This window comes from Streptomyces sp. NBC_00353 (genome assembly GCF_036108815.1).
In the GTDB taxonomy this organism is placed as follows: domain Bacteria; phylum Actinomycetota; class Actinomycetes; order Streptomycetales; family Streptomycetaceae; genus Streptomyces.
On the sequence record NZ_CP107985.1, the window covers coordinates 9755684 to 9848962 of the forward strand.

60 protein-coding genes and 7 pseudogenes are annotated in these 93279 nt (G+C 67.1%); 36 read left to right on the forward strand and 31 right to left on the reverse strand.

The features are described from left to right. Positions 1 to 11: 11 nt before the first annotated feature. Positions 12 to 428: a CBS domain-containing protein gene (locus OHA88_RS44010; RefSeq protein WP_328623702.1), complete on the reverse strand. Its 417-nt coding sequence runs from the start codon at positions 426 to 428 to the stop codon at positions 12 to 14. Between the two features lie 1467 nt (positions 429 to 1895). Here OHA88_RS44010 and ltrA point away from each other — a divergent pair. Both ltrA and OHA88_RS44020 read left to right on the forward strand, forming a co-directional pair. After that, positions 1896 to 3674 (forward strand): group II intron reverse transcriptase/maturase, encoded by a 1779-nt coding sequence (gene ltrA / locus OHA88_RS44015; protein WP_328623701.1) that lies wholly within the window; start codon positions 1896 to 1898, stop codon positions 3672 to 3674. Positions 3675 to 3778: 104 nt separating this feature from the next. Beyond that, positions 3779 to 5176, forward strand: coding sequence for an IS1380 family transposase (locus OHA88_RS44020; protein ID WP_328629542.1), 1398 nt, complete (start codon positions 3779 to 3781; stop codon positions 5174 to 5176). Positions 5177 to 5466: 290 nt separating this feature from the next. Here OHA88_RS44020 and OHA88_RS44025 read toward each other — a convergent pair whose 3' ends face one another. After that, on the reverse strand, positions 5467 to 6891 hold the full coding sequence (locus tag OHA88_RS44025; protein ID WP_313934998.1) for an MFS transporter: 1425 nt from the start codon (positions 6889 to 6891) through the stop codon (positions 5467 to 5469). Between the two features lie 68 nt (positions 6892 to 6959). Next, positions 6960 to 7136, reverse strand: a complete 177-nt coding sequence (locus tag OHA88_RS44030) for a hypothetical protein (protein ID WP_313941832.1) — start codon at positions 7134 to 7136, stop codon at positions 6960 to 6962. A gap of 501 nt (positions 7137 to 7637) precedes the next feature. On the opposite strand from OHA88_RS44030, the gene OHA88_RS44035 reads away from it, so the two are divergent. Continuing rightward, complete coding sequence (locus OHA88_RS44035; protein ID WP_328623700.1) at positions 7638 to 8192, forward strand: winged helix-turn-helix transcriptional regulator; 555 nt, start codon at positions 7638 to 7640, stop codon at positions 8190 to 8192. Positions 8193 to 8238: 46 nt separating this feature from the next. Beyond that, positions 8239 to 8424 (forward strand): annotated as a pseudogene (locus tag OHA88_RS44040) (transposase); the annotation flags it as partial. A gap of 191 nt (positions 8425 to 8615) precedes the next feature. On the opposite strand, the gene cynR reads toward OHA88_RS44040, so the two are convergent. Then, positions 8616 to 9521: a transcriptional regulator CynR gene (cynR, locus tag OHA88_RS44045; RefSeq protein ID WP_328623699.1), complete on the reverse strand. Its 906-nt coding sequence runs from the start codon at positions 9519 to 9521 to the stop codon at positions 8616 to 8618. 121 nt (positions 9522 to 9642) lie between these two features. Here cynR and OHA88_RS44050 point away from each other — a divergent pair, with 121 nt between their 5' ends. Both OHA88_RS44050 and cynS read left to right on the forward strand, forming a co-directional pair. Further along, entirely contained in the window at positions 9643 to 10242 is a 600-nt protein-coding gene (locus OHA88_RS44050) for a carbonic anhydrase (protein ID WP_313934995.1), read from the forward strand. A gap of 88 nt (positions 10243 to 10330) precedes the next feature. Further along, positions 10331 to 10801 carry a cyanase gene (gene cynS / locus OHA88_RS44055; protein WP_267009174.1) on the forward strand — a complete coding sequence of 157 codons (471 nt, stop codon included), beginning with the start codon at positions 10331 to 10333 and terminating at the stop codon, positions 10799 to 10801. A 203-nt stretch (positions 10802 to 11004) separates the two neighbouring features. On the opposite strand, the gene OHA88_RS44060 is transcribed toward cynS, so the two are convergent. After that, entirely contained in the window at positions 11005 to 13143 is a 2139-nt protein-coding gene (locus OHA88_RS44060; protein WP_313934994.1) for an ATP-binding SpoIIE family protein phosphatase, read from the reverse strand. 739 nt (positions 13144 to 13882) lie between these two features. Here OHA88_RS44060 and OHA88_RS44065 point away from each other — a divergent pair. After that, entirely contained in the window at positions 13883 to 14197 is a 315-nt protein-coding gene (locus tag OHA88_RS44065; RefSeq protein ID WP_328623698.1) for a hypothetical protein, read from the forward strand. A 297-nt stretch (positions 14198 to 14494) separates the two neighbouring features. On the opposite strand, the gene OHA88_RS44070 is transcribed toward OHA88_RS44065, so the two are convergent. Then, on the reverse strand, positions 14495 to 16330 hold the full coding sequence (locus OHA88_RS44070; RefSeq protein WP_313934992.1) for a helix-turn-helix domain-containing protein: 1836 nt from the start codon (positions 16328 to 16330) through the stop codon (positions 14495 to 14497). Positions 16331 to 16443: 113 nt separating this feature from the next. Here OHA88_RS44070 and OHA88_RS44075 point away from each other — a divergent pair, with 113 nt between their 5' ends. From OHA88_RS44075 to OHA88_RS44840, 5 genes are all read left to right on the forward strand, one after another. Further along, a complete protein-coding gene (locus tag OHA88_RS44075; protein WP_313934991.1) occupies positions 16444 to 18198 on the forward strand; it encodes an FAD-dependent oxidoreductase in 1755 nt (584 codons plus the stop codon). Positions 18199 to 18243: 45 nt separating this feature from the next. Next, entirely contained in the window at positions 18244 to 19155 is a 912-nt protein-coding gene (locus OHA88_RS44080; protein WP_313934990.1) for a YceI family protein, read from the forward strand. A 722-nt stretch (positions 19156 to 19877) separates the two neighbouring features. Continuing rightward, positions 19878 to 21830 (forward strand): LamG-like jellyroll fold domain-containing protein, encoded by a 1953-nt coding sequence (locus OHA88_RS44085; protein ID WP_328623697.1) that lies wholly within the window; start codon positions 19878 to 19880, stop codon positions 21828 to 21830. 361 nt (positions 21831 to 22191) lie between these two features. Then, a protein-coding gene (locus OHA88_RS44090; protein WP_328623696.1) for an IS3 family transposase occupies positions 22192 to 23396 on the forward strand; the annotation gives its coding sequence in 2 pieces (ribosomal slippage) (positions 22192 to 22432 and positions 22432 to 23396; 1206 coding nt in all). Positions 23397 to 24242: 846 nt separating this feature from the next. Next, positions 24243 to 24770, forward strand: coding sequence for a transposase (locus tag OHA88_RS44840; protein ID WP_443044340.1), 528 nt, complete (start codon positions 24243 to 24245; stop codon positions 24768 to 24770). 87 nt (positions 24771 to 24857) lie between these two features. Here OHA88_RS44840 and OHA88_RS44100 read toward each other — a convergent pair whose 3' ends face one another. Next, entirely contained in the window at positions 24858 to 25991 is a 1134-nt protein-coding gene (locus OHA88_RS44100) for an IS630 family transposase (RefSeq protein WP_328623695.1), read from the reverse strand. A gap of 143 nt (positions 25992 to 26134) precedes the next feature. On the opposite strand from OHA88_RS44100, the gene OHA88_RS44105 reads away from it, so the two are divergent. Continuing rightward, on the forward strand, positions 26135 to 27673 hold the full coding sequence (locus tag OHA88_RS44105; protein ID WP_328623694.1) for an FAD-dependent monooxygenase: 1539 nt from the start codon (positions 26135 to 26137) through the stop codon (positions 27671 to 27673). 53 nt (positions 27674 to 27726) lie between these two features. On the opposite strand, the pseudogene OHA88_RS44110 reads toward OHA88_RS44105, so the two are convergent. Then, positions 27727 to 28008 (reverse strand): annotated as a pseudogene (locus OHA88_RS44110) (IS630 family transposase); the annotation flags it as partial. On the opposite strand from OHA88_RS44110, the pseudogene OHA88_RS44115 reads away from it, so the two are divergent. Beyond that, positions 28007 to 28138 (forward strand): annotated as a pseudogene (locus OHA88_RS44115) (IS110 family transposase); the annotation flags it as partial. The pseudogenes OHA88_RS44110 and OHA88_RS44115 overlap by 2 nt on opposite strands. On the opposite strand, the gene OHA88_RS44120 reads toward OHA88_RS44115, so the two are convergent. The 3 genes from OHA88_RS44120 to OHA88_RS44130 form a co-directional block, all read right to left on the reverse strand. Continuing rightward, positions 28108 to 28401 carry a hypothetical protein gene (locus OHA88_RS44120; protein ID WP_328629950.1) on the reverse strand — a complete coding sequence of 98 codons (294 nt, stop codon included), beginning with the start codon at positions 28399 to 28401 and terminating at the stop codon, positions 28108 to 28110. The pseudogene OHA88_RS44115 and the gene OHA88_RS44120 overlap by 31 nt on opposite strands. Positions 28402 to 28437: 36 nt before the next feature. After that, entirely contained in the window at positions 28438 to 29157 is a 720-nt protein-coding gene (locus OHA88_RS44125; protein WP_328623693.1) for a TetR/AcrR family transcriptional regulator, read from the reverse strand. A gap of 671 nt (positions 29158 to 29828) precedes the next feature. Continuing rightward, positions 29829 to 30668, reverse strand: a complete 840-nt coding sequence (locus tag OHA88_RS44130; protein WP_328623692.1) for an alpha/beta fold hydrolase — start codon at positions 30666 to 30668, stop codon at positions 29829 to 29831. 1456 nt (positions 30669 to 32124) lie between these two features. On the opposite strand from OHA88_RS44130, the gene OHA88_RS44135 reads away from it, so the two are divergent. The 4 genes from OHA88_RS44135 to OHA88_RS44150 all read left to right on the forward strand — a co-directional run bounded on the left by OHA88_RS44135 (position 32125) and on the right by OHA88_RS44150 (position 41009). Further along, positions 32125 to 35817, forward strand: coding sequence for a S8 family peptidase (locus OHA88_RS44135; RefSeq protein ID WP_328623691.1), 3693 nt, complete (start codon positions 32125 to 32127; stop codon positions 35815 to 35817). Positions 35818 to 36735: 918 nt separating this feature from the next. Continuing rightward, positions 36736 to 37260, forward strand: a complete 525-nt coding sequence (locus OHA88_RS44140) for an RNA polymerase sigma factor (RefSeq protein ID WP_313934983.1) — start codon at positions 36736 to 36738, stop codon at positions 37258 to 37260. 280 nt (positions 37261 to 37540) lie between these two features. Further along, complete coding sequence (locus tag OHA88_RS44145; RefSeq protein WP_328623690.1) at positions 37541 to 38065, forward strand: hypothetical protein; 525 nt, start codon at positions 37541 to 37543, stop codon at positions 38063 to 38065. A 1447-nt stretch (positions 38066 to 39512) separates the two neighbouring features. Continuing rightward, entirely contained in the window at positions 39513 to 41009 is a 1497-nt protein-coding gene (locus OHA88_RS44150; protein ID WP_313934981.1) for a dihydrolipoyl dehydrogenase family protein, read from the forward strand. A 100-nt stretch (positions 41010 to 41109) separates the two neighbouring features. Here OHA88_RS44150 and OHA88_RS44155 read toward each other — a convergent pair whose 3' ends face one another. Further along, complete coding sequence (locus OHA88_RS44155) at positions 41110 to 42012, reverse strand: pyridoxamine 5'-phosphate oxidase family protein (RefSeq protein WP_313934980.1); 903 nt, start codon at positions 42010 to 42012, stop codon at positions 41110 to 41112. A 530-nt stretch (positions 42013 to 42542) separates the two neighbouring features. On the opposite strand from OHA88_RS44155, the gene OHA88_RS44160 reads away from it, so the two are divergent. Together OHA88_RS44160 and OHA88_RS44165 are read left to right on the forward strand one after the other, a co-directional pair. After that, a complete protein-coding gene (locus OHA88_RS44160; RefSeq protein ID WP_328623689.1) occupies positions 42543 to 43409 on the forward strand; it encodes an alpha/beta fold hydrolase in 867 nt (288 codons plus the stop codon). A 169-nt stretch (positions 43410 to 43578) separates the two neighbouring features. Beyond that, a complete protein-coding gene (locus OHA88_RS44165) occupies positions 43579 to 45339 on the forward strand; it encodes an MOSC and FAD-binding oxidoreductase domain-containing protein (RefSeq protein ID WP_313934978.1) in 1761 nt (586 codons plus the stop codon). Here the strand turns inward: OHA88_RS44165 and OHA88_RS44845 are convergent. The 5 genes from OHA88_RS44845 to OHA88_RS44185 all read right to left on the reverse strand — a co-directional run bounded on the left by OHA88_RS44845 (position 45293) and on the right by OHA88_RS44185 (position 49956). Further along, on the reverse strand, positions 45293 to 45925 hold the full coding sequence (locus OHA88_RS44845) for a helix-turn-helix domain-containing protein (protein WP_425900956.1): 633 nt from the start codon (positions 45923 to 45925) through the stop codon (positions 45293 to 45295). The genes OHA88_RS44165 and OHA88_RS44845 overlap by 47 nt on opposite strands. Then, positions 45883 to 46287, reverse strand: coding sequence for a COG4315 family predicted lipoprotein (locus OHA88_RS44170; protein WP_328623688.1), 405 nt, complete (start codon positions 46285 to 46287; stop codon positions 45883 to 45885). The genes OHA88_RS44845 and OHA88_RS44170 overlap by 43 nt, the downstream gene beginning before the upstream one ends. Before the next feature lie 269 nt (positions 46288 to 46556). Continuing rightward, the gene (locus tag OHA88_RS44175; protein WP_313934976.1) at positions 46557 to 46955 is read right to left on the reverse strand and encodes a nuclear transport factor 2 family protein; all 399 of its coding nucleotides are present in this window, start codon (positions 46953 to 46955) and stop codon (positions 46557 to 46559) included. Between the two features lie 1370 nt (positions 46956 to 48325). Then, positions 48326 to 49303, reverse strand: coding sequence for a hypothetical protein (locus OHA88_RS44180; RefSeq protein ID WP_313934975.1), 978 nt, complete (start codon positions 49301 to 49303; stop codon positions 48326 to 48328). Further along, positions 49300 to 49956 (reverse strand): hemerythrin domain-containing protein, encoded by a 657-nt coding sequence (locus OHA88_RS44185; RefSeq protein WP_313934974.1) that lies wholly within the window; start codon positions 49954 to 49956, stop codon positions 49300 to 49302. Before OHA88_RS44185 ends, OHA88_RS44180 begins: the two co-directional genes overlap by 4 nt. 73 nt (positions 49957 to 50029) lie before the next feature. Between OHA88_RS44185 and OHA88_RS44190 the strand changes: the two genes are divergently transcribed. Then, on the forward strand, positions 50030 to 50656 hold the full coding sequence (locus OHA88_RS44190; RefSeq protein ID WP_328623687.1) for a TetR/AcrR family transcriptional regulator: 627 nt from the start codon (positions 50030 to 50032) through the stop codon (positions 50654 to 50656). 92 nt (positions 50657 to 50748) lie between these two features. Here the strand turns inward: OHA88_RS44190 and OHA88_RS44195 are convergent, their stop codons facing one another. Together OHA88_RS44195 and OHA88_RS44200 are read right to left on the reverse strand one after the other, a co-directional pair. Beyond that, the gene (locus OHA88_RS44195; RefSeq protein WP_328629541.1) at positions 50749 to 51387 is read right to left on the reverse strand and encodes an Rrf2 family transcriptional regulator; all 639 of its coding nucleotides are present in this window, start codon (positions 51385 to 51387) and stop codon (positions 50749 to 50751) included. 208 nt (positions 51388 to 51595) lie between these two features. Beyond that, positions 51596 to 55330, reverse strand: a complete 3735-nt coding sequence (locus OHA88_RS44200) for a S8 family serine peptidase (protein ID WP_328623685.1) — start codon at positions 55328 to 55330, stop codon at positions 51596 to 51598. 2095 nt (positions 55331 to 57425) lie between these two features. On the opposite strand from OHA88_RS44200, the gene OHA88_RS44205 reads away from it, so the two are divergent. After that, entirely contained in the window at positions 57426 to 58829 is a 1404-nt protein-coding gene (locus tag OHA88_RS44205) for an FtsW/RodA/SpoVE family cell cycle protein (RefSeq protein ID WP_328623684.1), read from the forward strand. 219 nt (positions 58830 to 59048) lie between these two features. On the opposite strand, the gene OHA88_RS44210 is transcribed toward OHA88_RS44205, so the two are convergent. The 3 genes and pseudogenes from OHA88_RS44210 to OHA88_RS44220 all read right to left on the reverse strand — a co-directional run bounded on the left by OHA88_RS44210 (position 59049) and on the right by OHA88_RS44220 (position 62762). Then, the gene (locus tag OHA88_RS44210) at positions 59049 to 60317 is read right to left on the reverse strand and encodes an IS256 family transposase (protein ID WP_267008273.1); all 1269 of its coding nucleotides are present in this window, start codon (positions 60315 to 60317) and stop codon (positions 59049 to 59051) included. 252 nt (positions 60318 to 60569) lie between these two features. Further along, positions 60570 to 61483: pseudogene (locus OHA88_RS44215) on the reverse strand (transposase family protein). A gap of 109 nt (positions 61484 to 61592) precedes the next feature. After that, a complete protein-coding gene (locus tag OHA88_RS44220) occupies positions 61593 to 62762 on the reverse strand; it encodes a PP2C family protein-serine/threonine phosphatase (protein ID WP_328623683.1) in 1170 nt (389 codons plus the stop codon). Positions 62763 to 63479: 717 nt separating this feature from the next. Between OHA88_RS44220 and OHA88_RS44850 the strand changes: the two are divergent. From OHA88_RS44850 to OHA88_RS44230, 4 genes and pseudogenes are all read left to right on the forward strand, one after another. Beyond that, positions 63480 to 63596, forward strand: a pseudogene (locus tag OHA88_RS44850) (PAS domain-containing protein); the annotation flags it as partial. A 174-nt stretch (positions 63597 to 63770) separates the two neighbouring features. Continuing rightward, positions 63771 to 63893, forward strand: a pseudogene (locus OHA88_RS44855) (IS3-like element ISCARN46 family transposase); the annotation flags it as partial. Positions 63894 to 64072: 179 nt separating this feature from the next. Then, a pseudogene (locus OHA88_RS44860) lies at positions 64073 to 64234 on the forward strand (IS110 family transposase); the annotation flags it as partial. 140 nt (positions 64235 to 64374) lie between these two features. Continuing rightward, positions 64375 to 64638, forward strand: coding sequence for a hypothetical protein (locus OHA88_RS44230; protein ID WP_328623681.1), 264 nt, complete (start codon positions 64375 to 64377; stop codon positions 64636 to 64638). 379 nt (positions 64639 to 65017) lie between these two features. Here OHA88_RS44230 and OHA88_RS44235 read toward each other — a convergent pair whose 3' ends face one another. Then, entirely contained in the window at positions 65018 to 65407 is a 390-nt protein-coding gene (locus tag OHA88_RS44235; RefSeq protein WP_328623680.1) for an ATP-binding protein, read from the reverse strand. 886 nt (positions 65408 to 66293) lie between these two features. Here OHA88_RS44235 and OHA88_RS44240 point away from each other — a divergent pair. Further along, entirely contained in the window at positions 66294 to 66632 is a 339-nt protein-coding gene (locus OHA88_RS44240; protein WP_328623679.1) for a MerR family transcriptional regulator, read from the forward strand. A gap of 170 nt (positions 66633 to 66802) precedes the next feature. Here OHA88_RS44240 and OHA88_RS44245 read toward each other — a convergent pair whose 3' ends face one another. Genes OHA88_RS44245 through OHA88_RS44255 form a run of 3 tightly spaced genes read right to left on the reverse strand, consistent with a single transcriptional unit; the run spans position 66803 to position 69709 of the window. Beyond that, entirely contained in the window at positions 66803 to 67141 is a 339-nt protein-coding gene (locus OHA88_RS44245; protein WP_328623678.1) for a SpoIIE family protein phosphatase, read from the reverse strand. Between the two features lie 58 nt (positions 67142 to 67199). Further along, on the reverse strand, positions 67200 to 67487 hold the full coding sequence (locus OHA88_RS44250) for a tetratricopeptide repeat protein (protein WP_328623677.1): 288 nt from the start codon (positions 67485 to 67487) through the stop codon (positions 67200 to 67202). Beyond that, positions 67484 to 69709, reverse strand: coding sequence for a tetratricopeptide repeat protein (locus OHA88_RS44255; protein WP_328623676.1), 2226 nt, complete (start codon positions 69707 to 69709; stop codon positions 67484 to 67486). The genes OHA88_RS44250 and OHA88_RS44255 overlap by 4 nt, the downstream gene beginning before the upstream one ends. Positions 69710 to 69859: 150 nt before the next feature. Between OHA88_RS44255 and OHA88_RS44260 the strand changes: the two genes are divergently transcribed. Continuing rightward, complete coding sequence (locus OHA88_RS44260) at positions 69860 to 70066, forward strand: hypothetical protein (RefSeq protein WP_328623675.1); 207 nt, start codon at positions 69860 to 69862, stop codon at positions 70064 to 70066. Between the two features lie 665 nt (positions 70067 to 70731). Here OHA88_RS44260 and OHA88_RS44265 read toward each other — a convergent pair. Next, positions 70732 to 73914 carry an SMC family ATPase gene (locus tag OHA88_RS44265; protein WP_328623674.1) on the reverse strand — a complete coding sequence of 1061 codons (3183 nt, stop codon included), beginning with the start codon at positions 73912 to 73914 and terminating at the stop codon, positions 70732 to 70734. Continuing rightward, entirely contained in the window at positions 73911 to 75203 is a 1293-nt protein-coding gene (locus tag OHA88_RS44270; protein ID WP_328623673.1) for an exonuclease SbcCD subunit D, read from the reverse strand. Before OHA88_RS44270 ends, OHA88_RS44265 begins: the two co-directional genes overlap by 4 nt. 134 nt (positions 75204 to 75337) lie before the next feature. Between OHA88_RS44270 and OHA88_RS44275 the strand changes: the two genes are divergently transcribed. The 8 genes from OHA88_RS44275 to OHA88_RS44310 all read left to right on the forward strand — a co-directional run bounded on the left by OHA88_RS44275 (position 75338) and on the right by OHA88_RS44310 (position 85601). Beyond that, the gene (locus OHA88_RS44275) at positions 75338 to 76183 is read left to right on the forward strand and encodes a hypothetical protein (RefSeq protein ID WP_328623672.1); all 846 of its coding nucleotides are present in this window, start codon (positions 75338 to 75340) and stop codon (positions 76181 to 76183) included. 32 nt (positions 76184 to 76215) lie between these two features. Continuing rightward, positions 76216 to 77349: a hypothetical protein gene (locus tag OHA88_RS44280; RefSeq protein WP_328623671.1), complete on the forward strand. Its 1134-nt coding sequence runs from the start codon at positions 76216 to 76218 to the stop codon at positions 77347 to 77349. Further along, positions 77346 to 78860 carry a hypothetical protein gene (locus OHA88_RS44285; RefSeq protein WP_328623670.1) on the forward strand — a complete coding sequence of 505 codons (1515 nt, stop codon included), beginning with the start codon at positions 77346 to 77348 and terminating at the stop codon, positions 78858 to 78860. Before OHA88_RS44280 ends, OHA88_RS44285 begins: the two co-directional genes overlap by 4 nt. Beyond that, positions 78857 to 80188 carry an AAA domain-containing protein gene (locus OHA88_RS44290; RefSeq protein ID WP_328623669.1) on the forward strand — a complete coding sequence of 444 codons (1332 nt, stop codon included), beginning with the start codon at positions 78857 to 78859 and terminating at the stop codon, positions 80186 to 80188. Before OHA88_RS44285 ends, OHA88_RS44290 begins: the two co-directional genes overlap by 4 nt. A 31-nt stretch (positions 80189 to 80219) precedes the next feature. Next, a complete protein-coding gene (locus OHA88_RS44295; RefSeq protein ID WP_328623668.1) occupies positions 80220 to 82478 on the forward strand; it encodes a DEAD/DEAH box helicase in 2259 nt (752 codons plus the stop codon). Between the two features lie 167 nt (positions 82479 to 82645). Beyond that, the gene (locus tag OHA88_RS44300; protein ID WP_328623667.1) at positions 82646 to 83344 is read left to right on the forward strand and encodes a restriction endonuclease; all 699 of its coding nucleotides are present in this window, start codon (positions 82646 to 82648) and stop codon (positions 83342 to 83344) included. Between the two features lie 263 nt (positions 83345 to 83607). After that, entirely contained in the window at positions 83608 to 84627 is a 1020-nt protein-coding gene (locus OHA88_RS44305; RefSeq protein ID WP_328623666.1) for a hypothetical protein, read from the forward strand. An 83-nt stretch (positions 84628 to 84710) separates the two neighbouring features. Then, positions 84711 to 85601, forward strand: a complete 891-nt coding sequence (locus tag OHA88_RS44310; RefSeq protein ID WP_328623665.1) for a hypothetical protein — start codon at positions 84711 to 84713, stop codon at positions 85599 to 85601. A gap of 113 nt (positions 85602 to 85714) precedes the next feature. Here OHA88_RS44310 and OHA88_RS44315 read toward each other — a convergent pair whose 3' ends face one another. Genes OHA88_RS44315 through OHA88_RS44325 form a run of 3 tightly spaced genes read right to left on the reverse strand, consistent with a single transcriptional unit; the run spans position 85715 to position 92744 of the window. Further along, the gene (locus tag OHA88_RS44315) at positions 85715 to 88339 is read right to left on the reverse strand and encodes an RNaseH domain-containing protein (RefSeq protein ID WP_328623664.1); all 2625 of its coding nucleotides are present in this window, start codon (positions 88337 to 88339) and stop codon (positions 85715 to 85717) included. Further along, complete coding sequence (locus tag OHA88_RS44320; RefSeq protein ID WP_328623663.1) at positions 88333 to 91590, reverse strand: hypothetical protein; 3258 nt, start codon at positions 91588 to 91590, stop codon at positions 88333 to 88335. Before OHA88_RS44320 ends, OHA88_RS44315 begins: the two co-directional genes overlap by 7 nt. Further along, a complete protein-coding gene (locus OHA88_RS44325) occupies positions 91587 to 92744 on the reverse strand; it encodes a restriction endonuclease-related protein (RefSeq protein ID WP_328623662.1) in 1158 nt (385 codons plus the stop codon). The genes OHA88_RS44320 and OHA88_RS44325 overlap by 4 nt, the downstream gene beginning before the upstream one ends. Positions 92745 to 93279 lie beyond the last annotated feature (535 nt).

A 93279-nucleotide genomic window follows, 5' to 3' on the forward strand; every position in this document is an offset into this window, starting at 1 on the left:
CAACGTGGCGATCAGTGGTTGGCCTGGGCGTTTCCGAGTGCGATGAGTACCTCTCGCGCATGGGCCGTCTCAGCAATGTCGCTTAGCGAGAGAAGTCTCACGAGATGGCCGTCGTCCACGACAGGTAGACGGTGCAGTGCATGGTCGCACATCAATGCAGCGGCCTCGCAGAGAGTGGTATCGGAGGTGACGGTTACCAGGGCTCCGGACGCGGCTTGTTGGGCCGTTGCGCTTCCCGCGATCACACCTTCGGCAGTGACGCGGACCGTGATGTCGCGGTCCGTGATCAAGCCGTGAAGAATGCCGTCATGGACGACGAGGACGCAGCCCACGTTGGCGTCACGCATACAGGCGGCAACCGAAGTCAGAGCGGTGTAGGGCGGTACGGTAACGACGTCGCTGGTCATCGCGTCTCGAACCAGGTTCACAGGCTCCTCCTGTCGTAAGCGGTTTCAACCACGATGTGGCACACAGGGATGTCCTGAAGTGTGCGGGTATCCGGCGGCCTTCGACGGAACTTTCCGGCGATGATCCACAGGGGGGCACCGAAGTCTCGGCTGTCTGGACGAGAGAAATCCGAGGCAGAGTTTGCGATGCGACGGTCCGGCCATGGTCGCTGGCTTCGCGATCTGTACGACGTGTAAACCGCGAACATGATCCCCGGATCGCTGTGCAGGGCCGGTCATGCTTGCCCCTTTGCGTCGGCTGCACCGACATAAGCATCCTTGAGCGGGCAGGGAGCCCATGACTCTTGCGGTCAACCGAACTTCCCCTGGTGTTTGCCATGTTGGCCGAACAATGTACTTGCATTCCGAAGGAAAGCTTTCCCAATTTTCCCACTGTTGCTGAGGTCTCGCCATGTGTGCCCCACTTGGCATCAATAGCGCTGCGTCCACGATCAACAATCTTTGGAGTTGTTCGGCGGCGGATGCCTGCAGGTCGGAGTGGAGTCGCTGGGGAGTAGATGCTGCAGTCCGTGCGGGGCGGCGCACTTGGCTAGCCGCTACCGTTCTTGCTCCCCGCTGGGCCGAATAGGACGCCCAAACCACCGACCACGCACCGGAATCGGCGGTCAGATCCCAGTCAGCCGCATCACCAACCTGCCCGGACAACACACCTAGCCTCGCCGTTTCACTTGGTGTGGGGCCGGGTTCTGTGCGGTAACGCGAAAGTGCCTTCTGAGCTGGGACGATGAACCTTGTCGAGGGGTTCTGTCGGTCCAGGCGGAAGGCACTTTCTGCGTGCAGGTGCGACACGAGGTCGCGTGTGTTGAGTGGATGCTTTTGGAGAGGGGGTCGGCGATGTTGCCGACAACAGGGTAATCCCGGGTTCGTGTCCGATGATCCGTTCCCACCTGGACGTGCGTCGCTGGTAACGGCGGGGTGCGAAGCTCCGGGGAGAAGCCCAAGCGCCGCCGTTCCACCCGGTGGCAACAGGCAAGGGAAAGACCGGGCGGGCGAACACCCGTGAACCCTCGATGACGTCTCGTGAAGAAAAGCCCTGCCGGTGGGACGCGACAGCAGGGTGCAGGGCGGGCCGCTGAAACGCGGCAGGCGCCGGGCGGATCTGCATGCCGCCCGGGAGGACACCGCCGCCCCGGGATATAGAGGGCGCCCAATCCGGTCGCATCTCGCACACGCGGAACGTGGAAACCCCGACGGAGGCCGCCGCTCTCGGATGGGCGGCGGTGGGCCGACCGTGAGGAAGGCTGATGTCTCCGGCGGGACAGGACGGCTCAAGAAGCGAAGGCCGGCAGGCCGAAAGGTCAGAGGAAACCGGGACAGCACGAGTGGCGGCCTCTCCGCCACCATCCCGGCCAACTCGCCGGATACCGGGCAGGTTTCCGGGTCCGAAAGGACGCTGACGTGAGCCGGGTGAGTCTGTGAGGAGGGACGATGACGACAGGGACAGCACCGAAGGACAAGTTGGACGCCGCGGCCACGGCTGGGGTGAACGGACCGGAGGGCGACTTCTTCGCGGACTGGGACAGTATCGACTGGGACCAGGCGGAGAAGAACGTACGCCGCCTGCGTCAGCGCATCTTCACGGCATCGAGGGACGGTGACCTGGCGAAAGTCAGGAACCTGCAGAAACTGATGCTCCGGAGCCTGAGCAACACGCTGGTCAGCGTGCGCCGGGTGACGGAGGTCAACGCCGGACGGAAGACAGCGGGGATCGACGGTCAGGTCGTGCTGACCGCCCCGGGCAAGGCAGAGTTGGTGCGCTTCATCCAGCAGCGCGGAAGTATCTGGCAGGCCCGTCCGGTCCGGCGAGTTTTCATCCCGAAGGCAGGGGGACGCAAACGGCGCCCACTAGGAATTCCCGTGATCATCGATAGGGCTCATCAGGCCCGCGCGTCGGCGGCGCTGGAACCCGAGTGGGAGGCACGCTTCGAGGCGAGGTCATACGGCTTCCGCCCGGGCCGGGGCTGTCACGACGCGATCGGGGTCATCTACAACACGCTCAACGGCAAGAACCCGCAACGCGTGTGGATCCTGGACGCCGACCTGGCGGCGGCATTCGACCGCATTGACCACGACCGGCTTCTGGCCCGGCTCGGCACCTTCCCCGCACGGGGACTGGTCCGGCAATGGCTGAAGGCCGGGGTGGTGGAACGCGGCCGAGTCACTGCGACGCAGGAGGGAACTCCTCAAGGCGGGGTGATCAGCCCAGTGCTGTTGAACGTTGCCCTGCATGGGATGGAGGCGGCTGCGGGTGTGCGGTATTACCCTCCGGGCCGACGGCCCGGAGAGATCATGCCGGACGCCCCGGTGCTGGTCAGATACGCCGACGACCTGGTGGCGATGTGCCACAGCCGCGAAGCGGCTGAGCAGGTCAAGGCCCAGCTTGCCGATTGGCTCGCGCCCCGGGGGCTGGTCTTCAACGAGGACAAGACACGTATCGTCCACGCGGAGACCGGTTTTGACTTCCTGGGGTTCAACGTGCGCCGTTACCGATGCGACAAGTTGCTGATCAAGCCCAGTAAAGCAGCCGTCAGGCGGATCCGGGCCAGGTTGCGCGAGGAGGTCCGTGCCCTGCGGGGCGCGGAAACTCTCGCCATCTTGCGGGCGGTCAACCCGATCGTTCGCGGGTGGTCGGCCTATTACCGGACGGTGGTGTCCAAGGAGGTCTTCGCCTCACTGGACTCCTATCTGTGGCAACTCACCTACCAGTGGGCTCTGCACAGGCACCCGAAGAAGTCGAAGCACTGGATCACCAGCCGGTACTTCGGCCGATTCAACACCGCCCGGGAAGACAGATGGGTATTCGGCCACCGCGACAACGGTGCCTACCTCGTCAAGTTCGCCTGGACGAAAATCATCCGGCACCAGTTGGTGAAGGGCACCTCGTCCCCAGACGATCCGGCCCTGACCGACTACTGGGCCAACCGGCGGCGCAGAAGCGCACCGCTGCCACTGGACCGGGCCACGATGCGTCTGCTCCAGACGCAAATGGGCCGCTGCCAGTGCTGCGGGCAACTGCTTCTGCATTCCGACCAGCCCCCACAGTCCCCAACCGGGTGGGAGCAATGGCTCCGCACCACCCGGAAAGCGATGAAGGCACGACACATCGCCTACCAGGGGACGAAGACGCCGGACGGGGCTCAACTCCGCCTTGCTCATGCCTCATGCCTCCGACGCCGGAAGGTGTCAGGCAACGGAAATTCTGCATAGTCCCAAGAGCCTTCAGGACTTGCTTGAGCCGTATGCGCGGACAACGTGCACGTACGGTTCTGAGGGGGCGAGGGCGCCGAAATGCGCCCTCGCTACCCGACGGTATCGGTTCGCGTCCCAAGCTCCATGTCTCTGCTGACGGTGCCGGGGTGGTTGGTCACGCCGGGGCACGGTTGCTGGCTGATCTCGCCGATGCCACCGAACTGACCAGCGCGTACTCCACCGCGTTAGGACCACTTCGGCGACGCGGCACTGGTCACGACCCGGGCCGGATCGCCACCGACCTCGCGGTGATGCTGGCTGATGGCGGGGAAGCCATCACGGATCTGGCCGTGCTGCGGGACCAGGGCGAGGTGTTCGGCCCGGTCGCCTCGACACCGACGGCCTGGCGGCTGCTCGCCGACATCGACGAGACCGGACTCGCTCGGCTGCGAGCGGCCCGGGCCCAGGCACGGGAAGTGGCCTGGCTGCAGGCCGCCGAGACCCGCTGCGGAATACCGGCGGCAAAAGCCGGCGGACGAGAACTGCCCGGCCTGGTCCTGGACCTCGACGCCACGCTGGTGACCTGCCACTCCGAGAAGGACCAAGCCGCACCCACCTATAAAGGCGGCTTCGGATTCCACCCTCTGGTGTGTTTCCTGGCCAACACCGGCGAGGGCATGTCCGGGCGGCTGCGGCCCGGCAACGCCGGAGCCAACACCGCCGCCGATCACATCGCGGTGCTGGACGACGCTCTCGCGCAGATCCCCGACAACCACCGGCACGGCACCGACATCCTCGTCCGCACCGACAGCGCCGGATCGGCGAAAGCCTTCCTCGCCCACGTCCGAGACATGCGGATACGAGGAATCCGCACCTTCTTCTCGGTCGGATACGCGGTCACTGAACCGGTCCGCCGCGCGATCCGGGCCCTGCCCGAACAGGTCTGGCACCCCGCCCTGGACCAGGACGGAACACTGCGTGCCGGCGCCACGGTTGCCGAGCTGACCGGCATGGTCGACCTTGCCGGCTATCCGGACGGCACCCGCATCATCGTGCGCCGCGAGCGCCCGCACCCCGGAGCCCAACTGTCCCTCTTCGACCAGGACGAGGGCCTGCGGCACCAGGTCTTCCTCACCGACACACCGTTCGCCAGCGGGGGCTCCGCCCAGTTTCTGGAGGTCCGCCACCGCGGGCATGCCACCGTCGAGGACCACATCAGGTGCGGCAAGACCACCGGCTTCGGCCGCTTCCCCTCCCGCCACTTCCTGGTCAACGCCGCTTGGCTCGAACTCAGTCTCGCGGCGATCGACCTTCTCGCCTGGACCCGCGTCCTCCTGCTGGACGGCGATCTCGCCACCGCCGAACCCAAGAAACTGCGCTACCGAATCCTGCACGTCGCCGCCCGGATCACCCGCGGCGGCCGCCGCCTGCGCTTGCGGATCTCGGCGACCTGGCCCTGGAGACATGAACTCACGGCCGCATTCCACCGCCTGGCCGCCCTGCCTCGCCCCGCCACCTGAGCGACCGCCCTCTGATCACCCGCGACCCGAAGGACCTTGGAGAACCCGGCCCACCGCGCCGGGCCCTCACCATGCCCACCGACCGACACCGCTCCAAACGACCCCGCTCAGCCAGCCATCAGCCGCAACTGAAACGGCGAGGCTAGACGGCCTTAGCTCGGCAGGCGAGCCTCACCGAGGTGACAACCGCTTCAGTCTTCTTGTTGGGCACAAGTGGTCTTGGATGGTGCCCGTGAAGCTTGCGGCACCCTGATCTCCGCACGGAGCCGCCATCGCCATGGTGCTGTACGTCATGACATCTCAGGTGTGACGGTCAGGGCGGCAGAGGCGCTGTCGGAGGGTGTGCTGCGGGGGGTCATACGCAAGGCGGTCAGTGCGCCGACGAAAGCCACGGCGGCAATGGTCCACCGCGCGAGCGTGAAGGCCGCGTGTGTGGCGGTATAGGTGTGGGGGACACTGACAAGCGCGATCAAGATGCTTACTCCCAGGACTGCTCCCAGTTGGCGGCTCATGTTGACGATTGCGCTGCCGGTGGCAGCACGGTTGTTGGGGAGGTCGGCCGTGGCCGCGGCCAGGATGGTGGGCAGGGCCAGACCCACGCCCATGCCACTCAGCAGCCAGCCCGGCAGCGCCTGCGTGAGGTAGGCAGGCTGAGCGCCCAGGCTCAGTTGCAGCACGATGATGCCGGTGCCGAAGAGGGCCGATCCCACCGCGGTGATCCAGCCGGCCGGCACTTTGTGAGCGACAGCTTGGGCGAGGGAGGCGAACAGCGGCACCATCAGGGGTCCCGGGGTGATTGCCATGCCGGTCCTGAGCGCCGAGTAGCCCCATACCTCTTGCAGCCACATGACGGTGGCGAGCAGGCCGGCGGCGAACGCGGCTGTGAAGGCCAAGGCGGTGGCGTTGGACCAGGCGAATGAGGGCACGCGCAGGAGCGCCGGTTCCACCACGGGGGAGGTGTGGCGTAGGGAGCGGCGCCAGAAGACAGCCATGCCCGTGAGAGTCAGCCCCAGACATACAGCGGTCCTGGGGCTGTCCCAGCCCCAGGAAGGCGCTTGGACCAGCCCGAGAGCTAGGACGCTGATACAGGCCAGAAGAACAGCGGCGCCTGGGAGGTCCGGCAGCCGGGTGTCCACGTCGTGTCGGCTGGCGGGCAGCGAAGGAAGCGCCAACAGGAAGGCAGCAGCGCCGATCGGCACGTTGACCAGGAAGATCCAGCGCCACGAGGCCTCGGCAAGGAGGCCTCCAACGACAGGTCCTGCGGCGGCCGCGAGACCGCCTGTGGCAGCCCAGACGCGCACTGCTCGCTCTTTCCGGTCGGCGGGCGTGGCAGTGAGGAGCAAGCCGAGGCTCGTGGGAGTGAGCAGGGCGGCGCCCATTGCCTGTATTCCCCGAAAGGCGACCAGGGGCCACAGACTGTCGCTCAAGGCGCATGCGGCGCTGGCGGCGGTGAATACGGCCAGGCCACTCAGGAAGCCCGCCTTTTGCCCGAAGCGGTCAGCCAGGCGTCCCAGGGGAACCAGAAGGGCCGCATACAGGATCGCGTAGGCGTTGAGGATCCAGCTCAGGTCGGCCAGCGAACTGTCTGGGAACTCTTGCCCGATGTCCGAGAAGGCAACGTTGACGATGAACAGGTCCAAGCTGGCCATGAACGCGGCAACGCAAAGCACCGGCAGTACCCAGGCGGTCTTGCCCGTCTGGCTTTGATTTTCCATAGCCAGACGCTACCCATCCGGCTATGGCCGACGCAAGCCAGATGGGTAGCGAACTCGCTGTCCGCTCGTCACGTGGACGGCTCAAGGCGCCGCCAGCTGGCCGGCCCTCTCCCCGCGCGCTGAGTGCCTCGGTACGCGGGACGCCGATGTGTGGCCTTCCCGGCCGGTGTGACGGTGGTGGCGTGGTGTTCGCCCTTGCCGGCGTCCAGGCCGAGGAAGACGTCGGTGTCGCCGGTGTCGATCACGTGCAGGCCTCTCCATCGCGCCCTCGTCTGGCCTGCCACGGCACCGAGCTGCCACATCCACGTTGCGGAGAGCTCCTCCGGCCTGGGTGAAGCCGGTGCTCAAGCCCCTCATCGGCGGTCCGTCGATGCTTCGGACCCGGCGGCACCCCCCTGGATCATCAACAACAGGAGGGGGAAGTCACGCCGCACCCGAAGGCCGGAGGCGCCATTGCGGAGCCACGAAAACGGTAACGGGGGCCGTACCCGACTCGCGCCGGATGTTGCCGCGGCGATCGAGCACTGCCAGCCGGTCTTCTGGAGGCGGTCACGTTGGCCGCCCACCGTGCAGGCTGCGCGGCCAACGGGGAGCGAGGCGTCCGACGTTGCCGAAGGCAACGTTGACGAAGGCGGCCGTGTGTAACACCGGTAGATCCCAGCCAACCATGTTTGGCTTCTGCTATCCATGGCCAGGGCGCTAATGGCCTGAGTAGGGAAATCTCAAGCCAGCGTTAGTCTTGGCGCATGTCGACAGAAGCTGCACACCTAGACGGACCGGTGGCGGACCGGGACGGCTGGATCACTGACCGTTGCTCCCTTGACCGCGCTGTGCGCGCGGTCGGCAGTCGCTCCGCAATGCTGCTGATACGCGAGGCCTTCTACGGCACTCGGCGCTTTGACGACTTCGCGCATAGGGCGGGCATTTCCGAAGCTGTCGCTGCCTCGCGCCTGCGCGAACTCGTGGCTGTCGGTGTTCTTGAGCGTCGCCCCTACCAGGAGCCTGGCACGCGCACCCGACATGAGTACGCGCTCACGAAGAGAGGCCGCGACCTGTTCCCTGTGGCCTTGGCTCTCATTCAGTGGGGCGACCGTTACCTCGCCGACCCGGCCGGACCACCACTCCTTTTCACTCACCACAACTGCAGCACGCCGCTCAGGGCAGGCGTCACCTGTGAGGCGGGGCATGAGGTTCCACTCGGCGAGGTTGGCGTCGCCTTTGCGCCGAACAAGTTGAACGGATCAGACCTCAGCTCTGCTTCCACGCTCTCGGAGGGCGGGGAGACGGCAAACGACGATTAGGCCCTATTAGCTGTCTTCAAAGATCATGCGGGTGGTGGATTCTGGTGTGGTACGTCGACATGAACTCACAGACCAGGAATGGGAGTTACTGGCTCCCCTCGTACCCCTGGCCGTGACCGGAAGGCCTCGGGTTGACGACCGCCAGGTCATCAACGGCATGGTCTACAAGATCCGCACCGGCATCACCTGGCGTGACTTGCCCGAACGCTACGGCTCGTGGAAAACGGTCAGTAGTTCATTGAGGGTGATTGCCGGGTCCACAAGGTCTCGATTGCCGCCTGGGTCTGTTGACCGGCCGACGGGTGGGTTGGGACAAAAACCCGATGCAGGGTGTCGGACGGTGTCCGGCCCTTGCCTGCCTGAGTCGGCGTCTTTGGGCGGCAGGGCCGACCCGTCACATTGTGGCGTCCACTGCCTCCCTCGTCAGAAGAGGTTGAAGCCGTGGGCATGTGCCCAGTTGGTGGCCCGGCTGGTGAAGGCGCGGGCGGCGGCACTTTGGTACGTGCTTTCACGATGCAGGAGTGTGACGGTGCGGGAGGGGAGTGCGGGGGAGAGGGGGATGGGGGCCAAGTGGGGATGGCCGCGGGTGATCGCGTCGGGTAGGACGGTCGCGAGCGGGGTGCGGGTCACGATTTCGGTGAGTGCGTTGATGGAGTTGGCCTCCAGTGCGATCCGTGGCTGCACGTGGTGTTCCGCGAGGTGCTGGTCGATGTGCTGGCGGGTGGCGAAGTCACCGCTGAGCAGGGCGAGATGGCGTTCGCGAAGGTCGGTGATGGGCAGGGGGCCGCGCCTTTGGATGTCGGGGTGATAGGGGCCGACGACGAGGCTGAGGGTCTCGATGAACAGTGCGGTGGCCTCGATGCCCGGGTGATGGGCGCCCAGGAAGGCGATGCCGAGATCAATCCGATCGCCGAGCAGGTCGGCTTCGATGCGGGTCTGGGGCATCTCTCGCACGTCCAAGGTGATGCCCGGATAGCGGGCATAGAAGTCGGCGACGAGGGGGCCCGTGAGGTAGGCCGTAAAGGTAGGGGTGACAGCGAGGCGTAGGTGCCCACGGGAGAGGTTCTGCACGTCCAGCACCGCCTGCTCGCCGGCCGCAAGGTCCTGTAGCGCGCGCTGGGCGTAATGGGCGTAAGCGGTCCCGGCGTCAGTGAGGCGTACTGTGCGGCCAGTACGGTCCAACAACTGGACACCGAGGGCTTTTTCCAGCTGCCGGACCTGCTGAGACAGGGTGGGTTGCGAGATGCGCAGGCCCTCGGCGGCGCGGGTGAAGTTCCCGTGCTCGGCCACTGCGAGCAGGTATCGCAGATGGCGCAGTTCAGGCTTCACACCCATCATTATAGATGCGGTCGATGGAACTCAGTGGTAATGAGTCTTGGACGCTATAAGGGCAGCTCGTGCACAGTGAATGGGGTAGACCTCATCGGCAAACCACCGGAAGGAGCACGGCATGCGTCATCTCGCCGAGGGCATCACCCGCTTTCAGCGGGAGGTCTTCCCCGCCAAGGCAGGGCTCCTCGCTCAGCTGGCCACCACCCACCAGCCCAGCACGCTGTTCATCGGCTGCTCTGACGCCCGTGTCATCCCCGAGCTGATCACCCAGGCCGATCCCGGCGAGCTGTTCGTCATCCGCACTGCCGGCAACCTCGTCCCCCTCTACACCTCCGGCGCCGACGGCATCGTCGCCAGCATCGAGTACGCCATTGCCGTCCTGGGAGTGAAGGACATTATTGTCTGTGGACACTCAGCATGCGGTGCAATGACCGCTCTCGCCCAAGGCCATGACCTGACCGACACCCCGGCCATCGCCGACTGGCTGCGCCAAGCGGCTGCCGCCCGGGACCTCAACGCACCCGCCGGAAGCAGGCAGACAGTCGCCGCATTGGTACGGGAAAACGTCGCCGTCCAGCTGGCGAATCTGGCCACACACCCCTCGGTGGCTCATGCGCTGGCCAAGGACAGTGTGCGGTTGCACGGCTGGGTCTTCGACATCCCAACTGGAACCGTCGAGGAACTCGACGCCGGGCCGCACCGCTCCCTCGTGGCCTGACCCCCCGGCCCAGTCTGGCCGATCCACGGGACCATTTCTTCCGCTCTTCGCACTTTCATGGGGGGACCGACTGAAAGGAAGCAACGTCATGATGCACGCCCAACTCGACAACACCGCCCGCCAGCAGCTCGCGGTCACCGCGGTCGAAGCCAAGACCCGCAAGGACCTCACCTGGCAGCAGATCGCAGACGCTGCCGGCCTGTCCGTGGCGTTCGTCACGGCCGCCATCCTCGGCCAGCACGCGCTGCCGGAGAAGTCGGCCGAGGCCGTCGCCGAACTCCTTGGCCTCGACGACGATGCGGTGACACTGCTGCGCAGCATTCCCACTCGCGGCTCCATCGAGGGCGGCATTCCCACCGACCCGACGATCTACCGTTTCTACGAGATGATCCAGGTTTACGGCACCACGCTCAAGGCCCTGATCCACGAGCAGTTCGGTGACGGCATCATCTCCGCGATCAACTTCAAGCTCGACGTAAAGAAGATCGCCGATCCCGAGGGAGGCGAGCGCGCCGTGATCACCCTGGACGGCAAGTACTTGCCCACTAAGCCCTTCTAGTGTCGCCTGCGCCGGAAATCACGGACTTAGTCTCTTGCTGGTTTTCAGTGGCTCGTGGAGTCACCTTGCTGAGGTAGTCGGCGAGGGATTTGAGGATCTCGTCGGCTGCCTTGGTCCAGGTGAAGGGCCTAGGGCCTCCACCGCCTTCCCGGTGCGTCGTTCCGGCCAGGTGTCGGAGAGCGACGGCGCAGGTCTGTATTCCTTTATTTAGGAATGTCGAGCCACACTGTCTTTCCTCGACCGTGGGGAGAATTTCCCCACGCGGAGGAAAGGATTTCCACAATGCTTAGCCCCCTTCCGTGCTCCGCCGCGGCGTTCGCCTCGTCGGAGTCGGTGATGGATGTCGGCACTGGAGGCTTGGCGTCGGTGTCACGGACCTCGAAATGAATGCGGTCGGGGTATTCGCGGAGCCATACCTCGACATCGCTGTCGGCGTGAATGAGGGCATTAGTGACGATTTCGGAAGCCATCACTTCCATGTCGTCGGCAAGTCTCTGCAGGTCCCGTCTGAGCAGGTAACTCCTCACGAACCTTCGCACGGACCTCACGCCCTGGATGTCGTGCCTCCGTATAGCCATCCGGTCGACCCTGCGGACCGAGCCGAGAGGATTACCCTCGTATAGAGCGAACAGGAGTGCCATGTCGTCCCGCTGGCGCTCGGGGCGCTTCGACGCGCCCATGAGGAGCAAGTCCGCAATCTTGTGCAGGGAACGGGCTTCGACTCTGTCGGCTGAAGCGAGAAGGCCGCGTGCGTCGACCACCGGGTCGCCGGTGGGGGAGTTGACGATTCCATCCGTGTAAAGCATCAGTAGTGTCTCCGGGCGGATGGTGAATTCCGTGCTGCTATACACATAGCCAGGCTCCACGCCGAGCGGGAGGTTCGGCGGAGCGTCCGGCGCTATGATCCCGGCCTCGGGGCAGCGAAGGAGCGGAACCGGGTGACCGGCCAGGGCGATCTCGACGACCCCGCCTTCCGGATCGAGTCGGACGAAACAGCACGTGGCAAAGAGATCGGTGTCGAGTTCGGCGAGCAGTTCGCTGGATCGGGCGAGAACATCGGTGGGCTTGTGTCCTTCCGCAGCATACGCGCGCAGTCCGCTTCGGAGCTGTCCCATGATCACCGCGCTGTCGATGTTGTGGCCCTCCACGTCGCCGACCACGAGACCGGTTTGCCGACCCGGCAGGGGAATGACGTCGTACCAGTCACCGCCCATCCCCGAGGGGGCGGACGCGGACAGGTACCGAGCAGTGATCACCACCTCGGGGAGTTCGGGCAGTGAGCGGGGGAGTAGCTTCTTCTGCAGCGCCTCCGTGAGAGCGTGCTCGCTCTCGGTGAGTTGGGCACGCTCCATGGCCACGGCGAGCTGGGCGGCCATCATCAGCAGGACAGCCTGTTCTTCGGCGCCGATCCATCGCGCGGTCTCAAAGCCGAGCAGGCAGCTGCCCCGGAAGTTTCCGCTGCCCACCAGAGGTAGCACCGCACATGCCTGGATGTCAGCACTCTCCAGAGTGGGGTAGGCCGCTAGCAGTGCCGCGCGATCGGGGAGGAAGAGGGGTTGTCCGGTGCAGAGCACATCTGCACCGGGGGTGCTTCTGTCCAGGGGCGCCCCGTGGACCATCCGCACCAGCTCCGCAGGCCCGCTGTGCCCGGCCACCCGGAGTCTGCCCTCTTGAGCCACCGCAGCCACGAATGCGCCGGCGCCGAAAGGCAGCATGATCCGTTCACGCGCAGCTCGCATGACGTCGACCAGCCCCGGCGCCTCGTTGAGCGCGGCGGAGAGTTTGTGTACTTGGTACATCTGCGAGAGAGCGGCTGATCCGGGAAGGTCGGGCAATCCCCAACGTTGCTTCACCTCAGCGGTGGGGATCCCTTCATCGTCCGGGCTTCGGAACATGGGGATGATCAGGGGAGATGCGGTCGGCTTCATGGTGTGATCAACCTGAGACTGGTCGACCAAACCGGACGTCAGCAGTTCCCCCAGCGTAGCCATCCGTTCCTGCAGTCCCTCGCAGGTCTGGCTTGGCGGTACCCAAATCCCGGTCAGCACTCCAAGCTTCTCGTCCCCGGCGATGAGGGGTGCGGCCACGACCGAGTATGGGTAGGGAATCATCCGCAGTGCGCGCTCTTCACGGGAGATCGCATGGGCAGCGTCGGAGGCCACGGTGCGGCCGGTGCGGTAGGCGGCAGCCGTTACGAGGGGGCCGTCGCACGCAATGACCTCGGGGATGGTGAAGACGGCTGGCGGGGCCCCGCCGACTGCGGCTGACAGCAGGTGCGTGCCATTAGCATCATGTGCAGCCAGGTAGACGACGCCGACATAGGCGCCGAACTCGAATCTCATCTGACGGAAGACCTCGGCAAGCAGCTTGCTCCGGTCAGTGGGGGCCGGAGGGGGGTTGCCGGTGGTGTCAGTTCCGTCGTTGGCTGTCCGGGAATCTTTCACGCTTTCCCCACACGGTGCGGCGCGCTATGCGGCTATAGGGCGCGGATTGCGTCATACGGCGACTACGTCCCCGGTTCCTATGTGATGGCACTCATTCAAGTCATCTCACCCCGGTGACTCTGGTGCAACCGCGGCGCGGCGATGCTCTCGCGTCTTGTCTTCAGCATTGGGAAGTGTGTCCGCCTCCCGCAAACCTGCGGGGCCGGTCACGACGGTGAGACCAACGGTTTCGCGGTGAAGGGCGGCGCACCGCGCACCGCCCAGTAGGTGGGGGGAGGGTGCTCGTTGTGGTCCGCTTGTGGACGGCAAGGTCCTGCTGTGCGGGGGTCCCGTTGACGGTGAGCGCGTGGTCGAGGGCCTCGCGTCGGATACTGCCGGTGATCCTTCTGCCTGGGGGAGGTGGGCGCGTGATGTTCCTCGGGCGGCTCGCGGCGTGTCGTGCCGGTGGACGGGCGTCCAGGTCCGGGCGTGGACGCCTCCTTGTGACGCGGTGGTTAGCCCGACGTCGCCGGGGCGGCCTTCAGGAGAGGTTCGCACGGACTGTCTTGTCCGCATGCACCTTGGTCTTCTTGCCTGCGGTGGCGTGGCCGGGGCGCTCGCACGCAGGGTGTGCTTGCCCGGGTTCGCAACGAACAGGGTGAAGAGACCGTCGCCGGCCCGAGGATCGTCCGGCGTCGCGACGGTGACCGCCGTGCTGACCGGATGCTGCAAGTCGGTGATAGTGGCGCCGACCAGGCCCGCCCTGGAGCTGCTGTCACGGACGGTGTCGACGGTCAAGCCGCCAGAGACCGGCACGAGGGTGCGCGTCCCGACGTACACGTCCCCTGGCGTCGCCGCTCGAGGAGGAGTGACCCAGGTCGTCTCCCAGGTCGTGCCGCCGTCGGTGGCGACGTCCACGCTCATCTGCTGGTTGTGCGGTTTCTCCGCCGACTGTCCGCCGGAGAAGTCGTAGACCGGGCTGATCAGTTGGCTGACCGGGTGCGGGCCGATTGGTCAGTTGTCGCTCTCGATGACGGCGAACGAGCCGCTGCCGCCGGTCGCGTCGCCGCGCTGGATCGGGTTGTCGAATTCCCATCCGTTGTCGGTGCGCCGGGAGCGTTGATCACGGTCCAGCCCTTTCGGAGTCGAGCTGGTGGAGTCGACGTTCCCGTCGCGCCGTCGCGTCTGAGTATGTAGCCGACAGCCGTGGCGGTGTCGAGGTCCGTGGTCGGTTCCTGGACGACCGCATGGCTGTAGCCGGGGCTGCTCCTCAGTCTGGCAGTCCCTGGTAGCCACGCAGCTTGCGATACAGCGTTGCCCGGCCGATGCCCAGCGATGCCGCCGCGCGCGCCTTGTTGCCCCCGTGGCGGTGCAGCGCGCCGAGGATCGCCTCGCGCTCGGCAAGCGCCATTGGGCTCAGCTTTCGAGCGGCGCGTGTCTCCCGCACAGCGTCGGGAAGTTCGCCACGGCGCACCGGCCCGGAACTGCGCCGCTGCTTCGCCACCGCCCTTACAAGGTGAGCGAGTTCGGTGATATTGCCGGGCCAGGAGTGCTGTTCGAGCGCTCGCAGCGTGTCGAGTGTCCAGGTCAGCGGCGGCTGCCCGGGCTCCGGCCGGGGTGCGAGGATGGGGAGCAATTCCCTTATGTCATCGGCTCGTTCACGCAAGGGCGGCAGTACGACGGAACGTGCCGCCAGTGTGTCCAGCAGCCGCTGCAGACACGGGCCGGGTGCGGTCCCTGGTGTGTACGTCGCCACGAGCGGCAGCTCCGGTTGCTCGCCGAGCAGGGCGATCAGTGCGGCCACATCACGCTGTGCCAGCTGCTCGGTGTGGCGCAGCAGCATGGGATTGGTCAGAGCGCCCTTACCACCCAGCGACTCGCATTGAGCGGCTAGTTCGCCGTCTGGTGCCTGGGCGGCATCGACGATCAGCGGCCCGATGTCGTTGCGCCGGGCGAGTAGGGCCAGAGCCAGCGCGGTCTTCCCGGTGCCGCGCTCGCCGGTCAGTAGCAACGGCTGCCCGGACTGCGCCAGGTCGAGCGCGAGGCCCGCTGCATGCCGCCACGGCACGGAACTCCCGGCCAGCCTGACCAGCTTGTCCCGCCCAAGCCGTGGTTCACTGAAATGTTCCTTACGAAGGCGGTCTGGCTCACCACGTCGACTTGTCTTTTCGGACAAGTGTGAGGGCGGGGAGAGCACGGCGCTCAGCTCGCTCGGTTCCTCGACAACGGCGAGCACACCACCCGTCCGCAGCGGAGTGACCCGGGCGACACGCCCCTCACCGTCCGGCAGTTCGATGTTGTATGCCTCCGCAGGCTCTTCCCATACCCCTGCCGCCTCCCGTTCGAGCACCGCCAGTGCCTGCGGGGACAGCAGCCGCGCCGCGCCGCCACTCACCAGCTGGTTCCGGCCGTCGAGCGCGAGCACCGCCCGCCCCTCGGCGCTCTCCCGCAGATAGGCGTCGAGCAGCAGACGCTCCGGCGGCCGTGCCGCGGCGGCCAGCTCCGCCTCGACAGCCGCTGCCGTCGCCTCGGCGAGTACGGCGCCCGGGTGCGGAACGCAGTCCGCGCGTAGTCCGCCCACGACCGTTACTGTGCCGGCCGCGCGCCCAGAACCAGGTCCACGGAGCGGAACACTGACACAGGAGAGTTCCTGCCACAGGTCGAGAAAGTGCTCGGGTCCGTGCACCTCGGCGCGAACTCCCGTGCGCAGGGCGAGCGCCACGCTGTTGTTGCCGACGACCCTCTCCGACAGATCACGGCGCAGGGTGTTCGAGGACCAGCGGCCACACCACCACAGGACCTTGCAGCGTTCGTCCGTGAGGAGCAGCGCGCAGTCCCCGCCGTCCAGCGTGGCTGCGAGCCGGTCGAGCACTGGGCGGGCCGCGGCGAGCAGCGCCGAGTCCTCGGTGTCATCGGTACCGGGCGCCGTCGCCAGATCGCGCCGTACTCCGTAGAAACGCGCACGCCGCCAGGCCGCTACAACGTTGTTCGGCACGTCGTCGGGCAAGGGCCGACCCTGCAGGAAGCGCTCGCGCGCCTGGCGTATCCGCTCGAGGGAGAACGCTGTGCCGGAGTCGGCTGTGGGGGAGTGCTCGGTACTGGTCACGACGGCCCTACGGTATCCGGCTGCCGGTGTCTCGAATTGAGACACCCATTCTCACGCGGACAGGTTCAAGATCACTAATGAACAAGTTGTGAGTCCATCTCAGGAGCTACGCAGTGCACACCGTCGAGACCGACGTACTGATCGTGGGCAGCGGCCCCGCGGGATCTTCGGCAGCCCTGGCACTGAGCACCTACGGCGTGCCCAATATCGTCGTGACCCGCTATGCCTCCCTGGCGGACACCCCGCGCGCCCACATCACCAACCAGCGAACCATGGAGGTGCTGCGTGACCTCGGTGTCGAGGACGAGGTCGTGGCCAAGGCCACCCCACAGCAGCTGATGGGCAACACCGTCTTTTGTACCAGCCTCGCGGGCGAGGAGCTGGGGCGGCTGCGCTCCTGGGGCAATGAACCGCTGGTGCAGGCTGAACATGAACTCGCCAGCCCGAGCCGCATGTGCGACATGCCGCAGCACCTCATGGAGCCAATTCTCGCCGACGCGGCGGTTGCGCGCGGTACTTCGCTGCGCTTCGAGACGGAGTACCTGTCGCACGTACAGGACGCGGACGGGGTGACAACCACCGTCAAGGACCGGCTGCGCGGGGACACTTACGAGATACGCGCGAAGTACCTGATCGGCGCGGACGGCGCCCGCAGCCGGGTTGCGGAGAACGCGCGGCTGCCGACCGTCGGTCAGATGGGTGTCGCGGGCAGCATCAACATCCTCTTCGAGGCGGACCTCAGTAAGTACACCGCGTACCGGCCGTCCACCCTCTACTGGGTGCTCGCCCCGGGCGCCACAGTTGGCGGCATCGGCGCGGGCCTCGTTCGCTGCGTTCGCCCGTGGAACGAGTGGATGATCGTGTGGGGTTACGAACTCGCGGCCGGCGCCCCCGACCTCACCGAGGAGTACGCCGTGTCGGTCGTACGCCGTCTCATCGGTGACGCCGACATCCCGGTGACCATCACCTCGTCCTCCGCCTGGACGGTCAACCATCTGTACGCCGAGAACTATCAGGACGGCCGTGTGCTGTGTGCTGGCGACGCTGTACACCGCCATCCGCCGTCGAACGGCCTCGGTTCCAACACTTCCATTCAGGACGCGTACAACCTGGCGTGGAAGCTGAAGCTCGTCCTGGACGGCACCGCCGGCCCGTCCCTCCTCAACACCTACACCGCCGAACGCGCTCCCATCGGCAAGCAGGTCGTCGAGCGCGCCAACAAGAGCATCGGCGAAACCGCGCCCGTCTTCGAGGCGCTCGACGGGCTCTCCCCACAGACGCCCGAGCAACTGTGGGCCAATATCGCCGGGCGTAAGGACACCACCGAGGCCGCCGAGAAGCAGCGGGAACAGCTGCGTGAGGCGATCGCCTCCAAAGCGTACGAATTCAACGCCCACGGCGTCGAGATGAACCAGCGCTACGCGTCGGACGCGATCGTCTCTGACGGCACCGAAGACCCTGGCTTCGACCGCGATCCCGAGCTCCATCACCAGCCCTCCACCAGGCCGGGCGCCAAGCTCCCACACGCCTGGATCACCCGCGGCCGCGAGCAGCTGTCCACCTTGGACGCGGCGGGTCGGGGACGGTTCACCCTGTTCACCGGCATCGGCGGAGACGACTGGACGTGCGCGGCCATGACCGCCACCGAAACGCTCGGTGTCGAGCTCGCCACGGTCGTCATCGGCCCCGGGCAGGAGTACGAGGACCCGTACGGCGACTGGGCGCGGCTGCGTGATATCGCCGACTCGGGGGCTCTGCTCGTACGACCCGACCATCACATTGCTTTCCGGCACGCTCACGCTGCGGCGTCCGGTGACGCGGAGGTGCTGCTCACCGCGGCGCTGCGTCAGATCCTCGGACACGGCTGAACCCCTCTCAATGCTTACCCTGCATTTCCACGAAAGGTGAACACCATGGCCTTCGCACTGCTCAGGCGCAGGCGAACCCAGGGCTTCGGCGGCGGCACGGGCCTCGCTCTGCCCCTTCCGCCCGGCGCAGGCGGCCTCGTCCGCGAGGTGCTGGACCCGTTGGGTCACCCCCTCGGCGGCGTTGACGTCACGGTCACCGCGACTGATACCCAGCGGGTCGCGGCACGAGGCACCACCGATCCGTACGGGCTGTTCTGCGCCGCATTGCCCGCGGGCCGTTACAGTCTGCTGATCACCGCGGAGAGCCTGCAGCCGCACCGCGAGACGGTGGACATCGTCGCGGGGGAGTGCGTGCCGCAGGCCAGGACACAGCTGGACATGGCGCGCCAGCCGGAGCTTCCGTCCCCCGGCGTCTGGCTCTTCGACCCGCCGCACACTGCGATCCGCTTCATCGCTAAGCATGTCGGCATGGCAAATGTGCACGGCCGATTCGAGCGCTTCGAGGGCGGCATCCGGGTCCACGAGAACATGGAGGAGTCGCAGGTCGAGGTCAGGATCCACGCCGACAGCATCACCACGGGCAACAACACCCGGGACAACCACCTGCGCTCGGCGGACTTTCTCGACGTCGAGAACTACCCGTACATCGACTTCGCCAGCAGTCGGTTCGTTCACCGCGGTGGCTCCAAGTGGTCGCTGCAGGGCACGCTGACCATGCACGGCGTCAGTCGCTCGATGGCCCTGGACACCAACTACCTGGGCACGGTCAACGGCGGCTACGGCGAGGAACTGCGCTGCGCCGCCTTGGCCAAGGCTGAACTCCACCGTGAGGACTACACCCTCAACTGGCGCAACATGCTGGCGCGCGGTATCGCCGTGGTCGGCCCGACGGTCAAGCTGGAGCTGGACATACAGGCGATGTACCGGAGCCACGACACCCCGACACCGCCCCGGTAGTTCCCGCGCCGTTGAGCCTGCGCGAAGTCACCTTTATGACACCGGGGATGAAGGTGACATGCCTCAAGGCAGGCAACACGACCTCCCGCGCCCCGTTTGGTTGCCTGACCGATCCGTGGGAAGACTTGCCCCGGTCCACGGGGCTCGGACCTGTAAGCTCCGGTTTTAGCAACGTTGCCGGCCATCTCACGCCGACACAGATGCGGCGTCACCCAGCGGTCGAGACCAGCCCGGCGGGACGCCAGGAAGTCGCTTCCGACCGGCCCGAGTGCCGCGTGATGCTCCGGGCCCCCTCGTCAATCCGTTCCGCTCGCCGCTCGGGTGCCGATCACGCCTGAGCGATCGGCGCGATCGGTGAGGTGTGTCAGTCGTGCTGATCGAAGGCCTGAACTCGACGGGCATCGCCCACTTCCTCGGCGGCTTCGACCAGGAGTTGTTTTCGGTCTGCCGCCGCACAACGTGAAGGTGTGCACCCTAGATGTCACGGCCGAGCCCGAATCCCAAAGCGACGGCTTTTAGAGCAGGGGCATTGGACCGAGGTCTCGACTCCCTTTCGTTACTTTCCGCTCATCAAGAGATCAGCCTACGGCCGTGATTCACCTTGCGCTTTCAATCGTGGACAGACGCTTGATAATCGTTTGTCATCTCACGTCTGCCCAGCTCAGACCGCTTCTGCATAGCATCGTTGCAGTTTGAACTATCGATGCGAGAAGGGCCCCTTCATGTGCATTTACGGTGACACTCCGTCACAAGAGTCGATTGGGCAGAATCGGCGAGGCTTTCTGCGCAACGCGGCGCTGGCCGGTGCGGGAGCGGCAGCCGTAGGAGTCGGCGCCTCCGCGCTCGGCGGAACGCCCGCGTTCGCCGCGGACGCCACCAGGAGTGGCAAGACCGGTCCGTGGAGACCGGATCCGACCGCCCTCCAGTTCACCCTCGCGGTCATGCCGGACACCCAGTTCCTGTACTGGGGCAGCCAGGACAGCGTCAACCGGACGCCGCAGGAGGAGTCGTTCCGCTACATCATCAACAACAGCGGGGACGCCACCAACAACATCGTGTTCATGGCACACCTCGGTGACCTGACACAGGATGCCGACGCGTCGTCGTTCCAGCAGGTCGACAAGGCGTTCGCCCTGCTGGACTCGCACGGTGCCGCGTACAGCGTGGTGGCCGGCAACCACGACGTGTCCGGCGACGACAGCCGCGGCGACACGCCGTACCTGAAGACCCTGGGCCCGCAGCGGTTCAAGCGCTCCAAGACGTTCGCCGGGTCGGACCCGACCGGCTATAACACCGCGCACATCTTCCAGGCCGCCGGCCGCTCGTGGCTGGTGCTGGCCCTGGACTGGCGGACCACCGACCAGGGCTTCGCGTGGGCCAACGACGTCATCAAGGCCCACCCGAAGATGCCGGTAATCCTCACGGCGCACGACATCGTCTACTCGGACTACGATGACAACGTTTTCCCCTACGAGTCCGGCGACCCGGAGGACAACGCGGCGCTCTCCGATTACGGCCAGTCAATCTGGGACAAACTGGTCAAGGATAATGACCAGATCTTCCTGACCCTCAACGGGCACTACTGGCCGTCCGGGCGCATGACCAAGAAGAACGCCGCCGGCAACGACGTGCACATGCACATCACGAACTACCAGAACCGCTACTTCGGCGGTGGCGGCATGATCCGCCTCTACCACTTCGACCTGGCCCGCAACACGATCGACGTCGAGACGATCAACCCGTGGATCCTGGCTCAGGAGCCGGAGTCCCGCACCGAACTGGCAGCCGAGCACGCCCGGATCACCGGCCCGGTCGACAACTTCTCGATCCCCGTCGACTTCGAGCAGCGGTTCTCGAGCTTCATCCCGGTTCCGGTCCGGCCCGCCCGGCCCGCCGGCAGAGAGCTGGTGAAGGGCACGCTGGCGTATTGGCGCTTCGACGGGCAGGGCGCGCCCGGCACCTCGCTCTCCGTGGGCCAGACGATCCACGACCTGTCCGGCAAGGGCAACGACCTGACGGTGGTGACCGTGCCAGGCACAGCCGCCGACGCGCTGACCTGGTCCGCCGACCACCACCCCGACCAGCCCGGACATGCCAGCCTGAAGTTCGTCGGCGGCAGGAACCCGGTCCACGGCTCATACCTGACCACCGGGGCCAAGGCTCCGCTGAACTCCGAGACGTTCAAGACCGGGTACACGATTGAGACGTTCGTGAGGATGCCGCTGGACTGGGACGCCGGCAAGAATGGCAACGCGTCGATACTCAGCCGCCGGGGTTCGGCCGGGGCCGCCGGAAAGCACGGCAAGAACACCGACCCGAACGAGCCCGTGGCTCAGTTCGCTATCACGAACAACGGCCGCGAGCCGCAGTTCAATCACTACCCGCTGAACAACACCTACCCGACGACTAACTGGGGTCACGGCTTGGTGGAGCTCAAGTGGTGGCACCTGGCGGTGGTGAACGACGGCCGTCTCACGAAGTTGTACGTCGAGGGCGCTCCGGTCGTCGACAACCCGAACCGCCTGTCGGTCGGCCTCGCCTCGCTCGGGTTGCCCTGGCTGGTGGGCGGCCACGAGTACGCGGGCGCCGTCGACGTCGTCTTCCACGGCAACGTCGGTGACATCCGCATAGTGAACCGCCCCCTGTCCGCGGAAGAGTTTCTGACCGCCAAGTAAGGCTGTCCCTCCCGTCTCCGGCCCACCCGCCGGAGGTGGGAGGCACTCATTCCAGGAGGAGGCGGCGTAGGTCGGCGTCCTCGCACTAGGACAGGGTGAAACCTGAGCTCACGCCGGCTCCGCTGGAACAACATCCCAACGCGATCCGATCTGACGACATCTCCTCAACCAGCGCTTCGCCTGACCAGTCCGTGGCACAGCACCCGTCCCGCACCATGCGGTGCAGGCAGCCCAAAGTCAGCGGCAGCCGGGTGTGCCGCCGCCCGCCTGTGGCGGGCCAGGAGCTTCCCCCTGAGGTGATCCCCGTGGTGTGGACACACCTGACAATGGATCTTGTTGATCCTGGAAGGTGTAGATCTCTGTGGCACGGCTTTCGAAGTACAGTGCGGAGTTCCGGTCCGACGCGATCGCGTTGTGGCGGGCTTCGGCCGGCAGGCGGACGTTCAAGGACGTCGCGGCTGATCTGAACGTCAACCCCGAGACGCTGCGGACCTGGGTGCGTGATGCCGACGGCCGTCCGGCTCCTGCCGGCGCGTCGCAGGACATTGAGGCGGAGTTGGCCCGGCTGCGGGCGGAGAACGCGCGGCTGGCCAAGGCGGAGAAGGAATGGCAGCTGGAGCGGGAGATCCTGCGTCGGGCAGCGGCGTATTTCGCCCGGGAGATGAAGTGAAGACCGCCGCTTGGGACTTCGTCTCCGCCCATGCCGAGGTGTTCGGCATCAAGCGGATATGCCGGGTGCTGGAGGTCTCCCGCTCGGGCTACTACCGGTGGATCGCCGGCGCCGAGGCGCGGGCGGGGCGGCAGGCCGCGGAGGACGTGCTGGTCGAGGAGATCCGCGAGATCCATGCCGAACACCGCGGGAACTACGGCGCGCTTCGAGTCCATGCCGAACTGCGCGGCTTCGGCCACACGGTCAACCGCAAGCGCGTGGCCAGGCTGATGCGCAAGCACGGCATCGTCGGCCGTCACCTGCGCAAGAAGCACCGCACCACGATCCCGGACCGCCTCGCGCCGCCGGTGGCAGACCTGGTCCAGCGGGACTTCACCGCCAGTACGCTGGACGAGAAGTGGTGCGGCGACATCACATACGTGCAGGTCGGAGCCGCGTGGCTCTACCTAGCCTGCGTCATCGACATCCGTTCGCGCCGGGTACTCGGCTACTCAATGGCCCCGCACATGCGGGCCGAGCTCGTCATCGACGCGCTCCAGGCCGCGGTCGCGGCCCGCGGCGGTGACGTCACCGGGGTGATCTTCCACGCGGACAGGGGCTCGCAGTACACGTCCGCCGCGTTCGCCCAGGTCTGCGACCGGTACGGCATCCGCAGGAGCATGGGCAGGGTCGGCTCGAGCTATGACAACGCCCTCGCCGAGAGTTTCTGGCAGGGACTGAAGCGAGAGACGACGCACGGGAAGCTGTTCTTGACTATGCCGCAGGCGAGGCTGGAGATCTTCCAGTGGCTCACCTACTACAACGCCCGACGCCGACACAGCGCGCTGGGTTACCTCTCCCCGCTGGAGTTCGAACAGCAGCACCACCAGACAGCTAAACTCTCCCTCGCAGCATGAACCCCTGTGTCCACACTCCGGGGGTCACCTCACCCCAGAGGTAATCCAAGCATTCGCCCTACCGCAAGAAAGCAGGACGTCGATGCCGGGATTTATGCCAGCCAGGGAAGGCTCCGCGACCCCAATCGATTACCTTGTCAACCATCCGAGCAGAGCCGCTCGAACGCCTTGAGCCCCGGTGGTTCAGCGGAGAGCGGCGGCTTCCACGGGAACCCTGCGCCAGGCCGCGCCCGCCCAAGCAGGCCCGCCTACATCCAGTTCCTGGACGGCATCGCTGCCCGCTTCGCCTTTCCCTAGTCTCCCGCCGCCCCAGCACCGCGGACTCTCTCGGCTCACCACAGCGCAGCCGGCAGCCCGCGCATCAATTGCGGTACCCAAAGCACGGCCTGTGGTTTCGGCTCACACATCAGCGACACTACGCCGCCAACTCCCACGAAGGGCGTGCCCGAAGAAGCAGGCGGCCCAGGCCGACTCGGATGAGTGCCTTTTGTGCGACGGCCGAGGCATCGGCGTCATCGCTGGCCACGGACACGACGCCCAGACAGCGGCCACGGCCCACCAATTACTCGCCGTCCCACACCTGCCTCAACGCAGGCGCTCCACCGTCTGACGGCGTCACCGTCCTGAGTGGGAGTGGTCTGGTTGCAGCGAACGAAGGCATTGCCGGTCAGCGGCACGGTTGGCCAGTGAACAGGACTGGATCGCCGACCGCGAGGAGGAAGTGCAGGTGTTCGACACCGCCTTCGAGACAGGGCGACTGCGCCGCCAGATCGCCGCTGCCTACGGCTATTTGTGGAGCCCTTTACCGCCGGTGGTCTGGAAGTTCGCAGCTACAACTTCCCGCTCGTGGAGCGGATCGTACTCACCGAACGCGTCGCATATGTCACCCACTACCGCTCGGACCAGCACGGCTGGGACACGCTTGTTCGAAATGGGGTGCGTGCCAAGACGATGCTGACCGACGTCGGCTCGGTCGAGATCGCGATCCCGCGGGACCGCGGCGGCGGTTTCCAGCCGCAGATCGTCAAGGCGCTCGCGCCGGCTGACCGACGTCGACGAGATGATGCTGGCCTTGTCCGCAGTCGGCGACTTCTTGGTCTATGGCCGGTTCGACCTCTGCCGGTACGGCCAGGTGATGCTTCCGGTGGTGAGACGCGGGGGTCGGCCGCTGAAGGCTGCGTGAAGGTGTCGGTGGCCGGGGCGAAAGTGAGCACCTCCGGGCTCGAGTGTTCCTGCGGAACGGCCGTACGGTGCGCTCCCCGGCGGTGGTGTCTTCTGTGCCTGACGGACGAGTGCGGGCGACGCCCGGTCATCCCCCTCACCGGTGGGAGATTTGGCTATCTTACGCATGTTAAATGTAGAGTATTATATTGAATGTCTGGTAGCTCATACTAAAGGCACCGCTGTCGCGAGACGCCCCGCGTCGTCAGCGAGTCGGCGCAGGGATCAGCTAGTGCCGCCTCAGGCAACGTTTGCCCTGTCGACGACGGCTTGTAGGTGCTGGTCGTCGGCATGGCGGTTTCGCCAGATGATGTAGCGGCGGATCATGCTGCCCTGTTCCTTGTGGTCGGCGTGGTCCGTGCCGTCCAGAGTGAAGTAGCGCAGGGCCGTGAACTGGGCCTCGATGCGGTTGAGCCAGGAGGAGTTGGTCGGTGTGTAGGCGATCTCGACGTTGTTCGCGGCAGCCCAGGTGCCGACCCGCTGGCACCTTTTCGTGGTCAGGTGCGGGGAGAAGTTGTCGGCCACGATCGCGATCCGGACGGTGTCCGGGTAGAGGCTGCGCAGGTAGCGGCAGAACTCCAGGAACTGGGTGCGCTTCTTGACCGGTTTGATGTGGCCGTAGAGCTTGTCCTTGGCCAGGTCCAGGGCGGCGAACAGGTGTCGCACCCCGCCGTAGCGGTTGTAGGTCGCTCGTCGCCGTCGGCGCGGTTCACGGTCGGGGTCCTTGTGTGTGCCGCCGCGCTCGGCCCACTGCCGGCCCGGGTGGGGCATCAGGTTGAGCGGCCCGAACTCGTCCATGCAGAAGATGACTTCGGGTTCGCCGTCCTCGGGTATAACCTCGCCGTCGGCGATGGCGTACAGGTGCTCGACCCGCGCTTTCTTGGCCGCGTAGTCCGGATCGCGTGAGGTCTTCCAGGTCTTCAGGCGTTGAAACGAGACGCCTTCCTCGCGGAGCAGGATGCGCAGGCCCTCGTGGCTGATGTCGTCGACCACCCCCTCGGCGACCAGGAAGTCCGCCAGCTTGGTCAGGCTCCAGGTCGAGAACGGCAGGTCGTGCTCGGTCGGCTTCGACTTCGCGATCTTCTTGATCTCACGGCGCTCCGGCAGCGTGAACGTCTTCGGCCGGCCACCGGAGTACTTCGGATACAGAGAGTCGAAGCCGTCGGCGTTGAAGTTGTGGATCACGTCCCGGACCCGGTCGTCGCTGGTGAACGACACCTCGGCGATCTTCGCCACCGGCATGCCCTGCGCGGACAGCAGCACCATCTGGGCCCGCCGCCAGGTCACCACCGACCCGGCGCCTCTGCGGATAATCCGCAGCAGTCGCCGCCCCTCATCATCATCGATCTCTCGGACACGCACTCGTTCTGGCACCCGGACAGAATGATGCCCACGCGCCGTCCACTACAGCACCCGGACGGCGCGTCACATCACAACAGGGCAAACGTTGCCTGATCCGGCACTAGTGGAATCTGCACGCGGGCCCACAGAGATGTCAGCAAGGAGAAGACCCACCCATGAACGACAGCGCAACGCGCACTCCTCCGCCTGATGAGCAGGTCGTCATCGTCGGGGCGGGTCCGGTGGGCCTCTGGCTCGCTGGGGAACTTCAGTTGGCTGGCGTGCCCACGACAGTGCTGGAACGAACGCTTACGCGAGTTCCTCACTCGAAGGCGCTAGGGATCCATGCCCGCACCATCGAGGTGCTGGCGATGCGTGGCGCGGAAGGACAGTTCCTGGCACAGGGCAGGAAAGTTCCGAACTGGCACTTCGGCATGCTCGCCAGCAGGATCGACCTCGGCGTCCTCAACACGCCCTACCCCTACATGCTGGGCCACCCGCAGACTCACACCGAGGCGATACTCGAAGAACGCGCCCTCGCGCTGGGAGGCACCGTGCTTCGGGGGCACGCGGTCACCAGCCTGGAACAGGACGCTTCGGCAGTCACCTTGAAGGTCACCGGCCCCTCGGGGCCCTATACCTGCCGCGCTGGATACGTTGTTGGGTGTGACGGGGCTGGCAGCACCGTACGCAAGGCCGCCGGCATCGCTTTCCCGGGCACCGACGCCCGCGTCTTCGGAATCCTGGGCGATGTGGTTCTGCAAGACCCTCCGCCCGGCGGCCAATTCCAGGCGTTCAACGCGAACGGCGCGCTCATCGTCGTCCCGCTCCCCGGCGGGTTCTACCGCGTCACTGGATTCGACCCCTTGCACCAGCAGCCTGCGACCTCGCTGACTTTGGACGACCTCCGTGCCTGGGCAACGAGAGTGGCAGGCACAGACTTCGGAATGACCGACCCCCAGTGGATTTCCCGCTTCGGTAACGCCACCCGGCAAGCGGCCACCTACCGCGCCGGCCGGGTCCTGCTTGCAGGTGACGCCGCCCATATGCACTTCCCCGCGGGCGGGGTCGGCCTCAATGTCGGCGTCCAGGACGCCATGAACCTTGGCTGGAAACTGGCGGCAAAGATCAAAGGACGCGCATCCGCGGAATTGCTCGACAGCTACCACCGCGAAAGGCACCCCGTGGGGGTGGCCCTGGCGGAGCACACCCTTGCTCAGACGGCCTTGCTCGGCAGCACCCTTCCCGAGACTCTGGCGCTAAGGGATCTGCTCAGCAAACTCATCAACGCACAACCAGGACTTTCCACCGGGCTCGCCGGCATTCTGTCTGCGCTCGACATCTCCTACCCCAGCGCTCATCCCCAGGCCCACCCCCTGACCGGTACGAGGGCTGTACCAACTTCGACCGCGGACGGTTCCCGGCCGTTGCTCTTCGATCTCCTACATGACGGACGGCCGCTAGTCCTCAACCTCTCGGGCGATCCTCTGCCCGGTACACACAGACTCACCCGACAATTGGGTTTCCACATCACCTCGATGGCGACTATCGACGCCTCTGACCCGCTCTGGGCGGGCGTCCAGACGGCGATCATCCGACCCGACGGGCACGTGTGGTGGGCCACGGATACCGGCAAGGACCAGCAAGCAGATCTTGACAACACAGTGCAGCACGCGCTGAAGGGACTCTGTGTCTCCTTCGCACCCTTGAAATAGGAACAGCCATCGAGAATGGTCAGCGGTCCTCGCTGCGAGGCCGGCCGACGGCGCTATTGACCTGAGTCGGAGATTCGCTGGCAGTAGGTGGCTACCTTATCGAGGATCTCGTCGGCGGTCTTGTTCCAGATGAAGGGCCGCGGGTGTCGTTCCAGTCTGCGACCCAGGCCCGGATGTCGCGTTCGAGTGCTTGGACGGAACGGTGGACGCCGCGCTTGAGTTTCTTCTGTGTGAGCTCGGCGAACCATCGTTCACCAGGTTCAGCCAGGACGAGTTGGTCGGTGTGAGGTGCAGGTGGAACGGGGGTGGGCCGGCAGCCACTTCTTGACCGCCGGCCGCAGCTTCCCGGCCACCGCTGATGGATATCGCCACCTCCTCCACTGGGCGAAATCGTTCGGCGTGCTTCGATGGGCCGGCGTTGAATGCACCGGTTCCTACGGAGCCGCCTTGACTCGCCACCTGCGCGCCGTGAACACCATCGTCCGTTGCCGCGGTTCGGCACTCACCAGCTGGTTCACGAGTCGCTGAGTCGTCCCGATGGTGAAGTTGTCCAGTCCGGCCAGCAGTTGTTCGTGCCGCTTGGTTAGTACGAGCCGGTCAACGTCGGCGCTGCTGATGAGCGAGTCCAGGCTGTCAGCGGCATGCGTCGCCCAGTCGAGATACGCCAAGAAGCGTTCGTAGTACTCGTGCGGGCCGCTGGTGTAGAGGTTCGAGACCTTCTCGCGCACGTCCACACCGTGAGCACCCGCAGTGATCCGCAAGCACTAGGATGCGGTGATGCGTGCTGCGCAGGTTGACCCGCGCAGCCCACGCCCTCGGCCCGGGCGCGTCAGTCGGACGTCGGGCCGGTGTCGCCTGGGAAGGCCCGTAGGGCGATTTCTGCGGTCTCTTCGAGTTGCTGGCGGTTGGCGCCCGCTGCGGCGTGTACGGCTTGGCCCTCGGTGAAGGCGATGATGTAGCGGGCGAGGGCGTGCCGGGTTCGTATCGGAGGGCAGGTCGCCGTCCGTCACCGCCGTGCGGAAGCGGTCGGCCAGTGCCTGCTCGCCCTCCAGTCGGCTCGCGGCGAGGAAGGTGCAGATCGAGGCGTTGTCGGGGCTGGTGGACAGGCCGCCTTGGATGGACAGGCAGCGGGCCGGGCGGTCTTCCCGGGTGAGTGCCTTGGCGTTCTCCAGTAGCAGGGTCCGGGCGACGGCGGCGGCTGTCGGTTCGGCGAGCGCGGCGGTCCTGTAGCCCATGTCCCGCTCCGCGTAGCGCGCGACGACTCGCTGGAACAGTTTTTCCTTCGACCCGAACACCGTGTACAGGCTGGGCTTGTTCATGCCCATCGCGGTGGTGAGGTCGGTGATGGAGGTGCCCTCGTACCCCTGGCGCCAGAAGACCTCGACCGCGAGGTCAAGCGCTTCTGAGCGGTGGCCGTCGATGGCTGGCAGGCGGCGGACCTTGTGGCGCGGCATCACGAGCGGCCCGATGGCGACTTCCACCATCGCGCCGGCGCGCGAGTCTTCCAGGAGGGAGGGTGGCTCACGGAAGTTCTGGCTCTCTTTTCATGGCGAAGCCGCCTTGGGCGATCGTCGCCAGTACAAACTGTTGGGGAGCCAGATCGAAGCCTCCTGCTTCTACCCTCTCGTCGCCTAGAGGCAGGGAGGGTAGCCACCGCGCCCCGGCCTCGGCTGACGAGGAACGGGCCGCCGGATGAGCCGGGTTCACGCTCACCCGGCCCCATCCCGGCGCCGCCACACAGGCCGCTTGTACCTCGCTTACGCCCTCGGCACAGAGCCCGGTCCTCGGCAGAATCCGGCAGTCGCGATCACCACGTCTTCCACACCCATACAGTCCCGAGAACAGCGGCGAAACCCGCGCCGCCGACGACCGGGGCTCCTCGCAGGCGACACAGAGGTTTGCGTGCAAGACGTCGACCGCCCGCAGCCCACGTCAGCGTTCGGCCCAGCGGCCCTGATAGAGCGGGCGCGCGGGCGGCATCGCCGACGCTTGGCAGTCGAGTATTCGACGCTTTGCACCGTGGCTTCATTGGGGCGAGGTGAAGAAACAGCACGTAGGCGGATACGGGAGCTTCCGTGCCATCCAAAAGCGGTCGACACCGCAACTCGGCCAAACCCGTGTGTCGATTTGTGGAGTGGCTTGCAGACACAGCGTGCTATCGGACCGTCGAGTGGGCAGCCTTCTCGATCAGGCTCGCGACGGCGGCCGGGTGGGAAACGGGGACGGCGTGGGACGCCTGGATCTCGATCGTGTGCGAGTGCGCCCGCTTGGCCATGAACTTCTGTGCCGCCGCCGGGATGTTCTTGTCCTGAAGGGTGACCAGGTCCCAGGAGGGAATGGTCTTCCATGCCGCTGCGGTCGCCTTGTCGGTGAGCGCACTGGCGGCCACCGGGCGCTGGGTTGCGGCCATCAAGTCGGTGGTCGACTTGGGGACGTCGGCTGCGAACTGGTCGTGGAACTTGTCGGCCTTTATGTACAGGTCGCTGCCAGTGCCGCCGTCGGGAAGCGGGAAGGACACGGAGTTGAGAGTTGGGCCGAGTGTGCTCCCGGGGAACTTGCCGGAGAGGTCTGCCGCGTTCTCACCTTTGTCGGGAGAGAAGCCGGCGATGTAGACGAGCGCCTTGACGTTGGGGGCTTCGGCGGCTGCCTGGCTGATGACCGAGCCGCCGTAGGAGTGACCGACGAGCACGACGGGCCCGTGCACGCTCTTGAGGAAACTGCTGAGATAGCCGGCGTCCTGAGTTAGCCCCCTCAGCGGGTTGGCGGGAGCGGCGACCGGGTAGCCCGCGCGCTGCAGGTTGGCGATGACCCCGTTCCAGCTGGAGGAGTCCGCGAAGGCGCCGTGAACCAGCACAACGGTGGGCTTTGTAGCCGGGGAGCGACCCGCAGCGGAGGCCATCCCGGGCGCGGTGGTCGTCAACGCGATCGCTGCCGCACTGGCGCCCAGCACGGTGGCGTAGGTCCAAGGCGAGCGGTGCAGATGCTTGCGGGTCATGGTGGTTCTCCTTTGGGTTGCTGCCTCAGGCCGAAGGCTCCGGGCGGCCCCGTCTGCCGGGCCAAACATAACCATAGCCAACAATTCAGTTGTGCGCAAAGTAATCATGCACGAGACCATTGCCTGCCCTGGAATATGTGAGAATGGTTGCGCCAGCTGACGGCAGAGGAGAAATGCTCGTGAGCAGTAGTACCGACGCCCTCACGCCTGCTGAGTCCCCGGAGCCCTCGCTGCCCCACCTCGAGTACGGACCCTGAAGTCACTGATCAAGCGCTTGGAGACCAACGGCCTGTACAAGCGGCAATGGCGGGCCGACGACGAGCGAGTGGTCGAAGTGACGCATACCGCCCAGGGCGTTGCACTACGTGAGTGCGCCCTCATCATCCCCCCAGCCCTGGATGGCGCCATGGCTGAAACCAGACGAGATCACTGTCGTGCAGAACCTTCTGTGTCGGATGACGACTGACCTCGCCCTGGCCAGCACCGACTACTGAGTTTGCAGCATGGTCTCGGCTGATACCGATTGCCGTCCGTGACATGGGGCAGCTGCCAGCGGGCTCAGAGTGGGGCGCTGCCGACGGGTATCACGGCAACCCACAGGTGACGTCTACCGACCGGGCGGAAGCCGGTATGACCGAGCGGCGCGACTGGACTCGACGTGGCCACGGTCGAGTTCGAAGGCTGGCCTTTCCAGCACGTAGTGATGTGCGAGGGCTACTTCGGGTGCGCCAAACCGGCGCGGTGCGCCGGGCGTGCGGTATCCAAAATTGGCGTGATGCGACCGAGGCGGCATGAAGGTGCTAAGACGATGTCCTCGTCCGGAAGCTGTCCACCTGGGCCTATTCAAGGGCGAGTTGGCAGATCAACCTACCGAACACGTCCTGACCGACGCTATCGAGCACGACCAGCGCCACACCCTGATTCATGCCCTCGCCGAGCGTGGCGCAGGCACGGCCAGGGTTCACGTGTACGGGGCCGCGTCCGACAGCCATCCGCTGACGCCGATCTGGCCCGGAAGCTGGTCCCTGCTCACGGAGGGCAAAGGCCTGCGTCGTCTGGCTCCTCGGCAGCGCCGGCTCCGGACTGGGTACCCAATGGTGGGTCGTAGAGCGTGCGTTCACCACCTGCACTGGTTTGCCGCCTGCGGATCCGCTGGGAGATACGCCACGACATCCCCGAAGCCTTCTTGTCCCTCGGACGCGCACTCTTCTGCAGCGCCTCGTTTGGCATTCCTCCCGGGCTCGCAGCCGAGCAGCTGACGGACCTTGAGGCGGGCGATAAGTCTTGAGAGGGGCGCCAGTTGAGGTCCACTGGGTCTTCCCTTTGAATCATATGGACTACACAATCAATCCACTGATCATGTGGCGGCACGCGTCTGGTGGTGCCCGTGGCCGACGTTCCGAAAAAAGGATTCTTTGTGTCACTTCCCCACTTCCGCAGACCCAGGCTGATAGCCTTGGGGGCTGCCCTCGCGGTACTGGCGGCCATTCCGACGTCGGCGGCCGCTGCGCCGGCGGCCGCGCCTGCGATCCCGCGCGGACTCTCGGGCGCACACTCGGGCACCCCCCGCACTGTCACCCTCATCACCGGTGACAAGGTCACGGTGACCAGCCCAGGCGACGGCCACGTCCTCGCGACCGTGCGGGGCCCCAACGGCGGTCCGGTGGGCGCTCACACCATGAGCGTCGGGAAGGACACCTATGTCTATCCCGACGCCGCGATGCCGTACATCGCCTCCGGCCAGCTGGACGAGCACCTCTTCAATGTCACCGAACTGCTGGCCGACGGGTACGACGACGCACACAGCGAGCATCTGCCGCTGATCGTCTCCTATACCGACGCGGCAACCCGTTCGCGCAAGCAAGCCGTTCCCACCGGGGCGACCCGCACTCGCACCCTGGACAGCATTCAGGGCGCCGCGCTCTCCGCCGACCACCGCCGTGCGCCGGACTTCTGGTCCGCCCTGACCGGCACGGCACCCGCGTCCGTGCACGCCCGAAGCAAGAGCGCCGCACCGGCGTTGACAGGCGGGATCGCGAAGATCTGGCTGGACGGCAAGGTCAAGGCCACGCTCGCCGACACCACCGCGCAGATCGGGGCGCCCCAGGTCTGGCGGGGTGGCGATACGGGCCAGGGCGTGGATGTCGCGGTCCTGGACACGGGCATCGACGCAGCGCACCCGGACTTCGGAGGCAGGATCGCCGCGTCCGCCAGCTTTGTCCCTGGCCTGGATGTGACGGACCGCCATGGTCACGGCACACACGTAGCGTCGACCATCGCTGGCACCGGTGCTGCCTCCGATGGCAAGGAGAAGGGCGTCGCTCCCGGCGCCAAACTCCACATCGGCAAGGTCCTCGACAACGATGGCAGTGGTCAGGACTCCTGGATCTTGGCGGGAATGGAGTGGGCTGCTCAGGATCAGCACGCCAAGGTCATCAGCATGAGCCTGGGATCGGGCCCCAGCGACGGCACCGACCCGATGAGCCAGGCCGTCAACCAGCTCAGCGCCCAGACCGGTGCACTGTTCGTCATCGCCGCCGGCAACGCTGGGCCGGATTTTTCCACCGTGGCGTCGCCAGGCGCCGCGGACGCGGCCCTTACGGTGGGGGCGGTGGACGCCTCCGACCGGCTGGCCGTCTTCTCCAGCCGCGGCCCGCGCAAAGGCGACCATGCGCTCAAGCCTGAGCTCACCGGCCCCGGCGTCGATGTACTTGCGGCCCGCTCCCAATATGCCTCCGAGGGCGAGGGAAGCTACCAGACCATGAGCGGCACCTCTATGGCGACGCCCCATGTCGCCGGTGCCGCTGCCCTGTTGGCGCAGACCCATCCCGACTGGACGGGGCAGCAGCTCAAGGATGCCCTGGTCAGCACAACCAAGTCGACTCCGCAGTTCAGCCCGTACATGGGCGGCAGCGGCCGGGTGGACATCGCGGCCGCCGTCAAGGACTCGGTGGTCGCGTCAGCTTCCGCCTTCGCATCGGCTAAGTGGCCCTACACGCAGGGCCAGGTGGCTTCCAAGGACGTCACCTACACCAACACCGCTGCCGACCCTGTCACCCTGGACCTGGCGCTCAGCACGCCGGGTTCACCGCCGGGCCTCTTCTCTCTCTCGGCCTCCCAGGTGACCGTTCCCGCACACGGCACCGCCACGGCAACCGTGACGACCCATCTGGACCTCGCGTCCGACGACGTCGGCTACAGCGGGATACTCAATGCTTCCGGCCCTGACGGTGTGCTGCGTACTCACACCCTGATCGGTAGCAACAAGCAGAGCCGACGGGTCAACGTCGCGGTGAAGGGGACGGGCTGGCACGGCACTGCGCTGCCGGGGACGCTGATTGTCAAAGACATCGCCCGGGACACGGTGCCCCAGGTCTTCGAAGTTGACGACAGCGGGAGCCTGAACCTCAACCTCGCACCCAGCACGTACTCGGTCTGGATGTACGCGGATGTACCTGGGGTCAACGGCCCGCACTCACTGGGCCGCGCTGTCCTCAGCGCACCGCAGGTCGTCGTCGACAACGACCGGACACTCACGTTCAATGCCTCCGCTCTCCGCAGAGTCAGGGCCGTCACCCCGAAGCTCACCGCGACGAGCTCGGTGCGAGTGGATCAGTACCGGTCGTACAGCACCCTGCACCCGTTCACCGACAGCTACGAGATCGAGGCCGTCTACGACAGCCTGTGGGCAACTCCCACGTCGAAGGTCACCCAGGGTTCGTACACCTTCGCCACGCGCTGGCGTCAGGTGCAGCCGCCGCTGACCGTGGCCTCCTCGTCGCAGTCGTTCGAGGACCTGCAGGTCCAGAGCATGTCCCCCAGCATGGCCAAGGGCACGGGCAACTACGCGACGGTCTACGCCGGAAAGGGCGCGGCATCTGACTTCGCGAAGGTACAGGTACGGGGCAAGATCGCGATCGTTCGCAGGAACGACACGGTGACCGCTCCCGACCAGGCCATCGCCGCAGCTAAGGCCGGGGCCAAGCTGCTGCTCATCGTGCATGACGGTTACGGTCGGCTCGACGCCTGGTGGGACCTGCCGGAAGCCGCCGCGCTGCCCGTCGCATCCCTCTCCGCGGACGAGGGCGAGGAGCTCATCCAGCGGATCCGGCACGGTAGGACACGCCTGTCCGTCTCGTCCCATCCCTACGCCGACTACCTGTACGACTTGGTGCAGCACCACAAGGGAGCCATCCCCACCGATCTCACATACCGGCCAGGCGCTGGCAGCCTCGCCCGGATCAACACGTCATACCGTGACTACAAGCAGGGTCAAGCGGTGGACGTCCGCTACGACCTGTCGCCGGGGTTCGACTTCGCGGTCGGCGGCGCCGCGACGCTGCAGCAGGCCCAGGGGACTCACACGGTCTGGGTCACCGCTTCGCCCGGCGTCAAGTGGACCCAGCTGGCGGCCACACCGGACCTCACCGAAATCAGTGCCGCACGGTCCTACGCGCCGCGCAGCACCACCAAGGAGACCTGGTTCGCTCCCGTTCAGCACGCGCGCATGCTGAACGACAACAAGGTGAACATCGCGCCGTCACGGTTCGGCGACATCATTGCCACCTTCGGAATGCCCGCCTGGGGCGATTCCGGTGGCCACCTGGGAATCGTGTGGGAGGGAGACGTGTCCTGGGCGACAAAGCTCTACCAGGGGAAGACACTGATCGGCGAGGGCGTGGACCATGTCCAGGCGGAGGTTGCGCCGGACAGGCTCCCGTACCGGCTCGTCCTGGACAGCACACGCGGGGCTGGCATGAGTCCGTACGCGACCAGCTCGCACACGGAATGGAAGTTCACCTCTTCCACCGCCGCGGTCGAGGGCGCGTACCTGCCGCTCGTTCAACTGGACTACGGAGTCAGTACGGATCTATCAGGTAAGGCCAGACGTCACGGCGACCTGAAGGTCACGCCGTCGCATCTGACGGGCGGTCCCAGCTCGCATACGATCCGCAGTGTCGCGCTCCAGATCTCGTACGACGACGGCGCCACCTGGCACAAGCTGGCGCTGCGCCACCTTGGCGGCGACTGGAAGGCGCACTTGGCGGCGCCGTCCAAGGCCCGCTTCGCGACGCTGCGTGTGACCGCCGGGGACACCCAGGGCAACAGCGTCAGTCAGACCGTGGTCCGGGCCTTTGGTCTGAAGTAGTCGCCGGTTTCCCCGGGTGAGGTAGCCCACGCACCTTACGACAACACATCCCCATGGAGACGGGGGCGCGACTTCTGCGGCCCCGTCTCCGTATGTGTCCTTGCCCTTACCGCTAAGCACCGGTGTAGGGCAGACCGCGGCCCATATGCGGGAGGCTTTCTTGACGGCACAGGAGCGTGCCCCGCCAGGGCCGACGGCGAGGCACGGAGCTATACCGAGGAAAGGGGCCTTCGCTACTGGAGCTGGCCCGCGAGTGCGGTTCCCGAGCGGGATGTCCCGCCAGGAAAGCGCCCTGACCTGGGCGTACAGGCCCGGATGGTTCATCTTCACGACGGCCACGTAGTGCGCGCCGGGTGTACAGGGCATCGGCGGTCACCACCGTGTACCTCCTGCTGGGACGGGCAGCCTCAGCCGGCGTGGTGATGTCTTGGCCCCGCTGATGCCCTCGCCGACGGTCGAGGACGTCGCCGCCGGGCTCGATGGCGGCGTCCAAGCAGCGGCCAAAACCGGCAACGCGGCCCGGTGCGCTGCGTCGCACGCAGGTTCTTGACCGTATGGTCCATAAAGTGTACTTTTGGATGGGCAGTCTGGTCAGCGTTCGCGAAGTGCAAGGGATCGCGAGGGCTGACACTTGGCCCGGCGAGACGACCGGCCGCGTTCCGCATCACCCGCGCACTCCGTGTGTCGACAGCACGGGGGGTCCTTGCCCCTCACATGCGCTCCTTAAAGAGCCTCTAGCGCTAGGAACTGATGCGCTGGCGCGCCGCGGGAACACCCGCGGTGGGGGCTTCGACTCTTTTGTCCAGCACCGAGTTCCGTCTTCCGAGCTGCTAAGGACCGGCGCAAATTCCTTCGAATTCTCGCGTTGCACCTTCGCGGGTGGTGGACACGTAGGGATGGAAGCAGCGAGAGGAAGCCATGACCATCGACACCGAGGACGAGTTCACCGATGTCTACCGCGCTCACTATGAGGACGTACTGCGCTTCGTCCGTCGGCGTGCTCACCCGATGAACGTGGATGACATCGTCGGTGAAACGTTCCTCGCCGCGTGGCGTCGTCGGAGCGAGTTGCCCGAAGACCCACGTCCGTGGCTCTTCGGCACCGCACGTAAAGCGATGCTTAACGCCCACCGCGGGCAGCGTCGCCAGACGGCTGTCGCGGTGCGTGTCATGGAGAACGGCGGCGACGACAGCTACGACGGGATGATCGAGGCCGAGGACCGGATAGACCTCGTAGCCGCCTGGCGGCGGCTGTCGGCTGCCGACCAGGAAGTACTGGCGCTCCATGTGTGGGAGGGCCTCACGGACCGGGCCGCGGCCACTGTGCTCGGCTGCTCACGCGCGGCCTACACGATGCGGCTCTCCCGCTCCAAACGTCGCCTGGCCAAGCTGTTCGGGCCGACCAGCCAGACCACATCCGCCGCCCCGGCTTTGACGCGCTGAAGGAAGAGACGTGAACGATCGCGAGAAGAATCTCCCTCGGTTGCTGGCCACCCTGGACGCTGCTCCCGTCTGTGAACTGACCGAAACCGAAAACAACCGTAAGGAACATCTGTTGCGTACCGTGATGCATGGCGCCGCTTCCACGACGCAGTCGGCTTCCCCGGCTCGTCGTCGCCCGTTGATCTGGGTGGCGGCTGGCGCTGTCGCTGCCACCGCGGCCGTAGTCGTAGTGAGTCAGGCATCGCAGAGTGTGCCAGGCTCGAGTGGCCCGCTGTCCTCGGTGGAACTCGCGAGCTGGACCGGCACGCCGAGTCAGCTGGCGGCTACCTCGCCCGAGGCCACCGTCGCGGAGAAGTGGTGCGTCAAGGCCCTGGGGAGCGACTACTCCGGCAAGCCGGTCTCGTACAGCAACCTGGACGTGCGCGGCTCGATCACCTCTGTGGTCGTTACCGGCGGGACGACCATCTCCTACTGCCTCACCGACAAGACTGGACAGGGTATGACCGCGGTGATCGATCCGGTCAAGAAGGTCCCCAGCAATGCGATCGAGGTGGACTCGGCAGGTGGCCACGGCGAAGGGAGCACCGGCTTCAACTACCTCGTGGGCTCGGTAGGATCCGATGTCAAGGCCGTGACCCTGCATGACGGCGGCCGCACTATTGAGGCCAACATCCAGAACGACCGGTTCACCGCCTGGTGGCCGTCCGCTGAGCCGACGGGCAGCGCCAGCGGCAAGGTCGTCCTCACCCTCAAGAGCGGCTCCACCCGGACCGTCTCCGGTGACTCCATCTTCCCGAAGGGGTAAGGAGCCAGTGTGGTAGGCGGCCGCTCCAACCTCATGGAGCGGCCGACCGGCTCTTCAGGGGCAGGCTGCCGTTCCGTGATCCTCCCCCTCCTGAAGAGCCATAGCCGTCCTAAAGAGTTGAGGGAAAACAGCAGCGTCCGCCGGGCATCGCTGCCCCCTCTGACCTGCACCGTTCCTGCGGACGCCAAACCAGGTGCCGGCGATTCGCCCCACACCTGGCCACCGTGACGGTCACCGATCACCTAGAGGAGCTGTTCCCTAAGGTCAGTCACCCTGCTGCAGGAAGAACGCGTCCTCACCTATGCGCCGTCGACGAGTCCCTCACCGAGCCCTGGCTCACCCATGGTTACGGCCCACCATCTCGGTGGCGCGGCCCGAGAACGCTGGACGGCCCGCTTCACTGGCCGTCCGGCGTCGTGGCCAGGCACCCGGTGCGACCCGCTCCAGGAGGAGCCGCCTGGCCCGGATCGTCCTCGATCGTCCGGGGTCAGCCTCCGGGCGATGCGGCGAGGGGGCGTCGAACACCTCTACGGCCAGGGGACGTTCTGCGGTTGCGGGGCTGGTCGTCCATGGTGATCCGCGTGGTGATCGGCGGCATGGCCGCGCTTTCGCCAGGGACATTGCGCGATTGAGATTGGTCCGGTTCGCCGGCCTCGTGTGGTTGTCGAGAGCCATGAGAACCGAGCGAGACCGTGCCTGCCCATCGCCCATCCTTTGCGCGGTGGAGCAAGTGGGCTCCCCGACCGATCCCCTCACCGCAAGCGATGTCGCTGACCTGCGGCGTTTCCTGATGCCGGTCGCCGATCCCCGCGATGCGCGGGACTGCCGGTATCCGGCCCTCGTGTTGCTCTGCGCAGCCGTCTCGGCGTGCCGACCGGGCTCTCGCTCGCTCCTTGTCTGTGCGGGGCCGGCCAACGATGGTTTCATGATCCGGCAGGCCTCGCATGGCATGCCACGGGTGGGTAGCTGCAGTGGCCCTCTCGCGGGCTTCAAGCGGTTAGGACCAGGCCGAAGGCGTACGCTTTCTCATATGGGGCGTTGACACAATCGAGCTTGACACCCGAACGAGCCGTAAGTGTTGCCCCCAAATGGCGTCCCGCGGAAGGAAATCTTCTGTGCACCACAGCGTCCGGAGTTGTCGACCGAGTACCAAAACGAGGTGGGTTTCCCGTCCCCCTCGGCATTCCTGAGGGCTGTCCAGTAACCCCTGGTGGGCGCACGTCGACAAGTGTGGTACCTCGCCGCGTTGAACGCCCGCATACGCCTAGCACGGGACGCTCCTCCGCCTTGCGGCGCACCGCATCCGGTGCCGCGCGCTGATCGCCAGGGATTACGGGACAGACCTTAGGAGCCATGCACGCAATGGCCAACGTATTCCCGCCACAGACGGGCCTCACAGGAGCCCACGCGTCCCGATTCTCCGCAATCCATATAGGAAGGCGCGACTATGGCAGCAAGTGTGGATCCTGATCGCTCCGAGTGGGACGTCATCGTGTTGGGCGGCGCCGCGGCGGGCGAGAACGCGGCTCAATACGCCACGCAGTTCTCAGGTCTGGACGCGGTGCTGGTGGAAGCGGAACTGCTGGGTGGCGAGTGCTCGTACTGGGCCTGTATGCCCAGCAAGGCTCTGCTGCGCCCCGCCGACGTACTGGGAAACGCAGAGCATGTGCCCGGTGTGTCCTCGCTGTTGACCGGACAGCAGTTGGACGTGCCGGCGGTACTGGCTCGCCGGGACACTGTCGTAAACGGCCTCGACGACTCCTCGCAGATCGGCTGGGCACTCGGCGTCGGCATCGACGTTGTACGCGGGTACGGGCGGCTCGATGGGGAGCGCTCGGTGGCGGTGGAGATGACAGCGGGCGGTACCCGTGTGCTCACCGCCAGGCACGCGGTGGTGATCGACACAGGCTCCTGCACCGCCGTGCCCCCGATCCCAGGCATGAGCAAGGCCCGCCCGTGGACCTCCCGCGATGTCACCAACCTGCATGAGGTGCCGCGCCGTGTCGTCGTCTTGGGCGGTGGAGTGGTCGCGTGCGAGGCGGCGACCTGGTTGCGGGCGCTGGGCGTGGCCGAGTTGAGCGTCGTGTACCGGCGGTCTGAGCTACTCCCGCGAGAGGAACCGTTTGCCGGACGTATGGTCGGTGACCGGCTTAGGGATGCAGGGGTGCGGCTGCTTCCCGGAAGGTCGATCACCAAGGTGGGACGCGACGACCCGCGCGACACGGGAGTCGGGCTGCCACATGGCGGAGAGGTAACCGCCTGGCTGGACGACGGCAGCACGCTCGTTGGTGACGAGTTGGTGCTTGCCACCGGCCGTACGCCGAACACTCAGGACATCGGCCTGTCGTCGGTCGGATGCTCCGACGACGGCTTCCTGGAGGTGGACGACGAGCAGGCTGTGCAGGCGGTGAGCGGGCATTGGTTGTACGCGGTGGGTGATGTCTGCGGACGTGCGCTGTTGACTCACATGGGCAAGTACCAAGCGCGGGTCGCTGGTGAGGTGATTGCCTCCCGTGCCACGGGGCGGCCGACGGCCGATGCACAGAGCGGTGCGTGGGGCGCTGCCGACGGACATCGCGGCAACCCGCAGGTGACGTTCACCGACCCGGAAGTCGGATCAGCAGGTATGACCGAGCGGCAGGCCCGCACGGCAGGACTCGACGTGGCAACGGTCGAGTACGACATGGCTGCCCTCGCCGGTACGTACGTGATGCGTGAGGACTACCTCGGGCGCGCCAAACTCGTCATCGATCGGGTGAGCGACACGGTGGTGGGCGCGACGTTCGTCGGATCGGGCGTCGCGGATCTCGTCCACTCCGCCACGACGGCCATTGTCGCCCGGGTGCCGCTTTCCGTGCTGTGGCACGTCGTGCCCAGCTACCCCACCGCCAGCGAAGTTTGGCTTCGCCTGTTGGAGACGTACCGAACTCAGCGCTATGCCTGATCGCGAAGGGGCAACGCCGGAGAGGCGATTTCGCCGGCACGGGTGCCGTGCGTCGCCCCGCACAGCACAGAAACTCGGGAGACGGAGCAGCATAAACGCGCTAAGAGCCGTCCGAAGCAGCCGGGGCCACCGGGGGGTTGAACCGTGAGTACTGCGGTGCCGACCAGCTCAAGGCGTCTTCAGAGTGGTCGATCTGGATGACCTTGGTCACCCTGAATTCCACCGTTCTTTCCGCGCCGGGAAATCTGGCAGCGGCGTGCGCACTCCAGTTGACTGTCGCCGTACCGGTCAGCTGCACGGTCGCACCGCGCTGCCAATCGATGAACACCAGACCTGCTGCCGGATTGACGGTGAGGTTTCCCAAGGTCATCAGCATCGTGTTCCCCTCGTAGTCCGGCCACTGGATCCGGTCCGCGGAAAGACTGCGGACGAAGCCGGGGTTACCGCCCCGATGGGAAGCGTCGGCGTCTCCTGCAGTGGAGGTTGAGGCGACGAAGAAGGTGTCTGCGGTATCGATCACCCGGCGTTGTTCCGCAGTCAATTCGCTGCCTTCCGACACCATTCGCGTCGAACGAGCCGGACCGGTTTTCTGAGGTGATCTGCGCTGGATGTACTTAGGGCAATTCCCGTACGCCTGGTCCACGGACAGTCGGAGCCCGTCTTGTGAGGGCGTCACCCTGCCGTTGATCCGGAGCCGTCGACGGTTCGGAAGGTCGATAGCAAGAGTGCCCACAAGCGTGGGCTGCTGCAGGACCGCCGCCAGTGGGTCCACCTGTGTAGGCCGGGCACCGATGTACACATCACGGGAACCGAGCACGTGCAGAAAACCCGGTTCTCCGTAAAGAACGGATGCCCATACCTGCCCATCCGGAGAGGCAGCACCGACTACGAGAAATCTGAGCTCGGCCAAGAAACCTGCCGCGCCCTGCGGAAGGGACTCGCCGATGATCGGCCGCAAGCGGTCGGCACTCTCACGAAAACCTGCAAGATCCTGTGCTGCCAACTCGCCTTCGTGATAAGAGGCCAGGTGAGATCGGCTCCCTCTCATACTCATCTTCCCCTGCCGTCGTTTCAACGGTTTGTTAGCGATGACCGGTTTGCTAGAGACGACGCACCGACGACTGGAAATATTCCCATCTGCCCTGTCTTCCCTCGCTCGCGCCAACCGCCCTGTTCGAGTGCGGCCGTAGCCCTGCACGCCACCTTAGACCCGCAAGCTTTTCGATGAGGCGCCCCGGACGCCCGGATGTGCCAACGACGCCGGATCGCAGATGAAGAAACATTCGAGAATACATCTGTGCAGTTCGGTGATCACACTCTGCTATCCGGTCGTTGCGGCGTTGCTCGTACTGGGGGTCGGGGCTAGCGTTGAAATGGTGGCGTCGTGCACCGGCCTGCCGAAAAATGGCAGGACGCTGAGGGGAAAGAGTCCCCGCCTCCGGTGACGACCGCCCCATCCACCCGTATCGAATGGGCCACCTGCGGACGGATTTTTGACGCAGATTCCGCGCTCTGGCGCTCCCGGAGGTCGACGTGCTCCCTACGCACCACAACACAGCGACTATTGACGGCCAAGAGGTCTTCTACCGCGAGGCCGGCCCCAACGACGCACCGGTCATCCTGCTCCTGCACGGATTTCCCACCAGTTCACACATGTTCCGCCATCTCATCCCTGCACTGGCCGACCGCTACCACGTGATCGCCACTGATCACATTGGCTACGGCCAGTCATCCATGCCCAGGGCCGAAGAATTCGACTACACCTTTGACAATCTCGCCCGTATCACCGCCGCACTCCTCGACCACCTGGACATCAAGCGCTTCGCGGTCTACGTCCACGACTACGGTGCGCCCATCGGGTGGCGGCTGGCTCTCAACCCCTCCTACGAGGTCACCGCAATCGTCTCGCAGAGCGGCAACGCCTACATGGAGGGCTTCGCCAAGCCCTTCTGGGACGACCTTTTCGCCTATGCCTCCGCTCCCGGGCCCGACACCGAGCCGGGCGCACGGGCCAAGTTCTCCGCAGAAACCACCCGTTGGCAGTACCAGAACGGCGCCACCGACAGGAGCCTGGTCAGTCCGGACAACTGGCTTCACGACCAGGCCTTGCTGGATCGACCCGGCAACGACGAGGTGCAGTTGGCGCTGTTCCGTAACTACCCGACCAACATCGACGGCTATCCGCAGCTGCAGGATTACTTCCGCACCAGCCAGGTGCCGACGCTCGCGGTTTGGGGCGAGAGGGACGAGATTTTCGGGCCAGACGGCGCGCGGGCGTTCGCGCGCGACCTGCCGGACGCGGAAGTCCATCTGCTGCCGGCCGGGCATTTTGCCCTGGAGACACACCTGGATGCCATTAGCGGGTACATCCACGGATTTCTCGGCCGTGTCCTCGCTTGAGGTGCCGACGGCACCTACGGATGCCGGAAGGAGGTCTTCCGGCTAGTCGGTGAAGGTGACGCCGACCGTGTCGCCGACGCCTTCACCCGCGGAGATTTCCATTCTGTGACGGCGCGAGCTCTCTGGCGGGGGAGGGCCCCGCATGAGAGGTGACGTGGTGGCTACGTTGATGGCAGTGAACGTCGGAATGCCCCACGACGTGCCCTGGCACGGGAAGACGGTGCACACCGGCGTGTACAAGCAGACCGTCACCGGGGCGCGGATGGTGCGGCGCCTCAACATCGACGGGGACGGCCAGGGAGATCTGGGCGGACACGGCGGCGAGCAGCGAGCCGTGCTGGTGTACCAGACCGACTCCTACCAATACTGGGCGAAGGAGTTGGGACGCGAGAATCTGCAACCAGGCGAGTTCGGCGAGAATTTCACCGTGGACGGCCTTGCGGACAACGAGGTCTGCATTGGGGACCGGTACCGCATCGGCGACGCGCTCTTCGAGGTCACACAGCCGCGCGTGACGTGCTACCGGGTAGGTCTACGCATGGGGGAGCCACAGATGGCAGCGCTGATGGTGTCCCATCGCCGCCCGGGCTTCTACATGCGGGTGATCAAGGAGGGCGAGGTAGAAGCCGGGCAGGAGATCGTCAAAGTCTCCACGGGCCCGGAGGAGATGACCGTCGAGGAGATCGACGGGGTGCTCTACCTGCCGGGACACACCCGCGCTCAGGTCGAGCGGGCGTTGCGCATTCCGGCACTCAGCCCAGGATGGCAGGGCTCCATGCACACGCTCCTGGACCAGGCCGACGGTGACACGGCCTGCTCCTCGGGCAGCGCCGGGCTCACGTCGGCGGCCGGCGCCCCGCCGCCCGGCTGGCCGGGCTTCCGCCCTCTGACCGTCACACACATCCAGCCCGAGAGCCGGAGTGTGTTCTCGCTGTCCCTGGCCTCAGCCGACGGTTCACCACTGCCCGCTGCTTTGCCCGGTCAGTTCCTCACTGTGAAGGTCCCGCTCGAGGGGAACGTGCCGCCTCTGATCCGCAGCTACTCGTTGTCCGGCGAGCCCAGCGCGGGCACGTACCGGATCAGCGTGAAAGTGGAACCGCACGGCGCGGCCAGCAACCGGCTGCGCACCCACGTCCGAGTCGGCGCCAGCCTTGATGCCGCTGCGCCCCGCGGAACGTTCTGCCTGTCCAAGGGCGACAACCCTGTGGTGCTGCTGTCGGCCGGGGTGGGGGTGACACCCGTGCTGGCCATGCTTCACGCGCTTGCGCGCGACCACTCCCCGCGCCAGGTGTGGTGGCTGCACGCAGCCCGGGACAGTACCGAGCATCCCTTCGCTCAGGAGAGCCACGACCTGATCGAAGAACTCGCGAACGCACGATCGACCATCTACTACAGCAAACCGAACGACACCGACCGCCAGGGCGTGGACTACACAGAGGCTGGCCGGCCCTCGGTCGACCGCATCTTCGGTCTCGGCCTGCCGACCGACGCCGACGCCTACCTTTGCGGGCCCGTGGGCTTCATGAACGGCTTCACCACCGCGCTCGTCGACGCTGGGCTGGAACCGTCCCGAGTGCACACCGAGATCTTCGGCGCCGGGCCCTCCCTCACCCCCGGAATGAAAGATTCCTCGACCGTACCCGAGCCCCACCAGCCCGCAGGCTCCGCCGGCACCGGCCCTCCCGTGTCCTTCGCCCGCAGTGGCCTCACTGTCCCCTGGAACAACAATCAGGACTCCCTGCTGGAACTCGCCGAAGCGTGCGACGTCCCCGTCCAGTGGTCGTGTCGCACCGGCGTCTGCCACACCTGCGAACTCGCCCTGATGGCCGGCACCGTCGAGTACTCCCCGGATCCGGTCGAACCACCAGCCGAAGGCAACATCCTCATCTGCTGCTCCAAACCCACCGAAGGCGTCGTTTTGGATCTGTAAGGCAACCGGGATGTCGGTTTGCTGCCAAGCTTCCAGGGGCCCCGGGCGAAACCTGCGGGCGGGAGGAGGCCTGCCGTCCGGCACAGCGGTCCGCGAGCAGCAGATCAGGGCGGGTGCCGTCGGCAGCCGACGATTGCGGCGGTAGCAATGTCACGTGGACCAGCCGCCCGGCCTCATCCGCTCGTAGCTGCGGACCGGCCGCAGGCCAGCCGGGGTAGGCCGTGACTGGCGAGGACGCGGGGGACCGTCGGTTCGGGCAGCCCCAGGTTCGGCCGGTCCTGACCGGTCCGATCCTGGCGCTGACGCAGCTCACACACACCCCGGCCTCGATCGTGGCCGGAGCGCGGAGCGGGGGTGCCCGGGGCCCGCCGGAACGGTCGGGCAGCCCCGCGTCGCCCTGGGCTGTGAACCTGCGCACCCACTGGTAACACCTGGCGCGCGAGGTATTCATCTGGGCGACGGCCACGTGTGTTCGAGGCCGGACGATACACAACAAGCGAGAAGAACCTGGGCGCGAGGGCAGGCTTGTGCGTGCCGACCACGTCAGCGTGTGACTTTCTTGCCGCTGGGCCCAACGGCGAACCATGTTCCGCCGATGCCTTGGCCGTTGAGATCGCCCGGCTTGGTGTCACCGGCGTAGTAGCGATAGACAGGCCAACCACCTACCGCAATTCGGATCCGACCGTCCTGGCGTTGGATTGCCCCTATCCGCTGGGGGCTCACTCCTGCCAGATAGACGTTGCCGCCCTGCTTGATCGTCACAGGAGGCCACTGCGCGGCACAGTCGTCGTTGCAGGCGGACTGCGACGGGCTCGCGGTGTCGTTGTCGAAGCGATAAAGCGCCGCCTGGTTGATGTTGATCAGATGGGGCGAGCCGAGCGGGGGCGAGGACACCGCGGACAACTGGACCCACTGCGGGGGGAGCTTTTGTGTGGCGGCGCCGACCACGGTGCCGCCGGTACCGGTCCTGCCGTCCTGGGCGGCCGTGGTGTCGACAACCTGCAGCGCGGTGTTGCCCGCTGCTTGGCTGGACGGCGCTCCCGAGACGGAAGCCGATGCGGCCGGGCTCGGGTTGTCACTGATCGCGATGCTCTTGCCACAGGCAGACAGTCCTGACGCGGCGCAAGATATTGAGGCCTGGAGCGCGGTGCGTCGCGCACACGGCAGGCTCCGAGGCGCCCGGTTGTCTCAGCGCGGGGCCACTTGGGGGTATCCGATCAGTCGGCGTACGCCTCGGCCACCTTCAGCGTGTCTTCGTAGAGGTAGAACTTGACGATTTTGTCGCCTGCGACCTGAAAGTGCATTGCTATGGGCATGTGGTACGTCCTGCCGGTACTCCTGGCGACACGCGTGAACCGCCCAAGCATGACTGCGTGGTCACCATCGATGAGCAGCCCTTCGACCTCATCGACGTTCCTCTCAGGCAGGATGTTCGACCCCAGCGTCCGCAAGTAGTCGGCCACTTCGTCCCCCTTGGAGCGCCGCCCTGTCCAAGGGAGCGACTTCGATCCAGGGACATACCAGTCGATTTCTTCTGCGAAGGCCTCTGCAACCTTGTCCGGGTCCCCTCCGGCCAACAGGCCGAAGAACTGCTCAACGACGTCACGCGTGGTCATGTCAAATTCCTTCCGAGTCTGGGCCCCCCGACACGTATCCCAGGGAGCACCAAACCGCACCGTTGCCATTGCGGCGCCGCCAGTAGACATGTGAAGAGGGTGGCGGCGGCTCTCTGGAGAAGTTATGGACCGCGCGGTCAATTAAAGGGGATATGGACTGCAAGGTCAAGAAACGCAAGAGGTGATGCCTCCCACAGGCACCGTCGACTGCTCGGCAATCGCGCGGATAGAGCGCAGGGCGCGTGGCTGGCGCTCGAGGAGGCCGGCGAGTGGTCGCATGAGGGCACCTGTCGCATGACCGCCTTCCGGGTGCGGGGGCGTCGAGGTACGCAGCCGTCGGAGGCAGAGGGAAAGCAGCGGCGGCCGCTGCGGTGTGAGCCATGGCCGCCGCAGTTCATCGCCCTGAAGGCGGGGTGATGGGCGTCAGGGCCTGGGGACTGGCGGCGTGGCGCCCGCGCCGCCAGGGCGAATGTGCTCAAGGTGGTCGGGCGCCAAGGGTGAGGCTGACGTAGGGGGCGGCATGCGTTGCCGAGAACCCGACGTCCAGCGCCGCCTGTGAGAACGGATCGAGAGCAGCGAACGCCTGGGCGCTCAGGTCTGGGTGCTCAAGCGGCACGGGGTCAAAGGCTGCGCTCCAGGCGCTGGCGAGCGATGCGGCAGGGGGTGAAAGTGAGATGAACGGCAGGAGAGCCACCGTGTCTGGCAAGCGGGGGCTCCGGCGATGAAACAGGCCGTCAGTCGGAGTAGGCCTCAGACGCCTTGAGAGTGTCCTCGTAGAGGTGCATCTTGACGATCTTGTCGCCTGCCACCTGGAAGTACATGGCGATGGGCATCTCGTAGGTTCGGCCCGTGCTCTTTGCGACGCGCGTGAACCGGCCCAGCATGACTGCGTGTTCGCCGTCGATCAGAGAGCCTCGACTTCGTCGATGTTTTTCTCGGGGACGATGTTCTCCACCGCAACTTCACGTGTTGTCATGATCAAAGACCTTTCCAAAAACGGGAGTCCTGGAGTGGCATTCCAGGATCAGGGGTCGGTGCACAAATCGCCGGGATCGCACGGCCGTTGGTAGGGCGGGAGGTGAAAGGGCCCCATCGAGGAACCCGGAGCAAATTTCTTGTGCCGAGCCAAGCAGAGCAAATGTGGACCGATTGGTCAAAAATTTCGCACGGTCTTCTTCGATCGTCGATCGCAACTGGGCTGAGGAAAAGTGCGGTCACCCAATGCGCGCCTCCAACATAGGGCGCGGCCATGCCACGGCGAAGTTCTTGGCGACGCTTATCCGGGCGAGCATCCTTGGCGCCGGCACACTCAGCGCCCAACCGCACCCACCTGACCATGCCGCTCAGTAAGCAGCCCCGGCTCGCTTGAGTTAGTCCACTGGGCCGGGGGCGGCGAGACGCTGTAGGCGGGCGGCCGTGCCATCGCGACGGGCACGCCATAGCCCGTACTTGGCTAGCAGGCCATTCGAGACCGTCAGGAGGGTCTTGTACGGTGGCGCGGCCAGGCCCTTGGAGGTATGGGGGGAGTAGATGGCGCCTTCATCGGTGACGGTCAGCCAGCCGGTGAGCGTTCGCATGCCCAGCCCGACGCACTGAGGCTGGAAGGCATGAGCGAGGAACCCGGCTCGCCGCCCGCCCGGCGGCAACAGTCCGGAGGGCACGTCAAGGTGCAGCCCCGCATCGTCGTGCCCGGTGACCCTCACGGGGAGAATCACAGGGAAGCCGTCCGCGCCTCGGTAGGCCAGCACCCGGTGCGGCAGTCCGCTGATCTGGCGCGCGACTGCGGGGACCTCGACACGCGGGCCCGTGCCGTTCTTCGGCGGCTTCTGCTCGATTGGCGCCTCTGGCCAGGTGGCGCCAGTGACGGTCATCGCATCCCGGGCCGCCAGATCGGGCCAGACGGTGACACGCTCGATTTCGACGTCGACGAAAACGCGCTCCTGGTGATACTCGCGCAGCAGCCAATCCCATACCGGCCCGCGCTTGGTCTCCCCGAGGAACGGCTCGGAGGCCCGCATCAACTCCGCCAGGCGCTCAGGTGACGGGCGCAGGTCGACCGATGCTGCGCCCTGTGCGAGTACGTAGGCGTTACTTGAGGCAAAGCCGTGCTCGCGCGTGTGGTAGGCGAGCGACACGTGCGGATCCCGCAGGATGCGCTCGAGTTTCTTCGGGAAACCGAGCGAGGTGGTGAAGCCGACACGGCCCACCCCCCGATCTCCGAGGCCTACTGGCGAAACACTGGTGACCACGGCACCGCCGGCCGGGGTGACATAGGCGACCGCAACGGTGAGGTCACCCCTGATCACCGCGTCTGCCGCATCCGGCCACCTGACCGTGGCAGAGGTCATGAGCCAGTCCCGCGGAGGATCTTCAGATCGTCTGTTGCCTGGGTGCGCATGGCGGGGAGCAGCGGGCGCACCGGCTCCGGCAGGCCCGCGAGCACCAGTTCAACCTCCGCGGGTGTGCCGACCTCATCGAGGAATCCGACCATCAGGTGTCCGGCCACGGGCGGCGTGGTCGAGATCACCCGCTGCGCGAAGTCCTTCCATTCCGCAGGGCTGACGTGGTCGCGGAGTGCGGGGAAGAGGATCGGCTCTTCATGGGTCAGGTGGTCATGCACCGTGTCACGTACTGCGACGGCCGCGTCGTGCAGCGCGGCCCGGATTCCCTCACTCGTGGCGCCCTCACCATGGCCGAGGTCTGTGGCGGCCAGCCGGTCGAGAGCGGCGTCCAGTCGTTCGTGCTCCTCGGTCAGTGCGTCGAGCTCGTGTGCCGTGGCCGGCGCTGCCGCGACGATCCGCGGCCACAGGTCGTCGTCCTCGGTCTCGTGGTGATGGCGCAGGTTCACGACGAGGAAGTCGCGCAACTGTGCCAGTGCGCTGAGCGGTACCGAGGGGCGAACGGCCGCCTCGGCCAGCAGGGTGGTAGCCACGCGGTGGACCCCGTGGGCAAGCCGGGTCTCGATGACCGCCGTGGACTCGTTGAGGGAATCTATCGTCATGTAGGGGACAATATTCATTAGATAGGTGCCTTGTCAATATGGTCACCTACTGTAGAAGAGGTAGAATGCGCCGGTGACCACCACCCGGAAGTACAACTCACCCCGCCGCGCCAACTCGGCAGCCGCCACGCGTGAAGCCATCCTGAGCAGCGCACACGCACTCTTTCTGGCCCGCGGGTACGCCGGGGTCACCATCGGGGAGATCGCGGAGGCAGGAAAGGTCGCCGTGCCAACCGTGTACAGCAGCGTGGGCAACAAGCCGGGCATCCTGACGGCCCTGCTAAAACCGGCTCTCACGGACCCGGCTATTGCCAGCACCCTTGCCGCAGTTGAGGCCAGCGACAACCCACGTACCGTGATCGAGTTGACCGCCGAGGGCACCCGGCTTACGCACGAACGCCACTGGGAGCTCGTGTATGGGCTCTTCTATCGAAACCCGCCCGGGGAACCCGCCGTCAAGGCGGTTCTTGACCGGGGGGCGGACGACTACGTCCAAGCCCTGACGCGCGTGGCCGATCGGCTCGTTGCGCTCGACGCACTCCGTGCCGAGGTCAGTCGCGCGAAGGCCATCGACCTACTCTTGTTCTACCTCGGTCCGCATGCGTGGATCACGCTCGTTGGGGAACGCGCCTGGCCGTTTGATCGCGCCCAGACCTGGATTGCTCATTCGGCCTGCCAGGCACTCCTGAAGGACTTCTGAGCCCGAAGGTGATCAGGTCCGGTGCGCCGATCCGAGAATTAGCCGAACCGACGGGCGTCACGGAAGTTGGGAGTTTGGCCAGAGTAGGGCTTCTATCTCTGCTGAGCGAGGACATCCCGCAGCATGTCGGCGATCGTGGTACGAGCCAGCTCTTGCTGCATCTGCTCCTCCAGTCCGCTGTACACCTGCTGCAGGGCCGGCCGGATTCCGAAACCGATCGGGCAGTCGGGGTTTGGCGGAGTGTGGTGCATCCCGAACGGGCCCCCGCCCTCCACGGCGAGGTAGACCCCTAGCAGGGAAGTCTCTTCGGGCTCCCGAGTCAAGATCAAGCCAGCTCCTATGCCCCTCTTGGCCTGAACCAATCCCGCCTTGCGGAGGTCGCCCAGGCTGTTCGCGCAGCCAGATCCGGTCATGTTGCGCTGGGGTGTCCAGCTCGTCGTACCCGAGGTTGCAATGCGCCGCCCAGTTGCCCGGTTGGATGTGCCATGTCCGCGCGGCGCTCTTTTTCGCGAGGGCGCGCGGCCATGCGTTGTGCTGGTGCGGCGGTCGGCTCGGTGACCCGTCATGGTTCCTCGATCCGGGCGGCGGCGAGGGTTCATTCGTCGTGTGCGCCGAGGAACTGGGGCCGTACGCGCGGCGGATGGCGCGCCGGGCGTCTTGGTGGTCGTCGAAGTCAGGGTGTACGGCGACCAGTCGAGTTCTGGGCACCGCGCATGTGACGATCCCGTCATGTCCCCTTGGAGACCTTGTTGTTCGGCCTGAGTGCCCTTCACCGGGCGGGGGAGTGGCGCGCTGCCGCACTCACGTGGGTGCCGCGGTGTGACGGCGGGCGCGCCCCGGCGGAATTCGGGTTAACGCTTGGGCCCCGCCCGGATCCAGGCTCGACACCCGGGCGGGCCGCGGTGTGCAGTCCCGCCCAGGTGACGAGCTTGAGAGTGGCTACTTCAGCCCGAAGGCCCGGGTGATGCTCTGGGTCACGCTGTTGCCCTGGCGGTCATGTGCAGAGGTGCGCAGGGTGGCGTACGCGGTTCTGGCAGGAGCGTGGAGCGTGGTCTCCCAGCCGTCGCCACGGTGGGTGAGGGATGCCTTCTGCCAGGTGGCGCCGTCGTCGTAGGAGATGTCGAGTGTGAGGGCGCCGATGGCCTTGGAGCTCGGCCCTCCGGGGAGATGGGAGGGGGTGACCACGAGTTCGGCGTTCCGGCGTGCCTTGCCCGAGGTGTCGGTGTCGACCTTGTAGTCGAGCTGGATCAACGGCAAGACCGCCGTCGTGCCGGGCTCACCGGCCGCCGAAGTGAAACCCCACTCGGTTCGCGTGCTGGTGGAGTACGGGTTCGCCCAAAAGCCCCGGGAGTTCTCCGAGACCAGCCGGTAGGGAAGACGCTTCGGGTCGAGTCCCGCGACCGCGATCCAGTCGGAGTAGTACTGGCCCAGGGTTGTGTCTCCCTGGTACAGCGTCACCAGATTGTTGACTCCCGGGTTGCCAAGAGTGGTGCCCACGTGACCGCCACCGGAGTCGCCCCAGCCCGGGACATTGGCGTAGATCTCATCGTCGGTCCGCCGCTGCACCCCTGTCTGATTGTCGAGGCGCGGGCGCTGGATCGGGCCGAACCAATGGAGGCTGCTGGTGCTGCCGGCCTTGTAGCGGAGCGTCGCGGAGGACTCCTGGACCTCACCGGGGATCTGGGCCCGCTCCACCCACTGGACGTCCGAGTCGGCAGAGACCCAGTCCGTGCGATCACCCTGGGCGGGAGCCTCGTGAAGGAAAGATGCGCCTATCGCGATTCCCTGCCAGATGTCCGAGCGGTAGTCGGACGCCCGGTCTGGCCGGTGATTGCGGAAGGAGACGTCAACGCGGGCCAGGTCGTCCTTCTCCGGCCGGTAGGTCGGGTCGGCGGGCACCGCGCCTTCGTAGTGACGGACAAGGTCGTAGAGGTAGTCCGTGATGCGGCTGGAGCCCAAGGCCAGCGGGGTCCTACCGTGACGGATCCGGGCGATCAGCTCCTCGCCCTCGTCCTGGGTGAGGGTGGCCACTGTGACTGGCGGCGGGGAGGCGAAGGACTGCACGGCGGTGGGCCAGGGTTGCAGTCGGCCCACTCCGTCGTTGACGACCAGCAGCAGCCGGGCACCTGCCTGGGCGGCAGCGGCCGCCTGTTCCCCCAGCGTCACCGTGTCGTTGCGGCGAACCACGACGATCTTGCCCTGAGCTTGGAGCCCGGCGTAGTCAGCCGCGGCGCCCTGCCCGGCAAAGATCGTGTCGAGGGTCATCCGTCCATCGGGAAGCGGCACCTCGCCCCGCTGGACCCTGAGGTCGTCGAAGCTCCGGTTGCCGGAGACCACCGTCAGTGCGGGCTCCTCCTTGCGCCAGCGCACGCCGAAGGCGAAGTCCCCCTTGGTGACCTTCTTGCCGGTAGGCAGCACCCACATGCTGTCGTACCCGGGCGTGGAGGGGTCAAGGGTGCCCGATGTGAAGTGGTCGGAATCGAAGGCTCGGTAGATGTCCATGCGAACCTCGGAGTCGGTTGTCTCCTTCGGGACGATGGCCTTGACCTGACGGGCCGCCGAGGCATCCAGCATCACCTGGCGATCCCGGTCCAAGATGATCTCAGGAGCGCTCAGCATGGCTTTGCCCAGGGAGCGCGGACCGTGCGTGCCCTGCACGTCGGCCTTGAGCCACACGGCGTACGTGCCGACCGGCATCCGCACGGCAACCGTGCCTGACTCATCGAGCTCGTACTGGTGGAAAATATTGCTTCCCGCCACGGTGAGCTGCCCGGAGAGCGGCTTGCCGGCGCGGTCCTTGGCGGTGACCGAGAGGTTGTAGCGCTCGGCCTCCTTGCCGACCCCGATGAGGGTGTGGGCGACAACCTTCCCGTCGGCGCCGAAGGCATTGATCACGCCGCTGAAGTGGCTGTCCAGGGGGGCATGGTCCAGGTCGGCCGTGAGCGTGACCTCGCTGGTGCCGTGCGCGGGCACGGTGACCTGCGTGGCGGACAGGGTGAACAGATTCTGGGGTGCATCAGGGGCGTTGATGACCAGATTGAGTGTGACCGGGGCGTCGGCGATGTTGGTGTAGGTCACCGCCTTGTCGCCCTTCTCGCCGGGCTGGTGCGGCCAGAGGTGGTAGCCGGAGTAGGCGCTGCCGGTCGCGAACACCGTGTCCCGCACAGCGGCCGCGACGTCCAGGCGGCCGGCGCCAGCCTCATAAGGGGTGTAGTGAGGGGTGGCCTTGGCGGAGCTGATCAGGGCGTCCTTGAGTTGCTGGCCGGTCCAGTCCGGGTGCGCTGCGGCGAGCAGTGCGGCGGCTCCCGCGACGTGCGGGGCGGCCATCGAGGTGCCGCTCATTGTCCGGTAGTGGCCATCACCCTCGGAGAGGTGCGAACGTGCCGCGAGGACATCGACTCCCGGCGCGGTGAGTTCCGGCTTGAGCCCGTAGTCGCCTGCGCGCGGACCCTGGCTGGAGAAGTCGGCGAGCTGGTCCGAGGTGTCCACGGCGCCGACGGTGAGCGCGGCGTCCGCGGCGCCCGGCGAGCCGACGGTGTATGGGGCACCGCTGTTGCCTGCCGCGATCACGAAGAGCGCGCCGGTCTCCGCGCTGAGCCTGTTGACGGCTTGGCTCATCGGGTCGTCGCCGCTGGAGGGGGCGCCGCCGAGACTCATATTGATGATCTTGGCGTGCTGGTCGCGGGCGGCCCACTCCATGCCCGCCAGGATCCACGACTCCCTGCCGTGGGCGCCGCAGCCGAGAACATCGCACGTTGTGCCGAGCACCTTGCCGATGTGGAGGGTGGCGCCGGGGGCGACGCCCTTCTCCTTGCCGTCGGAGGCGGCGCCGGTGCCGGCGATGGTGGAGGCGACGTGCGTGCCATGGCCTGTGTAGTCGTCGAAAACGCCCTCGTCGGGCACGAAACTGGCCGCGTCGGCGATGCGGTCCGCCAGGTCCGGGTGACCGGAGTCCACGCCGGTGTCCAGCACCGCGACGTCGATGCCCTTACCCGTGTTGCCTGCTTCCCATATCTCCGGGGCGCCGATCTGCGCGGTGGTGTCGGCCAGCGCGGCCTCGACCTTCCCGTCCAGCCAGACCTTGGCGATGCCATGAGTGAAGGAAGGCCGGGGGTCGCCGATGGCGCGTTCGGTGCCTCGCGCACCGGTCCTGCCGGTGAGCCCGGACCAGAAGTTGCCCGCTTGGTCGCGCTTTTCGGTCAGCGCGGCGCCCCGGATGCTGCTGAGGGTGCGGACTTTTGTGACTCCGGCGGGGAGTGCCTGGGCGCGGGCGGCGCTGCTGTCGGTATAGCTGACGAGCAGAGGGAGATGATTGGTGTGCGCGTCGTCGTAGCCGTCGGCGAGAAGCCGCGTGACATTGAACAGACTCTTGTCGAGGAGCCCGGCGGAGACGTACGGCAGGGTGGAGTCGGGATAGACATAGGTGTCTTCTCCGACCTTGTTGATCTCGAAGTCGATGCCTTCACCTTCTGGTCCCTTGACCTGTCTGGTCTCGGTACCGTCGGCGGTGACGGTGACGGTGTCCCCGGTGATCAGAGTGACGGTGCGTAGCGCGTCGGGACGGGCTCCAGCGGCATCCGACATGTGTGTCGTCGTCCCGGGATCGGTGGCCGACGCGGTGGCCAATGACGGCGGGACGACCGTCAGGATCGCGAGGGCAGACCCGAGAGCCATCAGCTTCGATCTTCGGGGGGTTGGGGTTGGCAAAGGGAACTCCTTTTAATAAGTGGGGAACAGAACACTCGAGTTCGTCAATTCGCGCTAAACCAGGCGCTGTTGTGTGTTGTCGACCGAGGTGGCACGATCGGCTGCCCCCATGATCACCGTGTCGTCGACGGTGCTACCGCTCGCGGTGGTACGGATAGTGCAAAATTAAAATGTCCGAGAGTTGGCCAGCACGCGACCTTCCGGACAAACGGGTCGCAGAGCCTGACTGGGAAGAAGACCTACGCGCAACACTCGTTGATGGGAGCCGTCGATTACGGCCCGAGTGGCACCGGGGAGCCGGTCGCAGCTCAGCGTGGGGAACGCCGGCCCGAACACCGCGCCGATCAATCGAGGCTGCCCATCTCGCCCTGGCTCAGAGACCCCTCCGCGCTATCGGTGGGGGCGGCAGACGCTGATCCGAGCGGACTCCCGGGCGGCACCCGTGACTTCGCTGTCCTACTCCGCCAGCATGACCGTCACTGACACGATCCATCAGAACGTCCTGAAGATCCCCGCATCGGCCTGAACGCTGGTCGTCGAGACTGGTGGTGAGGTCTGGAACGGTGCCCCTGGGGCGCCGAACTGGTTGATAACGTGCTTGTCGGCTGGCCACAGGTGGCTGCCATCCATCAGGCAGCCTCATCCCGGGCCCAGTTGAGGATCACGGATGCGGACGGCATGCGGGTCATCTGCTCCGCCGTCAACGCCCCGCCCGGCCGATCGCTGCTTACCAGTCCACTTGCCCAGTTCACGACACCTGGCCAGGTCGCCGGCTAATTGCGCTGCCGGTCTGCGGTTCCTGCGGGCCCGCGAACTCGATGCGGAGAAAGCAGAAACGGATACTCCCAGCTCATCCACCACAGCCTCGCCGAGATCAGACGCGTGATCATATTCGCCTCACCCACCGGCAGCCCCCCGCCTGTCGACCACATCCTGCACTGGTCGACATGGCGATGCAGATGACAACACCAAGCCCGCGTCAGCCACCACAAACGACGAGGACTCAGGCCGTAACACCTGCCCACCAGTCAGAGCAAACACCGTTGCAAGGTGGGCCTTGCTCGACCCGGGCGGCATGTGTCCTCCGCCCAGCTCCGAGGGCTTGATGAACGTGGACGTGGTCTGGGCACGCAAGCGCTCCAGGACCCGCGAGCATCGGAGTGTGTGCGCATATGACGGGATCCTGCCTGACGGGCGGTGGGGCCAAACAGATGATCGGTCGCCTTACTCGGCTCGGATGGTCCAGGATTTGGGGCTGACCCTCTCGCCGATAGACATCTGGCGTGGGAGAACGGGCCGTGTGCGGCCGACTGATGCTGGAGCTGCTGGCTCTTGGTAGATCGGGTCAGGCCAGTGAGGCCTCGGGCATAGTCCGCAACGACTACCGGGGAGGACCAGCAAGAGTGCGGCGGCCGCTACCCCAGTGCGACGTTCCCGACCGTGGCTCCCGCTTCGCGAAGTGTCATTGCATGTGCATGCGGAGATGCGAGTCGGCGTGTAACACGCTCCCGCTAACCGACACTTGCGCAACAACCTGGGGTTTGCCGCTGAAGTTGGACGGATGGCCCCTCGCGGCGTCGTTGGTCAAACTTCGGTCAAGCCGTTCGGTGGGGACGAGTGAACTGTGCGTAGCGCCGGACGTAGTTCTACGTGGACACCAAGGACGACAAAGTCATCTTTACGGCGAAATCGGCCTGGTCTGAGTCCGTGTCGAAGATCGAGGAGAATTCCCAAGATCAAACTGCAGGAACCTCTCGCTTTACTGGCACAACCAGGTCGAGGCTAGAGTCGTCGAGGACAGTCTCACTGATGCCTGCAAGAAAGTCGTCGGGCTCGAAGCACAGCCCTCCGCCTGCAAGACGGAGCCGCAGCGCCGTGCGGCCGAGGCGGACACCAACGCCGCCAAGGACCAGGGCGCGGCGAACGAGACCACCGACAGCACTTCCGCCAAGTCCCCCGCCAAGGGGACCAAGACGACTGCGACTCCCACTCCCGGCCCTAGCCTCTCAGAGGAAGGTCCCGCAGTGCGGTGAGCGGCAAGCCGTAGAAAGCTCTCAGCACAATGAGCGTTGCCCCGAACACCACCACCACTGTCGGCACGATCGACGCGCCGAGCCGCCGCAACACCGAGCTGGCGCTGGTCACGTTCGCCGTCCTGATCTCGGTGTTCGCGTACGCCAACGTGGGCCTCGCCCTCAACGGCGAACTCCCCGCCGGCATGCTCGGCTACGGGCTCGGCCTCGCCCTGCTCGGTGGCGTCGCGCACATCGCCGTACGCAGGTTCGCGCCGTACGCGGACCCGCTGTTGCTGCCGCTGGCGACCTTGCTGAACGGTCTCGGTCTGGCCATCATCTGGCGGCTGGACCAGTCGGAACGCTTCCAGCAGACCGCCAACTTCGTCGCTGCCGCCTCCAAGCAGTTGCTGTTCTCGGCCGCGGGCGTGGCACTGCTGGTGGTCGTCCTGCTGGCCCTCAAGGACCACCGCATCCTGCAGCGCTACACCTACATCTCGATGCTGGTCGCACTGCTCCTGCTGATCCTTCCGATGTTCTTCACCCCAGTGAACGGTGCCAAGATCTGGATCAAGATCCCCGGCGTCGGCACGATCCAGCCGGGTGAGTTCGCCAAGATCATCATCGCGGTCTTCTTCGCCGGCTACCTCATGGTCAAGCGCGATGCCCTGGCTCTGGCCAGCCGCCGCTTCATGGGGCTCTACCTCCCCCGCGGCCGTGACCTCGGCCCGATCCTCATGGTCTGGGCCTTCTCGATCCTCATCCTGGTCTTCGAGACCGACCTCGGATCATCACTGCTCTTCTTCGGCATGTTCGTCGTCATGCTGTACGTCGCCACCGAACGGACCAGCTGGATCGTTTTCGGTCTGCTGATGTCGGGGGCGGGCGCCGTAGGCGTGGCCACCTTCGAACCTCACGTGCAGGACCGTGTCACCGCCTGGCTAGACCCGTTCGCAGGCTGGGGCAAGCTCGCGGCCAGCGAGCAGATGGCCCAGTCGCTGATGGCCTTCGGATCCGGCGGGACCCTCGGCGCTGGTCTCGGTCAGGGCAATTCGGACCTGATCGGTTTCGCCGCCAACTCCGACTTCATCCTCGCCACCGTCGGAGAGGAGCTCGGTCTCGCCGGAATGATGGCGGTCCTGCTCGTCTACGGCCTGGTCGTCGAGCGCGGGGTCCGGACGGCGCTCGCCGCCCGCGACCCCTTCGGCAAGCTGCTGGCGATCGGCCTGTCCGGTTCCTTCGCCATCCAGGTGTTCGTCGTCGCCGGCGGTGTCATGGGTCTCATCCCGCTGACCGGTATGACGATGCCGTTCCTCGCAGCAGGCGGTTCGTCCGTCATCGCCAACTGGGCCCTCATCGGCATCCTGATCAGAATCAGTGACACCGCCCGCCGGCCCGCGCCTGCACCCGCACCGTCCCCGGACACCGAAATGACCCAGGTGGTCCGACCGTGAACAAGCCGCTCCGCAGGATCGCGGCATCCTCATCCTGCTCAGGCGCACGAACAACGCTACCGGCGCGAGTCTCGGCAGCCATGGCAGGCAAATCCCGCAGGCCCTTGCACCTGTGACCTGCTGCTCCTCGTGAGGTCCTATAGGTCCCACAGGGGGTCTATCAGGAATGAGGTGTGATTCGTCTGATTGGCCTACAGGTTCTTCGGTGGGCTGATTGGTCTACACCCGTCCGGCGGTGAGGCGGCCGTCGAAGAGGAGGTCGAACTCGTTCAGCGCGCTCTTCCAGCGGTTGTTCCAGCGCTGGCGGCCGCGTCCGGTGGGGTCGAGGGCGAGGGTGGCCAGGTAGAGGCGCTTGAGGGCGGCGGTCTCGTTGGGGAAGTGTCCGCAAGCTTGGGCCGCGCGTCGGTATCGGGCGTTCAGCGACTCGATGGCGTTGGTGGTGTAGACGACCTGGCGGATGGCGTCCGGGAGGCCGAGGAAGGGAACGAATTCGCTCCAGGACCGTTCCCAGATCCCGGTGATCGACGGGTACTTCTTGCCCCATGTGCCGTCGAAGTCGGCCAGTCGCTGCCGGGCCTGCTCCTCGTTGACGGCCGTGTAGACGGGCTTGAGGTCGCGGGCGACGTCGGCCCAGTCGCGGCGGGACGCGTAGCGCAGGCTGCCGCGGATGAGGTGGACGATGCAGGTTTGCACCACGGTCTGCGGCCAGACGGTGTTCACCGCGTCGGGCAGGGCGGAGAGGCCGTCGCAGACCAGCATCAACACATCGCGGACGCCCCTGTTCTTGATCTCGGTCAGGACGGTCTGCCAGTACTTGGCGCCCTCGCCGCCGTCGCCGGCCCACAGTCCCAGGATCTCCCGGTAGCCGTCGGCGGTGACCGCGATGGCCACATAGACGGGTCGGTTCGCGACGTGCCCGTCGCGGATACGGACGTGGATCGCGTCGATGAAGACCACCGGATAGACCGCGTCGAGCGGGCGGGTGCGCCATTCCGCCATCGACTCCAGAGCTTTGTCGGTGATGGTGGAGACGGTCTCTTTTGTGGTCGTCATCCCGTACACCTCGGAGAGATGGGCGACGATCTCGCCGGAGGTCAGGCCCTTCGCGGTCAGCGACAGGACCATCTCGTCCAGCGCACCCGTCCGGCGGGCGTACTTGGGCAACAACCGTGGGGTGAAGGTGCCCAGGCGGTCCCGGGGGACCTGCACGGTCACCGTGCCGACCTCCGTCATGACTTTCTTGGCCCGGTAGCCGTTACGCATGTTGCCGCCCGAGCGTGAACCGCGGCCGCCGGCCCGCCCGGCCTCCGCCGCGAGATGCACATCCATCTCGGCCTCCAGGGCGGCCTGCATCAGATGCTGGGCCAGCTCGGGCAGCAGCCCGCCCTCGCCCATCAACCGCAGCCCTCCTAGGCGCACCTTCTCGGCCGCCAGCGCGGCCAGCTCCTCCAGCAGCTCGCTGGACAGACCATTCTCGGATACCGGCATCGACTTCACGTCGGCACCCTCGATGCTCTCACCAGCCACGGCAAGCGACACACCGTCAGCGGCCTCGATCAGGTGATCCGTCGTCGTACTCATCAGGTGACTCCTTCGGGGAAGCACACACCTGATTCATGACACTCCCCCCACAGGAGCACAGAGTGCGCACTTCAAGCGTGTCGGTCTGAGCGCGGCATCGGCTTACGAGCTGGTGCGTGATTGCGTTGGAGACGTGGGGGCCTGAGCTGGGGGTTTGTGTCAGCCGGTGGTGTTGCGGTCGGAGACGAGGCCGGCGATGGCCCGGTAGGTGGAGGGCAGGTTCTCCCGGCGGTGGGTCCAGCGGACCAGTTGCTTCCAGCGTTTGTGATCGGCGAGGGTGTGTTCGACGGTAATGCGCTTTGAGGAGTGCCGGTGTCTGGCTCGTAGGCGGGCTTCGAGGACCTCGGGCGGGCTGATCTTGTTTCCCTTCCTGGGCGGAGTCACCGCTTGGCCGGGATGATCGCGACGGAGCCCGAGGTAGCCGTCGTCCAGGAGGACCTCCACGTCGCGAAAGTGCTGGAAACAGGTACTGATGCCTTCGTTGCGTGCGGCGGTCGCGTCATGCATCCGCCCTGGTTGCAGGGCGTCGGTCCAGAGCATGCGGCCCTGATGGTCGGCGACGACGGTGGCTTTCATCGTGTTCTGTTTCTTCTTGCCTGACACGAACGCACGGCGCCCACCCCGGCCGGCCGGGGGCCGGCGGACCTGGACTTCGTGGCGTCCAACCGCAGCTCAACACCTTCGGCCTGGGCGTATGCGAACACATCCGCCAGGGTCCGCAGCCGCAGGCCGGGCCGGTCGGGGACCGCGCATCCCCGCTCGGCCAGCAGCCCTCGTATCTCGCCGATCGCACGGGTGATGGTGGAGCGGTCGACGCGGAACAACAGCCCCAACGCCGCATGCGGCAAATCGTGCCGCAAGTGAATCAACGTGGCCACGAGCCGGTCGACGAACACCAGCCGATGCCGGACACCGGCTCCGGCCTCGCGCTTCCTGGCCCCGCCACGAGCTTCGTGACAACGCCCCTCGACCACGGCCTGCCACGGACCAGCCAACTCCTCAACCAGAGAGGCGAGATGCCCACGAGAGACCCCCGTGAACACCTGATGCGCAAGAACCGTCCCACTGAGCATGATCGCCACATCCGGATCATGCCACCCACCAGCAAGAACACCTCACCCGCAATCACGCACCAGCTCGTAAGGAGCAGCAGACGGTGCCGGGCATTCAGCTCGCGCATGCCTACATCAGCCGTTGCTCTTGAACCGCGTGGCCCCCCGGCCGGGAGTGCGGAGGTGCGTGATCAGGCATCGGGGGATCCGGCTGCCGCCGGGTCACGGCCAGGATGGCCATGTCGTCCTGATGGCCACCCCCTGTCCACCGGTTGACGTCCTCGGTCAGCGCATCGACAAGAGATCCCGGGTCCGCGTACTGCCTGCCCCTCAGTCGCGATCGGGCCGGGTCGTAGAACGTGCCGCACTGGTCCCGGGCCTCGGTGATGCCGTCGGTGATCAGCAGCAGCGAAGCGCCGGGGGGCAGAGGCACCGAGTCGACCGGGGCGCTATCACCATCTGCGGCCACTGCGCCAAGGTCCATCCCCAAGGGCAGCTGCCGGACCGTGGCGTCGAGTCGTACCAGCTCCCCCCTGTGGACCAGGTACGGCGCCGGGTGCCCACGGTTGAGCAGGGTCAGCACCTCGCCGTCGGGGGAGACCTCGGCCAGCAGAGCGGTGGTGAAGTCCTCGCCCGGCATTTCCTCGGCCGTCCGGTCGGCCTCGCTGGCCAGAGCATCATCGAGGCGCTGCGCCAGCTCGTCCAGGGTCGGCGTGTACTCGGCCTCCTTGCGAAATGCTCCGATTGCGACCGACACTGCCGCAACGGCCTGGACCCCCTTGCCCCGCACGTCGCCTATGATCATGCGTACTCCGTACGGGGTGTCCTGGACCGCAAACAGGTCGCCCCCGATCCGCGCCTCCGCCTGGGCCGCCGTATAGCCCGCGGCCACGGCGAGCGGGCCGACGCCCGTCGGCGGATCCGGCAGCACGGCCCGCTGCACGGCCTCCGCGACATTCCTGGCCATGGCAAGATTTTGCCCCTGTCGCGCAATGAGCCGATTGACCGCCAGGGCCAGCGCTCCGATCACGCCCACCACGGCCAGATCGACGTACAGTGCCACAGCCTCGCGTCCGTGATAGATGTCCATGCCCACCGTCACTGCACACGTCACGCAGGCGACCGAGGTGGCAGCGCGGAAAGACAGCATGGCGCCGGCGACCAGAGGTGCGGCTGCCAGCAGAGGGAGGCCCAGATACGGCCAGGGCGCAACGAGGTTCAGGACTATTCCGGCTACCAGGGAAAGCCCCGCGAGCAGCCATGGAACCCTCGCCGACGTGAGAGACAACCCATCTATCATCGGATTCCCTGCTGCTGGGTGCCACGCCGTCGCCCGGCACACTGCGTGCGTACCGCATCGCCGGTACGACCGATCAGGTCGGGCCCTCCATTCACCCTTGGACGCCAGACTCCGACCCTACCCGAATAGTCCGTTTCGTCCGCCCGTGGTGGTGGTCGTTCGACTCCGGCACCGTGCGCTAACCAGCGGACCCGCACGTCTTCCTGGCGTGGATACCGAGCGTGCGTGCGCAGGTCGGCGCCCCCTTTGCGTGGCAATCAGGTGTGTCCGATCCCGCCATCCCACGAGGCTGGGGCTGTCGACCCTAGGGAGACCGGCACTCTTCCCCCGGCTGCGGTGGGGTGAGGGCGTCGTGTACTGCTGGAGGAGAACGATTTTTGCCGGCCCCGGGAGCGCTGATGACGCGGGTTGTCGTTGCCACCGCGGTTGGTGTGTCGCTGTCCGTGACCGAATGCAGGTGCACGTTTCGGCGGCGCTTAAAGGCCGCGGACAAAAGTCGCTGATGCGAGACGCTCGGCCATCACCTTCGCCCAGTCCCGATCCGGCAGCCGTCGGAATGGCTCGTCCGTCCTATCGGGTCGCGGCTGGTCAACGACGTACATAGAGGTCACTGCTCCCGGACGGGGGCGTGAATCTGCAGGTGAACAATGAAAGGGTGATCCCATGGGCGCAGTACATGCCATCGCCCACCAGCCAGATAGCGCTTCTCCCATAGAAATGCCACGTATCGCCGTGGACAATCGGGGCGTGATCCAGGCGTGGAATCACGCGGCCCAAGAGCTACTTGGCTACAGTCGGCGACAGACCCTTGGCCGATCGGTCACTGTGCTGCTCGCGGATGGCGAGGCTTCCACTGCCGGGGATGGATCCCCTGCAGGGCAGGCATGCGTGGACAGACACGGCGAGGTCACCTTGCGTCATCGTGACGGGCAGCTGGTCTCCTGCTGCCTCCAGCAATTCGCCGCCCTGGCAGGCGAGTTCGGCGTTCTCCTCTCAGTCGGCCGCACCGGCCAGTGCTGGGACAACGCCCTCGCCGAGTCGTTCTTCTCGACCATCAAGCGCGAATTGCTCGGCACCGCTGCCTGGCCAAGCCGGGCAGCCTCCCACACCGCGATCTTCGATTTCATCGAGGGCTCCCCGGCCCGAACCGCGTCCGACGCCTCGGAGTCGACGGCCTGGTCCGCTTCGTGCGCCGCCGGGGTGCCCGGATCACACGGGCGAAGGCCGCGCAGGTCGTCGAGACCCCGCGCGAAGTCCTGAAGTTGCCGGAGGCAGACTGGAACGCCGCCAGCGCTGTACTCGGTGCCGACGTGACATTCTTCGTCGCGCTGGAGGAGGAGATCGCCAAGGCCACCGCGGAGTTGTCGACTGTCCTGCCCGACAATCCGGCGTGCGTCCTCACTTCGTTGCCCGGCGTCGGCATCGTGACCGCCAGCGCTTACGGAGCCGCGATCGGCGATCCGGCCCGCTTCAAGAATGCTGCCGGCGCCTACCGTGCCCCGGCCTCGTCCCCATCGCCTACGAATCCGCAGGCAAGAGCCGCCGGGGCAACCGGATCAGCCGTGAAGGATCGGTCGAGCTGCGACGCGCGATCGTCGACCTCGGCCGTGGCATGGGCTTCCACCACGCCGACTTCGTCGCCTACCGCCGCCGCCTGCTCTCCGAAGGCAAGCCGCCGCTGGTCGCGACCATCGCAGTGGGCCACCGAGCCCACCGCCTCGCCTTCTCTCTGATGAAGTCAGGCACCCCCTACGACCCGATCCGCTGGGTCCGTTCTGTCGCCGAGGGCGACGAACGGCGCCCGTCAGGCGACGTCGGGGCGACGGGCAGGCCCGTCATGGCGACACCCCGCCGGGGCCCGCCAGCGACGACGTGACCTGCCCGGCATCCGACACCATCGGCCCTCAGGAGGCCAAAGGCAAGTAACTCCGCTCCCCAGACGGAGAACGGGCTTGGTGGCGGGGTGCCGGAATGATGTCGTCGTTCCTATGAGACCCGCCCACGGCGGGAATCTCGCCGAGTAGTAAGACACCGGCACCCTCCCATCGAGCGAGTGCGAAAATGGTCACCTGCGCAGGGCGAGCACGCGTATGTCAGAGTGCACCGCCGGGACACCCTGAGCCCTCACCTCTGCCCGGACGAGCCCCATCCCCACCCCGACGCCGTCGTCAACAATCCGACGCGCGTCACCCCAGCATGACCAGCACCAAAGCAGCGTTCGGATTACTACTCGCACGGTCGGTACCGCCTCGGCGCTATCGGGCGAGGAGGGCGCTTACGGTCTTGCCGCCGGCTGCCTGGCGGGTCACGGCGGTGTCGCGGGCGAGGCGGTTGACCATGGGCCAGCCGAAGCCTCCGGTGCCGCCGTTCAGGTCGGGGGTGCGCATGCGCGGTGCTTGCGGGCTGCGGTCGTGCACGGCCACCTCGGTGCTGTCCGGGTGCGCGGTCAGGTCCAGGGCGCAGGTGCCACCGCCGGGGCGCAGGGCGTTGGTGACGAGTTCAGAGACGACCAGGACCACGGTGTCAGCAGCCTCGGTTGCGAGCGGATGTACGAGACCTTCGAGGAAATCCCGGGCGCGCTCGCGTGCGCCGGCGGTGGATGCCATGGAGTGCGCGGTTGCGACGTTGACGCTCATCGTGTCCATCGGGCCACCCTGGTCTCTGGATCGTCAACGCCCGGTCCTGCCTGCCCGGTGCTTGTGCCCCGGCTTGCGGCCCGTTAACCCGATGATGACCGCCTTACTCCCGCCCTCCAGCGCTGTTTCGAGGTGGATTACCTCACCGCCGAACACACGAAAATCTATGTCGGCTGGAGTAGACATTGGGTGGTGGTGTGGTTATGGTTTCTCTCGTAGCCCAGAGAGACCGCGGGGCCTGGCAGAGATGAACTGCCGGGCAGCAGTACACGCAGTTGCAGTTCGTAGGACGGTGCGGTGGTGGAGTTTCGGAGCCAGGGTTGTTGCAGGACGGCGACGGGGTTGACGACCGGACCGGGTGGCCCGCAGTGATCAGGGGCCGCCGTGAGCAGTACGCAGTGGCAGTACCCGTAAGTGCAGGTCCAGTACCCAGCAGGGAAGTAAGTGAGCAGCACCTCGGTGAAGGCGTCGGCTGCGGACGCGCGCACCGGGAGGTTCGGCAGTGGGGTTCTAAGCCAGAGCAGACGCAGGACAGGCGACGGGGCTGGCTGCCGAAGAGTGGCACTGTCGGCTGTCGCAGGCCACTGGGCAGTACAAGAGAGCAGTACCAGCAGTAGGTAAGTGATTGATCCCAGAGGGAAGAACGGAGGAGCCAGGCGCCATCAGGATCGCCCGGGCGGACGTCTTGAGCCCGGGTACCGCAGGACATCGATAGTGAGGTGGTCTCCGGTCAAGCAACCGCGATCCCCGCACCCCCGACAGCATTCTGGTCGGGTCCGCGGAAACAGAGGGCCGGTGCAGTATCAGGGCCGGCAGATGGTGTAGCAGTTCCTTCGGGGCCCTGGTGCCAGTACGGCACCAGGGCCCCTCCACGCGTTCCACACAGTGAGGTGCAATGACAGCAGACGACTCGTTCGGCCGTCTCGACGACGACGACTACCCCGCCTACACCATGGGCCGGGCCGCCGAAATGCTCGGCACCACCCAGAGCTTCCTCCGGGCCATCGGAGAAGCCCGGTTGATCACCCCGCTCCGCTCCGCGGGCGGCCACCGCCGCTACTCCCGCTACCAGCTGCGCATCGCCGCCCGCGCCCGGGAACTCGTCGACCAGGGCACCCCCATCGAGGCTGCCTGCCGCATCGTCATCCTCGAAGACCAGCTCGAAGAAGCCCAGCGCATCAACGCCGAATACCGCCGCACCGCCGAATCAGCGAACCCCACAACCGCGGCCTGAGACGGCTGAGACCTGGGAGCTTCGCGGCTGCCACCCACACGTGCTGCCCGGGACGCAAAGCGTTCCGGGCAACTTCCTCCCCTGCCGCCTGGGGCCGAGAGTGAGAACCGGGCCTCGATCCCCGCGAGTCCTTGTCGTCGACGACGTGATCGGGCCTGACGCGCGGGCCTTCAGTCAAGGACCGCGAGGGGGTCGGCGGCGCCTCCGTGCCACTCGATCATGAAGAGGGTGGCGTCGTCGCTGGTGCGCCCGCGCCGTTCCCACTTCAGTGTGTGGGAGAGCCGGCGCAGATCCGCCCGCAGCCCGTGCGACGGCTCCTGCCCCAGGCGGTTCACGCAGCGGATGAGGCGTTCCTCGCCGAACTGCTCCCCGTTGTTGACGTGTTCCTGGATGATGCCGTCGGTGTAGCACAGCACCCGGTCGCCTTGCTGAAGCGTGTGCTCTCTGACCCGGGGCATCTCACCGTCGAAGCCGACGGGCAGCGTCGTCGCGCTCTCCAGCTGCCGCACGCGGCCGTCGCGGACAGGCGCTCGCTCACAGCTGAGCTGCCGGTCATGCCCTTTGAGGTCACCAGGGTGGGGTGGGGGTGCCGTCGGGATCCAGCCCGTAGGGCCACATCTGGAAGACGTCCTTCCCGGTACCGCCCCACGCCGTCGCTGCATCAAGCGCCTGCTTGACGATGCCTTCGGCGCGTGTATGGTCCCCAGCCTTCTTGCAGAGGAGGAAGAGCTTGATGAGTGCCTGGGGGTGCCCTGCCTCGCCGGCCTGGAGAAGAGCTTGTTCAGCGCCCTTCCGATTACCGGCCTGGTGCAGGATGTGGGCCATTTCAAACAAGACGGCCGGCTCACCGCTCATGGCTCTCTGTGTGAGCAGTTGCGCGGCGCCTTCGATGTCTCCGCCCGCGAGTCGGACGCGGGCGAGTCCCAGGACGGCCCAGGACTCGCCGGCGGCGGCGCCTTCGGCGAAGAGTTGCGCGGCGCCTTCGGTGTTTCCGGCTGCGAGTCGGCGCGGGCGAGTTCGGCGATGGCCCAGAAGTGGCCTGCGTCGGCGCTTTCGGTGAGATGCCCGTCAGTAGAGGCGCTGTCTTGACGGACGGCCAGCGCAGATGCGGTCTCAGAGGCGTCCGCAGTACGTCGGCGGTCGACCTTTCCGCGGACCTCGTGCATGCGCTGCATGCGGATGAGTTCGATGGCCAGGTCATCGCCGGCGTCGGCGGCCTGGGTCAGGAGCCGTTTGGCGCCTTCGCTGTCTCCAGCTTCACGGCGTAGGTCCGAGAGCCTGACGAGGGCGCTCGTGGCGCCGGCACCGGCGGCACTGGTCAGAAGCCGTTCGGCGCCCTCCTGATCGTCCGTCCTCAGCCGGAGCTCCGCGAGTTCAATGAGTGCACGTGTGTCGCCCCTGTCCGCGGGCTCGGTGAGGAGCTGTTCGGCGCCGTGCAGGTCGTTATAGCCAAGCCGAAGCCCGACGAGTTCGAAGAAGGCATCACGGTTCCCGTCTGCGGCGGCATTGCTGAGCAGTTTCACCGCGTCTTCCGCATGGCCCGCACGCTTTCGGAACCTGACCAGCTGCATGAGCGCATACCCGGGATCTGCACGCTGGTAGAGGTGGTAGGCCCACTGGAGGCGGTGCCGCCTTTCGGCTGCATGCGCGAGCCTGCCGAGGTCCTGGGATCCCGTGAGGTGGTGGTGCGCAGCCTGCCAGAAGGAGGCGGGCGGGCATAGGCGGCGGCGTTCCGCTCCGCCGTGGTGCTCGAGATAGTCCGCAAGCCGGTAGACGACGCCATGCCCGGTGTCCTTGCCGAGGGGAGCGCCAGGATCGCGGCGGGCGGGCCGCGGGCGGGCGCGACGCAGGGGAGCGAGCCTGCCGTGAACGGGTTCGGCGAGTTCGGCCAATGCCTTCTCGGCCCAGTCCGGAGGCAGTTCGTCGTATTCACGATCGCTGAGGTAGTCGGTGCCAGCGTCGGTCAGGAAAGCCAGCGGGATGTGGAGGCCGACGCCGAGCCGGCGGGCATCCATCGAGGCTTGGAGAACGGCGCGGGCCGGCGCGCTTGCCGTGCGGTAGCGGTGCAGAAGCTCAGGCGCCCCGGCCAGATCCTGGGTCACACGCTCCGCCTCGGCCCGCTCCAACGCCGCGGCGAGCATCTGGTCCCCGGTTGCGGCGAGTTCGCGGGCGGCCTCCTGCGCGTTCTCGTCGAAGGCATCGGGGACCGGCACAGTCCGTCCCGCCAGCAGCGCACGCACCTGGGCGTAGCGGTCCAGCTCCCCGCACAGGGGCAGCGTCCGGTAGGCACGGTCGTATTCGGGCCACAAGGTTCCCAGGACCAAGACCGGCCGGATTTCCGGATCGGTGAGCAGCGAGCGGACGGCAGCGGCGATGTCGGTGCCGTACTCAGTGTCGCCCAGGTAGTGCTGAGCCTCGTTGAGCCACACCACGGTGCGCGGTCCCACGCGCCGGATGTTGGTGAGAGCGGCCTCTGCCCGGGTGGGATCGAAGGGGTGCCACAGCCGCCACCCCTGCGCGGCAAGCGGCTGGATGGCCTCCCAGCAGGCCCTGGTCTTTCCAGTGGAGGACGACCCGACCAGAACCAGCATGCCGCTGCGCCCCTGGGCCGCAGCCTGGACGACTTCCGCGAGCACGTCATCGTGAGAGCGTCGGACATACCCCGGCAGCGTCTGGAACAGCGACGATCCCGCCGGCCCGCTCCGGCCGTCTACCGCGCCAGCAGGGTGGACTTCCAGGTCGTACGGGTCCCACTCGCCAATCGCCTGGCCCACACCGTCAGCTTCCCTGCCCGGCGCTGACCCGCCCGCGCCCCCCGCTTCGGCAACAGCCCGCTGACGCAGTCGAAGCAGCCTGTCAGCATCCAGCCCCAACGCCTTCGCCAGCGCCGCCACCGTGGCCGCCGACGGCACTTGACCGGATCCCCGCAATGCCTGGCTCACCGTCGTACGCCCGAGTCCCGCACGCCGCGCAAGTCGTGTCTGATCAAGCTGGGCCTTTGCACACCCCTGATCGAGGAGCGCCTGCAGTTCGACAAGCGGCGGCTGCCCCTCACTTTTCTCGGTCCTTGTGCTCAACCCGCAAACCCCTCACTTCCCCCACCAGCACGGTGTGTTCGGCCGTGTGCATCATTGTTCATCCGAACCCCGGTGAACGCCTCGCTCGCCAGATTTGCAGTCAGCGCATCACCTGCGCGCCGTCCACTGCCATCGAGGAGAAGCCGTACCGTGTCGGACCGTCGTTTGACCCTGATCCTGTTCACCGCCCTGAGCGCCCTTGTGCTCGCCATCACGGCCGCGGCCGCAGCCGGATACCTCTCCCGCCGTGACGGCGCCAGCTACCCGGCCGCCCTCGCCCGTGCTGCGGTCACTTTTGCCACCACACTGACGGTGGCGGCTGCGCTCGTCACAGCTGGCGCTACTCTCACCGGCTGACCCGTTCGGCGCTGACAGGGAGCCGGTGGGTGCGGATTCGGTCACTGATCGGGTCGGATGCCCCCGTGTCGGTCTTCATGAGTCTGGGCGGATCGAAGCCGATACGCCGGCACCCGCTGGGATCGCACGTGCCGCTCAGGTCTTGCCCGGGCTGCAGTGGAACGGACGGCCCAGGCGGTCGGTGGGAGGGTTCGGCGCAATTCGCTTTGAGCCGCAGCGTTTTGGGCCTGTCAGCGCTTTTCTGTGGTGAGGTTCTATCCGTATAGACCCGATGTAGGCAGTGAAGGCGGGTGTGGGGCAATTACACGAAACGGCTCCGGTCCTTGCGGCGGTTGCCGCCGCCGCGGGATAAATGGCCCACCGCGGCGGCCGGGCGAGGTTGTGGCATCTGCTGGGGGAGATGGCGCGTGGACGCAGCAGGATGCGTGTGGAGCGGGAACGCCGTTACCGTCCTGGTGGAGTTGGTGGAGCGTCTGCCTCCCCTCCCGGCTGCCGTCTCTTCGTACGGGAAGGGTCCGGCGAGCAGAGCTGCATGGATGTCCGCACCGCGCTCCCCTCACGTACCACTGGGGTAAGGCGGCCGCCGGTTAACGCCGTTTCCTTCTCCACAGCCCCATCGTGCACGGTCAGACACGGTACGCCACCCGTCGGCCTGGGACGCACGCTCACGTCGGGTCCGTGAGATTGTGCAGGTCGTCGCGGACGAGACTGTCGCGTTCGGCTGCGGTGAGCCAGCGGGCCTGCGAGCCGCGGTGGTCCTTTTCTACCCACAGCACGTCGTGCACCGTCTCGGCGACCGGCCGCAGATGGCTGATGACGGCCAGCAGCGTGTCGGTGCCGACATGTGTGCGCAGGACCTGCAGGGCGCTGTCGAGGGAAGCGGAGTCCAGGGTGCCGAAGCCCTCATCGAGGAAGAGGCTCTCCATACGGGTGCCGCTGCGCCCGTGCATCTCCACCAGGGCGAGGGAGAGAGCGAGAGAAGCCTGGAAGGTTTCCCCGCCGGAGAGGGTGCGAGAGCTGCGCCGGGTGTGGCTGGCAAGGCTGACGATGTCGAAGTCCTCAGCGAATCCCAGTCGCCCTCCGGAGAGCTGCTGCACTAGTTCGCTGCCGTGCGCGAGGAGGGCGCGGGTGCGCAGGTCGGTGAGATGACCGAGGAATTTCCCGTCCGTCATATGGGTGCTCACCGCCCGCCACGCGGCCAACTGGCGATCACCTGCGGTGAGCGCGGCCGCCAGCTGCTCCTTGTAGGGAATCTGGGACAGGGCCTGCTCCGCGTCCTCCAAGGCGCGCGCCGCTTCGCTGCGCAGCGTGCCGGCCTGACTGCTCAGACTGTCCAGGAGAGTGGATTCCAGCGGATCCGTCTCATCGGTCACCCGCAACATCGCGGTGCCGAGGTAGGCGGCAGACACCTCGCGGGCATGCACGGAAAGCTGCGCGGTCAGCTCCGCCCTGGCCGCGCGCGCCGTGGTCTCGTGCTCCTCCAGAGCCGTCAGCAGCAGGACGGTGGCGGCCTCCAGGGCTGCGGCGCACTCCTCCGCAGCAACAGGATCGTCCAACGCGGCCAGCGAGGGCAGCACAGGGCGTTCGAGCTCCTCGACCAGCGCTGCTGCGCTGCAGGCACTGTCCGTCCAGCGCTGCAGCCGTGTCTCGAGACCGTGCAGAGGATCGGTGACCTTGCGTTGCCGGCGCTCGGCCAGTTCACCCCGCTCGGTCTGGAGCGACTGCACACGCTGACGCAGCTTCTCCTGTCGTTCGGCCAGTTCTTGTTGGCGTCCTTGCTCCGTCCGCACGGCCTCGGCCGCGGCTTCCAGATCACCGGCTGTGGGGAGTTGCGGAGACGGTGGGAGCGCGGCCCGCATGGGCTCGGGGACCACCGACAAGCTCGACAGCAGGCTGCGCTGCTCCGCCTCCAGGCTCTCGCCCCTCTTAGCCGCCTGCTCGTGCGCTTTGCGCGAGGACTGGGTGGCCGTTTCCAGCGAGGCACGCTCTGCGCCCAGCTCTGCCCCTGCGCGCGCCAGTTCGTCCTTGCTGGCGGTGGCTGCCTCCTGCAGATGAACGACGCGACCGCGGGCGCCCTCCAGCAGGTCGGCTGTCAGGCTCTCCCGAGCATCGGCCGTCGGCGGCGCAGCGTCGGCCAGGCGTGCGAGGGCAGACGCGACCGTGCTCTCCAGCTCCTTGGCGTACACCGCAGGCTGGCGGTGGGCGGTAAGCGAGGCGAGTTCCAGCGCCTGCTCACGCACCGCGGGCAAGGATGCTTCCAGCCGGGCGACCGCCTCTTCGACCTGCTGCTCATGCTTCGCCAGGGCCCGCTGAAGCACTTCAATCTCGTGCGCGTGGTGGGTGTGTTCCTGCTCTGCGCGGCTCAGCACGGTGGAGGCCTTCTCCACCGCAGCCCGGGCCTTAGCGAGGGCGTCGGCGTCCTGCGGCTGCGGCGGCTGGTAGTCCTCGGGCAGCGGCCGGTCGCAGACGGGACAGCCCTCTCCTGCGCCCAGACCGTCGCCCGCTGAGTGGGCTGCCTCCCGCCGCCGGATGCCGTCCAGTGCCCTCTGCGCGGTGGCCACGGCGATCCGCGCCTTTTCCGGGTCGCTGCCAGGAGGCGCCTGAACCAGGACGCTGAGCTTGTTGCTGGTGGCCGCGTGGTCGGCACGCTGCTGCGCCAGCACGCCGGCCGCTTCCCCGGCGTGCCGGACAACGGCCGTCAGTTTCTGCAGGATCTCGGCGGCAGCGGCCGCTTCCTCGTCGGCGTCCTGTGCCTTCCCATGCAGCTCGGCGATGTGCTCCTCCGCGTCCTGCAGTCCGCCGGCGCGCACAGCCAGGGCTTCTTCCTCGCTCGCGAGCTCGGCCAGGGACTGCCTGTGTGCTGCTTGCCCCTCGGTGAGGGCGCTGAGCCTGCCGGGCGTGTCCCTGAGGACCTGGGCGGCTGCTGCCAGCGCGTCGGAGGTCAGGCCCGCCGTGTCAGATGCCTCCTTCTCGGCGGTGAAGACCCGAAGACCGTCCTGGGCGGCGGTCTCGGCCGCGGCGTTGTTGTCCTGCAGCTGCTGCAGTTCGTTCTGTGCCTGCCGCATGACGGCGATGGTGCGGCCGTAGTCGCTCACGCGCCGCTGGGTCAGTTCGGCCGCGGCGTTCGCACTGAGGCGGGCATGCTGCGATGCCTGTGCAGTCGCGACCTGCCGCGAGCGCAGTTCGGCCAGCCGGTTGGTGAGGTCCGTGGCACCGAGGGTGGCTCGCTCGTGCCGTTCCCGGGCCTCCTGGGCCTGTGCTCGGGGGTCGGTGAGCAGCCGGGCATCTACTTCCCGTGCCTGGTGGATGAGGTCCTTGATACGGCCGATGGCCTCGTCGGCGAGCTGGCGTACCCGCTGCAGTTCGTCGACGCCGAAGAGGGACTTCAGGATGCGGGCGCGCTCGGCATCGCGCGCGTTGAGGAGGTCGCCGAAACGCCCTTGCGGTACGAGGACGGACGATTTGAAGGTGATGTAGTCGATTCCGAGGAGCGCGCGGACGGCCGCATCGACGGCGCGTGCGCCGTCGATGTGCTTGTTGTCCGGATCCGTCAGCCGTGCCTGGGTACCGCGCGTGGTGTGGAAGACACGGTGCACCCGCCATTCCCGGCCGTCCACGCTGAACACGAGGTCGATGGTCATGGCCGGGCAGTCGTCGGAGCGCAGCTGGGACGCCTGGTCGGTGAAGGAGCACCTGCCGTACAGGGCGACGGTGATGGCTTCCAGGATGCTGGTCTTGCCTGCGCCGGTGTCGCCGAGGATGCCGACGAGACTCTTGCCGGTGAAGTCGACCTCGCAGGTGCCTGGGTAGCTGCGGACCCCAGAGAAGGTCAGGCGGAGGATCTTCATGAGGCGGTCTCCGTTCCGCCGGATGCGGCGCTGGTCCAGGGGGAGGTGATGGCTTCGGCGAGCAGGGATTCGGCGGGGGAGGGGGACAGCACGGTGTCCGGCGTGTTCAGCAGGCTGGCGAAGGCGGACACGACCTCGTCGGCACTCTGGCCGGGGGTTCGGGTACCGGCGAGGTAGGCGCTGAACGCCGCGGTGACGTCGAGCTGGCCGTCGTCGGCAGCGTCGGCGCCCGTCAGGACGGTGGCCCGGGTGGCCGCGCATTCCTCCTCGACCTCCACCACGATGGCGTCCGGCACCAGTTCGGCGACCCGTGCGCCGAGCCGCGGGATGGGCTCGTCGCTGCGGATGACCGCCTTGAGGTAGACATCGGTGTACTGGGCGGCTGAGTCGGCGAGTTCCTCGAGGGTGCCGTCGAAGCGTGCCAGGCGCCGTCCGGAGTGAAGCGTGTGTGGGGTGATGAGCGTGCGCCTGCCAGGTGCCGCGTCGACGACGGTGACGCTCTTGGTTTCCTCGCTCTCGCCGAAGTCCATCTGAAGGGGGCTGCCGGCGTAGCGGGCAGGCAGCCGACCGCTGCCGATGGGCTGGGGTTTGTGGATGTGCCCCAGGGCGCAATAGGCGACCTGGGGAAGGGCGTCCGCAGCGGTGGCGTAGGGCTCGCGTGCCTCCCACATCCGCTCGCTGTAGGAGGGCACGGAGCTGGCGACGTACTGGTGGGCGGTGAACAGCAGCACGTCACGGGCGGGGTCATAGCCGTTGAGCAGCAGGGCGAGCAGCCCGTCCTGCAGTTCACGCAGACCGGCCGCGTAGGCGCCCTCGGTGGTTCCGAAGCCGGGGAACAGGTGCAGGTAGCGGTTGGGGTGCACATACGGCAGGGCGGCCAGGCGGATGCGCTCGCGTCCGTCGCGGCTGTCGAAGTCGAGGACGGTGCCCGGGTCTGTGTCGCCGCGGCTGTGCACGAACTGCAGACGGTCCTGGTCGGCGTCCGGCCGCAGGGTGGTGGACACGTAGTTGAGCAGGTTGAACAGCTCGGGGGAGTCGTGGTTTCCGCCCAGGACCACGGTAGGCGCGATGCGTGCAAGGTCGTTGAGGCAGCGCATCGCGCGAAGTACGTCCTTGTGCGCGGGCCGGTAGGAGTCGAACAGGTCGCCGCTGTGCACGATCAGGTCCGGCTGGGCGGTGTCCGCTATGGCGGTGATCTCGGCCAGGACGGCGTCGAACTCCCCGTCCCGGGAGCGGCGCTGCAGCAGCGTACGGCCCAGATGCCAGTCGGATGTGTGCAGGGCTTTCATGAGCGGCTCTCCTCAGTGCAGGCAGGACTGCCCGACGCCTCATGCCGCAAGGGCAGTTGACGAGTGTCAGCGACTCTACAACAGCAATCACAGGAGAAAACTGGAAAACACTGGAATACGGTAGGGTGGCTACCATGCACGAGCATCTGGACGCACTCGAAGAGCGCATGCAACAGCTGCAGCAGGCCATGCGGCGCGCCCAACTGGCCCGTGACAACGATCAGATCAAACAGCTCCGCGACGACCTGCGACGCACCCAGCGCGCCTGGGACGCCCTGTTCGCGCAGGCCGAAGACGGCGACGGGAACGACACCCCCGACCAGGCCGCAAGCAGCGCTCCCACGGAGCCGCAGACCCTGCTGCCCGCACGCGAACAGGTCCACCAGGTCCTGACCCTGCTCGCCGTGCCTGCCGCCCCCAAACTCATCAGCACCGTCCACGAAGCCTTCTTCACCGGCGGATTGGCCCCCTCGCGATTGACCAGCCTGCGCCGCGACGAGGAGCGCTCATACCGCGGCGCCCCCGGCGCCCGCCCCTACTACCTGTGCCCGGCACTCACCTCCGACCTCCTCTCGCCCGCCCGCGGCCTGCTCACCGTCAGCACCTGGCCCCTGGAACAGCGCATCGTCGGCCCCCTCAGCGCCCGCGTCCACTTCCTCACCAGCGCCCTGAACATCGCGGACGCCGCCGAACGCCTCGACGCCGACACCCTGCCGCTGCCCGCCCGCCAACTCCTCGCGCGCTACGCCCAGAACATCCCCGGCGCCCAGCCCCCCATACCGCAGTCCAACCCGGCCGGCACACCTCTTGACCTGGGCCTGCTACGCCGCGCCGCCGAGGACGAACTCACCCTGCACACCGAAAGCGACACCATCAGCCGCACCCAGGCCGCCGCCCGGGCGCGCAGCCAGCTCGACGACGCGGCACTGATGTTCGGAGGGTCCTTCCAGTCCGCCCGCCGCCTGCGCTCCGTGCCCTGACCGCCTGCGCCCCGTCCCTGCAAGGAAACATCGTGAGTCTGCTCGACGACCGGCTCGACGCACTGCGTGGCCCCGTCTCCGCCAAAGGACACGACGCCCGCACCCTTGCGGCCCTGACCACCAACCCCGGCTGCAACCGCCGGGCCTTGCTGGACGCCGCCGGGGTCGACAAGGACGCCATCGCTGTCCACCTCGGTAAACCCCGCCCGCTCGCCAAATCCTCCATCGCCCTCCGAAACGGAGCCACCTTCGAACAGCAGGTCAAGGCCGACGGCTGCGCCGAACTGCTGCGCCTGCTGCGCGACGTCCTGAAGCTGCCGTTGCCCGAAGCCGCCCACACCGACCTCGCAGTCGTCGGCACCCAGGACGCCTCCCACCAGATCCGCTACACCCACACCCGCAACGCCGTCCTGGAAGCAGCCCGTTCCACCAGCCCCGCCCGCACGCTGCTGGACCACCCCATCCTGCAGCTGACCGTCGCCGGCAACCCCGTCTTCCTCGAACCCGACGTCGTCGCCTTCCAGATCGACGGCGTCTTCCACATCATCGAGATCAAGTCCTTCGCCATCGTCGACGACCAGGCCAGCCCGGTGAAAGTAGCCGCCGCCGTCACCCAGGGCGCCGTCTACATCCTCGCCCTGCGCGAACTCCTCGAAAAGGAGGGAATCGACCCCAACCAGGTCTCCCGCGACGTCATCCTCGTCACGCCCCGCAACTTCACCCGCCAGCCCACCGCCAAGGTCGTCGACGCCCGCAAGAAGATCGCCGCCCTCACCCGCCAGTTCGACCGGCTCACCCGCATCGAGCCGCTCCTCGACGCGCTGCCCGACCGCACCACCTTCGACCTCGCCCTCGACCAGGACGAACGGCCCACCCGCGACCCCAAAGAACTCATCGCAGCCCTGCAAGCCACCACCACCCGCTACACCCCCGCCTGCCGCCACTTCTGCGACCTGGCCTACGTCTGCCGCGGCGAAGCCCGCGACGACGGCCTGATCGACGTCCTGGGCAGCGACATCCGCGACGACCTCGGCGGCGTCGACCACATCGGCACCGCCCTGCGCCTCGCCGAGGGAACCCGTGAGCCCGCCCCGGACCAAGCCGACCTGGCCGCCGCCCTCCAGCACGCGCACACCGTCCGCACCCAACTGCGGGAGTCCGCATGAGCCGGCTTTCCACCCTGCTGCGCCTCGAGGCGGCCGAGACCGAAACGGTGCAGGACGCCAGTATGATCGGCCACTTCCACCTCACCGACCAGCCGCTGATCTTCCTGCCGCTCAACCGCTCCGGCACCGAAGCGACCCCGCTGGCCGTCATGCTCGGCAGCGATCCGGGCCATCCCCGCCTCCTCGTCGCCCCGCCAGGCGGGCGGCCCACCGCGTTCCGGGAAGAACTGGCCGACCACGTCCTCACCTACATCAACAGCTTCCAGAACACCGAACACCTGCCCGCGAAAGGCAAGAAGCCCTCTCGCGAACGTCACACCCATGCCCCTCAACTCCTGGTCGCCAACCGCAAGTCGATCCCCTACGTCCAGCGGCTCGGCCGCGCCCTGCGCTTCACGGACACGCCCGAGGGAACCGATCCGGCCCGCAGCGTCAGCCGCCTCGGCCAGTGGCTCACCTTCTTCGCCGACCACGCCGAACATCCCGGCTCCGCCTTCCTGCTGGCCCTGACCGACCTGCTCGCCACCCGCTGGATCACCGGCCAGAGCCGCCTGGAGGACGAGCACCTGGCCGCCCTCCTCGCCTGGATCGACCCACCCCCCGGAACCACGGGCCTGCGCGCCGCCCTAGAGGCCGAAAACCCCCAAGCGCCCGGCCCCGACGGCCGACTGCACCGACCCGCCGGCCCAGCCGCCGACCCCTCCTTCGACAGCTTCGAACTCGACCCCCTGCTGACGGCCTACGACACCGCCGTCAAAGAGGGCAACACCGCCGCGATACTCCGGCTCACCGACCGGCTGCACACCCTCCTCCACGATTACCTCAAGCCCACCTGGGACGACGCCTGGCACGCCCTCGGCCTGCTGCGCACCTCACCCCTCACCCAGGACGCCCAGCGCCGCTGGGCCGCCGACCGCGACCGCTTCACTGCCTACAGCACCTACCTCGCCGAAGACGGACGCCCTCAGCCCCGCAAGGACGACCCCGTCTCCGCCGCCCGCCGACTCGCCCGCATGGAACTGGCCCAAGGCGCCTTCGACGCCCACCGCGCCCTGGAAGACCCCTTCTTCATGGCCGAACGGCGCACCACCGGAGAAGCCCTCACCGGCACCGTCACCGACGTCGACGCCCACCACACCGTCCCCGGCGCCAGAAGCCCCAAACTGCGCCCGCGCCTGACCCTGCACACCACCGACCCGGTACGCCTGGACGTCGGACACCTGCTCGCCGGGCCCCGCAACCCCCGCGTACACCTGGCCGTGCGCGCCATCACGCCCCACAGCCGGGGAACGGATCTCCTGCTGGAGGTCACCACCCTCACCGGCACCGTGAACAAACCCAGAACCGACTCCGTCCCCGACGTCGGAGACACGCTCGAGCTCACCTTCGCCCCCGAATTCTTCAGCCGGCCCCCGTTCCCCAGCCGCGAGAACACCCCCTGGACCCACGGTGGCCCCCAGCACAACCACCCTGCCGCCGGCCTGGAGAAGACCGAGGAACCCCCGTCATGACCCAGCCCTCGATCCCGCCCGCGGAACTGGCCAACGCCGCCGTCGCCAGCATCCTCACCGCACTCACCGCCGGCACCGACCAGCCTCTGGTCGTCGACTCGCCCCCGGGCGCCGGGAAGTCAACCCTCGTCGTACGCGCCGCCCGCACCCTCGCCGCCGCCGGTGAACGATGCATCATCGTCGCCCAGACCAACCACCAGGTCGATGACCTCCTGATCAGCCTCGCCGACCCCGCAGCCCCCCGGCTGCGCGTGGGACGCCTCACCGGAGGCACCTACGAGGCACCCGAAGAAATCCTGGCCCTGACCGACACCATCATCAGCAAGGACATCAAAGACGTCCTCTCCTGCGACGTGATCATCGCAACCGCCATGAAATGGGCCTACGTCGACGGACCCCGATGGCAGTGGGCCATCATCGACGAGGCCTACCAGATGCGCTCCGACGCCCTCCTGCTGATCGCCAAACTCTTCGACCGTGCCCTCCTCGTGGGCGACCCCGGACAGCTCGACCCGTTCTCCATCGTCAGCACTCCCCGGTGGACCGGGCTGCCCCACGACCCCATGAACAACGCCGTCACCGTCCTGACGAACCACAACGACACCACCATCCACACCCTGCCCGTCTCCTGGCGCCTTCCCCCCTCAGCAGCCAGCCTCGTCTCCCGCGCCTTCTACCCCTTCACCCCCTTCCACCCTGGCACAGCGCCCGCCACCCGCACCCTCACCCTCACCACCCAAGGCCTGCACGACCCCTGCGACGCCACCGTCGAGGAAGCCGCCCGCACCGGCTGGGCCCTGCACGAACTCCCGCCCCGGCACACCGCACGCATCGACGCCGAGGCCGCCCACGCCGCCGTCGCCCTGGCCTCCCGCCTCCTGACCCGCGGAGCCGATGCCGTCTGCGAGAAACACCCCGACGGACGCCGCCTCCAGCCCGCCGACATCGCCATCGGCACCGCGCACCGCGAACAGGCCCGCCACATCCAGCAGTTCCTCAACCACACCCCCCACACCCGAGGAGTACGCGCCGACACCGCCAACCGCCTGCAGGGCCGCGAATTCGCCGTCACCATCGTCCTGCACCCGCTCTCCGGCCGCCGTGACGCCTCCGCCTTCCACCTGGAAGCCGGTCGCCTGTGCGTGCTGGCCTCACGCCACCGCCACGCCTGCATCATGGTCGCCCGCGCTGGCATCACCGACCTCCTCGACCGCCACCCCTCCAACGACCCCGTCCCGCTTGATGTCCCCGCCAAGTTCCCCGACGGCTGGGAAGCCCACCAGCACGTCCTCGAACACCTCTCCGAGCACCGCATCCCCGCCGCCTGACCAACCCCCTTCTGGAAGCCGCCCACTGCCCATGGCACCCACAGAGCTGACGCTGCGCCCCCACCAGAGGGACGCGGTCGCCGCAGCCACCCGGAACCTGACCCAGCACCCCCGCACGAGCGTGATCGCCGCCTGCGGCACCGGCAAGACCCTGATCGCCGCCCGCACCGCCGCCCGCACCGCACCACGCGGCCGTGTCCTCGTGCTGCTGCCGACACTGGACCTGCTGTCCCAGACCATCCGCTCCTGGCGGCTGGCCGGGCGTAAAGGCACCGCCATCGCGGTCTGCTCCGCGCGCCAGGCACTCGACCACGAACCAGTCGGTGCCGACGTACCCATGACCACCGACCCCGGTGAACTGGCCGCCCACATCCGCAAGACGGGACCAGGCTCGGTAACCGTCTACGCCACCTACGCCTCCCTGACTGCAGTGGTCACCGCGCACCGCGACCACCAACTGCCCCCCTGGGACCTGATCGTCATCGACGAGGCGCACCGCACGGCCGGCCGTCTCGGCAAGGCATGGGCCACCGTCCACCACGACGACCAGATCCCTGCCGCCCGCCGCCTCTACCTGACCGCCACCCCCCGCATCTGGGACCCCGACGACACCTCGGACGGCGACGGAGCAGAGGCAGTGGCCTCCATGGACGACGAAGACCTCTTCGGTCCCGTCGCCTACCACCTCAACCTCTCCGACGCCATCGACCTCGGGCTGCTCGCCGACTACCAGATCCTCGTCCCCGTCGTCACCGACACGGACCTGCGCGACTGGCTTGCCACGGGAGCTGGAGCCGGCGTCGACGGACTGCGCCTGGCCGGCCGCCAGGTCGCCGCCCTGCGCGCCATCCACGACCACCGGCTACGCCGCATCCTCACCTTCCACCACCGCGTCGCCGACGCCCGCGCCTTCGCCACCACCTTGACCGACACCGCCGCCACCCTCCCCACCGAACTGCGGCCCGAGGGGTTGTGGGCGGACTGGATCAGCGGCAGCCACGCCCCCCAAGTCCGCCGCCGCCTCCTCCTCGAGTTCACCTCTCACACCAGCCCCGACACCCCGGCTGTCCTGTCGAACGCCCGCGTCCTGGGGGAAGGCATCGACGTCCCCGACATCGACGCCGTCGTCTTCGGCGACCCCAAAAACAGCCCCGTCGACACCGTCCAGGCCGTCGGCCGTGCCCTGCGCCAAAAACCCGGCGCCGGGAAGAAGGCCACCCTTGTCGTCCCCGTCTACCTCACCCCCGACGAAGACCCCGACGACCTTCTGGGTGCCGACGCCTACACCCCGCTGTGGCGCACCATCCAGGCCCTGCGCGCCCACGATGACCGCCTCGACGCCCGCCTGTCAGACCCCCGCACCAACCGCCCCACCATGCCCGGCGAGGACCCCGAAGCCTGGCTCCGCTTCGACCGCCCCACCCAGGGCGAAGAAGTCGCCCTCGCCCTCTCCCTGCGCGTCCTCGCCCCCAAGAGCGCCGAATGGCGCCGCGGCCTGGCCGCATCCCGCAGCTACCACCACACCCACCACCACCTCGACGTCCCCCAGACCTACGAAGACCCCACCGGTTACCCCCTGGGCCGCTGGCTCACCTGGCAACGTCACCTCCACGCCAAGGGCACCCTCGACGCCGTACGCGTCCACGCCCTCGAGCGCCTCGGCATCATCTGGGACCCCCGCCAGCAGGCCTTCGACCGGGCACTGGCTCACGCCGCTGCCTACGTCGCCCGCCACGGCCACCTCGCCGCACCCGTCGAGGAAGTCCATGACGGCTTCCCCCTAGGCCGCTGGCTGGCCACGCAGCGCACCCGCGCCGAGACGCTCACCGACCTGCGTGCTGCTGCCCTCACTGCTCTGGACCGGCGGTGGAACCCGCCCTGGCCGATCACCTGGCAGCGGACCTACCACGCCGCCCGCCAGAGCCTGGAACGCAACGGGACGGCCGCGGAAGAAGAGAGGTGGCTTGAGGCCCAGCGCGCCCGATCCGACCGCCTTCACCCTGAACAGAGGTACATGCTGGCGGAGTTGGGACTCGTCGACCTGCCCGGCACGTCCGCCTCCCCGGCCGGGGAGGCGGACGTGCCGACGCGGGAGCGTGCCTTCCAGCGCGGGCTGGCCGCCGCACAGGCATTCCGCGCGCGAGAAGGCCATCTCAACGTCCCCCAGCGCCACATCGAGAAGATCGAAGGCGACCCCGTGCGCCTGGGCCAGTGGCTGAGCAACCTGCGCCGCCGTCGCTCCGGCCTCAACCAGCACAAGCAGGCAGCACTGGCTGAACTCGGCCTGTAAGCAGGCGAGCCCACCTCCTCGAACGGGGACCGGATGACGTCCGGCGCCAGCATGGGACGGGAGGTTCAAGCCAATGGCCTGAACAGCGCCCTGGCGGAGCTGCTCGGCATGCCCACACTGCACAGAAGGGAGGAACTGATACCGGCCCGGCGCACGAGGGAGCGTACATGGCGGCCAAACGCAACAGCAGAACTGCCCGCAGACTCCGCAACGCCCGGTACAAGGCGGCAGCAGGCGCGATCGCCGCACTGGTCCTGCTGGCCCTGCTGCGCCCCGTGATCTGGCTGTATATCGGCTCAATCCTTGTCGTCGTGGGAGCCGGCTGGATGGCGTGGCGGCTATGGCACACCGACAGGCTGCTGCGCAGCAAGGACGCCGCTTGGAGACGGCAGGAGCAGATCGCAGCAGGACAGCGGACGTTGGCGGTGATCGACACACTGTCTGGAACTCAGTTCGAGGAAGTGGTCGCAGAGTTGTGCCGCCGTGACGGCTGCACACAGGTACGCACAGTCGGCGGAACCGGAGACAACGGAGCCGATGTACTCGGCCGACTGCCAGACGGCCGGACCATGGTGATCCAGTGCAAGCGATACGCACCCCACCGAACGATCGCCAGCCGCGAAGTACGCGATCTGCTCGGAGCGAAGGTGCATTTCGCTGCCGATGTGGCCATCTTCGTTGCCACCACACGGTTCAGCCGCCAGGCCGAAGCGTTCGCCGTCGGCCACCAGATCCTCACCCTGCACCGTGACTTCTTCGGCCTGTGGAACAACGGGACACCGCTGTTAGCGCTGGCCGAAGTCAACGGACGCGGACAAGGAGGAGCCAGCCACCGATCACGCTGGAAACAGACCTACTCCAAGTGACCTCATACCGGGCCCGTGAGCGGCGAGACGGAAAGTCTGAGCGAGGAGCCGGACGGCCGCCCGAGGCCCGCGGCCCACGTGTTCCCGCTCCAGCAGGTCCCACGGTTCGCGTCCGTCGAGCAGATCGGTCAGCAGGCCACGAAGCTCCTGGTCGGGCGTCAGCGAGCCCATAGTGCTGTCCACGACCTCATCGTGGGAGCCGACTCTGACAATGGGCCCCGGTCCTGAGACCGGTTGTCAGAGGCGGCGTGTAGCGTCCGGCCGTGACTTACGGACTGACGCGCCTGCTGCGTACCGAAGACGACTGGGCGGACTTGCTGTGCTTCCTTGCCGAGCTTGATCCCGAGCCGCTCAGATCGGCCTTGCGCTTAGCACAGGGCACGATCACCGTTCGGCGCGAGGTCCGGGTGAAGGCACGCATAGGTGCGCCTACCGGTCGGGCCGACTTCGTCGTCCTGCTGGACGGCGTCGAGCGCGTGTTGATGGAGATGAAGCTCGGCGCCGGTGCTCACGGCCAACAGTTCGCGGCGTACGACGCCTGGGCAGAGGCGAAGGGCATACCGGCAGCTGACCGCTACCTGGTGGGCCCGAATGCCGATCCGATCCCGGACGGCCCGAGTACCTGGTCCCGTCGGCTCACTTTCCGCGGTCTCCTCGGCGGCTGGAACAGTTCATCGGACGACCTCGCCCGACTGCTGGCCGTCTGGGCGCATCAGCAGCTCGTGGTGCTGGAGGGCGAGGCGACCGGCCCGGCGGACCAGGCCTCGATTGCGCTCAGCGACGCACTGCGGCTGCGGCGACTGGCGCGCCTCACGCAGGCTGCAGCCCCAGAGGGCACGGTGTTCAACTTGCGGCAGCGCTCCCAGATGGGAGCTCCGAACATCTGCGCTTGGCGGGAGACGGAAGACGGCTATGTCGTCGCCGAGATCCAGCGCCTGCAGCCGAGACGCGGAACGGACAGCCCCTTCGAGATCCGCATCATGGTGCAGACGCCAGAGGCCACTTCCGCCGCCAACGGATTCCTCGCGGACCGCCATCAGAAATGGCTCGCCCGCAACAGCTTCGTCCAGCACGCAGGCCCCAGCGTGCAGGCACTGGTGATGGATCCGGAGGACGACGGATTCAAGAAGAAGCCAGGGGCGAAGGGCCATCCGCGGTACTACGGATACGAGGGCGGCGGGCATGGAAGCTCTGTAGTACTCCAGGACGCGGTCGACCTGAACGACATGGTCACGGCGTTCTCTGCCCTCCTGGAGTACCTCGCCACCTACCCAAAGCAGTAGACCAAGCCAGAGCGCGCTGCCGCCGACGGCCCGCCCGCCCGCCGCCGATCAAGACCACGTCAGCCCCCAGAAGGAAGATGGCCATGCCCCCTTCGATTCCCGCCAGCGTCGCGGTCGCTGACATGCGCCGGCTGGGCAACGCCGAGCCCCTGGAGCCCTACCCAGGCCGGGCCCGCGAACCCTGGATGTGCCGTCACATCCCGTGCAAGCAGGTCATCTATCCGAACCGCAACAACGTGATGAACGGGCAGGGGGCCTGCATCTGGTGCGCGCCGAACGCCCCGAAGAACCCGGAAGAGGCTGCGGCGGCGATGCTGGAACACGGCTTCATCGTGCTGGTGGACTTCCTCGGGACCGGTAAGCCGTGGCTGTCGCAGTGCGTCGCGGCCGGGCACATCGTGGCCCCCCGGTACGACAACGTCACCGGCCGCGACGGCGGCTGCCGGTTCTGCAAGCGGTACGGGCCCGGAGACCCGCACGAGGCGGTTGCCGACATGCGGGCCGTCGGCTTCCGTCCGCTGGAGCCGTTCAAGAACATCGCCTCGCCCTGGCTCTCGCTATGCGAGCGGTGCCAGAAGATCTCAGCCCCCAGGCTGAACAACGTCCGGAACAGGGGCGAGTGCTGCCAGCACTGCGCGAGTTACGGGCTGGACCCGGGCGCCCCGGCCCGCCTGTACGTCCTCTCCCACGCCGAGTACGGCGCCGTGAAGATCGGGATCACTGGACTGCGGACCCGCGAGGACCGCGTCGTTCGGTTCCAGAGCCACGGCTGGGTGCCGTTCGCTCAGATCCAGTTCGCCACGGGCGCGGATGCCTACCGCGTGGAGCAGAGGGTGATCAAGCTGCTCAGGGCTGAGGGGCACCCGGTAGTCCTCAGCGACGCACAGATGCCGATCGGCGGCTACAAGGAGACGTTTGACGCGGCGCGAGTCTCCGTCGGGCGGCTGCTCGCGCTTGCGGAAGCCGAGCGGTAGCGAATGGCGTCAGGCCGCGGTCCGCGGTCCGCGGGCCCCTGGCGACGGCGAGCCAGCCCCGCACCGCCGCGAGGTGCTCCGGACAGCAGCCCGCGACACCCACGCTATACGCGCTACCCGCCGAACCCTTCCTGATCGACGAAGCCGGGATGCTTCTCATCAGCGCTCTTGGCCAGATGCAGGGGCGCAGGAAGGTTGGTGCGCCCATCCCACATCGCCGCCTGCTCCGAGACCCGCGCGGCAAGACCGACCAGCTGCTCCTCTCGCCAGCCACCACAGTGGGCGACCACGTATTCGGTGCGGGTCATGGCGTGGAAGGGAGCGCCCATCTGGGCCAGCTGACCGCCGGGCAGAGTGCGGCGCGTGTACTGGGTACCGGTGCGCTGACCGCCGGCGTGCTGACGGGACTGCCCGGAAAACAGCCAGGACACCACGTCCCCGTGATCGTGACGGTAGAGGATCTTCTCCGGCATGACCGGCTGCAACGGGTTGCCCGGCAGCTTGCCCCCGCCACCGGTGCGCCGTGACGGCTGGGGTGTGCCCTGCCCGTTGCCCACTCTGACGATCGCCACATCCCACCCCTGGGCGATCAGGCTCTGCCCGGGAACAGCGCCGTCCCCGAGCCGGTCGTTGCACAGCCCGGGCCAGATCCGCTCACGCTCCTCGGCGAAGAGGATGATCGGAAGCCTGTTGCTGAGCGCGGTCAGCGCCCGGTCCACATAGGTGCGCACGTTCTCCGGGCCCCCATGGTCCTCCCGCAGATGGTGCCCTCTCTTGCCGATGGGACCGGCATGATGCAGGGCCCGGGCCTGGGCCAGGGGGAGCCAGCCCTGGTCGCTGTACATGAGGGTGGGCCAGTAGGCGTCCTCGCCCAGCGGGATCCGCATGGCGACCAGCGTGATGGCCAGCACGGCCGGTTTGCGGGGACGGCCGGGACGTTCGTCGAAGCGGTGGTAGCGGGTCCACAGCCCCACCGCCACGGCCTCCCGGTCCAGGGCGGTGTCCTTGGCGTTGCGGTGGAAGGCGGTGGCGGCCAGACGGTTGTCGATGATGCCGGAGTCGGAGTGCAGGCTGCCGAGCGCGATCTGCACCGCATGGTCGTCCTTGTAGGCGACGTCCGGCTCCGGCAGACCCTCGTTGCGGGCCCTGGCCCGCGCGACCTTCTCGGGCGTGTTCAGCCGGTAGGGATCGCCGGGATCGGAGTCCATGGTGATGAACTGCGAGGGGATGCCGCGCTCGGCGAAAAGCCCTTTGAGCGCGTGCTTGGCGTCCGCCACCCCCGCTTCCTTCTCCTGCTCGCTGGGATAGCGCGTCTCACACAAGGCCGCGACCAGCGCCCGCCCGGCACCCGGCTTGAACCAGGGCAGCGTGTTCAGGATCAGGCTGCGGTCGTGGCCGCCGTGGCGGACCAGTTCGGGCAGCCGCACCGCCACGAGCTCATACCCGGGCGCCAGGACCACCGGCTGCTCGTCGGGCAGATCGGCCAGTTCGGGCCGCGCGTAATCGCGGGCCAACTGCCCCATCACCCGCGTGTGCCACTGGACCGACTCGTACAGCACGACGGTGCGCACCGTATCGAGGCGGGCGCTTGCCATGGCGTCGGCCATCTTGCCGGCGGGCACGTAGGGCGGCAGGCTCCCGCCCGGCTTACTGATCTTGATAGATGTCCCGGAGTAGACGACGGGCTCCTGGCCGAGGACGTGGCCGGCGTGTTCCTCGAGCCGGGCGTGGAACATCGCCCCGGCGCCCTTGTCGATCGGGTGCTTGCCCGTGCGGTGCACTCCGCGCACCTCTGCCAGCTCGTCCAGCCCCGTCAGGGGCGGCTGGGGCAGGCGGCCGACGCCGCAGGCCTCGACGATCTGTGCCGTCGCCCCGCGGTAGCGGACGGCCGCGGGCTGCATGAATCCGTCCGGACCCTTCTCCCACCGGGTGGTGATCGGGGCCTTGAGGATGATGTCCGGATTGACGGGATGGCACAGCAGAACGTTGCGGATGCCCTTGTAATGGGTGGCGACGCGCGAGATACGCGCCGACAGATGCGCGATGAGCCTCTTGCCGCCGGGGGCGGGTTCGACCTCGATGTGGATGCGCTCCATGGCGTAGCCAGCGATGCGCCGGCGTTTGCCGCTCTCCTCGTCGATCCACGTCCGCTCGTGGACCAGCGGGGCCTGCCACGCCAGCAGGTCGCCCTCACTGTCGAGGTGGAACCGCAGCGCAGGCAGCGACTCGTCGAGCGGGAGCGGCTGGGCGGCCAGCATGCTCGCCAGCCGCCACCCGGCCACCCGGAACGCCCAGCGGGGACCGGTGATCCGCCCCATGGAGTCGCGGTGCAGCAGCGAACTGAGCGGCTGGGGCCCGTCGTCGGACAGCTGCAGCAGGGCGGCGAGGGTGTCACGGCCGTCATGCCCGTCCAGCCGCGTCTCCCACTCCCGCATCAGAGTGCGCACCACGGTCCCGTCCAGTGGCCCGGGCGTGACGATCACGCTCCGCCCGGCCCACCGGCCCGTCCGGGCGGGCCGGTCGGGGTTGGTGAACACCAGCCGTTCTCCGGTCACGGCGCGCGCCGCCGTCTGTAGGGACGCGATCGGCTGAACGGCGTCCTTGCCCCGCGGCCTCGGCAGCCGCCGCCAGGCCGGCGCGAACGCCTCGTCCTGCGGATAGACGTGCACCGTGCCCAGCAGCCGGTCATCCAGCGTGAAGGACAGGGTGAACAGGTGGCCGCGGTCGTCACTCACCATTCGCCCATCTCCTCTTCCTCATATCCGGTGGGGGAGTGTTCAGTCAGCCCCAGCAGGGCGTCGGTCATGGTGGTGCGGTAGACGGCGTCGATCAGCGGCATGTGGTCCTCGTCCTGCCATTTCCTGCGCAACTGTTCAAGGAGGGCGGGCAGCGTGGAATCGGCGGCGGTATGGGTGAAGGCGGCGTCCAGCAGCCGCAGCCGCCCGTGATCCCCGCCGCGGCGGGTGCGCCCGCCCAGCTGGATCAGCCGGGTCAGGATCTCCGCGACCACGGCGAGTTTGACGTCCTTGCCCAGTGACTTGAAGTAGCCCTGCCCGCTGCGGATGTCATCGAAGATCTGGCCCGCCGCGATCCGTAGCCGCTCCAGCTCTGCCGCGGGCTCCGGACCGGGCCGCCGCTGTCGGTAGGCGAGAGAGTTGACCAGGGACAGCAGGACCGGGGGGTCTTCCATCACCGGAATGGGCCGGTTGACCAGGCAGGCCACATGCAGCAGGGAGCGCCCGTCACGGTCGACGATGTTCAGGCCACGCTCGACCTGTGCCATGGGGGCGATCAGGTACCGGCACCGGCCGTGACCCACGGCGTGGGGGAACTGCTCGAGCCGGTTGCTGGGGATGGGCACCCAGCCCGGCGGCATCCGCTCCAGCGAGGCCATCTCCTGCGGCCGCACTGCCACGCAGATCTCCGATGCCGCGACCCCCACGTCGATCATGCCGCGGGCGAGCGCAGGGCCGGCGTCGTAGGCGGTCGGCGCAAGCAGTGCATACGCACGGTGCGCCGTGGCCGCATCGGCGGCCACCGCGTCGAGCTGCGCGGGAAGGTCCTGGCCGACGCTGCGCCCCATGGCCGTGTAAGCGCGCTCCCGGTTTACTCCGTCGGTGCCGGACACCACGATGCCCGCCCCGTTGTCCTGGCCAGCCTGTAGCTCGACGGTGAGGCTTCCGTTGACGTCGTCCGGCACGTACCAGGCCGGCTCCGGCAGGAGGTGATGACGCGGCGCGTATGGCATGAAGGCTGTGGCGGACATCCCGATCACCGCCCGGCGGGTGCCGGTATGGGCGAGCGCGGTCACCTCGCCCAAGTAGGCCAGGTGGGCGTGCGGATCCCCGACATAGGACTTCAGCCGCAGCGCCGTCTGGTGCCGGTCGCCAGGATCGAACGTCTCGGAGAACGCGAACAGCGCACGGCCCAAAGGACCGTAGGGGGCAGCCCGCCACGGCACGTGCGAGGCCAGCGCGTCCACCAGGCCGTTGCCGGCAGAGATCCCCGCCCCCTGCAACGGTGCAGCGACACCGACGATGCGGTGCAGGATGCTGCGCATCTCTTCCAGATACGCCCGCCGGGCCGCCAGCAGAGCCAGCGAGGACAGCCGCTTCTCGTCCGTCTCACCGGTGATCGCCGAAAACGCTTCTCCAACGCGCTTCAAGGTGGCGTGAGTGAGCCGATCCGACCCGCCGGCCAGATCCGTGACCGAGGACAGCAGTTCCCTCAGCTCGGCCAGCCCCTCGATCTCATCGGCGAACTCCAGCGGCCCCTCCCGCTTGTAGAGCTGGTTGACCGCCTGCATTTGCTGCTCAGTGGGCCGCTCCCCAGCCTCCAGCCTGAAGATCCGGGAGGCGAACATCCCATCCCAGCGGCGCGGCACCACCATGCTGCGCCGTTCCCGGTCGGGATGGATGACCCCGCCAACGAGGTGGGACACGTAGGACTCGGCCAGCCACACCAGGTGGTTGATCAGCGGCCGCAGGTACTGCTCAAGGCTCATCGGCAGCCGGTGGCAGTGCCGCCGGAACTGGCTGTCGAGCTCGCGTACCGGGGTGCGCTCCGCACCGTCCTGGGCCAGCAGCACCTGACGGGCCGCTTGGTCGAAAGCCTGCGCCTGCAGTGCATCGGCCTCGTCGATGATGACCAGATGACTGCGGTGCAGCAGGAGCTGCTCGGTGGTCATGCGCTGTCCCGGGGCAGGCCGGCCCGCCACCGGCGCGTGGATGTGCCCGGTGAGGAAGTTCGCATGGTTGGTGACGAGGATGTCCGCCGACGCCGCAGCCCGGTGGTGGCGGAACTTCCCGCAGCCGCCGCGCCACGGGCAGGCCAGGGTCTTGTCCGCTTTCGGCCCGTTGGGCTTGAGCTGGTCGCACGGCTCCTGGCCTGGCGTCCAGGCGTCCACTGCTTCGGAGGAGGTGGTGGCGTGCCCGGTCAGGGGGCAGCTGTAAGACATCTCCCGGTACACCCAGGTCCTGAAGTCCTCATCGTCCTGCGGGTTGCCGGCCGTCTGCTCGGCCAGATCCATCATGGATGCGGGAGAGACGACCGGCGTGACCTGCGCGGAGACCTCCAGGTCGGCCAGATCCTGCCGCAGCCGATACACAGTGGCCAGGACCTGCGCGCTCTGCGGAACGACCAGCGAGATCACCCGGCCCTGCTGGGCGCACCACACCGCGACGAGTTCACTCAGGACGTTCTTGCCCATGCCGGTGGGGGCGTGGAAGACCCGCAGCGGCCCGGCCTGGACGCGCAGGAGGTCGCCCACGTCCGTGCCGTCGCGGCCGCGGGCGTGCCGCCTGATGTCCGCGACCGCCTTGCGCCGGTAGTCCTGCCCGCGCAGTTCATCGAGCCGGCCCGCGATCTTGTCCAGGTCGGCGAAGGGGATCACCACCTCGTCCGCGACCGGGGCGTCGCCCAGCTCCTGCACCACGCTGGGAGCAGGGGGCCCTTGGTAGTCGAGGTCGTAGAAGACGTCCACCACCCGGCCGGAGGGGCTGAGCGCATCCCTAATCCGCAGGTCGCTGACGTAGGAGCCGGGTGGCGCAGGCTTGGGCACCAACTGCCCCTTGGCCGCGTTGTCCTCGAGCTCGTTCAGCAAGGCATCGATGACGGCTTCCTCGTCGCCCACGGGGAGGATCAGCACCTGCTCCTCCCCGTCGGCCGGGGCGAACTCGACCGCCTCACCGCTGCCCAGGACCGCTGCCGTCTCCGTGACAAACACCGAATGGGAGGCAAGGACAGCCGGCCGCTGCCGCAGCATCCGCGTGATCCGTACCTGATCGGGCAGAGCCAGAGCAGGCCAGCCGTCCCACAGATGCATCTGCCCCGTGGCCAGGAAATGCGCATCAGCAAGATCCACCACACGCCGCCACGCTGCCTGCTCCTCCAGCGCCCGGTTGGGGAACACCCGTGCGGCCAGCAGGATCGCCGCCCGCAGCGTCAGCGGCACGCTGACGGAGTACCTCGCGTTCTTCAGCGACGTCATGCGTCCATCCCCTTCAACCGCCGGGTCACGGCCGCCTTGAAACGGCTGACCGTGAACACGCTGTAGCGTTGCCCGTCAGCAGTCCCGAGCGCGTCGAGCCCGGACTGCAGCTGATTGACTTGGCTGCGCCGGTAGTTGGGCACGACCACCGTCTCCCCGGCAGGTGGCCGGTCGATGATCGTCTGCGCGTCCTGGTGGTCTTTGACGTCCACTCGCCAGCGCTGCCCGTCCGCCAGGTAGACGCCGATATCCCACTCATCCAGGTTCTCCCAGCGCTCGACCCGCACCCCCTCCTGCTTCTCCAGCCACTGCATCAGGCCCACCTCACTCAGCCCGGGACAGGTGATGTACCGCCACACCCCCCAGTCCAGGCACAACACGCCCTCCGCCGGCTCCGCAGCCGTCGCCAACCGGTCCCGCCCACCGGTCAGTGCAGGCGGCCCACCCCGTTTGCCAGTGCCCGCGACCAGACCGAACCGGCTCTGATGCGGCGGGTACTCACACCGCAACTGCCCACCCCGCAGCACCATCGGATACCGGCACTGCGGACACGGCCACAACCACGACGACGCCCCTACCCAGACCCGGTCCGAGGGAACAGGCCGGTACACGTCCATCCGTGCCGTGCCACGCCGCGAGTACTCCTCGACCAATGCCCGCTGCGTGCCGTACGGCACCTCGGTCAGCATGGTTCGCGCCGCCACATAGCCGGCCTGCCCGCCGGAGCGGATGTGCCGAAAGGCAGCCCGCTCCGTCTGCTCAGCCGTCTGCCGAACCCACGCCGGAAGCCACGTCCCGCCGAGATCGAAGTATCCGTCGTCCCCGTACAGGGCCTCCAGATAGTTCATCCCCGCCTCGAAGGCCTCCTCGGTCAGCTCACCGTTGTCCGTCAGGACAACCAAATCCCCCATTTCCGAAGGCAGTTCATCCCACGCCAACGGCACCCACTCCCGCAAGCGAACCGGCAGCAAGTCGATCATCTCGGCAGGCGTCGAAGGGCCTGCCCTCACGGGCAGACTGGACAAGAGCACTCCATGCATACGAGACAGCTCCCGCCACGCACGAGGCTCCTCAACCCGGTTGATCCACGCCGCACCGGCCCGCAGAGCAGCGCTAATGATCCTCCGAGCGGCAACATGCTGACTGACAGGCACAGCTCACCACCCCTCCACGCCCCACCAGTGGTATTCGGGGCTCATTCCAGACGGGCCAACAACTTCCGGAACATACAGGCCGGGTCTGACAACGCACTCCAAAACCGGCGAAGACGTGCCCCGCGGCAGCGGGGCACTACAAGAACCGGACATGCCGGCAGACGTGCCCCGCGTGCTCCGTTCTGTTGGCCCGTCAGGGCCAAAGCGCACCCGCCCAGGTACGCCAGAGGGGGAGAGGAACCGGATAACTGTCTAAAAAACCCTTACGACATCACGGCGCCGTAGGCGCCGAGATGCACCGAACCCCTGCCCGGCAGGGCAGGGAACCCGAACCCACCCGACACCCCACTGTCATGCCGTCAGGCATGACACCTGAGCATGCGACAGCGGGGCCGCCAGGCCCCGGTTCTTCCTCTGTTGGCCCGTCAGGGCCAACCCAGCCAACTCACAGTCATGCCGCCAGGCATGACGACGCGTCACCTCGGGCCGTCAGGCCCGTAGTTGGGCCGCCAGGCCCAACTGAAGAGCCGACAGG

Bases quoted from the DNA above. Each gene is read 5' to 3' on its own strand.
- ltrA (WP_328623701.1), top strand. From the start codon at position 1,896: ATGACGACAGGGACAGCACCGAAGGACAAGTTGGACGCCGCGGCCACG.
- OHA88_RS44025 (WP_313934998.1), bottom strand. From the start codon at position 6,891: ATGGAAAATCAAAGCCAGACGGGCAAGACCGCCTGGGTACTGCCGGTG.
- OHA88_RS44035 (WP_328623700.1), top strand. From the start codon at position 7,638: ATGTCGACAGAAGCTGCACACCTAGACGGACCGGTGGCGGACCGGGAC.
- OHA88_RS44050 (WP_313934995.1), top strand. From the start codon at position 9,643: ATGCGTCATCTCGCCGAGGGCATCACCCGCTTTCAGCGGGAGGTCTTC.
- cynS (WP_267009174.1), top strand. From the start codon at position 10,331: ATGATGCACGCCCAACTCGACAACACCGCCCGCCAGCAGCTCGCGGTC.
- OHA88_RS44060 (WP_313934994.1), bottom strand. From the start codon at position 13,143: ATGAGATTCGAGTTCGGCGCCTATGTCGGCGTCGTCTACCTGGCTGCA.
- OHA88_RS44080 (WP_313934990.1), top strand. From the start codon at position 18,244: ATGGCCTTCGCACTGCTCAGGCGCAGGCGAACCCAGGGCTTCGGCGGC.
- OHA88_RS44085 (WP_328623697.1), top strand. From the start codon at position 19,878: ATGTGCATTTACGGTGACACTCCGTCACAAGAGTCGATTGGGCAGAAT.
- OHA88_RS44105 (WP_328623694.1), top strand. From the start codon at position 26,135: ATGAACGACAGCGCAACGCGCACTCCTCCGCCTGATGAGCAGGTCGTC.
- OHA88_RS44125 (WP_328623693.1), bottom strand. From the start codon at position 29,157: ATGGTGGAAGTCGCCATCGGGCCGCTCGTGATGCCGCGCCACAAGGTC.
- OHA88_RS44130 (WP_328623692.1), bottom strand. From the start codon at position 30,668: ATGACCCGCAAGCATCTGCACCGCTCGCCTTGGACCTACGCCACCGTG.
- OHA88_RS44140 (WP_313934983.1), top strand. From the start codon at position 36,736: ATGACCATCGACACCGAGGACGAGTTCACCGATGTCTACCGCGCTCAC.
- OHA88_RS44150 (WP_313934981.1), top strand. From the start codon at position 39,513: ATGGCAGCAAGTGTGGATCCTGATCGCTCCGAGTGGGACGTCATCGTG.
- OHA88_RS44165 (WP_313934978.1), top strand. From the start codon at position 43,579: ATGGCAGTGAACGTCGGAATGCCCCACGACGTGCCCTGGCACGGGAAG.
- OHA88_RS44845 (WP_425900956.1), bottom strand. From the start codon at position 45,925: ATGGTTCGCCGTTGGGCCCAGCGGCAAGAAAGTCACACGCTGACGTGG.
- OHA88_RS44175 (WP_313934976.1), bottom strand. From the start codon at position 46,955: ATGACCACGCGTGACGTCGTTGAGCAGTTCTTCGGCCTGTTGGCCGGA.
- OHA88_RS44180 (WP_313934975.1), bottom strand. From the start codon at position 49,303: ATGACCTCTGCCACGGTCAGGTGGCCGGATGCGGCAGACGCGGTGATC.
- OHA88_RS44185 (WP_313934974.1), bottom strand. From the start codon at position 49,956: ATGACGATAGATTCCCTCAACGAGTCCACGGCGGTCATCGAGACCCGG.
- OHA88_RS44195 (WP_328629541.1), bottom strand. From the start codon at position 51,387: ATGACGGGATCGTCACATGCGCGGTGCCCAGAACTCGACTGGTCGCCG.
- OHA88_RS44200 (WP_328623685.1), bottom strand. From the start codon at position 55,330: ATGGCTCTCGGGTCTGCCCTCGCGATCCTGACGGTCGTCCCGCCGTCA.
- OHA88_RS44205 (WP_328623684.1), top strand. From the start codon at position 57,426: ATGAGCGTTGCCCCGAACACCACCACCACTGTCGGCACGATCGACGCG.
- OHA88_RS44210 (WP_267008273.1), bottom strand. From the start codon at position 60,317: ATGCCGGTATCCGAGAATGGTCTGTCCAGCGAGCTGCTGGAGGAGCTG.
- OHA88_RS44220 (WP_328623683.1), bottom strand. From the start codon at position 62,762: ATGATAGATGGGTTGTCTCTCACGTCGGCGAGGGTTCCATGGCTGCTC.
- OHA88_RS44230 (WP_328623681.1), top strand. From the start codon at position 64,375: ATGGGCTTCCACCACGCCGACTTCGTCGCCTACCGCCGCCGCCTGCTC.
- OHA88_RS44235 (WP_328623680.1), bottom strand. From the start codon at position 65,407: ATGGACACGATGAGCGTCAACGTCGCAACCGCGCACTCCATGGCATCC.
- OHA88_RS44240 (WP_328623679.1), top strand. From the start codon at position 66,294: ATGACAGCAGACGACTCGTTCGGCCGTCTCGACGACGACGACTACCCC.
- OHA88_RS44250 (WP_328623677.1), bottom strand. From the start codon at position 67,487: ATGAGCGGTGAGCCGGCCGTCTTGTTTGAAATGGCCCACATCCTGCAC.
- OHA88_RS44265 (WP_328623674.1), bottom strand. From the start codon at position 73,914: ATGAAGATCCTCCGCCTGACCTTCTCTGGGGTCCGCAGCTACCCAGGC.
- OHA88_RS44270 (WP_328623673.1), bottom strand. From the start codon at position 75,203: ATGAAAGCCCTGCACACATCCGACTGGCATCTGGGCCGTACGCTGCTG.
- OHA88_RS44275 (WP_328623672.1), top strand. From the start codon at position 75,338: ATGCACGAGCATCTGGACGCACTCGAAGAGCGCATGCAACAGCTGCAG.
- OHA88_RS44285 (WP_328623670.1), top strand. From the start codon at position 77,346: ATGAGCCGGCTTTCCACCCTGCTGCGCCTCGAGGCGGCCGAGACCGAA.
- OHA88_RS44290 (WP_328623669.1), top strand. From the start codon at position 78,857: ATGACCCAGCCCTCGATCCCGCCCGCGGAACTGGCCAACGCCGCCGTC.
- OHA88_RS44295 (WP_328623668.1), top strand. From the start codon at position 80,220: ATGGCACCCACAGAGCTGACGCTGCGCCCCCACCAGAGGGACGCGGTC.
- OHA88_RS44300 (WP_328623667.1), top strand. From the start codon at position 82,646: ATGGCGGCCAAACGCAACAGCAGAACTGCCCGCAGACTCCGCAACGCC.
- OHA88_RS44310 (WP_328623665.1), top strand. From the start codon at position 84,711: ATGCCCCCTTCGATTCCCGCCAGCGTCGCGGTCGCTGACATGCGCCGG.
- OHA88_RS44315 (WP_328623664.1), bottom strand. From the start codon at position 88,339: ATGGTGAGTGACGACCGCGGCCACCTGTTCACCCTGTCCTTCACGCTG.
- OHA88_RS44320 (WP_328623663.1), bottom strand. From the start codon at position 91,590: ATGACGTCGCTGAAGAACGCGAGGTACTCCGTCAGCGTGCCGCTGACG.